Source organism: Sphingopyxis flava (assembly GCF_900168005.1).
Classification (GTDB): domain Bacteria; phylum Pseudomonadota; class Alphaproteobacteria; order Sphingomonadales; family Sphingomonadaceae; genus Sphingopyxis; species Sphingopyxis flava.
Map to the genome: position 1 here is coordinate 1 of NZ_FUYP01000013.1, position 109,875 is coordinate 109,875.

The 109,875-nt window shown below is 64.3% G+C and carries 114 protein-coding genes, 2 tRNA genes and 5 pseudogenes; 38 read left to right on the forward strand and 83 right to left on the reverse strand.

Annotated features, from left to right (window positions below; all coding sequences use genetic code 11):
- Window positions 1-90 precede the first annotated feature (90 nt).
- The 4 genes from B5X69_RS11620 to B5X69_RS11635 are packed head-to-tail and all read right to left on the reverse strand — an operon-like array spanning window position 91 to window position 3,067.
- A complete protein-coding gene (locus B5X69_RS11620; protein ID WP_245798706.1) occupies window positions 91-1,017 on the reverse strand; it encodes an FAD:protein FMN transferase in 927 nt (308 codons plus the stop codon).
- Between the two features lie 26 nt (window positions 1,018-1,043).
- Window positions 1,044-1,868, reverse strand: a complete 825-nt coding sequence (locus tag B5X69_RS11625) for a DUF4198 domain-containing protein (RefSeq protein WP_079638879.1) — start codon at window positions 1,866-1,868, stop codon at window positions 1,044-1,046.
- A gap of 15 nt (window positions 1,869-1,883) precedes the next feature.
- The gene (locus tag B5X69_RS11630; RefSeq protein ID WP_079638880.1) at window positions 1,884-2,414 is read right to left on the reverse strand and encodes a DUF2271 domain-containing protein; all 531 of its coding nucleotides are present in this window, start codon (window positions 2,412-2,414) and stop codon (window positions 1,884-1,886) included.
- 11 nt (window positions 2,415-2,425) lie between these two features.
- Window positions 2,426-3,067 (reverse strand): PepSY-associated TM helix domain-containing protein, encoded by a 642-nt coding sequence (locus B5X69_RS11635; RefSeq protein ID WP_079638881.1) that lies wholly within the window; start codon window positions 3,065-3,067, stop codon window positions 2,426-2,428.
- Between the two features lie 262 nt (window positions 3,068-3,329).
- Between B5X69_RS11635 and B5X69_RS22430 the strand changes: the two are divergent.
- Window positions 3,330-3,380 (forward strand): annotated as a pseudogene (locus B5X69_RS22430) (hypothetical protein); the annotation flags it as partial.
- Between the two features lie 54 nt (window positions 3,381-3,434).
- On the opposite strand, the pseudogene B5X69_RS11640 reads toward B5X69_RS22430, so the two are convergent.
- A pseudogene (locus B5X69_RS11640) lies at window positions 3,435-4,025 on the reverse strand (ROK family protein); the annotation flags it as partial.
- A gap of 389 nt (window positions 4,026-4,414) precedes the next feature.
- Here B5X69_RS11640 and B5X69_RS11645 point away from each other — a divergent pair.
- From B5X69_RS11645 to B5X69_RS21950, 3 genes are all read left to right on the forward strand, one after another.
- Complete coding sequence (locus B5X69_RS11645) at window positions 4,415-6,811, forward strand: membrane-bound PQQ-dependent dehydrogenase, glucose/quinate/shikimate family (RefSeq protein WP_079638959.1); 2,397 nt, start codon at window positions 4,415-4,417, stop codon at window positions 6,809-6,811.
- 40 nt (window positions 6,812-6,851) lie between these two features.
- Entirely contained in the window at window positions 6,852-7,418 is a 567-nt protein-coding gene (locus B5X69_RS11650) for a hemerythrin domain-containing protein (protein ID WP_079638883.1), read from the forward strand.
- 236 nt (window positions 7,419-7,654) lie between these two features.
- Window positions 7,655-7,957, forward strand: coding sequence for a manganese catalase family protein (locus B5X69_RS21950; protein ID WP_281250932.1), 303 nt, complete (start codon window positions 7,655-7,657; stop codon window positions 7,955-7,957).
- 26 nt (window positions 7,958-7,983) lie between these two features.
- Here the strand turns inward: B5X69_RS21950 and B5X69_RS11660 are convergent, their stop codons facing one another.
- The 4 genes from B5X69_RS11660 to B5X69_RS11675 all read right to left on the reverse strand — a co-directional run bounded on the left by B5X69_RS11660 (window position 7,984) and on the right by B5X69_RS11675 (window position 9,573).
- Window positions 7,984-8,382 (reverse strand): helix-turn-helix domain-containing protein, encoded by a 399-nt coding sequence (locus tag B5X69_RS11660; protein ID WP_139375766.1) that lies wholly within the window; start codon window positions 8,380-8,382, stop codon window positions 7,984-7,986.
- 48 nt (window positions 8,383-8,430) lie between these two features.
- Window positions 8,431-8,733, reverse strand: coding sequence for a DUF4258 domain-containing protein (locus tag B5X69_RS11665; RefSeq protein ID WP_079638885.1), 303 nt, complete (start codon window positions 8,731-8,733; stop codon window positions 8,431-8,433).
- Window positions 8,734-8,801: 68 nt separating this feature from the next.
- Complete coding sequence (locus tag B5X69_RS21485; RefSeq protein WP_176141584.1) at window positions 8,802-9,335, reverse strand: hypothetical protein; 534 nt, start codon at window positions 9,333-9,335, stop codon at window positions 8,802-8,804.
- A gap of 145 nt (window positions 9,336-9,480) precedes the next feature.
- Window positions 9,481-9,573, reverse strand: a tRNA-Ser gene (locus tag B5X69_RS11675).
- Between the two features lie 244 nt (window positions 9,574-9,817).
- Here B5X69_RS11675 and B5X69_RS11680 point away from each other — a divergent pair.
- Window positions 9,818-10,603 carry a DUF1134 domain-containing protein gene (locus B5X69_RS11680; RefSeq protein WP_079638960.1) on the forward strand — a complete coding sequence of 262 codons (786 nt, stop codon included), beginning with the start codon at window positions 9,818-9,820 and terminating at the stop codon, window positions 10,601-10,603.
- Window positions 10,604-10,705: 102 nt separating this feature from the next.
- Here the strand turns inward: B5X69_RS11680 and B5X69_RS11685 are convergent, their stop codons facing one another.
- From B5X69_RS11685 to petA, 4 genes are read right to left on the reverse strand one after another with little or no spacing between them, the layout of a single operon-like run.
- Window positions 10,706-11,260 carry an adenine phosphoribosyltransferase gene (locus B5X69_RS11685; protein WP_079638961.1) on the reverse strand — a complete coding sequence of 185 codons (555 nt, stop codon included), beginning with the start codon at window positions 11,258-11,260 and terminating at the stop codon, window positions 10,706-10,708.
- A 26-nt stretch (window positions 11,261-11,286) separates the two neighbouring features.
- Entirely contained in the window at window positions 11,287-12,096 is an 810-nt protein-coding gene (locus B5X69_RS11690; RefSeq protein WP_079638887.1) for a cytochrome c1, read from the reverse strand.
- A gap of 31 nt (window positions 12,097-12,127) precedes the next feature.
- Complete coding sequence (locus B5X69_RS11695) at window positions 12,128-13,411, reverse strand: cytochrome b (RefSeq protein WP_079638888.1); 1,284 nt, start codon at window positions 13,409-13,411, stop codon at window positions 12,128-12,130.
- Window positions 13,412-13,424: 13 nt separating this feature from the next.
- Window positions 13,425-13,982, reverse strand: a complete 558-nt coding sequence (gene petA, locus B5X69_RS11700; protein ID WP_079638889.1) for a ubiquinol-cytochrome c reductase iron-sulfur subunit — start codon at window positions 13,980-13,982, stop codon at window positions 13,425-13,427.
- 223 nt (window positions 13,983-14,205) lie between these two features.
- On the opposite strand from petA, the gene B5X69_RS11705 reads away from it, so the two are divergent.
- On the forward strand, window positions 14,206-14,664 hold the full coding sequence (locus tag B5X69_RS11705; RefSeq protein ID WP_079638962.1) for a tRNA (cytidine(34)-2'-O)-methyltransferase: 459 nt from the start codon (window positions 14,206-14,208) through the stop codon (window positions 14,662-14,664).
- Complete coding sequence (gene hemF / locus B5X69_RS11710; protein WP_079638890.1) at window positions 14,661-15,521, forward strand: oxygen-dependent coproporphyrinogen oxidase; 861 nt, start codon at window positions 14,661-14,663, stop codon at window positions 15,519-15,521. Before B5X69_RS11705 ends, hemF begins: the two co-directional genes overlap by 4 nt.
- Window positions 15,522-15,582: 61 nt before the next feature.
- On the opposite strand, the gene B5X69_RS11715 is transcribed toward hemF, so the two are convergent.
- Together B5X69_RS11715 and B5X69_RS11720 are read right to left on the reverse strand one after the other, a co-directional pair.
- Window positions 15,583-16,458: a hypothetical protein gene (locus tag B5X69_RS11715; RefSeq protein WP_079638891.1), complete on the reverse strand. Its 876-nt coding sequence runs from the start codon at window positions 16,456-16,458 to the stop codon at window positions 15,583-15,585.
- Between the two features lie 94 nt (window positions 16,459-16,552).
- Window positions 16,553-17,299: a glycerophosphoryl diester phosphodiesterase membrane domain-containing protein gene (locus tag B5X69_RS11720; RefSeq protein ID WP_079638892.1), complete on the reverse strand. Its 747-nt coding sequence runs from the start codon at window positions 17,297-17,299 to the stop codon at window positions 16,553-16,555.
- A gap of 135 nt (window positions 17,300-17,434) precedes the next feature.
- On the opposite strand from B5X69_RS11720, the gene lipB reads away from it, so the two are divergent.
- Entirely contained in the window at window positions 17,435-18,088 is a 654-nt protein-coding gene (gene lipB / locus B5X69_RS11725) for a lipoyl(octanoyl) transferase LipB (RefSeq protein WP_079638963.1), read from the forward strand.
- A gap of 10 nt (window positions 18,089-18,098) precedes the next feature.
- Window positions 18,099-18,437, forward strand: a complete 339-nt coding sequence (locus B5X69_RS11730; RefSeq protein ID WP_079638893.1) for a hypothetical protein — start codon at window positions 18,099-18,101, stop codon at window positions 18,435-18,437.
- Between the two features lie 3 nt (window positions 18,438-18,440).
- Here the strand turns inward: B5X69_RS11730 and queE are convergent, their stop codons facing one another.
- The 8 genes from queE to B5X69_RS11770 all read right to left on the reverse strand — a co-directional run bounded on the left by queE (window position 18,441) and on the right by B5X69_RS11770 (window position 25,172).
- Window positions 18,441-19,073, reverse strand: a complete 633-nt coding sequence (gene queE / locus B5X69_RS11735; RefSeq protein ID WP_079638894.1) for a 7-carboxy-7-deazaguanine synthase — start codon at window positions 19,071-19,073, stop codon at window positions 18,441-18,443.
- A gap of 3 nt (window positions 19,074-19,076) precedes the next feature.
- Window positions 19,077-19,769, reverse strand: coding sequence for a 7-cyano-7-deazaguanine synthase QueC (queC, locus tag B5X69_RS11740; RefSeq protein WP_079638964.1), 693 nt, complete (start codon window positions 19,767-19,769; stop codon window positions 19,077-19,079).
- Window positions 19,770-19,957: 188 nt separating this feature from the next.
- Window positions 19,958-20,374 (reverse strand): DUF3617 domain-containing protein, encoded by a 417-nt coding sequence (locus tag B5X69_RS11745; protein ID WP_079638895.1) that lies wholly within the window; start codon window positions 20,372-20,374, stop codon window positions 19,958-19,960.
- A 139-nt stretch (window positions 20,375-20,513) separates the two neighbouring features.
- A complete protein-coding gene (gene hslO, locus B5X69_RS11750; protein WP_245798709.1) occupies window positions 20,514-21,428 on the reverse strand; it encodes an Hsp33 family molecular chaperone HslO in 915 nt (304 codons plus the stop codon).
- Window positions 21,425-22,351, reverse strand: a complete 927-nt coding sequence (gene argF, locus B5X69_RS11755; RefSeq protein ID WP_079638966.1) for an ornithine carbamoyltransferase — start codon at window positions 22,349-22,351, stop codon at window positions 21,425-21,427. Before argF ends, hslO begins: the two co-directional genes overlap by 4 nt.
- Window positions 22,348-23,535: an aspartate aminotransferase family protein gene (locus tag B5X69_RS11760; RefSeq protein ID WP_079638965.1), complete on the reverse strand. Its 1,188-nt coding sequence runs from the start codon at window positions 23,533-23,535 to the stop codon at window positions 22,348-22,350. Before B5X69_RS11760 ends, argF begins: the two co-directional genes overlap by 4 nt.
- A gap of 107 nt (window positions 23,536-23,642) precedes the next feature.
- Entirely contained in the window at window positions 23,643-24,629 is a 987-nt protein-coding gene (locus B5X69_RS11765) for an LLM class flavin-dependent oxidoreductase (RefSeq protein ID WP_079638897.1), read from the reverse strand.
- Between the two features lie 90 nt (window positions 24,630-24,719).
- Window positions 24,720-25,172, reverse strand: coding sequence for an Lrp/AsnC family transcriptional regulator (locus tag B5X69_RS11770; RefSeq protein ID WP_079638967.1), 453 nt, complete (start codon window positions 25,170-25,172; stop codon window positions 24,720-24,722).
- A gap of 73 nt (window positions 25,173-25,245) precedes the next feature.
- Here B5X69_RS11770 and B5X69_RS11775 point away from each other — a divergent pair, with 73 nt between their 5' ends.
- Together B5X69_RS11775 and B5X69_RS11780 are read left to right on the forward strand one after the other, a co-directional pair.
- A complete protein-coding gene (locus tag B5X69_RS11775; RefSeq protein ID WP_079638898.1) occupies window positions 25,246-25,836 on the forward strand; it encodes a LysE family translocator in 591 nt (196 codons plus the stop codon).
- Window positions 25,837-25,902: 66 nt separating this feature from the next.
- Window positions 25,903-26,919, forward strand: coding sequence for an aldo/keto reductase (locus tag B5X69_RS11780; RefSeq protein WP_079638899.1), 1,017 nt, complete (start codon window positions 25,903-25,905; stop codon window positions 26,917-26,919).
- Window position 26,920: 1 nt separating this feature from the next.
- On the opposite strand, the gene B5X69_RS11785 is transcribed toward B5X69_RS11780, so the two are convergent.
- The 9 genes from B5X69_RS11785 to glmU all read right to left on the reverse strand — a co-directional run bounded on the left by B5X69_RS11785 (window position 26,921) and on the right by glmU (window position 34,306).
- On the reverse strand, window positions 26,921-27,493 hold the full coding sequence (locus B5X69_RS11785) for a hypothetical protein (RefSeq protein ID WP_079638900.1): 573 nt from the start codon (window positions 27,491-27,493) through the stop codon (window positions 26,921-26,923).
- Window positions 27,494-27,513: 20 nt separating this feature from the next.
- Entirely contained in the window at window positions 27,514-28,383 is an 870-nt protein-coding gene (locus B5X69_RS11790; RefSeq protein WP_079638901.1) for a dienelactone hydrolase family protein, read from the reverse strand.
- Window positions 28,384-28,595: 212 nt separating this feature from the next.
- Window positions 28,596-29,258 (reverse strand): HAD family hydrolase, encoded by a 663-nt coding sequence (locus B5X69_RS11795; protein ID WP_079638902.1) that lies wholly within the window; start codon window positions 29,256-29,258, stop codon window positions 28,596-28,598.
- 4 nt (window positions 29,259-29,262) lie between these two features.
- Complete coding sequence (locus B5X69_RS11800; RefSeq protein WP_079638903.1) at window positions 29,263-29,676, reverse strand: GFA family protein; 414 nt, start codon at window positions 29,674-29,676, stop codon at window positions 29,263-29,265.
- A complete protein-coding gene (gene glmS / locus B5X69_RS11805) occupies window positions 29,673-31,496 on the reverse strand; it encodes a glutamine--fructose-6-phosphate transaminase (isomerizing) (RefSeq protein ID WP_079638904.1) in 1,824 nt (607 codons plus the stop codon). Before glmS ends, B5X69_RS11800 begins: the two co-directional genes overlap by 4 nt.
- Before the next feature lie 17 nt (window positions 31,497-31,513).
- Window positions 31,514-31,882 (reverse strand): PIN domain-containing protein, encoded by a 369-nt coding sequence (locus tag B5X69_RS11810; protein ID WP_079638905.1) that lies wholly within the window; start codon window positions 31,880-31,882, stop codon window positions 31,514-31,516.
- On the reverse strand, window positions 31,879-32,103 hold the full coding sequence (locus B5X69_RS11815; RefSeq protein WP_245798716.1) for a ribbon-helix-helix protein, CopG family: 225 nt from the start codon (window positions 32,101-32,103) through the stop codon (window positions 31,879-31,881). The genes B5X69_RS11810 and B5X69_RS11815 overlap by 4 nt, the downstream gene beginning before the upstream one ends.
- Window positions 32,104-32,146: 43 nt before the next feature.
- The gene (locus B5X69_RS11820; protein WP_079638968.1) at window positions 32,147-32,461 is read right to left on the reverse strand and encodes a hypothetical protein; all 315 of its coding nucleotides are present in this window, start codon (window positions 32,459-32,461) and stop codon (window positions 32,147-32,149) included.
- Window positions 32,462-32,944: 483 nt separating this feature from the next.
- A complete protein-coding gene (glmU, locus tag B5X69_RS11830) occupies window positions 32,945-34,306 on the reverse strand; it encodes a bifunctional UDP-N-acetylglucosamine diphosphorylase/glucosamine-1-phosphate N-acetyltransferase GlmU (RefSeq protein WP_245798710.1) in 1,362 nt (453 codons plus the stop codon).
- A gap of 59 nt (window positions 34,307-34,365) precedes the next feature.
- On the opposite strand from glmU, the gene B5X69_RS11835 reads away from it, so the two are divergent.
- The gene (locus B5X69_RS11835) at window positions 34,366-35,034 is read left to right on the forward strand and encodes an HAD-IA family hydrolase (RefSeq protein ID WP_079638909.1); all 669 of its coding nucleotides are present in this window, start codon (window positions 34,366-34,368) and stop codon (window positions 35,032-35,034) included.
- 9 nt (window positions 35,035-35,043) lie between these two features.
- On the opposite strand, the gene aptA is transcribed toward B5X69_RS11835, so the two are convergent.
- The 3 genes from aptA to B5X69_RS11850 all read right to left on the reverse strand — a co-directional run bounded on the left by aptA (window position 35,044) and on the right by B5X69_RS11850 (window position 38,390).
- The gene (gene aptA / locus B5X69_RS11840; protein WP_079638910.1) at window positions 35,044-36,360 is read right to left on the reverse strand and encodes an omega-aminotransferase AptA; all 1,317 of its coding nucleotides are present in this window, start codon (window positions 36,358-36,360) and stop codon (window positions 35,044-35,046) included.
- A 23-nt stretch (window positions 36,361-36,383) separates the two neighbouring features.
- Window positions 36,384-37,319: a DUF808 domain-containing protein gene (locus B5X69_RS11845; RefSeq protein WP_079638969.1), complete on the reverse strand. Its 936-nt coding sequence runs from the start codon at window positions 37,317-37,319 to the stop codon at window positions 36,384-36,386.
- A gap of 99 nt (window positions 37,320-37,418) precedes the next feature.
- Entirely contained in the window at window positions 37,419-38,390 is a 972-nt protein-coding gene (locus B5X69_RS11850; protein ID WP_079638970.1) for a glucokinase, read from the reverse strand.
- 170 nt (window positions 38,391-38,560) lie between these two features.
- Between B5X69_RS11850 and B5X69_RS11855 the strand changes: the two genes are divergently transcribed.
- Window positions 38,561-39,907, forward strand: a complete 1,347-nt coding sequence (locus B5X69_RS11855) for an MFS transporter (RefSeq protein ID WP_079638911.1) — start codon at window positions 38,561-38,563, stop codon at window positions 39,905-39,907.
- A 65-nt stretch (window positions 39,908-39,972) separates the two neighbouring features.
- Here B5X69_RS11855 and B5X69_RS22435 read toward each other — a convergent pair whose 3' ends face one another.
- Genes B5X69_RS22435 through B5X69_RS22255 form a run of 3 tightly spaced genes read right to left on the reverse strand, consistent with a single transcriptional unit; the run spans window position 39,973 to window position 40,417 of the window.
- A complete protein-coding gene (locus B5X69_RS22435; protein ID WP_425441513.1) occupies window positions 39,973-40,101 on the reverse strand; it encodes a helix-turn-helix domain-containing transcriptional regulator in 129 nt (42 codons plus the stop codon).
- A complete protein-coding gene (locus B5X69_RS22560; protein WP_483881676.1) occupies window positions 40,046-40,282 on the reverse strand; it encodes a helix-turn-helix domain-containing protein in 237 nt (78 codons plus the stop codon). Before B5X69_RS22560 ends, B5X69_RS22435 begins: the two co-directional genes overlap by 56 nt.
- 6 nt (window positions 40,283-40,288) lie before the next feature.
- Complete coding sequence (locus B5X69_RS22255) at window positions 40,289-40,417, reverse strand: hypothetical protein (protein ID WP_281250931.1); 129 nt, start codon at window positions 40,415-40,417, stop codon at window positions 40,289-40,291.
- Between the two features lie 102 nt (window positions 40,418-40,519).
- On the opposite strand from B5X69_RS22255, the gene B5X69_RS21490 reads away from it, so the two are divergent.
- Together B5X69_RS21490 and B5X69_RS11865 are read left to right on the forward strand one after the other, a co-directional pair.
- Window positions 40,520-40,693 carry a hypothetical protein gene (locus B5X69_RS21490; RefSeq protein ID WP_176141586.1) on the forward strand — a complete coding sequence of 58 codons (174 nt, stop codon included), beginning with the start codon at window positions 40,520-40,522 and terminating at the stop codon, window positions 40,691-40,693.
- 308 nt (window positions 40,694-41,001) lie between these two features.
- Window positions 41,002-41,214: pseudogene (locus B5X69_RS11865) on the forward strand (transposase); the annotation flags it as partial.
- Between the two features lie 44 nt (window positions 41,215-41,258).
- Here B5X69_RS11865 and B5X69_RS11870 read toward each other — a convergent pair.
- Window positions 41,259-41,594 (reverse strand): cupin domain-containing protein, encoded by a 336-nt coding sequence (locus tag B5X69_RS11870; protein ID WP_079638913.1) that lies wholly within the window; start codon window positions 41,592-41,594, stop codon window positions 41,259-41,261.
- Between the two features lie 169 nt (window positions 41,595-41,763).
- Between B5X69_RS11870 and B5X69_RS11875 the strand changes: the two genes are divergently transcribed.
- The 11 genes and pseudogenes from B5X69_RS11875 to B5X69_RS21975 all read left to right on the forward strand — a co-directional run bounded on the left by B5X69_RS11875 (window position 41,764) and on the right by B5X69_RS21975 (window position 47,560).
- The gene (locus tag B5X69_RS11875) at window positions 41,764-41,973 is read left to right on the forward strand and encodes a hypervirulence associated TUDOR domain-containing protein (RefSeq protein ID WP_079638914.1); all 210 of its coding nucleotides are present in this window, start codon (window positions 41,764-41,766) and stop codon (window positions 41,971-41,973) included.
- Window positions 41,973-42,509, forward strand: a complete 537-nt coding sequence (locus tag B5X69_RS11880) for a DUF488 domain-containing protein (protein ID WP_079638915.1) — start codon at window positions 41,973-41,975, stop codon at window positions 42,507-42,509. Before B5X69_RS11875 ends, B5X69_RS11880 begins: the two co-directional genes overlap by 1 nt.
- 325 nt (window positions 42,510-42,834) lie before the next feature.
- Window positions 42,835-42,936 (forward strand): annotated as a pseudogene (locus tag B5X69_RS21965) (hypothetical protein); the annotation flags it as partial.
- Window positions 42,937-42,994: 58 nt separating this feature from the next.
- Complete coding sequence (locus tag B5X69_RS11885) at window positions 42,995-43,780, forward strand: sensor histidine kinase (RefSeq protein WP_245798712.1); 786 nt, start codon at window positions 42,995-42,997, stop codon at window positions 43,778-43,780.
- Window positions 43,781-44,217: 437 nt separating this feature from the next.
- Entirely contained in the window at window positions 44,218-44,472 is a 255-nt protein-coding gene (locus tag B5X69_RS11890) for a type II toxin-antitoxin system Phd/YefM family antitoxin (protein WP_079638916.1), read from the forward strand.
- Window positions 44,469-44,738, forward strand: coding sequence for a Txe/YoeB family addiction module toxin (locus B5X69_RS11895; protein WP_079638917.1), 270 nt, complete (start codon window positions 44,469-44,471; stop codon window positions 44,736-44,738). The genes B5X69_RS11890 and B5X69_RS11895 overlap by 4 nt, the downstream gene beginning before the upstream one ends.
- 653 nt (window positions 44,739-45,391) lie before the next feature.
- On the forward strand, window positions 45,392-45,616 hold the full coding sequence (locus B5X69_RS11905) for an antitoxin MazE family protein (protein ID WP_079638971.1): 225 nt from the start codon (window positions 45,392-45,394) through the stop codon (window positions 45,614-45,616).
- Complete coding sequence (locus B5X69_RS11910; protein WP_079638919.1) at window positions 45,613-45,972, forward strand: type II toxin-antitoxin system PemK/MazF family toxin; 360 nt, start codon at window positions 45,613-45,615, stop codon at window positions 45,970-45,972. Before B5X69_RS11905 ends, B5X69_RS11910 begins: the two co-directional genes overlap by 4 nt.
- A 137-nt stretch (window positions 45,973-46,109) precedes the next feature.
- Window positions 46,110-46,355, forward strand: coding sequence for a hypothetical protein (locus B5X69_RS11915; RefSeq protein WP_139375768.1), 246 nt, complete (start codon window positions 46,110-46,112; stop codon window positions 46,353-46,355).
- Between the two features lie 47 nt (window positions 46,356-46,402).
- Window positions 46,403-47,182: pseudogene (locus B5X69_RS21970) on the forward strand (recombinase family protein); the annotation flags it as partial.
- A gap of 150 nt (window positions 47,183-47,332) precedes the next feature.
- Window positions 47,333-47,560, forward strand: a complete 228-nt coding sequence (locus tag B5X69_RS21975) for a recombinase zinc ribbon domain-containing protein (protein WP_245798718.1) — start codon at window positions 47,333-47,335, stop codon at window positions 47,558-47,560.
- Window positions 47,561-47,984: 424 nt separating this feature from the next.
- Here B5X69_RS21975 and B5X69_RS11925 read toward each other — a convergent pair.
- The 5 genes from B5X69_RS11925 to B5X69_RS11945 all read right to left on the reverse strand — a co-directional run bounded on the left by B5X69_RS11925 (window position 47,985) and on the right by B5X69_RS11945 (window position 54,453).
- Window positions 47,985-48,061: transfer RNA gene (locus B5X69_RS11925), tRNA-Arg, on the reverse strand.
- 52 nt (window positions 48,062-48,113) lie between these two features.
- On the reverse strand, window positions 48,114-50,774 hold the full coding sequence (ppdK, locus tag B5X69_RS11930) for a pyruvate, phosphate dikinase (RefSeq protein WP_079638973.1): 2,661 nt from the start codon (window positions 50,772-50,774) through the stop codon (window positions 48,114-48,116).
- Window positions 50,775-50,860: 86 nt separating this feature from the next.
- A complete protein-coding gene (locus B5X69_RS11935) occupies window positions 50,861-51,322 on the reverse strand; it encodes a hypothetical protein (RefSeq protein WP_079638920.1) in 462 nt (153 codons plus the stop codon).
- A gap of 27 nt (window positions 51,323-51,349) precedes the next feature.
- Window positions 51,350-53,575 carry a glycine--tRNA ligase subunit beta gene (gene glyS, locus B5X69_RS11940; RefSeq protein ID WP_079638974.1) on the reverse strand — a complete coding sequence of 742 codons (2,226 nt, stop codon included), beginning with the start codon at window positions 53,573-53,575 and terminating at the stop codon, window positions 51,350-51,352.
- Complete coding sequence (locus B5X69_RS11945) at window positions 53,572-54,453, reverse strand: glycine--tRNA ligase subunit alpha (RefSeq protein ID WP_079638921.1); 882 nt, start codon at window positions 54,451-54,453, stop codon at window positions 53,572-53,574. Before B5X69_RS11945 ends, glyS begins: the two co-directional genes overlap by 4 nt.
- 251 nt (window positions 54,454-54,704) lie before the next feature.
- On the opposite strand from B5X69_RS11945, the gene B5X69_RS11950 reads away from it, so the two are divergent.
- From B5X69_RS11950 to B5X69_RS11965, 4 genes are read left to right on the forward strand one after another with little or no spacing between them, the layout of a single operon-like run.
- On the forward strand, window positions 54,705-54,920 hold the full coding sequence (locus B5X69_RS11950; protein WP_079638975.1) for a helix-turn-helix transcriptional regulator: 216 nt from the start codon (window positions 54,705-54,707) through the stop codon (window positions 54,918-54,920).
- Window positions 54,910-55,536 (forward strand): hypothetical protein, encoded by a 627-nt coding sequence (locus tag B5X69_RS11955; protein WP_245798713.1) that lies wholly within the window; start codon window positions 54,910-54,912, stop codon window positions 55,534-55,536. The genes B5X69_RS11950 and B5X69_RS11955 overlap by 11 nt, the downstream gene beginning before the upstream one ends.
- Before the next feature lie 56 nt (window positions 55,537-55,592).
- On the forward strand, window positions 55,593-56,552 hold the full coding sequence (locus tag B5X69_RS11960) for a TraB/GumN family protein (protein WP_079638922.1): 960 nt from the start codon (window positions 55,593-55,595) through the stop codon (window positions 56,550-56,552).
- The gene (locus tag B5X69_RS11965) at window positions 56,549-57,445 is read left to right on the forward strand and encodes a TraB/GumN family protein (RefSeq protein WP_245798714.1); all 897 of its coding nucleotides are present in this window, start codon (window positions 56,549-56,551) and stop codon (window positions 57,443-57,445) included. The genes B5X69_RS11960 and B5X69_RS11965 overlap by 4 nt, the downstream gene beginning before the upstream one ends.
- A 26-nt stretch (window positions 57,446-57,471) precedes the next feature.
- Here the strand turns inward: B5X69_RS11965 and B5X69_RS11970 are convergent, their stop codons facing one another.
- From B5X69_RS11970 to B5X69_RS12030, 13 genes are all read right to left on the reverse strand, one after another.
- A complete protein-coding gene (locus B5X69_RS11970) occupies window positions 57,472-58,494 on the reverse strand; it encodes a nucleotidyltransferase domain-containing protein (RefSeq protein ID WP_079638923.1) in 1,023 nt (340 codons plus the stop codon).
- Window positions 58,491-59,357 carry an HprK-related kinase A gene (locus tag B5X69_RS11975; protein ID WP_079638924.1) on the reverse strand — a complete coding sequence of 289 codons (867 nt, stop codon included), beginning with the start codon at window positions 59,355-59,357 and terminating at the stop codon, window positions 58,491-58,493. Before B5X69_RS11975 ends, B5X69_RS11970 begins: the two co-directional genes overlap by 4 nt.
- Window positions 59,354-59,635 carry an HPr-rel-A system PqqD family peptide chaperone gene (locus B5X69_RS11980; RefSeq protein WP_079638925.1) on the reverse strand — a complete coding sequence of 94 codons (282 nt, stop codon included), beginning with the start codon at window positions 59,633-59,635 and terminating at the stop codon, window positions 59,354-59,356. Before B5X69_RS11980 ends, B5X69_RS11975 begins: the two co-directional genes overlap by 4 nt.
- Window positions 59,628-60,074, reverse strand: coding sequence for a MarR family winged helix-turn-helix transcriptional regulator (locus B5X69_RS11985; RefSeq protein ID WP_079638926.1), 447 nt, complete (start codon window positions 60,072-60,074; stop codon window positions 59,628-59,630). Before B5X69_RS11985 ends, B5X69_RS11980 begins: the two co-directional genes overlap by 8 nt.
- A gap of 59 nt (window positions 60,075-60,133) precedes the next feature.
- Window positions 60,134-62,188 (reverse strand): TonB-dependent receptor, encoded by a 2,055-nt coding sequence (locus B5X69_RS11990; RefSeq protein ID WP_245798715.1) that lies wholly within the window; start codon window positions 62,186-62,188, stop codon window positions 60,134-60,136.
- A gap of 23 nt (window positions 62,189-62,211) precedes the next feature.
- Window positions 62,212-62,844 carry a maleylacetoacetate isomerase gene (maiA, locus tag B5X69_RS11995; protein WP_079638928.1) on the reverse strand — a complete coding sequence of 211 codons (633 nt, stop codon included), beginning with the start codon at window positions 62,842-62,844 and terminating at the stop codon, window positions 62,212-62,214.
- Window positions 62,845-62,851: 7 nt separating this feature from the next.
- Window positions 62,852-63,877, reverse strand: coding sequence for an SO2930 family diheme c-type cytochrome (locus B5X69_RS12000; protein WP_079638929.1), 1,026 nt, complete (start codon window positions 63,875-63,877; stop codon window positions 62,852-62,854).
- Window positions 63,874-65,076: a parallel beta-helix domain-containing protein gene (locus tag B5X69_RS12005; RefSeq protein WP_079638930.1), complete on the reverse strand. Its 1,203-nt coding sequence runs from the start codon at window positions 65,074-65,076 to the stop codon at window positions 63,874-63,876. The genes B5X69_RS12000 and B5X69_RS12005 overlap by 4 nt, the downstream gene beginning before the upstream one ends.
- A gap of 112 nt (window positions 65,077-65,188) precedes the next feature.
- Window positions 65,189-65,887 carry an aspartate/glutamate racemase family protein gene (locus B5X69_RS12010; RefSeq protein ID WP_079638931.1) on the reverse strand — a complete coding sequence of 233 codons (699 nt, stop codon included), beginning with the start codon at window positions 65,885-65,887 and terminating at the stop codon, window positions 65,189-65,191.
- 112 nt (window positions 65,888-65,999) lie between these two features.
- Window positions 66,000-67,424, reverse strand: coding sequence for an NAD(P)(+) transhydrogenase (Re/Si-specific) subunit beta (locus B5X69_RS12015; RefSeq protein WP_079638932.1), 1,425 nt, complete (start codon window positions 67,422-67,424; stop codon window positions 66,000-66,002).
- A 64-nt stretch (window positions 67,425-67,488) separates the two neighbouring features.
- Window positions 67,489-67,770 carry an NAD(P) transhydrogenase subunit alpha part 2 gene (locus B5X69_RS12020; protein ID WP_053554080.1) on the reverse strand — a complete coding sequence of 94 codons (282 nt, stop codon included), beginning with the start codon at window positions 67,768-67,770 and terminating at the stop codon, window positions 67,489-67,491.
- A 21-nt stretch (window positions 67,771-67,791) separates the two neighbouring features.
- Complete coding sequence (locus B5X69_RS12025) at window positions 67,792-68,913, reverse strand: NAD(P) transhydrogenase subunit alpha (protein ID WP_079638933.1); 1,122 nt, start codon at window positions 68,911-68,913, stop codon at window positions 67,792-67,794.
- Window positions 68,914-68,923: 10 nt separating this feature from the next.
- Window positions 68,924-69,049, reverse strand: coding sequence for an aa3-type cytochrome c oxidase subunit IV (locus B5X69_RS12030; protein ID WP_079638934.1), 126 nt, complete (start codon window positions 69,047-69,049; stop codon window positions 68,924-68,926).
- A 214-nt stretch (window positions 69,050-69,263) separates the two neighbouring features.
- Between B5X69_RS12030 and B5X69_RS12035 the strand changes: the two genes are divergently transcribed.
- Entirely contained in the window at window positions 69,264-70,697 is a 1,434-nt protein-coding gene (locus B5X69_RS12035; RefSeq protein WP_079638935.1) for a sigma-54-dependent transcriptional regulator, read from the forward strand.
- Window positions 70,698-71,068: 371 nt separating this feature from the next.
- Entirely contained in the window at window positions 71,069-71,710 is a 642-nt protein-coding gene (locus B5X69_RS12040; RefSeq protein ID WP_079638936.1) for a hypothetical protein, read from the forward strand.
- Between the two features lie 667 nt (window positions 71,711-72,377).
- Here B5X69_RS12040 and folP read toward each other — a convergent pair.
- The 8 genes from folP to glmM all read right to left on the reverse strand — a co-directional run bounded on the left by folP (window position 72,378) and on the right by glmM (window position 80,230).
- Window positions 72,378-73,508: a dihydropteroate synthase gene (folP, locus tag B5X69_RS12050; protein WP_079638937.1), complete on the reverse strand. Its 1,131-nt coding sequence runs from the start codon at window positions 73,506-73,508 to the stop codon at window positions 72,378-72,380.
- 114 nt (window positions 73,509-73,622) lie between these two features.
- Window positions 73,623-74,762 carry a site-specific DNA-methyltransferase gene (locus B5X69_RS12055; protein WP_079638938.1) on the reverse strand — a complete coding sequence of 380 codons (1,140 nt, stop codon included), beginning with the start codon at window positions 74,760-74,762 and terminating at the stop codon, window positions 73,623-73,625.
- 217 nt (window positions 74,763-74,979) lie between these two features.
- The gene (locus B5X69_RS12060) at window positions 74,980-76,002 is read right to left on the reverse strand and encodes a DUF2804 domain-containing protein (protein ID WP_176141587.1); all 1,023 of its coding nucleotides are present in this window, start codon (window positions 76,000-76,002) and stop codon (window positions 74,980-74,982) included.
- Between the two features lie 22 nt (window positions 76,003-76,024).
- Window positions 76,025-76,921: an oxidoreductase gene (locus tag B5X69_RS12065; RefSeq protein WP_053554072.1), complete on the reverse strand. Its 897-nt coding sequence runs from the start codon at window positions 76,919-76,921 to the stop codon at window positions 76,025-76,027.
- Window positions 76,922-76,943: 22 nt separating this feature from the next.
- Window positions 76,944-77,498, reverse strand: a complete 555-nt coding sequence (locus B5X69_RS12070) for a ribonuclease HII (protein WP_245798721.1) — start codon at window positions 77,496-77,498, stop codon at window positions 76,944-76,946.
- Window positions 77,495-78,637: a bifunctional hydroxymethylpyrimidine kinase/phosphomethylpyrimidine kinase gene (gene thiD, locus B5X69_RS12075; RefSeq protein WP_079638940.1), complete on the reverse strand. Its 1,143-nt coding sequence runs from the start codon at window positions 78,635-78,637 to the stop codon at window positions 77,495-77,497. The genes B5X69_RS12070 and thiD overlap by 4 nt, the downstream gene beginning before the upstream one ends.
- A gap of 19 nt (window positions 78,638-78,656) precedes the next feature.
- Entirely contained in the window at window positions 78,657-78,887 is a 231-nt protein-coding gene (locus B5X69_RS12080) for a DUF1272 domain-containing protein (RefSeq protein WP_079638941.1), read from the reverse strand.
- A 2-nt stretch (window positions 78,888-78,889) separates the two neighbouring features.
- Window positions 78,890-80,230: a phosphoglucosamine mutase gene (gene glmM, locus B5X69_RS12085; protein WP_079638942.1), complete on the reverse strand. Its 1,341-nt coding sequence runs from the start codon at window positions 80,228-80,230 to the stop codon at window positions 78,890-78,892.
- 121 nt (window positions 80,231-80,351) lie between these two features.
- On the opposite strand from glmM, the gene B5X69_RS12090 reads away from it, so the two are divergent.
- Both B5X69_RS12090 and B5X69_RS12095 read left to right on the forward strand, forming a co-directional pair.
- Complete coding sequence (locus tag B5X69_RS12090; RefSeq protein WP_079638979.1) at window positions 80,352-81,599, forward strand: dicarboxylate/amino acid:cation symporter; 1,248 nt, start codon at window positions 80,352-80,354, stop codon at window positions 81,597-81,599.
- Entirely contained in the window at window positions 81,596-82,591 is a 996-nt protein-coding gene (locus tag B5X69_RS12095) for an aldo/keto reductase (RefSeq protein ID WP_079638943.1), read from the forward strand. The genes B5X69_RS12090 and B5X69_RS12095 overlap by 4 nt, the downstream gene beginning before the upstream one ends.
- 60 nt (window positions 82,592-82,651) lie before the next feature.
- Here B5X69_RS12095 and B5X69_RS12100 read toward each other — a convergent pair whose 3' ends face one another.
- Window positions 82,652-82,990, reverse strand: coding sequence for a hypothetical protein (locus B5X69_RS12100; protein WP_139375769.1), 339 nt, complete (start codon window positions 82,988-82,990; stop codon window positions 82,652-82,654).
- A 256-nt stretch (window positions 82,991-83,246) separates the two neighbouring features.
- Between B5X69_RS12100 and B5X69_RS12105 the strand changes: the two genes are divergently transcribed.
- Window positions 83,247-84,278 carry an IS110 family RNA-guided transposase gene (locus B5X69_RS12105; protein WP_425441512.1) on the forward strand — a complete coding sequence of 344 codons (1,032 nt, stop codon included), beginning with the start codon at window positions 83,247-83,249 and terminating at the stop codon, window positions 84,276-84,278.
- A 269-nt stretch (window positions 84,279-84,547) separates the two neighbouring features.
- Here the strand turns inward: B5X69_RS12105 and B5X69_RS12110 are convergent, their stop codons facing one another.
- The gene (locus tag B5X69_RS12110; RefSeq protein WP_217699117.1) at window positions 84,548-86,554 is read right to left on the reverse strand and encodes a phytase; all 2,007 of its coding nucleotides are present in this window, start codon (window positions 86,552-86,554) and stop codon (window positions 84,548-84,550) included.
- A gap of 138 nt (window positions 86,555-86,692) precedes the next feature.
- On the opposite strand from B5X69_RS12110, the gene B5X69_RS12115 reads away from it, so the two are divergent.
- Window positions 86,693-87,493 (forward strand): inositol monophosphatase family protein, encoded by an 801-nt coding sequence (locus B5X69_RS12115; RefSeq protein WP_079638982.1) that lies wholly within the window; start codon window positions 86,693-86,695, stop codon window positions 87,491-87,493.
- Here the strand turns inward: B5X69_RS12115 and B5X69_RS12120 are convergent.
- From B5X69_RS12120 to B5X69_RS12165, 10 genes are all read right to left on the reverse strand, one after another.
- Window positions 87,448-88,605 carry a Gfo/Idh/MocA family protein gene (locus B5X69_RS12120; protein ID WP_079638945.1) on the reverse strand — a complete coding sequence of 386 codons (1,158 nt, stop codon included), beginning with the start codon at window positions 88,603-88,605 and terminating at the stop codon, window positions 87,448-87,450. The two genes, B5X69_RS12115 and B5X69_RS12120, sit on opposite strands and share 46 nt — an antisense overlap.
- Window positions 88,602-88,802, reverse strand: a complete 201-nt coding sequence (locus tag B5X69_RS12125) for a hypothetical protein (protein WP_079638946.1) — start codon at window positions 88,800-88,802, stop codon at window positions 88,602-88,604. The genes B5X69_RS12120 and B5X69_RS12125 overlap by 4 nt, the downstream gene beginning before the upstream one ends.
- Window positions 88,803-88,805: 3 nt before the next feature.
- On the reverse strand, window positions 88,806-90,212 hold the full coding sequence (locus B5X69_RS12130; RefSeq protein WP_176141588.1) for an alkaline phosphatase D family protein: 1,407 nt from the start codon (window positions 90,210-90,212) through the stop codon (window positions 88,806-88,808).
- A 10-nt stretch (window positions 90,213-90,222) separates the two neighbouring features.
- Window positions 90,223-91,557, reverse strand: coding sequence for an MFS transporter (locus tag B5X69_RS12135; protein ID WP_079638948.1), 1,335 nt, complete (start codon window positions 91,555-91,557; stop codon window positions 90,223-90,225).
- Window positions 91,558-91,654: 97 nt separating this feature from the next.
- Window positions 91,655-93,163 carry a CoA-acylating methylmalonate-semialdehyde dehydrogenase gene (locus B5X69_RS12140; RefSeq protein WP_079638949.1) on the reverse strand — a complete coding sequence of 503 codons (1,509 nt, stop codon included), beginning with the start codon at window positions 93,161-93,163 and terminating at the stop codon, window positions 91,655-91,657.
- A 9-nt stretch (window positions 93,164-93,172) separates the two neighbouring features.
- The gene (gene iolB, locus B5X69_RS12145) at window positions 93,173-93,964 is read right to left on the reverse strand and encodes a 5-deoxy-glucuronate isomerase (RefSeq protein ID WP_079638950.1); all 792 of its coding nucleotides are present in this window, start codon (window positions 93,962-93,964) and stop codon (window positions 93,173-93,175) included.
- Window positions 93,964-94,857 carry a myo-inosose-2 dehydratase gene (gene iolE / locus B5X69_RS12150; protein ID WP_079638951.1) on the reverse strand — a complete coding sequence of 298 codons (894 nt, stop codon included), beginning with the start codon at window positions 94,855-94,857 and terminating at the stop codon, window positions 93,964-93,966. The genes iolB and iolE overlap by 1 nt, the downstream gene beginning before the upstream one ends.
- Window positions 94,854-96,689: a 3D-(3,5/4)-trihydroxycyclohexane-1,2-dione acylhydrolase (decyclizing) gene (gene iolD / locus B5X69_RS12155; RefSeq protein ID WP_079638952.1), complete on the reverse strand. Its 1,836-nt coding sequence runs from the start codon at window positions 96,687-96,689 to the stop codon at window positions 94,854-94,856. Before iolD ends, iolE begins: the two co-directional genes overlap by 4 nt.
- The gene (locus B5X69_RS12160) at window positions 96,686-98,626 is read right to left on the reverse strand and encodes a bifunctional 5-dehydro-2-deoxygluconokinase/5-dehydro-2-deoxyphosphogluconate aldolase (protein ID WP_079638983.1); all 1,941 of its coding nucleotides are present in this window, start codon (window positions 98,624-98,626) and stop codon (window positions 96,686-96,688) included. Before B5X69_RS12160 ends, iolD begins: the two co-directional genes overlap by 4 nt.
- 94 nt (window positions 98,627-98,720) lie before the next feature.
- The gene (locus tag B5X69_RS12165) at window positions 98,721-99,593 is read right to left on the reverse strand and encodes a MurR/RpiR family transcriptional regulator (protein WP_217699118.1); all 873 of its coding nucleotides are present in this window, start codon (window positions 99,591-99,593) and stop codon (window positions 98,721-98,723) included.
- A 147-nt stretch (window positions 99,594-99,740) separates the two neighbouring features.
- Between B5X69_RS12165 and iolG the strand changes: the two genes are divergently transcribed.
- Complete coding sequence (iolG, locus tag B5X69_RS12170; protein WP_079638954.1) at window positions 99,741-100,724, forward strand: inositol 2-dehydrogenase; 984 nt, start codon at window positions 99,741-99,743, stop codon at window positions 100,722-100,724.
- Window positions 100,725-100,922: 198 nt separating this feature from the next.
- Here iolG and B5X69_RS12175 read toward each other — a convergent pair whose 3' ends face one another.
- The 4 genes from B5X69_RS12175 to B5X69_RS12190 all read right to left on the reverse strand — a co-directional run bounded on the left by B5X69_RS12175 (window position 100,923) and on the right by B5X69_RS12190 (window position 105,938).
- Window positions 100,923-103,454: a TonB-dependent receptor gene (locus B5X69_RS12175; protein ID WP_079638955.1), complete on the reverse strand. Its 2,532-nt coding sequence runs from the start codon at window positions 103,452-103,454 to the stop codon at window positions 100,923-100,925.
- 176 nt (window positions 103,455-103,630) lie between these two features.
- Window positions 103,631-104,917 carry a sensor histidine kinase gene (locus B5X69_RS12180; protein ID WP_217699119.1) on the reverse strand — a complete coding sequence of 429 codons (1,287 nt, stop codon included), beginning with the start codon at window positions 104,915-104,917 and terminating at the stop codon, window positions 103,631-103,633.
- A gap of 41 nt (window positions 104,918-104,958) precedes the next feature.
- Window positions 104,959-105,624 (reverse strand): response regulator transcription factor, encoded by a 666-nt coding sequence (locus B5X69_RS12185; RefSeq protein ID WP_067106828.1) that lies wholly within the window; start codon window positions 105,622-105,624, stop codon window positions 104,959-104,961.
- On the reverse strand, window positions 105,624-105,938 hold the full coding sequence (locus tag B5X69_RS12190) for a PepSY domain-containing protein (protein WP_067106825.1): 315 nt from the start codon (window positions 105,936-105,938) through the stop codon (window positions 105,624-105,626). Before B5X69_RS12190 ends, B5X69_RS12185 begins: the two co-directional genes overlap by 1 nt.
- A 136-nt stretch (window positions 105,939-106,074) precedes the next feature.
- Between B5X69_RS12190 and B5X69_RS12195 the strand changes: the two genes are divergently transcribed.
- Window positions 106,075-107,304: a histidine-type phosphatase gene (locus tag B5X69_RS12195; RefSeq protein WP_176141589.1), complete on the forward strand. Its 1,230-nt coding sequence runs from the start codon at window positions 106,075-106,077 to the stop codon at window positions 107,302-107,304.
- Window positions 107,305-107,310: 6 nt separating this feature from the next.
- On the opposite strand, the gene B5X69_RS12200 is transcribed toward B5X69_RS12195, so the two are convergent.
- Window positions 107,311-109,338 (reverse strand): TonB-dependent receptor plug domain-containing protein, encoded by a 2,028-nt coding sequence (locus tag B5X69_RS12200; RefSeq protein WP_176141590.1) that lies wholly within the window; start codon window positions 109,336-109,338, stop codon window positions 107,311-107,313.
- 219 nt (window positions 109,339-109,557) lie between these two features.
- Window positions 109,558-109,875: hypothetical protein (locus tag B5X69_RS21705; RefSeq protein ID WP_217699120.1), on the reverse strand; the 318-nt coding region annotated here is incomplete at its 5' end.

Below are 109,875 nucleotides of genomic sequence, written 5' to 3' on the forward strand. Positions count from 1 at the left end.
ATCGGAACCCTGCTCGACGCCTTCTCGCCCAGCGAATGCGCCAACTACCTCAGAAACTCCGGGTACGCGTCAATCTAAGTGAAAACGAGTCTAGCCGAGCATCGCAGCCCAGGCGCGCGAGACATATTCGCGTTCCCGCGCCATCACGCAGGCAGCCAGTTGCTGCTCGTTAGCCAGTTTCATCGCGGCCTCAGGGCCGAGCACGGTAAGCGCGGTTGCCCAGCCATCGGCCATCATGCAGCTGCGGTGGATCACTGTCACCGAGCGCACACCATTGATGATCGGCCGCCCGGTGCGCGGATCGAAGCTGTGCGAATAGCGCTTGCCATCGACCTCGAAGCCGCGGCGATAGTCGCCCGACGTTGCGACGGCGAGGTCGTGGAGGGCAATCCGCCAGCCGGAGCCGGTCCAATCTGGGGGCAGTTCGACATCGACCCACCAGGGCTGGCCGTCGGGCCGGATGCCCTCGCCGCGCAGTTCGCCGCCAACCTCGAGGAGGAAATGGCGCGTGCCCTGGGCGAGAAGCCATTCGGCCACGGCGTCGACACCATAGCCCTTCGCGATGCCCGAAAGGTCGAGAAGCGCATCTTCGCTCCGCCGCGCCTCTCGCATATTCGGGTCGAACTCGATCCGGCCCGTATGTTGCGCCTTGGCCGGCGCCCGTTCGACCGGCCCCGCGCTTCCAAAGCCCCATTGTTCGGTGAGCCGACCGAGCGCAGGCTCGAAGGCTCCGCCGCTTGATCGTCCAATGGCAAGCGCGGCCTCAAGGACATGGGCAAGCTCCAGCGGAACGCTCCGCCAAACCCCCGGCGCGGCGCGATTGAAACGCGAGAGGTCGGACGCGGCTTCCCACTGGCTCATCGTAGCGACCACGCGGTCGAGCACCGCCTGAACGCCCTCCGCTGCCCCCGTGGGAGGGAGGACGGCGTGCAGCGACCAGCTTGTTCCCATCGTTTCGCCGGCAAAGGTTTCGATAGCCGCGCGAGCCTCGCGCCCGGCAAAAGCAGCCGGCGTCAAGGCTCGCGGGATCAGGATACGGTCGGTCAGGGCGCCATCACTTCGAGCGTCGTGACATAGCTTGCACGCCGCTGCGGCGCCGCGGCCTCGCCCCCTCCAGCGCGCGGAGTCGTGACATTGAGCCAGTAAAGGCCGGCTTCGGGCCAGGTCACTTCGACCTTGCCCGCCGCATCGGTGACAAGGTCGATCTGGCCGAGCTGGTCGCGGTAGCGGATACCGCCCGGGATCACTGTCACCGTCAGCCCCGCGGCTGCCTTGCCGTCGAGAAGAAACTGGAAGATTGCGGTTTCACCCGCGAAGAGGTCGTTGGGGTGCGTCACCGGCGCCAATTCGATGCCCTTGCCGGTTGGCGTGAACAAATTCGTCGTCGGCTCGCCCACGGTCACGAAAATCTCGTTGCGGCTGCTGGATTCGGCAGTCTTCACATTGACCGCGCCGGCGGGGAGCCGTTCGGCGAGATTCGCGCGCGTCGTGCCGCGCGGCAGGCGCTCGGTCTTGCCGTCAAGCTCGTAGCTACCCACGAGCCCATCGGAGACCGACGCAATTCGCCAGGTTCCTCTTTGCGTGAGATGCACGTCGAAGGTGCTGCGATAGCGCCCGGTTGCGGCATTCTCGATTGGCGTCTCGCTGCCGTCGGGCGCCCACACCTTCACCGCATCGAGCCGGAGCGGCTGGTGCTCGAAATAGAAAAGATCGTTCGACACTGCTGCATCGACCGTCACCCAGACATCGTCGCCCGATACGATGGTCGACGAGGGGAGCAGCCATTGCCGGTGCGCGCTTGCGGGCGCCGCGGCCAGAACCGCGACTGCAGCGCTCGCCGCGAAACCCAGGAGATACTTCATCATCATTTTGGCCCTTTGCGCTTAGCGGAAGGAAATGGAAACGGCGCCAAGTTCACTCTTGCCCGCCGCACGCCCGCCGACGCCTGCCCTCGCCGGCCAGCTGAAGGGAATTCGCAGAAGCTCACGGCCGCCAACCTCGCGCGCGGCTTCGATCGCGAGAACATATTGTCCAGGCGCCAACGCGCCGAGCTGCGCACGCGAAAAGGAGATTTTGTGCACCCCCGGCGCGCGCGTCGCACCGGTGATCCCGTCGGCGGGGAAACGGAGCGAGCGGCCCGAGACACGCCACCATTGGCGCACGTCCCGGAGCCATTTCGTCCCCTCGTTATTCTTCATGTCATAATCATACCAGACCGCGACACTCTTCGCTGGAGCACCCGCCTTTTCGACCCAGATCGCAACATAGGGGCGGTGATATTCGGCAACCTTCAGCCGGGGAATGGTGACGGTTACGTCCATCGTCGCGGGCGCCGCCGCGAGCGCCGGAGCCGCGAGCGTGCTGCTCAAGCCCAGCGTGAGACCAGTGAGGGCGGCACGAGAGACGGGCTGCATGCGACAAACTCCTAATGGATGAACAGGATGGCGAGCGCGGCCGGGAGGGCAAAGCCCGAGGCCACTAGCGGCCAGGTGCTCTTGCGCTTCGCTGCGTGAAGCTGGAGCAGCAAGAGGCCAGTGAGCGCAAAGATCAGGCAGGCGCCGGCAAACAGGTCAATGAACAGGCTCCACACGGCGCCCGAGTTGCGACCCTTGTGAAGGTCGTTGAGATAAGAGATCCAGCCGCGATCGGTGATCTCCGCAGTCACCGCCCCGCTCGCGCGGTCGATCGCAACCCACGCATCGCCGCCGGGGCGCGGCGCCGGAAGATAGACTTCGCCTTCGGACCATTCAGCCTCTGCCGACGCCCGGAGAGGCAGCGCCTCTTCGACCCAGGCGGCAACGCTCCGCGGCAGGCGTGCCTTGCCTTCGGAAGGACCCGATGCGACGGCGCGGAGAAGCGGCGCGGGTAGCTGCGCCGACCGCTCGGCAGTAATGGGCTGCCCTTCGATATCGGCGGCGTGATTGAGCGTGAATCCCGTGATCGCGAACAGCAGGAGGCCAACGAGGCTCACGGCCGAGCTCATCCAGTGCCACATGTGCAATTGCTTCAGCCAGAAGGCCTTCCGGCTCTTCGTCTGTGCCGGTCGCGGGGACAAGGGTGCGTGCATAGGATCGTCTGGATGAGAAAGGAACGAGCGGCCTCTATCGCGAACGATTATCAATTACAATAATAAATGGCGCGAGGGGTCACCGCGATAGGTGCGGTGGAGAAAATCCTTCTCGCGACGAATTGCGCCTAAACATCCTTTCAAAAACTCGTTCCACCCGGTCGCACCACAACGCGCGGACGCTGGGCCGCACATCCTGTACCCTCTGCGGCAAGGGCATCTGATCGAAAGTGACAGTGGGCCGCCGACGGGCGCAGAGGCGGTGGAAAATGCCGTCAAGATCGCACGCGCTGCGACGGGGCGCTCCGGAGTGATCGCTTTCACCGGCGCCTTCCACGGCCGGACGGCGCTGAATCTCCTGGCCGGGACGGCCGAAGCGACGGGCAAGGGCTGGCCCGGAAATCAGACCCTCGACGCAGTCGCCATGAAAGGGGCACGAACCTGCAAAATTGTCGCCGCTCGCGCGAGGCACGCGCATATGCCCCGCCTCGCCGTGCGCTGCGCCTTGCACCGGCATGCCGCCCGAGATCAGCCCCACGCCGACGCCTGTACCGATGGTGATATAGCAGTGGCTTGAAAGCCCCTGCGCCCTTCCCCATCGCTGCTCGGCGAGCGCTGCCCCGACAACGTCGGTCTCGATCGCGAGCGGCGCGCCGAAGCGTGCAGCAAAATGGCGCGCGAGTCCGACCCCGCTCCAGCCGGGCTTTGTGGTCGCGCGGATCGATCCGAAGTCGGCGCTCAGCGGATCAAGGTCGAGCGGACCGAAGGATGCGATGCCCAGAGCATCGAAATGCCAGCCGCGAAGTATTTCTTCGAGTGCGCCAAGCGTCGCCTCGGGATCGCTCGTGGGCAATGTCTCCTGCGCGCGGACATCGCCGGGCCCGCTCCCCAGGATGGCAACGCATTTTGTGCCGCCAAGTTCGAGCCCCGCGACCGATCGAGAATGGGTCTTTTGCACGTGCAACCTCCCGATGAGGAGCCTTTCACCGGCTCCGAGTATCTCTTGCGTTTAACGCCTGCAGGTCCGCCGGGCCGCGCCCATCGCCCCGCATCCTATCGACCCCGCCCCAAGGCCATGCGCACAACATAGATCAATTTTTATCGGAATAGGCGGTTTTCCAATGCTTCTTCGCAAGAAGAGGCTGGAACCCTCACCCATGGCCCGCGTCTCAAGGGGGAGAGGATGATCCCCATGACGCGCGACACTCTAACCCGGTCCGGATTTGAGAAGAGCCGCGCGCGCAAGCCCCGTCCCCTCGAATGCGGCAGCGGCCGCGCGCCGGTCCGGGGCGCAGACGGCGCGCCGACAGCGGGCGCCCAGCCCCGCAGGATAGAAAGGCCGTGGCGATGAACCGGATTCGGCAGATTTTCCCCGCTCCCTGGCTGGCCCTTTTGACGGGGCTTATCCTCGTCCTCATCGCGATCCTCTTGCTGGTGGGAGGGGCCTGGCTCGCGGCTCTCGGCGGATCACCCTATTATCTTGTGACCGGCGCCGCGATGTTGGCGGCTGGGGGGCTTCTGATGCGCGGCCGCATCGCCGGGGGCTGGCTCTATGCCGCAATCTTCTTTTTCACCCTGATCTGGGCTTTCTGGGAGGTCGGCGCGAACGGCTGGGCCCTCGTCCCGCGCATCATCGCACCCCTTTTCCTGCTCGTTCTTGTATTCTTCGCGGCGGCGTCCTTGTCCCGGCAGCCCCGGCGCTGGCGGCGAGCGCTTGGTGCAAGCGCGCTTGTGATCGGGCTGGTCGCAGCCGGCGGCGCGATGCTCGGATGGCTCAACACCCCGCGGCCCTTGCGCGATCTGCCGGGCGAGCGTTGGGCGATGGCCGATCCAGCGCTCATGGCGGCGGGTTCAGACTGGCCCGCCTATGGCGGCACCTATAGCGCGCGGCGATATTCGCCGCTCGATCAGATTACGCCCGCAAATGTCGGCAAGCTCCAGCGCGCCTGGCTGTTCCACACGGGGGACCTGCCTTCGAAAGCGGCGCAAGGCACCTATGGCGCAGAAAATACGCCGCTGAAGATCGGCGACAGCCTCTATGTCTGCACGCCGAAGAATATCGTCCTTGCGCTCGATCCGGCGACCGGACGCCAGAAATGGCGCTTTGATCCGAAGGTCCCCGACGAGGCGATCCCCTATACCGCTGCGTGCCGAGGGGTAAGCTTTTATGGCGTCCCCGACGCTACAGCAGGACAGGCCTGTGCGCAGCGGATCATCTTCGCCACGCTCGATGCGCGCCTGTTCGCCCTTGATGCTGCGACCGGGCGGCCGTGCCAGGACTTTGGGAGCAATGGCGAGGTCGACACCAAGATCGGCATGGGGTCCACTCCGCCGGGATATGTTTCGATAACCTCGCCTCCGACGATCGTGCGCGGCATCATCGTCACAGGCCATCAGGTCCTCGATGGCCAGGATCGCTGGGCCCCATCGGGGGTCATCCGCGGTTTTGACGCGGTGAGCGGCAAGCTCGCCTGGGCGTGGGACATGATGAACCCCGAGTGGAAGGGCTATCCGCCGCCAGGCGAGACCTGGGCCCGCGGCACGCCGAATATGTGGACGATTGCCTCGGCCGACGAGACGCTGGGGCTTGTCTATCTGCCGATGGGCAACGCCTCGGCCGATTATTATTCAAGCCTTCGCCGCGGCCCGGAAAATCATTACGCGACGTCGCTCGTCGCGCTCGATGTCACGACGGGCAAGCCGCGCTGGCGTTTCCAGGCGGTGAAGAAGGACGTGTGGGACTATGATTTCGGCGCCCAGGCGACGCTGATCGACTTTCCGGGGCCCGAGGGCACGACCCCGGCGCTCGTGCTGCCGAGCAAGCAGGGCGACATCTATATCCTCGACCGGCGGACGGGGCGCCCGCTCACCCCGATCGGCACGGTCAAGGTGCCCCGCGGCGGCGTCGAACCCGCCGAACGCGCGCCGACCCAGATCGTGTCGCTCTGGCATAGCTTGCGCAAGGCGGATCTCACCGAGCGCGACATGTGGGGCATGTCCCCGATCGACCAGATGATCTGCCGCATCCAGTTCCGGAAGGCGAGCTACCAGGGCTTTTACACCCCTCCGACGAGCGAGCGCCGCTCGATCCAGTATCCAGGCTATAATGGCGGTACTGACTGGGGCGGCGTCGCGGTCGACCCGGAGCGCGGGGTGATTATCGCCAATTACAACGACATGCCCAACTATGTCCGTCTCGTTCCCCGCGCGGAAGCCAACAAAAAGGGCTGGGCGCCGAGGGACCAGGCGCGCGGCAATATCGGCGGCGCCGAGGGGGCAGGCGATCCTCAGGCCGGAACTCCCTATGCCATCGACGTCAATGCGGGCTGGCGCCTGCCCTGGACCGGCCTGCTCTGCAAGCAGCCCCCCTATGGCGGCATCCGCGCCATCGATATCGCGACCGGCAGGACAATCTGGGACCGGCCGCTTGGCACGGCGCGGACCAACGGCCCGTTCGGCATCCCCTCGATGCTCCCGGTGACGATCGGCACCCCCAACAATGGGGGCGCGGCCGTCACGGCGAGCGGGCTTATTTTCATCGCGGCCGCGACCGACAATCTGATCCGCGCGATCGACCTCAAGACAGGCCGGACCCTCTGGACGGACGTCCTGCCCGCAGGCGGCCAGGCAACGCCGATAACCTATGAGGCGAACGGCAAGCAATATGTCGTCATTTACGCTGGTGGCCATCATTTCATGGAAACGCCGATCGGCGACGAGGTCATTGCCTACGCCCTCCCCTGACCGCGTCGGCCCCACATATTTTCCAAGCAAGGAGACGAAAATGGTAAACCTTACATCGCAAGCGCTCAAACATCCCGCGTCGCTCGCCGGAGCGGTCGCAACCGGTTTTGTCGTCGGTCTTGCGGCCAATCTTGGCCGAAAGGCCATCGTACAAGGCGTATCCGCCGTACAAGGCGAATGGGACGAGGAGTTGAAGGCAGAGCACCGCGCGACCCTGAAACTCTTTGATGCCATCGAGGCGACGAGCGAAAAGCAGAGCGTGCGCCGCAAGATGCTTCTGGTGCAGCTCAAGCACGCGCTCAGCAAACATGCCTTCGAAGAGGAAAATGTTGTCTATCCCGCGATGCGCGATCATGGCCAGGTCAAGGAAGCCGACGCGCTGGTCCACGACCACGGCTATGTGAAGCAATATCTCTTTGATCTTTCGGAACTTTCACCCGAAGATCCGGCATGGATGGCGAAGATTCGCGATTTTCGTTCCGACATCGAGGAGCATGTCCGCAAGGAGGAAGAGGAACTTTTTCCTCGGCTGCGCGCGGCTCTCGGCGAGGCCGGCAACAAGCATGTCACCCACGTCATGAACAAAGCCGGCTTCGCGGCTGCCTGACGCCCCCCTGCACCGTTGCCGAACGGTGCCCTGGCGCTGCTTTCCAAGGAGCGGTGACCGCGGTCGTCGCTGGCGTCATCCTGCCAGCGGCCGCGACGTCGCACCCGGCGCCCGCGCCCTCCGGCGGGCGCTTCCGGCTCGAGACAAAGCGGTAAAGTTTCTAACCTGCAGTAAGAACAGGAACAGGTCCCGGGCCACGCGCGCTTCGCCTACTGGAAGGAGAAGCTGCTATGTTCATGCACAACAAACGTCTGCAATACACCGTCCGCGTTTCCGAACCCAATCCTGCGCTTGCCTCGCTCCTGCTCGAACAATTTGGCGGGCCCGACGGAGAACTTGCCGCCGCGATGCGCTATTTTACACAAGGTCTCGCCGAAGACGACCCGGGCCGGAAAGACAGGATCACAACGATAGCAACAAGTATCGCAACCCGGATTACGATAGTTGCCCGGGCTATGCGCCCTCCGAAAATCGACCGAAAAGCGGCAGTGCCTGCGCTCCTTATTTTCGCCAAATCGAATTGCATGGCAGCCCCCTGAATTTTGCAGGGAGCCACCCTAGGGCGTTACGCCGCAACCTTCCAGCCGCCGCTATCTTGCTCAAGCGTTATGCGGGCGTCGTTCTCCTCAAGATCGGAATCCACCAGCCGCTCGATCATGTCGCGGATATGGGCATTACCCTCGTCCAATTCCCGATAGATCGCACGAATGAACCGATCAGCAATCTTGGGCTGGCTGCTCCGCTTTTCCCATAGCGCGACCGTTTGAGCCTCATTGCCCAGCATGGATGCTAGCTTTGCTTGGCTCAGGCCCATCTCTTGCCGCAGGAAGCGCAATTCGCTCCCGGTCAGCTTCCCGCCCTTGTTGACGATCCCATGCGCAATGGCGCGATGCAGGCCCTCCACATCATGGATTGCAATGCCCGGTCCATAGGGGGTGTCGTGCTCATCATAGCCGTTCGCCAACCAGACGTTGCGAAGGCCGCACTCCCGATAATGATACATGCTCGCCTCCTAGAAAACGGTGATGACGATTGCCCGCTTGGGAACGTCAATCGCCACTGCCACGTCCAAATCCTTGCCCGCAACGCGGTGCGTCACGGTCAGTTTCCAATTCCCATGCATGTCCAGCGCCACCGGCTCGCTTACGATCCCGCGTTGCAGACAGGTCAAAACCTGCACCGGGGAAACCTTGCGTTGCCGCATTCGCTTCCGGTCGTGATGCGTGAAGATCACCTGAGCACTGTCCTGAGCAATCTCGCGAAGGACTTTGAGTGCTGTTGCTTCGTTCATCCGCATGGGAACCGGATCGATCATAACCCATAAATGTTATGGGTTCGTTGCTTTGGCAAGCGGCGTTGCAAGGCACTGGAGCGTTGCCAGAGTTAGGACGGCCCACGAACACGAATGACCCGGAAATGATTGGCCGGAAAACCGCAGAAACCCGCGCATTTAATCAAATCCGAATGGCCAATCATTTTTGATTGAGAAGCTGCCACCTCCCGAAACCCGCACAATTCCGCCATTTCCAGCCGCGATTTGTCGCGTTCGGTGTGTAGGCGTTTCCAGCTTCCAAGGCTGACACCGGCATGGCTGCCCGAATGACATTGCGGACGATTGCCCCGCACCTGTTGAGAATTGTTGAGGTGCGCGCCGATTGAGCGAATCCAGCCGCTCGGGTTCGCCTCAAGCGCCGGACCTATCGGGGAACGGTTATGGGAACCGGCGCGCAGTCTTGAAAAATTATCAATTAAATCAGGCTCTTCCCCGTTCACGGGGAAGAGCCGGATGTCATCGTCACATCCTGTGGACGCATCTGCATGCACAGAAAGAAGATCAACATATCGACCGTCCTCGCCGGCCAGCGCCTCGGCATCAAGGAAATCGACGAGGGCATCTGGCTCGTCAGCTTCATGCATTACGACTTGGGATATATCGACTTGGAGCAGAAAACCCTGCAAACCCTCGACAACCCGTTCGGCCCGAGGTTGTAACCTATGTCTCCGGTACGAAACGTCACCTATGTGTCCGGGCTGGACAGTCCGGGCTGGACAAAATGAGAGGTGGCGGAGACGGAGGGATTCGAACCCTCGGTACCGGATTTACCAGTACGACGGTTTAGCAAACCGTTGGTTTCAGCCACTCACCCACGTCTCCGCATGGCTGCCGGGCTAACGGCAGTCTGGCCTCGGCGGGCGCTATAGCCAGCCTGACAGCGGGCCGCAACGTCCAATATTGCGCATTTGCCCTTTAGCGGGGGATCTGAAGCGAATTTCGATTCGATCCAGCCCGAAATCGACTCGGGTCATCGCCCGTTCATTGCCCCCCTTGCAAAGGGAGTCATGATTAACGCAGGGTTGCGGCTGTAATGCGGACCGCAGCCAGCCCTTGGGGGAAAATGATGCGCCATATGTTTACCAGATTTACCACAGTGGGGATTGCGGCCATCGGGCTCGCCCTCTCGCCCTTGCCTCTTGCCGCGCAGATGACCGAGGTCGATCCGAATACGGTGCTTGATGCGGACCTCGACAGCCCGCAGCCCGCCCCGCCCCCGGCGACGTCCACCGATCCTTATGCCGACCCCGCGCTCGACAGCGATCTTGCCACCGGTGATGAGCAGACGAGCGGCGTATCGGGCACCGCCGAAGCGGCGGCCGCCCCGCCCATCGACCCGCAGGCGGCCGCGACGAGCGCCGACCCGGGCGAGACCTACAAGGAAGATGATCTGATCGGCGCCGCCGAGGGCGTGTTCGGCAAAGGCGCGCAGGGCCTTGCCGGGCTGATTGAGGACATTCTCAAGAAGCAGGGGGAACCCAACGCCTATATCGTGGGCCGCGAAGCAAGCGGCGCGATCGGCCTTGGATTGCGTTACGGTTCAGGGACTCTCTATCACAAGATCGAGGGCGAACGTCCCGCCTATTGGACCGGGCCGTCGATCGGGTTCGACGCTGGGGCCAATGCCGGTAACACCTTCATTCTCGTCTATAACCTCTTTGATAGCGAAGACCTCTACAAGCGCTTTCCGGCTGGCGAAGGTGCCGCATATCTGATCGGCGGATTCAACGCCTCCTACATGCGCAGCGGAGACATTGTGCTCATCCCGATCCGCGTTGGCGTCGGCGCCCGTCTGGGCGCCAATGTGGGCTATATGAAGTTCCGGAAAAAGCAGAGCTGGCTGCCTTTCTGATCGCACCTGTTTGCCAAGGGGGCAATTGCCCGCGCTTCGGCGCGGGCATTTTTTTGCAGGCTGGGAATATGGTCATATCCCGAGACGTAATCGCGAACGGCTTTAGTCCCCGTCGAAAGCGATCAGCGTCTCGCACGCGAGGCCCGCAGCGCTTAGCCGCTTCGATCCACCAAGATCGGGAAGTTCGATCACGAACATCGCGGCCGCAACCTCCGCGCCGACATTGCGCATCAGCTCGGCCGCCGCGAGAATCGTGCCCCCGGTGGCAAGCAGATCGTCGACCAGCACCACGCGGTGCCCTTGAGCGACGGCGCCTTCATGCAGTTCGAGCCGGTCGGTGCCATATTCCAATTCATAGTCGACGCCGACGGTGACGCCCGGAAGCTTGCCCGCTTTGCGTACCGGCACGAGGCCAAGCCCCATCGCGCTCGCCATCGCGGCCCCGAAGAGAAAGCCGCGCGCCTCGACCGCGACGATCAGGTCGGGACGATAGACAGAAGCACGCTCGCTAAGGCGGCGCACGCTTTCCGAAAAACCGGCGGCATCACTGATGAGCGTGGTGATATCGCGAAACAAGATCCCCGGCTTTGGAAAGTCGGGGATGGTGCGGACAAGCGCCGCAAGGTCAAGATCCGGTCGGGACGGAAGGGCGATCATCGGCGACAAACGCCCTTCCTTGTCCTTCAATGTTCCTTGTTGGCCCAGATGTTCCTGTACGCCATATAGGTGAGACCGGTGAAGATGAGCAGATAGAGAAGCACCGCCCAACCCGTCCAGACGCGCTTCACCAGCTTGGGCTCGGCGGTCCACACGAGAAAGGCCGTGACGTCGCTCGCCATCGCCTTCACATCGTTCGGCGAACCGTCGGCAAAGGTTACCTGCCCGTCGGCGAGCGGCGGAGCCATCGCGAGGTTCAGGTTGGGGAAATAGGGGTTGTAGTGCAGCCCTGTCCCCGGCTGGAGTTCCTTCGGCAGGTTTTTCGGCGGGTTCTCGAAACCGATTAGCAGCGAATAGAGATAATCCTTGCCGCCTTCGCGCGCCTTGGTGATCAGCGAGAGGTCGGGCGGCAGCGCATTATTGTTCGCCGCGCGCGCCGCAACCTCGTTCGCATAAGGCGCCGGGAAGCGGTCCGAAGGCAGACCGTCGCGGGTCGCCGGCTCGCCCGTGTCGGGGTTGATCGACGGCACCTGGAAGCTCTTGGCGAAGCTCTTCACCTGGCCCTCGGTGTAGCCAAGCTCGGCAATGTCGCGGAAGGCGACATAGTTGAGGCTGTGGCAGGCCGAGCAGACTTCCTTATACACCTGCATCCCGCGCTGAAGCTTGGCCTTGTCCCAGTGCGGGAAGAGACCGTCGCTCGACAGCGCAATGTGACGCGGATGCTTGTGGAACGCGTGAGCGGCTTGGGGCTCATTCGTCAGCGGCGTGGTGAAGATCGCGCACAGCAGCGCGACGATAAACCCCAGGCCGACGAGAAATCCGAGCGGACGAACCATGGCTGTTTCAGCTCCTATTAAAGTCCGGCGCTCAGGCCGTTGCCGACGCCGACGAGGTGCCGGCATGCTTCGCGAGAACGGCTTCCGTGATCGAATTCGGCATCGGCAGCGGGCGTTCGATCCGCGAGACGATCGGCAGAATGATCAGGAAGTGGGCGAAATAATAAGCTGCACCGATCTGGCTGAGTATGACCCACGGCTGTTCCGCAGGCATCTTGCCGCACAGACCCAGCAGGAAAACGTCGGCGACAAGCACCCAGAAGAAGATGCGGTAGAGCGGACGATATTTCGACGACTTGACCGGCGAGCTGTCGAGCCAGGGAAGGAAGAACAGCAACGCGATCGAGGCGAACATCGCGATCACGCCCCAGAGCTTCGCGTCGATCCACAGGAAGTTGAAGGTGAAGGCGCGCAGAATCGCGTAGAAGGGCCAGAAATACCACTCCGGAACGATATGCGCCGGCGTCGAAAGCGGATTCGCCGGTATATAGTTGTCGGCGTGACCCAGAAGGTTCGGGCTGAAGAATGTCAGCGCGACGAAAAGAATCAGGAAGACGCCGAGCCCGAAGCCATCCTTTGCAGTATAATAGGGATGGAACGGGACGGTATCCTGTTCATCTTTCACCTCGATGCCGGTCGGATTGCTCGATCCTGGGATATGCAGCGCCCAGATGTGGAGGACGACGACACCCGCGATCACGAACGGCAGCAGATAGTGGAGCGAGAAGAAACGGTTGAGCGCCGCATTATCGGGCGCAAAGCCGCCGAGCAGCCACACGCGTATCGGTTCGCCGACGACCGGGATCGCCGAGAAGAATCCGGTGATCACCTGCGCGCCCCAGAAGCTCATCTGCCCCCAGGGGAGCACATAGCCCATGAAGGCGGTGGCCATCATGAGAAGGAAAATCACGACGCCGAGCAGCCATACCATCTCGCGCGGTGCCTTGTACGATCCGTAATAGAGGCCGCGGAAGATGTGCAGATAGACAACGATGAAGAACATGCTCGCGCCGTTCATGTGCGCGTAACGGATGAACCAGCCGGCATTGACGTCGCGCATGATGTGCTCGACCGAGTCGAAGGCGACGCCCGCATTGGCCGCATAATGCATCGCAAGCACGATACCTGTGATGATCTGGATCGCGAGCGCTGCGCCGGCGAGAACGCCGAAGTTCCAGAAATAGTTGAGATTGCGGGGGACCGGATAGCCGGCACCGACCGCATTATAGACGAGGCGCGGCAGTGGCAGCTTCTCGTCCAGCCACTTCATCAGCGGCTGCTGCGGTTCGTAATTCTTGGCCCAGGGAAAGCTCATCTTATCTTGCTCCTCAGCCGATCGTCACAACGGTGTCGCCGGTAAATTCATAAGGCGGCACGACCAGATTCGTCGGCGCCGGACCTTTGCGGATGCGCGCCGCGGTATCATAGTGCGACCCGTGGCACGGACAGAAATAGCCGCCAAAATCGCCGCGCGGCTCACCTTCTGCGGCCCCGAGCGGCACGCAGCCGAGATGGGTGCAGACACCGAGCGTGATCAGCCAATTCTCCTTGCCCTCCTTGGTACGCTCGGCAAGCGTCTGCGGGTCACGCAGGTCGCCAAGCGGCACCTTGTCGGCCTCAGCGATCTCCGCCGGGGTGAGGTTGCGCACGAATACCGGCTGTTTGCGCCAGCTCGTCTTGATCGCCTGCCCCGACTGGATCGCCGAAATATCGATCTCGGTCGACGAGAGAGCGAGCACGTCGGCGGACGGGTTCATCTGGTTGACCAGGGGAAGGACCACAGTGGCGGCCCCGATTCCGGCAAAGCTGACTGCGGCGATATTGATGAAATCCCGGCGCCGCACGCCATCGTCGATGCCGGCGTTGAGACTGGTTTCACTGGCCATTCGATTGCCCTTGCATGGCTGAACTGACAAATTCACGCGGATGCTGGGTCGCCCTGTTTGCGCGCGCAGGACGCGGCGCATCCCGGCGGCCCCTCCGGGAATTGCGGGCCTGATAGCCTCACATCCGAGGCTTGCCAACAGGCAATTTCCCTCAACCCCACTGGCAGCGCCGCCGACCGCGATCGGGCTCGATTCGTTCGTCCTTGCCGGCTATGGCGAGCGCGTGGAAATTGCCCTGTTTCAGCCCGACATCGCCGGAAACGTCGGCACAACGCTGCGCACGGCAGCCTGTTTCGGCGTACCCGCGCATATCATCGAGCCGTGCGGCTTTCCCTTTTCCGAGGCCGCCTTGCGCCGTGCAGGCATGGACTATGCGGCGCGCGCCGACGTCCGGCGCCACGCCGACTGGGGGGCGTTTAGCCACTGGGCCAAGGACGCGGACAAGCGGGTCGTGCTCTTGACGACCGCGGGCGCGACGCCCCTCACCGCTTTTTCCTTCACGCCTGCAGATATCGTGCTGCTCGGCGCCGAATCCTCGGGCGTGCCGGTGCATGTCCATGCAGCGGCCGCGGCGCGGATCGCGATTCCGATGCAGCCGGGCTTTCGGTCCTTGAATGTCGCGGTTGCGGCTGGCATCGCCCTCGCTGAAGCACTGAGGCAAACGGAAGGCTTTCCAGGATGATTTCGCTCGATCCCCAGCAACAGGCAGCGCGCGACTGGTTCGAGGCGCTGCGCGACCGCATCTGCGAGGAATTCGAGGCGATCGAAGCTGCAGCAGGCAGCCCGGCCAGATTCACCTACACGCCCTGGGACCGCGAGGCGGAGGGGCTTGAGCCGGGTGAAGGCGGCGGCGGCGTGCGCGGCGTCATGACCGGAGAGGTCTTCGAAAAGGTCGGCGTCAATGTCTCGACGGTCGGGGGCGCCTTCGCGCCCGATTTCGCGGCTTCGATCAACGGCGCGGCCGAGGATCCGCGCTTCTTTGCCACCGGCATCAGCCTCGTGGCGCATATGGCGAACCCGCACGTTCCCGCCGTGCACATGAACACGCGCTTCCTTGTGACGACGAAGCGCTGGTTCGGCGGCGGCGCCGACCTCAATCCGCCGTTTCCTTATCCCGAGGACACCGACGCCTTCCATGCCCGGTTTCGCGCCGCCTGCGCGCCTTACGGCCCCGATGTCTACGAACGCTACGCCAAATGGGCCGAGGAATATTTCTTCATTCCCCACCGCGGGGTCCACCGCGGCGTCGGCGGCATCTTCTACGACCATCTCGAATGCGGGGACGACGCCGAGTTCGACCGCAACTTTGCCTTCACGCAGGCCGTCGGCGAGGCATTTCTCGACATTTTTCCGAAGATCGTCCGGCGCCGAATGCACCAGCCCTTCACCGACGCCGAGCGGGAGGCGCAGCTCGTCTGGCGCGGACGCTATGCCGAGTTCAACCTCGTTTACGACCGCGGCACTTTATTCGGCCTCAAGACCGGAGGCAATATCGACGCGATCCTGATGAGTTTGCCGCCGCTCGCCAAATGGACCTGAAGACAAAAGAGAGGCGCCCCGAAGCCGGGACGCCCCCTTTTTGCCGTCCGGGCCGTTCCGGTCAGGCGAAAACGTCGGTTTCGGTTCTGGACCCGACGCAGCGGTAGACCGCGGCTGGCATCGACACCGACACCAGCACCATCGGCACATAGACTAGCAGCGCAACGATCAGCGCGCCGATCAGCGCGCCCACGCCCGCATCGGGTGACGACATGCCGCCGATGACCCCGCCAAGCACCATCGAGACGATGAAGAGAAAGACGAAGAACAGGATCGCCATCAGGATGTTGAAGCCGACGATCGTCCACTGCGATGCGCTGGTCAGCCGCCACGATTCGCCGAGAGCCGTGAACGGGTTCGAAGAGCGGTTCGCCGCCATCAGCGGCCCGGCGACCGACAGGCGGCCAAAGAACCACAGGAAGAAGATGAGCACCGCAGCGTAGAACAGGAATGCGAAGAAGATAAGCCCAGCCGACGCCCCGCTCGTCGCCAGGCTTTCAAAAGACATGCCGCTCGCGCCAAATACCGCGACAGCAAGCAGCCCCACAATCAAAAGCACAATATACATCAGGATGACGGTCGCGATGTAGACGACGACCATCGCGAACATGTAGGCGGCCCCCGCACCAAGCCCCCAGCCGATGTCGCTCGCGGGCTCGCCGCCGACAAGACCCGACCGCCAGATCAGCAAGCTCGCCGCAGTCACGATTATCCCAGCGACGATTGCGAAGAGAAAAATGGACCCCATAGCCCCCAGGGCGGCAGAGGGATCGCCCTGTGCCATCATCATGGTCGCCACCGTGTTGCGCAAAAAGAGCCAGCCGAGCAGACAGACGAGCACCACTGCGCCCCCGAGCCACATCAGCATCTGCATCCAATTGGCCTTCAGAAACGCAAAGGTTTCGGAAAATGCCGCACCGATACTCATCTTGACCATGTTGTTTCCCCTGCCTTGTTGAACCTTATGCGTCCCTCTTTTCTTTTGTTAATCCGCGCCCCTTCCTGCCCTTTCGGAAGGAGCTTTCATCCACTCAACCGAATATGTCGCTCGCGGCGCGCACAGCGAGCTGACGATAGGTCGCCGCCGCGATTGCGAGCGTTACCATGCCGCTGATGGCAGCGACGGCGCCTTCGACGAATCCCGTCAGCATGCGGGCGATACCCTCCTCGGTGCCGACCGCGGCTGCCGTAACGCTGACGAGGATCATGGCGATGATAAGGATCACGAGCATGACGAGAAACATGAACAGGAAAATTCGCCAGCCATTACCCTTCGTCAGCGTCCAGCCCTGCCGGATCGCGGCGAGAGGATTGCGTTCGCTCTGGTCCGCAACGACCGGCGCGACGATCGCGAGCCGGGCCCACAGATAGAGGCCGGGCACGATCAGCAGCACAAAGCCGAGGCCGACAATCAACCCGGTCAGAATCTGGATCACAATCACCGTCGGCACCATTGTCATCGCAAAGACCAGCGCTTCGCCGACGCTGACGCCGCTGCGCGAAAGCCAGAGACGCAGAATGCCGATCCCGCCGATCCCCGAGATGATCGCGACGAACAATTGATAGGGTATCGCTTGCATCACATTGGCGCGCATTGTCGCCATGACTTGATCGAAACTCGCCCCGGCTGCCGGCTCGATCGGCACCGGGCCGAACCAGCTCACCGCGAGCGTCGGCAAGAAGAGAAAGACCGCGGCGATGGCCCCCGTGAGCGCGCTATGCGAGCGCAGGAGGAGCATGGTGTCTTCCCAGGCAGCGCCCATGTCGAATTTCGGCATCGATAGTTTCCATGTGTGATTAGCCCCTCATGCGCGAGACTGACGCCCTGCCCTCCCCTTGTCCAGCCTTGTTAACGATTTCGGCGGGGGACCTTCCTCTTGCACTTGGACGTCGAGGCGGGCAGGACGCGGGCGATGATCCCACTGCCGTCACCTGAATGGCGCGTTTCGCCCGGTCTTACCGATTATCCTGCGGCGCTTGCCGATATGGAAGAGCGCGCGGCCGCCATCCATGGCGGAGAGGCCAAAGAGCGCATCTGGCTCGTCGAGCATCCGCCGCTTTATACCGCAGGGACGAGCGCCGACCCCGCCGAGCTTCTCGACCCGCGCTTTCCGATTTATGATGCGGGACGCGGCGGGCGTTATACCTATCACGGACCGGGTCAGCGGGTCGGCTATGTTCAACTCGACCTCAGCCGCCGCGGCCGCGACATACGCGCCTATGTCGCTGCGCTCGAAGGCTGGGTGATCGACGCGCTTGCAGCGCTTGGCGTCGCGGCGCGGCGCGCTGAGGGGCGGATCGGCATCTGGACCGACGACATTGGGGGGCGCGAGGCGAAGATCGGCGCCATCGGCGTACGCGTGCGGCGCTGGGTGACGCTGCACGGCTTTTCCCTCAATATTGCGCCCGATCTTGGCCATTTTGGTGGAATCGTACCGTGCGGTATCGCCGAATTCCCCGTCACCAGCCTCGCGGCTCTCGGGAATGAGGCAGGCTTTGGCGAAGTCGACGCTGCGCTGGCAGCCGCCTTTCCCGCCTTTCTCGACAAGCTTTCGCCGAGCGACTAGGAGGCTCACCATGACCCGCTATCTCCTGTCTTCGGCCCTCTTCCTGTCGCTCGCGGCCTGCGGAGGCGGGGAATCGAAAGATTCATCGACGACCAAGCTCGATGCGGTCGAGGTTCAGCCCGGGACGATCAGCGATGCGATGATCATTCTCGACGATTCGAGCATCGACGGCACCGCGATCGACAATAGCATACCCGAAGAGGAAAGCCCCAAAAAGGCCGAGAAGCCGGATAGCGCGGAAGAGAGCGGCCACGATGATGCGGCCGAGGCAGGCGATACCGGCGCCGTCGCTGCCCCTGCAGCCAAGAAGGCCGCCGCCGCACCCGCCGCCGCGACGGCCGCCGAATAAGGCTCAGCGCAGCCCGAGGCTCTTGTGCGTCTGAAGCGACAGGCGCCAGCGCGGATCCGCCATCACCAGATCGATGCAGGCGCGAACATTGTCCGCTGCCTTTGGATCGTCGAGCGGTTGAACCAGATGATGAGCGAAATCGAGCGCCGCGAAATGCTCGACATCGCTGCCCGGTTGCGGCCAGACAAGTTTCAATTCGTCCCCGCTCGTCTGGACCAGCTTGCTTCCCGACTTGGGGCTGACACAGATCCAGTCGATGCTGCGCGGGACAGGGATCGTGCCGTTGGTCTCAATCGCGATGGTGAAGCCGCGTTCATGGAGGCTCCCGATCAGCGCCTCGTCCACCTGAAGCATCGGCTCGCCGCCGGTCAAAACGACGTAGCGGTCATCGCTCCCCGCCCCCCATATGGCAGCAATTTGGTCAGCGAGCGTTCCTGCATCGGGATATTTTCCGCCGAGCGTCCCGTCGGTGCCGACAAAATCGGTATCGCAGAAGCGGCAAACTGCCCTCGCGCGGTCGCCCTCGCGCCCCGTCCATAGATTGCAGCCGGCAAAGCGGCAGAACACCGCACGGCGGCCCGCCTGCGCGCCTTCGCCTTGCAGGGTCAGAAAAATCTCTTTGACGCTGTAGGCCATCGGTCAGTCGTAACGCGTCGGGTCAGCGAGACCGGCGTCGGCAAAGCCCTTGCTGCGGAGCCGGCAGCTGTCGCAGCGCCCGCAGTGCAGACCCGCAGGCGTGGGATCGTAACACGACCAGCTCATCCCCGCGTCGAGGCCAAGCCGCGCCGCCTCGGCCGCGATATCGGCCTTGGTCATGTGCTGGAGCGGCGCGTGAATATGAAAATCGACGCCCCGGTCGCCGTCGCGTGTGGCGAGGCGGGCGAGCGATTCGAAGCCGCTGATGAATTCGGGGCGGCAATCAGGATAACCCGAATAATCGAGCGCATTGACCCCGATGACGATGTCCTGCGCACGGCGCGCCTCGGCGAGCCCGAGCGTGAGCGAGAGGAAGATGAGATTGCGTGCAGGCACATAGGTGACCGGAATGTCGCTTGCCTCGCCAAGCGGGCCGTCCTTGGGCACGTCGATGTCGGCGGTGAGTGCCGAACCGCCGAACCGGCGCAGATCAAGCGGCAGTATAATATGTTCGGCAGCGCCGACATGCCCGGCAATGCGCGCAGCGGAATCGAGTTCGACCCGGTGGCGCTGGTTATAGTCGACCGTGAGCGCGACGATCCGCGCACCCGCTTCGCTCGCGAGCCCCGCACAGACCATCGAGTCAAGCCCGCCGGACAGAAGGACGATGACCGTTTTTCCGCAGATATCTTGCATTCCGCGCCCGATACGCCCCGCCAGCCGGGCGCGCAAGAGTGGGTGCTGCACCGCACCAAGAAAATGGGCCGCGCGGGCGGTGCCGGCGGCCCAGTTCGGCACGAAGCCGTAGGGAGAAGGACACACAAGGGTGCGTCGTTTCTCCGCGATAACCCCGGATGGTTAATTTGGCGTTACTCGCCCTCGCATTAGCCGCCGGTGCATGCCGCGACGCGCCGGGCCTCGATCGCCTGCGAAAAGGGCTTGCCATTCGCGATGCCCTGCGTGTCGATCTGGACGAGACGGTTGGTTTCGGAGCGGATGGTCGTGCGCCCGTGCCCGGCCCCTGGACATGTGTAGTGCACCGTCACCGACGCCGGCTTGTCCTCGATCACATAGCGCGAGCAATTGCTGCGCGGATGGTAGATTTGGATCATGCGCCGCGCGTCACCGAGACACATGGATTGCAGCGCCTCGGTCGTGCCGCGTTCGCTGAGCTGCCAACGACCCTTTTCGAGCCGGTCGAGCATCGCCAGCGAAGGGGCCTGCGCGGGCGCCGGTGCGCTCGCCAGCACAAGGGATGCCCCTGCAAAAATCCATCGCAAAAAGGGAGAGAAGATCGCCATATCCACCTATCCACCTGGCCACCCACAACCGGGCGAGAGCGCGACCCCTTTCTCCAGCAGATAGCAATCCGGCCCCGACCTTTCAACCGATCGGCCCCAAATTGGCACCGTTTGCCGACACGATAACCGGCGGCAAAGCCTATTCCGGCGCGCCGATTTCGCTTACCGGGATCGGGAAAATGCGCGAGCAGAAAGCGCAATCGACCTGAATGAGCCCCGCCTCATCGGCCATTTCGCGGCGTTCGCTCTCGGGAAATTGCGCGAGCACCCCTGCAAAATATTGCGTGCTGCACCGGCAGCCGCGCGACACCATCACGTCCGGGTCGACGCGGACTTCCTCCTCGTGGAAGAGCCGCCAGGCGAGTGTCTCGAGCGAGGTCGCAGGATCGGTGAGTTCTTCTGCTTTCAGCGTCTCTGCAATCGTTCGCGCATGGTCCCAATCGGGTCGGTCCTGGCGCGCATGGAGCCGGTCGCGCCCGACTTCGCCCTGGGGCAGATGCTGGAGCAAGAGACCGCCCGCAACGCAGCCCGCCTCAGCATCGTGGTGCGCGGCGAGCCTGATCAGGCTCGGAATCTGCTCGGACTGTTCGAAATAATGTTCGGCTGCCTCGCCGATCGACGATCCTTCGAGGGGCACGATCCCCTGATAGCGCTCGCCCGTCGTCGCATGGTCGAAGGTAATGGCAAGGAAACCTTCGCCGAAAAGACCGAAGAGCGTCGGCTCAGGCCCCGCCTCGGCGAGCCGATCGGCATCAAATTTCAGATAGCCGCGAAGTTCGCCGCCGCGATAGTCGCACACGAGCAGTTCGACCGGCCCGCCGCCCGTCTGCGCCTGGAGCGTGAGCTGGCTCGTTTCGTCCTTGAGCGTCGAGCCGAGGAGCACGGTGAGGACGAGCGCCTCGGCGAGCAACTGTTCGGCGACCGGAGGGTAGCTGTGCGCCGAGACAATCCTGTTCAGCACCGGACCAAGCCGCACCAGCCGCCCGCGCACATGGCGCGCGGCGATGGTGAAGACAAGCGGCTGATCGAACCAGGTTTCGACCGTGCCGCTCACAGCTTTTCCAGCGCCCAAAGCAGCACCGACTTTTGTGCATGGACGCGGTTTTCTGCCTCGTCCCATACGCGCGATTGCGGTCCGTCAATCACCGCGTCGACAACTTCCTCACCGCGGTGCGCCGGCAGGCAGTGGAGGAAGAGCGCGTCGGCTTTCGCGGCTCCCATCAATCGCTCGTCGACCCGGAAAGGCGCCATCGCCGCAAGCTTGTTGTGCGCATGATCCTGACCCATCGACACCCAGGTATCGGTCACGAGGACGTCGGCGCCTGCCGCCGCTTCATGTGCATCGCGCACGAAATCGATCCGCGCGCCCCGCGACCGCGCTGTCTCGACGAAGGCAGGATGGGGCTCATAGCCTTGCGGGCACCCGGCGCGAACGTTGAACCCGAACAGACCTGCCGCCTCGATCAGCGAGGCGAGAACATTATTGCCATCGCCGAGCCACGCAAGTTCAAGTCCCGGCAGTGCCTTGCCGCTTTCCACGAGGGTCATAAGGTCCGCGACAATCTGACACGGGTGCGAGAGGTCGGTGAGACCGTTGATCACGGGCACGCTCGCATGTGCGGCCAGCTCCTCAAGCTTGGCATGATCGTCGGTGCGGATCATGATTGCATCGACATAGCGCGAGAGGACACGCGCTGTATCGGCAATCGTCTCGCCCCGTCCAAGCTGGGTGGTTCCCGCGTCGAGAATCATCGCGCTCCCGCCCAATTGGCGCATTGCCATGTCAAACGAAGCGCGGGTCCGGGTCGAATTCTTCTCGAACACCATCGCAAGCACATGATCGGCGAGCGGCCTGTCGGCGTCAGCGCGGCCCTTTGGCCAGGTCGCACGCGCGGCCTTCCTGTCGATCGCGTCCGCGAGCATCGCCGCAACCGCGTCGCTGCCCGCGTCCGAAAGATTGAGGAAGTGCCGCATCACGCTTCCGGCGGCGTAAAGCTCGCCGCGCCCGTCGACAATTTCGTGATGCACTCATCGATATGCGCCTGCTCGATGTTGAGCGGCGGCAGGATGCGTACGACATTGTCGCCCGCTGCGACGGTAAGCAGTCCGTGATTGTCGCGCAAATGCGCAACGAAGGCTCGGCTGTCGGACTTCAGCTTGATTCCCAGCATCAGCCCCATGCCGCGCACGCTGTCGAACAATCCGTCGTGATTGGGGATGAGCTGCTCAAGCGCACCGCGCAGCCGCTCGCCGGTCGCTTTGACCTGATCGAGAAAGCCATCCTCGAGGATCACGTCAAAGACCGCTTGCCCCGCCGCCATTGCCAGCGGATTGCCACCATAGGTCGACCCGTGGGTTCCGATCACCATGCCGCGTGCGGCCTTTTCGGTTGCAAGGCACGCGCCGAGCGGGAACCCGCCACCGATGCCTTTCGCGCTCGCCATGATGTCGGGCATGACGCCAAATTGCTCGTGGGCATAGAGCGTGCCGGTGCGCGCAACGCCGCACTGGACCTCGTCGAAGATCAGCATGAGGTCGCGCTTGTCGCAAATGTCGCGCAGCGCCTGGAGGAATGGCTGCGACGCCGGGCGAATGCCGCCCTCGCCCTGGATGGGCTCGACCAGAAAGCCTGCCGTCGTGTCGTCGACAAGATCGAGCGCGGCGTTGATGTCGTCGAACGGCGCATAGGCGAATCCGGGGAGGAGCGGGTCGAAGCCCTTGCGCAGCTTTTCCTGGTTGGTGGCGGAGATCGTGCCGAGCGTGCGGCCGTGGAACGCGTTGTTGAACGTGATCAGAACATGTTTTTCGCTATTGCCCGCGCTCGAATGATAGGAACGCGCCGTCTTGATCGCGCATTCGACCGCCTCGGCGCCAGAGTTGGTGAAGAAGACGGTATCGGCAAATGTATTCGCGACGAGCCTCGATGCGAAAGCTTCCCCCTGCGGGCTGCCGTAAAGGTTCGACACATGCATCAGCGTTGCCGCCTGGTCCTGGATGGCCTTGGTGAGGTGGGGATGACCGTGACCCAGAAGATTGACCGCGATACCGCTTGCAAAATCGAGATAGCGCTCGCCGCGTTCACCGATCAGATAGGCGCCCTCCCCGCGCACCGGCCGCACTGCGCACCGGGGGTAAACGGGCATCAGCGGCGTGATCGACATGGCAAGCACCTTTCCATAGAGGCAAAGCAAAAAGGCGACCCCGCGCGGGCCGCCCGATTGGCGCGGCTCCTATACTGCCGCGCCCGGAGGCGCGTCAACACAGGGGATCAGAGCCTCTTCATCGCCTCCATGGCCAGCGCGAGCGAATGTCTGCGCGCCTCATGATCATATATTGACGATGCGACGATCACTTCGTCTACCCCGGTACGGGCGATGAACGCCTCAAGACCGTCCGCGACATCGCCTGCGGTCCCGACCGCTGAACATTGGAGCACATGGTCAAGAATAGCCCGCGCATTGGGCGGCAGGCTATCCTTATAGCCTTCGACCGGCGGCTTCATCTTGCCGGGATTGCCCGTTCGCAGCGCAACGAAAGCCTGTTGCTGCGAAGAGGCGAGCAGTTCCGCCTCTTCGCGCGTATCGGCGGCAAAGACGTTGAAGGCTGCAGCGGCGCATGGCGCGGAAAGCTGCGCCGATGGCTTGAACTGGCGGCGATAGATATCGAGCGCTTCATCGAGGGCATCGGGCGCGAAATGGCTCGCAAAGGCATAGGGCAGGCCGAGCATCGCGGCGAGCTGCGCGCCGAAGAGGCTCGATCCCAGAATCCACAAGGGAACGCGGCTCCCCTCGCCGGGCACGGCCCGGATCCCAAGCCGCTCGTCGCCGGCGAGGAAGGCTTGCAACTCCAGAACATCCTGCGGAAACTGCCGCTCGTCGCTCGCAAGATTGCGCCTGAGCGCCTGAGCGACGCGCTGGTCTGACCCCGGCGCGCGCCCAAGGCCAAGGTCGACCCGACCAGGAAAGAGCGCCTCGAGCGTTCCGAATTGCTCGGCAATGACCATCGGTGCATGATTTGGAAGCATGATCCCGCCCGCGCCGATGCGAATATGCTCTGTCGCATGCCCGATGTGCGCGAGCACGACCGCGGTCGCCGCGCTCGCAATCCCCGTCATACCGTGATGCTCGGCGACCCAGTAACGGTGATAGCCAAGCGCCTCGGCATGGCGGGCGAGGTCCGCGGCGTTCGCGAGCGACTGCGCGATCGTCCCGCTGTCGGTGACGGGGACGAGGTCGAGAAAGGAAAGTTTCGGCATGCAACCGATATGCGGCGTCGCAGCCGCGGGTTCAACCTCTGCGCGCGGGAAGACGAGACGCCTGGGCCATGCACCCGGCTTTGCCCATGGTCAGCCGCGCTCATCCTTCGGCGAATCCATGAGCACAAAGGTCGTGATCGCATTCACTTGCGGCAGCACGCCCAGAACTTCGGTGTGGAAATGCTTGTAGGCAGCTAGGTCTGGCGCCTCTACGCGCAGCAGATATTCGATCGACCCGGTGACATTGTGGCATTCGCGCACTTCCGGCGCGTCGGCGATGGCCGCTTCGAATCCCGCCTGCGCGTCCTTGGTGTGACGCGAGAGACCTACCGTCACATAGGCGATGAACCCCGTGCCGACCCGCGCGGGGTCGATGCGAGCCCGATAGCCCTTGATGACACCGCTGCGCTCGAGTTCCTGTACGCGGCGCAGGCATGCCGAAGGGGATAATCCAACCCGGCCTGCAAGATCGAGGTTCGAGATTCGCCCTTCGAGCGTGAGCTCACGCAATATTTTTCGGTCAATAGCATCAATTTCAGACATATATTGTGCATATTTGTCCGACACCGGTCATATTTGCAACCACTTGCCGTGAGGAGCAAATTATATTGCCCGCATGGAACAATCCTCCCTCGCCGCCCTCTCGGCTTTCGTCCTCGTCACCTCGATCACGCCGGGTCCGAACAATATGATGCTCATGGCGTCGGGCGCCAATTTCGGCCTTCGCCGCACCCTGCCGCATGCGTTCGGTGTCGGCGCCGGATTCACCTTGATGATCATTCTTGTGGGCGCCGGGCTGATGCAGCTTTTCGACCTTTTCCCGCTGTTGAACCTGGTCTTGAAGGGAGTGAGCATCGCCTATCTCTTGTGGCTCGCCTGGAAGATGGCACACGCCGCCGCCCCTGAAACCGGGGGAAATTCCAGCGGCAAACCGATGAGTTTCCTCGAGGCGATGCTTTTCCAGTGGGTGAACCCCAAGGCCTGGTCGATGGCGCTGACCGCAATCGCGCTCTACGCTCCCGACCGCGATCTTGCCGCCATCCTCTTCGTCGCTGCCATCTTCGGCCTTATCAACCTCCCCTCAACGAGCCTCTGGGCCATTATGGGCCAGGGACTGCGCCGCTGTCTGTCGAATCCCGTGCGTCTGCGCAGCTTCAACTGGACGATGGCGGTGCTGCTGGTCGGATCGCTCGTGCTGCTGATCTGATTTGCAAGGTTCCAGCAGGCAACCTATGCACGGCGCTCCCTTGCCCCGGAACGGAGACGAGAGCCGATGAAGAGCCGCCGCCTTGGCCGAAGCGCCATCCATGTGTCCGACATCTGCATGGGAACGATGACCTTCGGCAGCCAGGCCGACGAAGGGGTCGCGATGCGCGTTCTCGACCGCTGTTTCGATGCAGGAATCAGCTTCTTCGACACCGCCGAGGGTTATCCTGTGCCCCCCGATACCAAGTGGGTGGGGCGCACCGAAGAGATTGTCGGGCGCTGGCTCAAAACGAAGAACCGCGACGCGGTCATCCTCGCGACCAAGGTCTCGGGTCCTAGTCACGTCTGGTTCAAGTCGCCCTGCCGGGGCGGCACGACCGCGCTCGACCGTCATCATATCCGAAGCGCCGTCGAGGGGAGCCTCACGCGCCTCCAGACCGACTATATCGACCTTTACCAGACCCACTGGCCCGACCACGACGCGCCTTACGATGCGATGATGGAGGCGCTCGACGAACTGGTTCGCGAGGGAAAGGTCCGCATCCTTGGCTGTTCGAACGAGACGAGCTGGGGACTGATGAAGGCGCTCGGTGCGTCCGAAAGGCTGGGCCTTGCCCGCTACGAGACGATCCAGAATAATTTCAGCCTCAACAACCGCCGCTTCGAGGATGAACTCGCGCAGGTGAGCCGCCAGGAAGGGGTGAGCCTCATCCCCTATTCGCCGCTTGCCGGCGGTGTGCTCTCGGGAAAATATCAGGATGGCGCGATGCCCGAGGGTACGCGCTTCTCACGCTACCTTGAAATGCCGGGCCGGCAGGCCGCGATGGCGCGCCGCTTCGTCAACGAAAAGTCGCTCGCCGCAACCGAGCGCTACCTCGCGATCGCCGCTGAGGCGGGGCTGCACCCGGTAACGATGGCAACCGCCTGGTCGAAGCAGCACGATTTCGTCGCCTCGACGATCGTGGGGGTGAGCGCGGAAGACCAGCTCGATCCGATCCTCGATGCGATCGACCTCGAGCTTGGCGAGGATGTGATGAAGGCGCTGAACCAGGTCGGCAAGGATATCCGATACCCGATGGGATGAGCTAGCCGACCCGCTCGAGGCTCGGCCATTCGAGCGCGAGCGCCTCACCGGACGGCAGCGCCCGCCACGCCTCGGACAGCCTGTCGAAGTGACGAAACACCCGCGGGGCGGCCGCGTCGAGGCGTGCCCTTTCCGCGGCGCCGAGCGATGCGCGCACAAGCTCGGCCTCGCCGAGCGGGGCCTGCTGCGCTGGGCTTTCAGGACGCGAGCGGCAGCGCCATGCGACGTCGAACAGGAAGGCGGCGAGCTCGGAGAGCGCGCCCTCTCGTCCTTGCTCTTTCGCCAGCTTTTCCCCTCGGGCAGCCTGCTTGCGGACCGCACGGCGATGCGCCTTTGCGGCGCGCCCGCCGTCCGCCGCCTCGATGCGAAAGCCGCCGGCATTGCCTCCGGCCGCGATCTGGCCGAAGACGCCCCCTTTCAGCCCCAGCACGCCTTCGGCGACAAAATGTACCATGTCGTGCGGCAGGTCGGGATCGAACCCAGGCGCGGGATCCATGATCAGCGCCGGTCTATCGCCGCGGCGGACCCGCACGCTGTAGCGGCGATCGCCCGTCTTGATGAAATCGACCTGCATCGCCCCTAAAGACGAAGGCGTCAGAGCGCAGCCTTGAACAGCGCAAGCATCCGGCTCCACGCCTTCTCCGCGGCCGCCTCATTATAGGCGCGCCCGTCCGGCGGGCACCAGCCATGGAGCGCGCCCTCGTAAACCTCGACTTCATGCCATTGCGGACGCGGGTCGAGCACGTCCTTGAGGCGCGTTTTTTCCTCCGGATTCTGCTCATCGTCATTCTCTGCGATCGCAAAGAGGAACCCTGCCTTTGTGTCGGGGATCAGCAGGTGCGGGCTGTCGGGCTGGTCAGTGCCAACGCCCGCGCCGTGGAAACTTGCTGCAGCCTTGACGCGCTCGGGGCTGAGCGCAGCGGTGTAGATCACCATCGGCCCGCCCATGCAATAGCCTGCGGTGCCGATCCCTTTCGCGGTATCGACCTCCTTTTGCGCATCGAGAAACGCAAGATGCGCCGCCGCGTCGGTCGTAACCGCCGCCTTGTCGAGCTGCTTCAGATAGCCGAACAGCGTCTCGCGGACCTTGGGGTCGTCGAAATCATGGCCCGCATAGACGACCGGCGACTTCGCCCAGCGATAAAAAGGGTTCACGCACAAGACCGCATAGCCCTCGCCCGCGAGCCGGTCGGCCATCTGGCGAAAGGCGGGTCGCAGCCCGCGGATATCGGGCCAGATCAGCACAGCGGGATATTTGCCCTCCCCTGGCGCAACAAAATAGGCGTCAACTCTACCATCCGCGGTGGTGATCGAGACATCGCGCCCCGCAAGGCCGCCCGCAGCGCAAGCGGCCACCGGCAGCATCGAGGCAAGCGTCCCTGCCCCGACGAGCGCACCGAAGGCGCGCCGCCGTACCGGAAGCCCGGCGCGGTCAAGGTCGGCCTGGGTGATCTCGTTGCACATCGTGTCTCTCCTTCAAGCCTTTGGGGAAAGGCGCAAAAAAATTTTCAGGAAGCCGCCCCGAGAAATCTCTCTCGCGCGCGCTGCTGCGCGCGGGCCGGGCCGGCCTGTCTGCGGGCAAGCTAACCCACACCTCCTCCAGAGGACAGGGATTTCTTGCCTCCACGCCCCGCCCCCCATCAAGGTCAGCCGCGGATGGCGCGGCAAGGATCGTCTCAGGGGATGGCAGCAACCCGCATCTCATCGAAGCTGTGCGCGACATGATGTACGCCAAGCTCGCGCAGCCGCGTACCATGCGCCGCGCGGTCTGCGATATGCCCGGCGCCGCAAAAGCCCACGACCTTCATCCCCGCCGCAAGCGCTGCGAGCGCACCGGTGGGCGAATCTTCAATCGCAAGGCAGGCGGCGGGATCGACCTTCAGGCCTTTCGCAGCGGCAAGGTAGATGTCGGGATGGGGCTTGCCCCGGTCCCAGCCGTCGGCGCTATAGACATGCTCCCCGAAATGATGCGCGAGCCCGAAGCGATCGAGCGACGCCGCGATATAGGCGGGACTGCTCGACGAGGCGATCGCGCGCGGACCTCTCAGCGACGCCAGAAACTCCGGCGCACCGGGCACCGGGGCGAAACCCTCGGCGAAGCGCGCCCGTGCGCGTTCGCGGTGCTGCTCGCGAAAGTCGGCAGGAAGCGCGCGGCCGAGCCGCGCTTCGATCCGCCGCTGCGTTTCCTGCCAATTGTGGCCATAATAGTCGCGAAGACAGTCCTCATAGCTGGTTGGCAGGCCGATTGCCGTCAGGCTCTCGGCGAGCGTCCGGTTCGCGCGCACTTCGCTATCGGCGATGACGCCGTCGAAGTCGAAGATGATCGCAGCAAATGGCATCGGATCAGGGCATCACCCCGGGCACCCGCGCATAGTCCCAGGGCCCCTCGCCCGACCAGCTGCGCCCGTCAGGAAAGCATAGCTTCAGTCCGCTTAGCTGCGCGGGCGCAAAGAGACGCATATTGACCCCCATGAGAAAGGCCTCGCCGCCCATGCGCTTCTTGAGCCCCTCTGTCGCCGCCCAGTGGGTCGTGCAGCCGCAGACCGGACAGAAATGGAGATCCGAGTTCGGACTTTCGCGATCGGCGCGGTTGTAGGTCCGCGTCTCGCCTACGATCACGACATCCCGCGGCGAATAATAAGCCCAGAGAATTCCGTGCGAAAAGCAGAGCGAGCAATTGCATTCTGCGATTTCCTCGGGCGCTTGGGCAAGGCGTATGGACACGGCCGCGCAATGGCAGTGCGCCTTCCAGATCACTCGACCGTAACCGATTTTGCAAGATTGCGCGGCTGGTCGACATCGGTGCCCTTGGCGACCGCGACGTGATAGGCGAGGAGCTGGACGGGCACCGCATAGACGAGCGGCGCAATGAGCGGGTGAACCTTGGGCATCTCGATCGTTGCAAGGCAGCCTTCGCCGGCCTCGGCAAGACCTTCGGCATCGCTAATGAGTACCACCTTGCCTCCGCGCGCACGGACCTCCTGCATGTTGCTTACCGTCTTTTCAAAGAGGGGGCCTGAAGGGGCGAGAACGACGACGGGCACGGCTTCGTCGATGAGCGCAATGGGTCCGTGCTTCATTTCGCCCGACGCATAGCCTTCTGCATGGATATAGCTGATTTCCTTCAGCTTGAGGGCGCCCTCTAGCGCCAGCGGATAGTCGGGCCCGCGCCCCAAATAGAGGACATCGCGCGCCGGGGCGACGAGATGCGCCATCGCAGATATGTCCTCGTCGTGCGCGAGCGCGGCGTTGAGCGCTGCAGGCGCCTCGATCAGGTGGCGGACGATCTCGCGCTCCTCTTCGGCGCTGAGCTTGCCCTTGCAAAGCGCAAGATGCGCGGCAAGCGCAGCAAGGACAGCAAGCTGGCAGGTGAAGGCCTTGGTCGAGGCGACGCCGATCTCGGGGCCAGCATGAGTGGGTAGCAGTAGATCGGCCTCGCGGGCCATGCTGCTCGTTGGCACATTGACGACGACCGCGATCGTCTGCCCCTGCGCCTTGCAGTGGCGCAAGGCCGCGAGCGTGTCGGCCGTCTCACCCGACTGCGAAATGAACAGCGCGAGGCCGCCGGGCTGAAGCACCGGGTCGCGGTATCTAAACTCGGACGCGACATCGATGTCGACGGGAATGCGCGCGAAGGTTTCGAACCAATATTTGGCGACCATCCCGGCATAGTAGCTCGTGCCGCACGCGACGATGGTGATGCGGTCGATCGCCGAGAGATCGAAATCCATCTGCGGCAGCGCGACCGTCTGCTCGAGCGGGCGGATGTAGGAGGAGAGCGTCTGCGCGACCACGACCGGCTGCTCGAAAATCTCCTTTTGCATATAGTGGCGGTAATTGCCCTTCTCGATTGTCGCTGCCGACACGCCGCTCGTGGTAATTTCGCGCGTCACGGGATTGTTTTCGCTGTCGAAAATCTGCGCACCCTCACGGCTGATGATGACCCAGTCGCCTTCCTCGAGATAGGCAATCTTTTGGGTGAGCGGCGCGAGCGCGAGCGCATCCGAGCCCAAATAGGTCTCACCCTCGCCATAGCCGACGACAAGCGGCGAGCCGAGCCGCGCGCCGATCAAGAGGTCCGGGTGCTGGCGAAAGGCGATGGCGAGCGCAAAAGCGCCGCGCAGCTGCGGCAATACCGCCTTGATGGCGTCCTGCGGCGACAGGCCTGCTTCCACCTGCTCGCTCACAAGGTGGGCGACGACCTCGGTATCGGTTTCGCTCTCGAAGCGGCGGCCACGCGCCTGGAGCCCTTCGCGCAGCGGCTTGAAATTCTCGATGATCCCGTTGTGAACGAGCGCGACCTCGCCCGTTGCATGGGGGTGGGCGTTGCTCGTCGTCGGCGCGCCGTGCGTCGCCCAGCGCGTGTGCGCGATGCCGAGGGTGCCGGGCGCGGGGTTGCCGCCAAGTTCCTTGACCAGATTACCGAGCTTGCCCTCGGCGCGCCGCCGGATCAACTGCCCGCCTTCGACGGTACACACGCCCGCCGAATCATAGCCGCGATATTCCATGCGCTTGAGGCCATCGACCAGCCGGTCTGCCACCTGGTCCTTGCCGATGATTCCGATGATTCCGCACATGGCACCGATGCTTTCTTCTAGAGTGTGTAAGGGATGCGAATACCGGGCATTGCGGCCGGAAACACCTTGATATTGCGCGTAACGAGAATGCGTCCGCTCAGCTGCGCCGTCGCGAGGACGAAGGCATCGGCCATCGTGAGCCCCTTGCGCTCGGCGCGAAGCGCGGCGGCGCGGCGCGCGACCGCGTCGCCGATTTCCTCGATCTGGAAACAGCCAAGAAAGGCTTCCACGGCCTTCAGCGTCGGCGCGTCGGCGGCCGACATCACCTCTGCCCAGCTGACGCGGCTGATGCTCTTGCGTCCGGCGCGGCGGATCTCGCTGCGCGCGGCCTCGACGCCTTTGAGCGCGTCGATGAGGATATCGCTGTCAAATTGCGCGTCGATCATTCGGCCTCGCCGCGCAAACGCCGTTGATAGATGAGACCGTCGCCGATATCGGCGCGGTCACGCCAGATACCGAACGCATTGTCGAACGCATCGCCCGAAACCTCGGCGCGGAAGGTGGCAATCGCGCGCCGCACGAGCTCGGCGCGCGACACCCCCTGCTCCGCTGCGAGGGCGTCGAGCCATTCGACATCGCAGTCGGGAATGTCCGCAAGGAAGCGCATCACATCTTGATATCATATCATGATATCAATGCAAGTGCCGTCCTCAGGCGCGGCCAAAGTTCTGGTCGACGAAGATCATTGCAAATTGCACGGGATCGGCGGCTTCGCCATTTCCCGCCTCGAAGCGGGTCTTGCCCTCCTCCCAGATCCGGCGGATTTGCGCAGATAGATCCGGCGGAAACTTCATTTGCTTCTCGACGATTTCGGGCCATGTACCCTTGATTCCGAAGCTTTTTTCAAGATTCGGGATCATCGCCTTGCAATAGCTGTCGGTCGCCTCGTCGAGATGTCCGATCGCGCGCAGCACATAGGCATCGACGAAGCGCAGGAAGGGCTTGTCGGTGTAGCGGTCGCTCAAATCATTTTCTCCGTCATGGCTCTTTGGCCCTTTCCGTCCCCAGCGCATCGCATGGCATCTTCTGTTGGGCAATCCCCAGCAGCCGAATAGGAGGAGAAGCAATATTTTTCTGGCGCGCAAAACGCCCGCTCCAACGCGCAGCGTCCGATCGACCTTTGGGGGAATGACAAGGCTGCGATAAGTCAGCCTGTTCCCTGCAGAAGCTCTTGGCCTCGTTGCGGCTCCCGCATGGGGCCGAGACGCGGGACGAGACCGACGCCCGCGCCCTTCAGGAAGCGATCGAGACGGCGGAGCCCTTTGAACTGGCCATCGTCAAGGCGGGCGAGATATCGTCGGTTTCGCGCCGCGCTCGGCAGATGCTTTGGGATCATGGCCGGCGACGAAGGCTCGCAAAGGAAACCGAATTACATCAACGAGCAGAGCGCAATGATAGCTCACGGACCGCGGCGCGAGAAAGCGCTGCGCCCGGCGCGAATCGGCGCCCTATTTTGCGCCTTTTTCCGCCGCCTTCTTCTTGCGCATCGCGTCGTGAAAGCGGTCGGCCCAGCCGGGCTTGACCAGCTGCTCGCCGCGCACAAGGCGCAGCTCGCCATCGCCCACGTCGCGCGTCACCGCACTCCCCGCGCCGACGATCGCGTCCCGGCCGATCTTCACCGGCGCGACGAGAGCGCTGTTCGAGCCGATGAAGGCGTTCTCGCCGATCACGGTCTGATATTTGAAATAGCCATCATAGTTGCAGGTGATCGTGCCCGCGCCGATGTTCGCCCCCGCGCCAACAGTGGCATCACCCAGATAGGTGAGGTGATTGGCCTTCGCACCTTGGCCGAGCACGGCTTTCTTCGTTTCGACGAAATTGCCGATTTTCGCCTTTTCGCCCAGCACCGTGCCGGGGCGGAGGCGCGCGAATGGCCCCACCTCGCAGCCCGCGCCGATCGTCGCGCCCTCGATATGGCAGTTGGCGCGGATTCGCACCCCGTCTGCGACGCTGACGCCGGGGCCAAAGAAGACATTGGGTTCGATCAGTACGTCGCGGCCGAGGTGCGTATCCCAAGCGAACCAGACGGTTTCGGGTGCGAGGAGGCTCGCGCCCTCCGCCATCGCCTGCGCGCGCCGCCGCGCCTGCCACGCGCTTTCCATCGCCGCGAGCTCGGCGCGGCTGTTGATCCCCGCTACGTCAAAGGGATCGGTCGTCACCACCGCGCAGGTCCGCCGGTCGGCGTTGGCGATGTTGACGATATCGACGAGATAAAATTCCTTCGCCGCATTCTCATCGGTGACGCGCGCAAGGAGCGCAAAGAGGTCCGCTGCCCTTACGGCCATCAGCCCCGAGTTGCAGAGCGTGACCGCCCGCTCAGCCTCGCTTGCATCCTTATATTCGACCATCTTGGTGATGCGGTCGCCCCTTGTGATCACGCGGCCATAATGCTGCGCGTCGGCGGGCTCGAAGGCGAGCACGACCACCGCCGGCGCGTCGGGGGCATTGAGCCGGTCGATCATCGCCCCCATTGTAGCCGTCGGCACGAAGGGCACGTCGCCATAGAGGATCAGCACATCCCCCTCGAAGCCTGTGAGCGCGGCTTCGGCCTGCTGGACCGCATGGCCGGTGCCCAGCTGCGGCTCCTGGAGGGCAAGACTGGCACTGCCGCTGAGTGCGGCTTCGATCTGGTCGGCCTTGTCGCCGACGATCACGACCTTCCTCACCGGATCGAGCGCGTCGACGCTTGCCATGAGGTGCATCAGCATCGCCCGCCCGGCAATAGGGTGAAGCACCTTGTGCAGGTCGGATTTCATGCGCGTGCCCTTGCCCGCGGCAAGGATGATGGCGGCGATCGGTCGGTTGCTCATGCGCGGCTCCATGCCAGCAAATCATTGCGGTTTCCAGAGTGTCGCGGCATGCGCGGGCGATGAGTGATTTTCCTTTTGCGATCGTCGGTTTCGACCTTGACGGCACGCTCGTTGACACAGCAGGCGACATCACCGCGGCGCTCAACCACGCGCTCGGCCTCGCGGGCCGGGCGCCGCTGAGCGAGGCCGAGGTCCGCCCGATGATCGGGCTCGGCACTCAGCACCTTCTCGAACAGGGGCTGAGTGCGACCGGCGGCGTTCCCGAGGGCTTGTCGCCGCGCCTCTATGAAGCGCTGCTTGGCTTTTATGAGGCGAACATCGCGGTTCATAGCCGGCCTTTCCCAGGTCTCGTCGAAGCGCTCGACCGGCTCGATGCGCTGGGTGTGCGCACCGCGGTTATGACGAACAAGCTCGAGCAGCTCGCGCGACTTTTGCTCGGCGAGCTCGGCCTTGCAGGGCGAATGGCGGCGATCATCGGCGGCGATACGCTTGGGCCGGGGAAGGCGAAGCCCTCGCCCGAACCGATCCGCGCGATGATCGAGGCCTGCGGCGGCGGGCGAACCGCCTTCGTCGGCGACAGCATTTTTGACGTCATGGCGGCGCGCGGCGCCGGGGCGACGAGCGTCGCGGTCGGCTTCGGCTTTCTCCACCAGCCGGTCGAGGAACTGGGCGCCGATCATGTCATCGGCCATTATGCCGAACTGGTGCCGCTCCTCGAAAGACTTTGAGGAACGCTGTCAGGCAATCGTCTCGAGAAGCTCGCCGATCGTTTCAAACATCGTGTCGATCTCGCCCTTCTCGACGATCAGCGGCGGCGACAGCGCGATAATGTCGCCGGTCGCGCGAACGAGGAGGCCCTTGTCGAAACAGGCGTGGAAGAGTTCCATCGCGCGCGCCGTCGGCGCGCCGGGCCTCGGCTCAAGTTCGATGCCGGCGACGAGCCCGATCGCGCGAATGTCGATGACGTGGCGGCGGCCCTTCAGGCCGTGCGCTGCATCCTCCCAATAGCGCGCGAGCGCGTCCGCGCGCTCAAAGAGCCCCTCGCGGGCGTAAAGGTCAAGCGCAGCAAGGGCGGCAGCGCAGGCGAGCGGATGCCCCGAATAGGTATAGCCGTGGAACAGCTCGATGCCGCCGGGGGCACCCTCGATCACCGCATCGTGCCATTCTCGCTTCACCGCCACCGCGCCCATCGGCACCGCCGCATTGGTGAGGCCCTTGGCCATGGTGATGACATCGGGCGTTACGCCCCAGCGGTCCGCTGCGGTCGCGCCGCCAACGCGCCCGAAGGCGGTAATCACTTCGTCGAAAATGAGGAGGATGCCGTGCCGGTCGCAGATCTTGCGCAGCCGCTCAAGATATCCGGCCGGCGGCAGCAAGACGCCGGTTGATCCCGCCATCGGCTCGACGATCACCGCCGCGATCGTTTCTGCGCCGTGAAGGCCGACAAGCCGCTCCAGATCATCAGCAAGCTCGGCGCCATGCTGCGGAAATCCCCGCGAAAAGGCGTTACGCGCAAGGTCATGCGTGTGGCGCAGATGATCGGTACCCGGAAGGCCGCCCCCGAAGGTTCGGCGATTGCTCACAATGCCGCCGACGCTGATCCCTCCGAAGCCGACACCATGATAACCGCGCTCGCGTCCGATCAGCCGCGTGCGCGTCCCCTGCCCCCGCGCGCGCTGGATCGCGAGTGCAATCTTGAGCGCCGTGTCGACCGATTCCGATCCGCTATTGGTGAAGAAGATGCGGTCCAGCCCTTCGGGCATCAGTGCGGCGAGCCGATGCGCAAGCTCGAACGCCTGGGGGTGGCCAAGCTGAAAGGTCGGCGCGAAATCAAGAGCGGCGGCGGCCCTGGCGATTGCCTCGACAATCTCTCGCCGGCAATGGCCAGCATTGCTGCACCAGAGCCCAGAAGTGCCGTCGAGGATCGGACGCCCGTCGGCGCTTTGATAGTAGATGCCGCTCGCCGAGACGAGCTGGCGCGGGTGCGCCTTGAAGGCGCGATTGGCGGTAAAGGGCATCCAGAATGCCGCCAGCGGATCATTTTCACCCTTCATTCGCCGCGACTCCTTCGCCTCGATCAATGCGCCTTCTTGCCTGGCATCAGATGGAGTAGCCCCGCAATCAACGCGCCGAGCAGAAGGCCGAAGACGCCCGCTCCCGCTGCACCGATCAGCCACTCCCAGACGCCGCCCAGCGGCAGGTCGCCGGCGATCCGATGCGCGAAGTCGTGGAGGGCATGGCCAAGGTCGCCGATATGATATTCGTCGAGCCCGTGAAGCACAATCTGGCCACCGACCCACAGCATCGCTGCGGTGCCAATCGTCGCGAGCGCCGCGAGAAGCTTCGGCATCAGGTGCACCAGCCCGCGCCCGATGCTGCGCTGTGCGCGGGTGCCACGCTCGGCCATGCGCAGTCCGATATCGTCCATCTTCACAATGAGCCCGACGACGCCATAGACCGCAATCGTGATCGCGACCGCCACGAGTGCGAGCGTTGCGCCGCGCATCAGCAAGGGTTCGCCGAGCACTTCGTTGAGCGCGATCACCATGATTTCGCCCGAGAGGATGAAATCGGTTCGCACCGCTCCTTTAACCATCGCCTCCTCGTGCGACTTGTCGGCGACGATCGCGGCCTCCTCGGCAAGGCTCGTCCTGTGCCCCTTTAGCGAATGCAGCACCTTTTCGGCGCCTTCGAAGCAAAGATAGGTGCCGCCGAGCATCAGCAGCGGCGTGATCGCCCACTCGGCCAGCGATGAGAGAAGCAGCAGCGCGGGCAGGATAAGAACCAGCTTGTTGAACAGCGACCCCTTTGTGATGCGCCAGATGATCGGCAATTCGCGATCGGGCGTGAAGCCGGTGACGTAACGCGGCGTGACCGCGGTATCATCGACAACCACGCCCGCCGCCTTCACTCCCGCCTTCGAGGCCGCAGCGCCGATATCGTCGATGCTCGCGGCAGCGACCTTCGCGATGGTCGCAACGTCGTCGAGCAGGGCAAAAAGGCCTGATGGCATAGAGGGTGGAGCTTTCGTTCGGTCAGAGAGAATCGCCGCGGGCGCGGGTTCAACCTTGCCTACATCGCCCATCAGGCGAAAGCCGGAAATTTGGGGGCGCTAGCAGTGCTCGCGCGCGAAGGCTGCAGCGGCACCGAACAGGCCAGGCTGCGGATGAGTGATCAGCTTGACCGGGATCGCCGCCATGAAATTTTCGAACCGCCCCTTGGAGACAAAGCGTTCGGGAAAGCCCGAGCGAACGAGATGGTCGCGAATCCGCAGGCCAAGCCCGCCCGCGATCACCACCCCGCGCGCTCCTTGCGCGAGCGCAAGGTCGCCCGCGACGCTGCCGAGCGACAGGCAGAAGCGATCGACCGCCGCGGCGGCGAGGCTATCTTCCTGCCCCATGCCGCGGGTCCAGATGGCGACATCCTCCTCCTGGGTTACCGGCCGTCCTTCCATCGCGGCGAGCGTTTCGTAAATATCAACGATGCCCGGCCCCGACACGATACGCTCGACCGACACGCGGCGATGGCGCTTTCTCAGCCGCGCAAGAATCGCGTCCTCGATGCTGTCGAGAGGCGCAAAATCGATATGCCCCCCCTCCGTCGCCTGGACGCGATAGGCGTCGCCATCGCGCCAGACGTGCGCGACGCCGAGACCGGTTCCGGGGCCGATGACGCTGATCGTCCCTTTCGCCGGCAAGGGCTCATCGGGGCCGCAAAGCCGCTCGAAATAGCGCGCATCGGCCTGCGCAACGGCGTGGCCCACGGCTTCAAAGTCATTGACGAGCACAAAAGAATCGACGTTCAGCTTCTCGCGGATCAGCGCCGGACGGATGATCCACGGGTTGTTGGTAAAGCGGATGATCTCGCCGCGCGTCGGCCCCGCGATGGCAATCGCGACCGCGCGCGGCAGGCTGCCGCTCTGGCGGCGCTCGAATTCCTGCCATGCCGTCTGGAAGCTTGCGTGATCCTCGGTATGGAGAGTCGTCGCCTCGCCGAGTGCGATGCAGCGTCCGCCCTCGACCGTGGCAATCGCAAAGCGCGCGTGGGTGCCGCCGATGTCGACCGTAACGATGGACTGGCTCATCTCTCTCCCTCGTGCGGCCTCGTGCCGCTTGGGTCTCAGATTGACGCCGTCGTTTCGGCGACGCAACAGGGCATAGCTATGCGCGCGCACCGACCCGGGGCAAGGCCCGCCCTTCAAATTGCCGCGCGCGCGTTCCATAGAAGGGACGAAGATCGTTGCGGGAGCGGGTGATGAACCATGAACAAGAGGCGGACCTTCCCTATCTGAAGAAGGTCGTCGGCGCCTCGATGGCGGGCACGGTCGTCGAATGGTACGAATTCTTTCTCTATGGCACAGCGGCAACGCTGGTGTTTGGCCAACTATTCTTCCCCGAAACGGGGAACGAGCTCGACGGGATCATCGCCGCCTTTGCCACCTATGCGGTCGGGTTCATCGCGCGGCCGCTCGGCGGCGTGGTGTTCGGCCATGTCGGCGATCGGATCGGGCGTAAATCCCTTCTTCAGTTCAGCCTGATCCTGATCGGCGCCTCGACCTTCCTTATGGGCTGCCTGCCGAGTTTTGAGAGCATCGGCTATTGGGCCCCGGGGCTCCTCGTACTCCTGCGGTTCATCCAGGGCTTCGCGCTCGGCGGCGAATGGGGCGGCGCGGTGCTGCTCGTGACCGAGCATAGTCCCAACCGGAGCCGCGCCTTTTGGGGCAGCTTTCCTCAGGCAGGCGTGCCGCTTGGCAATCTCCTCGCGACCGTTGTCCTCCTCATTCTTTCGGCAACGCTCTCCGAAGACGCCTTCCTCTCCTGGGGCTGGCGCGTGGGCTTCTGGCTTTCGGTCGTCATCGTGGGAATCGGCTATTACATCCGCACGCAGGTCGGCGATTCGCCAATCTTCGAGGCGGCGAAGGCAAAGGCCGAGCGCGCAGCCGAAGCCGGCTACGGCCTCGTTGAAGTGTTCAAGCGCTATCCGCGCGGCGTTTTCACGGCGATGGCGCTGCGCTTCGGCGAGAACATTGTCTATTATATGATCGTCACTTTCTCGATCACCTATCTCCATCACCGCGAGATCGATACGACACGCATCCTCGCCCTGCTGTTCGCGGCGCATATCCTCCACGTCATCGTGATTCCGCTCGTCGGCGCGCTCGCCGACCGGATCGGGAGGCGCCCCGTCTATATTGCGGGCGCGGCGCTCACCATGGCGTGGCCCTTTGCCGCCTTTCCGATGTTCGACACTGGCGGCACCGCGATGATCCTCGGCGCGATCATGCTCGGTCTTGCAGTTCATGCCTTCATGTACGCGCCGCAGCCCGCGATCATGGCGGAGATGTTTCCGACGCGGATGCGATATTCAGGCGTTTCGCTGGGCTATCAGGTGACCGCCATCGTCGCCGGGTCGTGGGCGCCGCTGATCGGCACAGCCTTGCTGCGCGAGTATGACAGCTGGGCGCCGATCGCGCTTTATATCCTGTTCGCAGGAGCGGTCAGTCTGATCGCTGCGTTCATGATGCGCGAGACGCGCGGTGCCTCGTTGGTCGCGATTGACGAAGCCGATGAAAGGCAGTCAGCGGTGCTTCAAGACGGATAAGCGCTGGATCAGGTCACCAACATCGTCGCTCCCGTCGCTGTCGCGTCCGCTGCCACGATTGCCCATCATGCCGCTATCGCCAGGCGCCGACCAAGCGCCTTGGTCAGCCTCAGCAGGGTATCGAGCGTCGGATTTCCTTCATCGCGAAGCGCACGGCAGAGGCCCGCAGGGGTGATTCCTGCCTCTTTGGCGATCGCTTGTCATGCCGCGCGCGCGGGCGACATCGGCGAGCGCGCTGCTAATGATGGCGGGGTCGAGGTCTTCGAAGGCTGCATCGAGATAGTGAAATATTTCGGGCTCGCCGCCGAGGCGTTCGGCAACGACATAGGTTTTGAGTTCGACCGACGTATTTAGAGTTGCGTCGCCCGCAGCCATGGAGCGTCACGTGAGTTTGCCCAAGCATGCGCCGTCGCGCTTGCCGGACCAGCCGAAAATGCGCGTGTGCTTTCCGGCCGAGGCAAAGCGGAAGGCCCCGGCGATCTCGGCGGGCGATACGACCGGGCGCTTCATCTACCGCGCCGTGCTCGACGTCACGATCGAGCATCGGCCTGCACGGGAAATGACCGCAAGGACATTGCGAAAATCGAGGTCTCATCGGAACAGCGCGAGGCGATGCAATGGCTCGCGGATGCGCTAGGCGAAGTCGGACGGGTCCGCACGGTGCTCGCCGAGCATAGGAACCGCATGTTCCCGGGCGGCATCCCCAAGTTCAACATGAGCCTCGACCGGAATTTCAATCCCGTCGAGCGGCCGAAGACGATCGCGGATATTCTGGTGTGGGGATGAGTATCAGCGAATGCACGACGAGGGTGGCGCCGCTTTGAAGTGATCGACCGCCATTGGTGCAGAATCCTGCCTCTCGGTCGAGGGGCCGGTTTCCTTATCGTTAGGTGAGTGCATGGCCGATCAAACGCACACCATAAAATGCGTCCATGCACCCCGTTCTGCTCATAAGTAACTCATTTTCAATAGCTTGGAAGGTGATCTCGAAAGCCGTCAGGGCATATTTTTAAAAGGCCGAGAAAAGCCTCGGTCGATGAAGCGGCCCCCAAAATGACCGGACAGTTCCTCACACTTATGTAAGAGTGAGGCATATGACCGACAGTAATCCCAGGAGCTATGTGCATGCGGAGGTTCTCGGAGGGGTTCAGCGCCGTAGGCGGTGGACCCCGGAAGAGAAGCTCCGCATGGTCGAAGAGACCTTCCTGCCCGGCAACAGCGTGTCGCGTGTGGCGCGCATGCACGGGGTGGCGCCGAACCAGCTGTTTGGCTGGCGCCGGCAGGCGGCAAGCGGCGCCCTGACCGCTACGGCCGTATGGCGTTGCAACGCTCTGCGAAGGGCCAAGCCTGATCATTGCGCCGCCGGCGTGTCGAACAGGATCGTGAGCAGCAGCCGCGCGTCTTCGACACCCTGAACGGAATGCGGATCGCCGCGCTCCAGATAGACCCAGTCTCCCGCGCCGAGTTCGATGTCCGATGGACCCAGCGTGACGCGGCCTTCCAGGCAGTGCAGCGTCAGATAACCGGCAACATGGTGTGGCGGTATGGTCGATCCGGCGGGAACGACGAGGTGAATGGCCTCAAACCGGTCCGATTTGACCAGCGCGGCCGTCCCGGTGGCGCCTCGTTCTGGCGCCAGCGATGGAAGATGAACCACTTCGCCGGGCTTTGCATGTTGGAGCGCCATTCTCAGATCCCCTTCGAGACAGTCTTATACAATCATATCCGACAACGCGCGAACGGTGCGGAAGTCACGAGCGCCACTGAATACTGAAGGCGTCAGCCCGCGCTGCTAGCAGGTCAACCCTTGGAACGGATGCCCGGAAACACTCGTTACTCTGAAGAACGAGGAGACTATGGCGAAATATTCCAAGGGCGACCATGTAAGCTGGAATTCCGAAGCCGGGCGGGTGAGCGGCAGGATCATCAAGCAGCATGAGCGGGATTTCGATTACAAAGGCCACCGGCATCGCGCCTCGAAGGAAGCGCCGCAGTACGAGATCGCCAGCGACAAGACCGACCACATCGCGGCGCACAAGGAAGACGCGCTGACGAAGATCGGCTGATGGCGGCGTCCTTCACGACCATCGGCCATTCGACCCGGAGTCTCGAAGAGTTCCTTGATATGCTGCGCGGAGCGCAGGTCGGCCTGCTGGTGGACGTGCGATCCTTTCCGAAGTCGCGCACCAATCCCGTGTTCAATACCGACCGTCTGCCGGCAGACCTGGAGAAGGTCCAGATCGGTTATCTGCACTGCCCGGCATTGGGCGGACGCCGTCCGAAACAGTCTGGGGTGGACGAAGGACTCAACGCCCTGTGGCGGGTGCAGAGCTTCCACAATTATGCCGATTATGCCTTGGGGGATGCGTTCGGCGCGGCCCTCGACACGATTACCCGACTGGGCAGCAAGCGGCGGCTGGCCTTGATGTGTTCGGAAGCGGTCTGGTGGCGATGCCACCGGCGCATCATCACCGACTATCTGCTCCTAAGCGGTCACGCTGTCGATCATCTCATGGGGCCCGGCCGGACGGATCAGGCCAAGCCCACACCCGGCGCCCAGCGAACCGAAATGGGTAAGGTGATCTATCGTCAGCGCGCTTAGTATCGCGTGCAACTGCTCACGGATCGCATCTCTGCTTGCGCCCGCCGCCAGGTGGTTAACTCCGAATACTCGCCCGCTGCCGAATAGACGCCGGTTTCCATACGAACCATGCTATGGTGCCGCTACGACCTCATGCTCCCGGTCCGAGGGGTAGCCCAGTCGTCGTTACCGGACCCGGCTTTCATCCCCGCAAGCTCTCCGGCTTCCCCGGAAGGGGGTCGTGATCGTGAGCCGAACCACCCATCCAGACGTCGCGCACAATCTGGCGCTGGCTATTCTAGCCTCGACTTCCGCGCCAGCGCTCCTGCTCGACGAGGATTTGAGCGTGATCGCCGCCAGCGCATCCTTTTACCGCACCTTCGCGCTTGATCCGCAGAAGGTAGCCGGGAAGCCGCTGTTCGAGCTCGGCGCGGGCGAGTGGCACGTGCCGCAGCTTCGATCGCTGCTTGGAGCGACCCTCTCCGGCCATGCGACGATCGAAGCCTATGAGATGGACCTCAGAGGCGATGCCGCGCCGCCTCGTGCTCAACGCCCAGAAGCTCGACTACGGCGATGCCGAACAAGTCCGCCTGCTCCTGACGATTTCCGATGTCACCGAGGCGCGGATCAGCGAGAAGCTGAAGGACGATCTGCTGCGCGAGAAGGCGATCCTGCTCCAGGAGCTTCAGCACCGCGTCGCCAACAGCCTGCAGATCATCGCCAGCGTGCTCATGCAGAGCGCGCGGCGGGTGCAGTCCGAGGAGACCCGAGGCCATCTCCACGATGCGCACAATCGGGTCATGTCGATCGCCACCGTCCAGCAGCAGCTCGCCGCGTCTAGGCTGGGCGATGTCGAGCTGCGCGGCTACCTCACCCAGCTCTGTCAGAGCCTCGGCGCATCGATGATCCACGATCATGACCAGGTGTCGCTGGCCGTCACCGCGGACGACAGCAGCGTGAACGCCGACATCTCCGTGAGTCTGGGACTGATCGTCACCGAGCTGGTGATCAACGCGCTCAAGCATGCTTTCCCCGGCGAGCGCAGCGGCAAGATCCTCGTCGATTATCTATCGCGGGGGCAGGACTGGACGCTATCGGTCAGCGACGACGGTGTCGGCACTCCCCAATCCCTGGCCGACGCCAAGCCGGGGCTTGGCACAAGCATTGTCGAGGCGCTGGCCAATCAGCTTAAAGCCACCGTCGACACTGCGGGCGCCCATCCCGGCACGACCGTCTCGATCGTCCACACTGTATCGGACGTAGGCGGCGTTGACCCGGCGAAAGTGGCATAGCGCCCGCGCGCCTCGATCCCGCGCCTCGCCTACAGTTCGAAGACGGGCTGAATTTGGCCTGGCGTAAGCGCATCAATGTCGGGGAACTCAACCAGTCCGCCGCCCGCCTTGCGCGTTAACCCACGCGTTGGGCTTTTGCAGACGTTTCGACGTCCGCGACGCAGGGGCCGCCACGCCTGCTACGCTGGCGTAGTCACGGCGGCTCCTAGGTAGGATACGGCGGCAAACGGCGGTATTTGGCGCCCCCGGAACGAATCGAACGTCCGACTCCCAGATTCGTAGGCTTTTCAGATTCACGGATTTCCAACGCTTACAGCGCTCCATGTTCATCCGTGTTAGGCCAAAAATAGCTTGTCCGCCGGCTCAAGAATCCTTCACCCTTGCAATTGTACAAATTTCTGCACATATGCACCCGTGCATAAACGAAGGAAATCGCCATGGACGTGACCACCTACACAGACGCTCGCGCCAACCTCAAGCGCGTGATGGATCGCGTCACCGAAAACCGCATGCAGGTGGTTGTCACTCGTCAGAAGGGCGAGGCCGTCGTTATGGTGTCCCTGTCCGACTGGAACGCTATGGAAGAGACGATGCACCTGCTGTCCACGCCGGCGAACGCTGCCCGTCTGCGCGCGTCTATTGGGCAGCTTGAAGCGGGGAACGGCACGGAGCGCGAGCTGCATCCGGCATGAAGATCATCTTCTCGGATCAGGCTTGGGAAGACTATCAGCACTGGATCAACAATGACCGTACCACGCTGGAGCGGGTCAACAGCCTGATCGAGCAATGCAGGCGGACGCCCTTCAAGGGAACCGGCAAGCCCGAACCGTTGAAGGGCAGCTTGCAAGGCTGGTGGTCGCGCCGGATCAATCAGGCCGACAGACTGGTCTATCGCGTCGAAGGTGCGGGCAAGGAGCAGCGTCTGGAAATCGCCCAAAGCCGCTTCCACTACGACTAGCCGACAGATCGGCGTGGGTGGCATTCACCAGCGCGGCATCGCCCTCAGGATCGGCAAGGGGGTGACCGTAGACGTCGATCGACATCTGGACGCGGCTATGCCCGAGCCAAGTCGTGAGGCGCTTGGGGTCCACCCCCTGCTTGATCCACGCGCTCGCACAGACGTGACGCAAGGCGCGGATGCCATAGCGAGGCGTCCTCACCGGATTACCCTTGTCATCCAGCTTGGACTTGGGCTTGCCCTTGACCATGACGGCACTCGATTTCTGTCCGACGGAAGTATCGCGCGGCAGAATGACATCGCACTCCGGACGACGGTCGAAACCGCTTCGATGGCCCCAAACCTTCCTGAGATTGTCCATCCACTGCTGGCGCCACTCTACGGCCTATTCGATTTCTTCGACTTGCCGATGACCTTGGTGTCCGATGAACTGGCGAAGATGCGCCGAGGCAATTTTTTGCTGCATTGTCCTTGTCCGTCGGCGTCAGGTCGCGTGCAATCACTCGGTCGCTAATATCAAACACTTAATGCACCGTGCGACTCGCCTGCTTGCACGCCATTCCACGCTACAGCCCGAAATCGTACCACGGGCAAGGGGCTGGCATTTTCCGACCTCCATGCTATATTACATGTAAATGAAATGGAGGTCCGGCATGACGGCAGTTTCAAAGGTAGAGCAGAACCGTGAGGGGGTGCGCGCGCATCGCGAGCGTTTGCGCGCCCAGGGGCTGCGGCCGATCCAGATTTGGGTGCCGGACGTGCGCGCGCCCAGCTTCAAGGCGCAGGCCCACAGCCAATCGCAGGCGGTGGCCGCCAGCGCCCACGCCCGTGAGGATCAAGCCTTCATCGACGCCGTGTCCGACTGGGACGATGAATGAAGCGCGGAGAGGTGTGGACCGTCTCCGGCGGCAAGGACTATGCGGGCAAACCCCGCCCTGCCGTGATCATGCAGGATAACAGCTTCGACGCGACGGATTCCATCACCGTCTGCGCCTTCACCACGGACCCGACCGAGGCCCCATTGTTTCGCCTCGTGGTGGAGCCCAACGAGCGTAACGGCCTGCGTTCGCCCTGCCGCCTGATGGTGGACAAGATCACCACCGTTCCCAAGGCCAAGCTGGGCGCGCAAATGGGCCGCCTCGATGACGAGGACATGCTGCGACTCAATCAGGCCATGGCGGTGTTTCTTGGCATGGCGGCATCGCGGCCGACCGGGCGGCCCAGGACGCCATGACCGGCCCGACTCGCCTCTGGCGCCGACCGAGCTTTAACACCGCTATCGCCCCTGGTCGGTGCGGGCCGAGTACAAATAGGCTGCTATCGGCGGCGAACGTCATGTGTCGCCGGGCGGTATCTTGCGACAATCGGGCCATGTCCCATCTACGCGCCCGTCGCCGCACCAATCGTCGCGCAATCGCGTGCGGCGTGCTGCCGGGCGACCTTTACGGCTACATCAGCCCGACGCCCCGTACCGGGCGCCCGGTCAAGAACGATCTTGCCGACTGGACCGTCACTGATGACTGGCCCGAGGTGGTTCCCATCACCGAGGCCGAAATCGATGTATTCGAGGCGTGGTTCGGCGACTTGTTCGACGAACTGCTCGAGCCTTGCCCATGATTTGAGGAGAAACCTGCCACGACCGTGCCGCTGCGCGCCGCCTTTGCTTGCGCGTCTCGACGGCGCGGCAGGCCGAGCATGATGTTCCCATTCCCGACCAGAAGCGCCAGGGCGAGGCCTATTGCGCCTCAAGCGGTTACAAGTTGGTCGAGACCTTCATCGAACCCGGCGCAACCGCCACCAACGACCGCCGCCCCGAGTTCCAGTGAAAGATCGAGGCGCGCACGTCGAAGCCCGCACCCTTCGACGTGGTGATCGTCCGTTCGTTCAGCCGCTTCTTCCGCGACGCCTTCGATATCGAGTTCTACGTCAGGAAACTGGCGAAGAACGGCGTCAAGCTCGTTTCCGTGACGCAGGACCTGGGGGACGACCCCATGCATGTCATGATGCGGCAAATCATGGCGCTGTTCGATGAGCATCAGACCAAGGAGAACGCCAAGCACGTCCTGCGGGCGATGAACGAAAACGCCCGGCAGGGCTTTTGGAACGGCGCGCGACCACCCATCGGATACCGGATCGTTGCGGCTGAGCAGCGCGGCGCCAAGATCAAGAAGAAGCTGGAGATCGATCCGCTGCGCGCCGACACCGTGCGGCTGATCTACCGCCTGTTCCTTGAAGGAGACGGCACATCCGGCCCGATGGGCGTCAAGGCCATCACTTGCCACCCCAACGAGCGGCGCATCTTCACCCGTGACGGCGGGCGCTGGGGGCTGGCTTCGATCCATCAGATACTCATCCGAACCACCTATATCGGCGAGCACAGGTTCAACACCCGCTCGCACAAGGATCGGGAGAAGAAGCCCGAGCGCGAGGTCGCGATCATGGCCTGCCCTCCCCTCATCGACCGCGAGACCTTCGATGCGGTGCAGGCTCGCCTCAAAGCCCGCGATCCCCGAATGACGCCCGCGCGCGTCACCAGCGGCCCCGCCCTCCTTACCGGCATCTGCTTTTGCGCCAAATGTGGAGGCGCGCTGACCATGCGCACCGGCAAGGGCAGCGCGGGCGGCCTCTATCGCTACTACACCCGCTCGACCAAGGCCCGGCAGGGCAAGACGGGGTGCGAAGGCCGCTCAATCCCGATGGACCGGCTCGATCAACTGGTCGCGAGCCATCTGGAGGAACGCTTGGCTTCAGCCCCAGCGGCTGGAAACCATCCTTGCCAGCGTCCTCGACCGCCGCCAGGAACGCACCGAGCGCCGCCGTGAGCATCTGGCCGAGCTTCACAAGCGCATCAGCGAGACCGAGCAGCGTCTGAAACGGCTCTACGACGCCATCGAGACCGGCGTTACCGAACTGGACGATTCGCTGAAGGAGCGCATTGCCGGGCTCAAGGCGATCCGAGAGCAGGCGAAGGCCGACGCCGAGCGGGCACAGAGCGCTCTCGACAGCAGCGGCAGCCGCGCCGTCACCCCCGATATGATCAGGAGGTTCGCCCGCACCGCGCGCGCGCGCATCCGCCAGGAAGGCGGCGGCCACCGCCGCGACCACCTGTGCGCGCTCGCGCGGCGCGTCGAGGAGGCCGACAAGGAGGTGCGGATCATGGGATCGAAGTCGGAACTGCTCCGCACGCTCGTCGCCGCCCAAGGCGGGCCATCGGCGGCGAACGGCGTTCGCGGTTCTGTACTGAAATGGCGCACCCGGAACGATTCGAACGTCCGACCCCCAGATTCGTAGTCTGGTGCTCTATCCAGCTGAGCTACGGGTGCGTGGAGAGGCGCCTTTAGGGCGCGCTGCGCAGGTGCGCAACCCCCTTTTTCCCTATTTTGCTTTGAGCGCCGCCTGCGCTGCCGCGAGCCGCGCAATCGGCACGCGATAGGGCGAGGCGCTGACGTAATCGAGCCCCGTTTTCTCGCAGAAATGGATGCTTGGCGCATCGCCGCCATGCTCGCCGCAAATGCCGAGCTTGATGCCCACACGCGCCGCGCGGCCGCGCTCCGCGGCGAGTTCGATCAGCTGCCCAACACCTTCGACATCGAGGCTGACAAAGGGATCGGTCACGAAAATGCCCTTGTCGACATATTGCGTGAGGAAACGCCCCGCATCGTCGCGGCTGATGCCGATTGTCGTCTGGGTGAGGTCGTTGGTGCCGAAACTGAAGAACTCAGCCGACTGCGCGATCTCGCCCGCCATCAGTGCAGCGCGCGGCAGTTCGATCATCGTGCCGACGAGATAGTCGATCTCACGCCCTTTTTCAGCAAATACGGCTTTGGCCGCTGTATCGACGACCCCCTTCATCAGATCGAACTCCCGCCGGGTGGCGACGAGCGGAATCATCACTTCAGGAACGGGCGAGGCACCGGATTCGGCGGCAACGTCGCACGCCGCCTCAAAAATCGCGCGCGCCTGCATCTCGTAGATTTCAGGATAGGTCACGCCGAGGCGGCAGCCGCGATGGCCGAGCATCGGATTAAACTCGTGGAGTTCGTTGGCGCGCGCCTTGAGCGCTTCGATTCCGACGCCCGCGGCGGCCGCAACCTCGGCGAAATCCTCCTCGCGCGTCGGCAGGAACTCGTGAAGCGGCGGGTCGAGCAGGCGGATGGTGACGGGAAGGCCTGCCATCACGCCGAAGATCGCCGCAAAATCGCCGCGCTGTTCAGAAAGCAGTTTGGCGAGTGCTGCGCGGCGGCCCTCCTCGCTGTCGGCGAGAATCATTTCGCGCACCGCGGTGATCCGCGCGGCGTCGAAGAACATATGCTCGGTGCGGCAGAGCCCGATGCCCTCGGCGCCGAAATCGCGCGCGACTTGCGCATCCTGCGGCGTTTCAGCGTTGGTGCGCACCTTCATGCGCCGTACCCTGTCGGCCCACGCCATCAGCGTCGCGAAATCACCGACCAGTTCGGGAAGCAGCGTCGGCACCTCGCCCGCCATCACCTCGCCGGTCGACCCGTCGAGCGTGATGACCTCGCCTTCGCGCAGCTCACGCCCCGCGACGCGCAGCACGCGGGCCGCGCCGTCGATCGCGAGGCCGCCGGCGCCCGAGACGCACGGACGGCCCATGCCGCGCGCCACGACCGCCGCGTGGCTGGTCATCCCGCCGCGCGCGGTCAGAATGCCCTTGGCGGCGTGCATGCCGTGGATATCCTCAGGGCTGGTCTCGACGCGCACAAGAATCACCGCCTCGCCCATGCCAGCGGCTTTCTCGGCGCTGTCGGCGTCGAACATGATCTTGCCCGATGCAGCGCCAGGACTTGCGGGAAGTCCCTTGGTCAGCACATCGCGCGGTGCCTTGGGATCGAGGGTCGGGTGGAGCAGCTGATCGAGCGCGCCGGGGTCGACGCGCTGCACGGCTTCCTCTTCGGAAATCAGGCCCTCAGCCGCCATGTCGACCGCGATCTTTAGCGCTGCCTTGGCGGTGCGCTTGCCCGAGCGCGTCTGGAGCATCCAGAGTTTTCCGCGCTCGACGGTGAACTCGATGTCCTGCATGTCGCGGTAGTGCGTCTCGAGCGTGTCAAAGACCCGGCCGAGTTCCGCGAAGGTCTCGGGCATCGCCTCTTCCATCGACAGCGGCTTGGCCCCCGCTTTTTCACGCGCTTGTCTGGTCAGATACTGCGGCGTTCGGATGCCGGCGACGACGTCCTCGCCTTGCGCATTGATCAGCCACTCGCCGTACCAGGCGCGCTCGCCCGTTGCAGGATCGCGCGTGAAGGCAACGCCCGTGGCCGAGGTATCGCCCATATTGCCGAACACCATCGCCTGGACATTGACGGCGGTGCCCCACTCGCCGGGAATCGAATTGAGGCGGCGATAGACTTTCGCGCGGTCGCTTTCCCAGCTTGCGAAGACGGCGCCGATCGCCCCCCAAAGCTGGTCCTTGGGCTCCTGCGGGAAAGGCGCGCCCGTCTCGCGCTCGACGATCGCGAGATATTCGAGAACCAGCGCCTGCCAATCCTCGGCGGTCATTTCGGTATCGAGATAGAAACCTTTGTCCTCTTTGGCGATTTCCAGCGCTTCCTCGAAGGCTGCATGGTCAAGACCCATGACCACGTCGGCATACATCTGGATGAAGCGGCGATAGCTGTCCCAGGCAAAGCGCGGGTCGCCCGAGGCCTCGACGAGACCAACGACTGTCTTGTCGTTGAGCCCGAGGTTGAGGACGGTATCCATCATACCCGGCATCGAGACGCGCGCGCCCGAGCGGACCGAGACGAGCAGCGGATTGGCGGGATCGCCGAAGCGCTTGCCGGTGATCCCCTCGATATGCGCGATGCCGTTTTCGACGTCCGCGGCGAGATCTGCGGGAAATTGCTCGCCGTTCGCATAATAGGCGGTGCAAACCTCGGTGGTGATCGTAAAGCCCGGGGGCACCGGCAGGCCAATCGAGGCCATTTCGGCGAGGTTCGCCCCCTTGCCGCCCAGCAGCTCCTTCGAACGCTCGGCCGTGGTGGCCGCGCCGCCGAACAAATGCACCATCTTCGTCATCATATGCTCCTGTTGCCCCGGGGAGGAGATTGCGGGGAAATAGGGTCGATCCGCTACCGGGTCGACTCAGTTTTGCTTTAGCGGTGTCAGGCGGGCCTGCCTCCGTGACGGACCTGCCAGTGATCGTAAATCGCCTGCCCCGCGCCGCCGCCAAAGGTCAGGATCGGCACGTCGCGGCGAAGCGCGAGCGACCAGGCCTTGATCCACAAAGTCTTGCGCGGCTCGATGGATCCGATCTGCTCCCAGCCGATATGGAGCGGCGGATGGAACAGTCGAAAAAGGACGGGCGGACGCAGATAGATGCCGTGCTGGTCGAGCCAGACGTTCATCACATTCTTGTAGCTGACCCCGCCGGGAAAGCGGCCGATGACCATCGTCGCCCACGAAAAGCGCCGCGCATCGGCCGGGATCGAGCGATCCCACGCAAAGGCCGGCAGATATTTCGACCAGCCCAACAGCGACAGGATGCGCGTGACTATCAGCCACATCGCGGCAAAGAACAGCGGAAAGCCGACCGCAAAGATCCAGACGAGATGCGCTTCGTTCATGGCATCCCTTCCCGCGCGCCGCCGCGCCTACCCTTCGATCTTCGAGAAATCGGCAACGCCATGCACCGCCCCGGTGAAGCGCGACAGCAGGCCGAGGCGATAGGCGCGGACCGCTTCGTCGGGGTCGTTGACCATCACGCCGTCGAAGAAGGCGTCGATCGGCGCGCGAAGCGACGCGAGCGCGGCCATCGCATCGGTGAAGCATTCATCGGCGACCGCAGCGGCGGCGGCGGGTTCGGCGGCGTCGAGGGCGGCGAGAAGGGCTCGATCCATCTCCGTCGCCCCACCGAAAGCTGGGGCCGCATTCATCGGTTCACCGTCGACAGCGATCCCAGCTTGCGCTGGGATGACTGTATCTTTGCCCGCCTGCTTCAGGATATTCGCCGCGCGCTTGTAACCCGCGAGCAGGTTGGTGCCGTCCTCGGTCGCCATGAAGGCTTGAAGTGCCTTCACGCGCGCGAGCAAGCGAACGAGATCATCCTCGCCGCCGAGCGCAAACACCGCGTCGATCAGATCGTGGCGGACACCAGCCTCGCGTTGTTGGACTTTGAGGCGTTGAGGGAAAGACTCAGTCAAAGACCAAATAGCCATCGCTGCATCTGTAACGCGAGTGTCATTAGAACTGGTCCGAAATGATTGGACACCAGCTCGGCTGCGGAGATGCTGCACGAACGATTCTTCTATTTCGGATTTCATTGCTTCCACGCCGCCAAAATCCAAATAGCAGCCGCCATACCAAACCTTCGACGCGAGATAGAGCAAGTAGGCCAAACTCACGCGGATGCGATTAGTGAGAATCAGCGCAATGATCGAAAGCTCGGCGCGACGTAGAGCGAACGGATCTTTCGATCCGGTTGGGGTCATTTCGTGGAGATAGAACGCAAATAGGGTATCCAGCTTATCCGCCAGCGCCACGGCCACCGTCACCGGCGCGGTGGGCACGTCATCGCCCTGCCCGACCGGCTTGTAATGGTCGCGGATCGCGTCCGCGACGGCGTCGGGCAGACCCTCGGAGCGGGCGTAATAGCCGCCCATCAGCCCTTGCAGTTCGGGAAACTCGCCGACCATCTCGGTAACGAGGTCGGCCTTGGCTAACTTCGCCGCCTGCCGCGCCAACGCGGGGTCGCCGTTCGGGACGATGCCTTCGCTGGCCAGCCATTCGGCGAGCTTCGCGACGCGCTCGACCTTGTCGGCCACCGTGCCCAGCTTTTCGTGGAAGGTGATGCGATCGAGCTTCTTCGCGTGATCCGCGAGGCTGGTCTTGCGATCCTGTTCCCAGAAGAAGCGCGCGTCCGACAAACGCGCGGCAAGCACCTTGCGGTTGCCCGCAACGATCTCGGCGCCGCCGTCGCTCGCATCGATATTCGCAGTGCAGATAAAGCCATTGGCCAGCTTGCCGTCCGGTCCGTTCACCACGAAATATTTCTGGTTCACGCGCGCGGTGAGCTGGATGACCTCGGGCGGCACTTCCAGAAAGGCCTCGTCGAAGCGGCCGAGAAGCGGCACCGGCCACTCGGTGAGACCTGCGTTCTCGATCACCAGCCCCTCATCCTCGACAAGGGCAAGGCCGGCATCGGCTGCAGCCTTGGCGGCGCCGTCGCGGATGATCGCGGCGCGTTCCTCATGATCGACGATCACGTGGCAGGCGCGCAGCTTCTCGGCATAGTCGGCGGCCGAACCGATGGTGATCTCGCCAGGGCAATGGAAGCGGTGACCGCGCGTTGCAAAGCCCGAGGCGATACCGCCGATTTCGCAGGGCACCAGCTCCTCGCCGAAGATTGCGACGATCCCCGAAAGCGGACGCACCCAGCGCAGGCTTTCGCTGCTCGCGCTTTCCAGACCCCAGCGCATCGATTTCGGCCAGGCAAAGCTACGGATAATCGCCGGGATCGCCTCGGCGAGGACATCCTTGGTCGCACGCCCGGGCTTGTCGATTACCGCGAAATAGACCCCGTCCCGATCTTCAAGCTGGTCCCGGGTCAAACCGGTCTTGCGCAGGAAGCCTTCGAGCGCCTGCGGCGGTGCATTGGTGCGCGGCCCCTTCCATTCTTCGCTCACCGCTGCGGTCGCCTCGGGAAGGCCTTTGGCGATGAGCGCAAGACGCCGCGGGGTCGACCAGACATCGAGTTCCCCCGCATCAAGGCCCGCAGCGCTCAGCTGGGCGCGGAACAGTTTTTCAATTTCGGCGCGCGCTCCGGCCTGCATGCGCGCCGGGATTTCCTCGCTGCGCAGTTCGAGAAGAAAGTCGGTCACAGCGTCCACCCCGGATATTGCGCACTCCAGCGTTCGGACTGGCTGTCGATCCATGCCTTGCAGCTGCCTTTCGCAAGGTCGCGCACGCGCGCCATGTAATTGGCGCGTTCCTGGACGCTGATCACGCCGCGCGCCTGGAGGAGGTTGAAAAGATGGCTCGCCTCGATCGCCTGGTCATAGGCGGCGAGCGGGACGCCCGCAGCGATCGCGCGCTTGCATTCTTCCTCGGCAGCCCTGAAGCCCCCGAAAAGCGTATCGGTATCGGCGACCTCGAAATTCCACTTTGAAAACTGGCGCTCATTTTCAAGAAACACGTCGCCATAGCTGACCCCGGGCACATCGCCGACAGGGTCGGAGAAGCGCAGGTCGTACACATTGTCGACGTTCTGGATATACATGGCGAGGCGCTCGAGCCCGTAGGTGAGCTCGCCTGCGACGGGCTTGCAGTCGAAGCCGCCCATCTGCTGGAAATAGGTGAACTGGGTGACTTCCATACCGTCGCACCAGACTTCCCAGCCAAGACCCCATGCGCCAAGCGTTGGCGATTCCCAGTCATCCTCGACGAAGCGGATGTCGTGAAGCAAGGGATCGATGCCGATCGCGGCGAGGCTGCCGAGATATTGTTCCTGAAGGTCCGCAGGCGATGGCTTCAATATGACCTGATATTGGTAATAGTGCTGGAGGCGGTTCGGATTCTCGCCGTAGCGGCCGTCGGTCGGACGGCGGCTCGGCTGGACATAGGCGACGTTCCAGGGCTCGGGGCCGAGGCTGCGCAGCGTCGTTGCGGGATGAAAGGTCCCTGCGCCGACGCGCATGTCATAGGGTTGGAGGATCGCGCAGCCGCGGGCGGACCAGTAGGCGTGAAGCGTCAGGATCATGTCCTGAAAGCTAAGGGGTGTCTTATCCGCCGCGTCGGCCACGTTTTGCCTTCTTTCGCAGGTGCAACAATTGCCGCAGCCCTTGGCGCAGCGCGGGCGCAGGGTCAAGGGTTGCGCGGAGCAGAAGGCCGCAAAAGTGCCGCGCAGCGCGATCGTGTCAGCTCCTATTGACAAGGTCAGCCTATCCTGTCATTTTGTCAATAACACCTGACATTGGGTCAGGGGTGCTTGACGGATGGGCGGAGCCCCGCGTGAACAACCAATTGAAAGTGCTGCGCGCGATGCGAAATTGGAGCCAGGCCGAATTGGCCCAGCGGCTCGACGTGTCGCGCCAGGCCGTGAACGCGATTGAAACGGGCAAATATGACCCCTCGCTCCCCCTCGCCTTCAAGCTGGCGCGATTGTTCGGCATGCCGATCGAGGAGATTTTCGACGATGGTTTCAAAGGAGAGGATGATGGCCGCTGACCCCAAGGAATCCCGCGCGCCGGGGATCGTCTTGCCCGTCCTGATCTCGCTTGGCGCTGTCATGCTCGCCGGCGTCTTCGCGGGCTATAATGACGCGACCGTCGAAGCCGGGCGCACGCCGCTCGCGCCATGGGTCGGCCCGCTCGTCGCCGCAGCGTTCGGGATCGGAGGCCTTACCCTTTACTTCCGTCGCCACGCCGGCTGGTTTCGTGCGCTCTCACCGCGCCAGCACCGCTATTGGTCGGCGCTCGGCCTCTCGGCCATCATCGGCGGCATCATCGGGGGGTGGATGGTGCTTGACCAGGAAACGGGCCGCGACGCGGCGGATCTCTTCGGCAGCGGCGCGCTGAGCCCGAGCTTCGCCCTGGGCGCCTCGCTGCTGTGGGCCGGCGGACTTGCTGTCGGCATGATCCTCTATCACCGCGCCATCGACGACCATGAAGAGCGCGCGTGGCTGTGGGCGGGGCTGGCAGGCTGGTATGCCTTCATTTTCCCCGCGCCCGTCTGGTGGGTCCTTCATCGCGCAGCGCTCGCCCCGCCCGTCGATGTAATGCCGCTCTTCCTCGTCTCCTTGCTGGTGAACGGCGCCGTCTATCTCTGGCTGAAGTTTCGCTGAGTTCTTTCCGCTTCTTCCCCAACCGCTACAACCTCTTTCCAGAAAGGCCTCCCCCGATGAAAAAATGGATCAAGGCGTTCGCCACCTCCTGCGCGATCATCCCGCTCGCGCAATGTGCTCTGATCCCCGGCAACAGCTACGCGTTCGAACCAGCGGCGCAGGTCGCTCCCGTCGCGCCGGTGGCAACGCAGCCCCTCCAGACTATCGATGCCGATCCCGCCTTGTGGGTGGTGAAGGATGAGGACACGACCATCTATCTGTTCGGCACGATCCATGTCCTGAAACCGGGCCTAAGCTGGTTCGACGAAGCTGTGAAGGATGCCTTTGACAAATCAGACCAGCTGATGCTCGAGATCGTGATGCCCGAAGATCAGGCCGAAATGGCCAAGATCATGTTGCCCTTGGCGATCGATCAGAGCGGCAAGACGCTATCGTCGCGCCTCGGGGCTGAAGATCTTGCAGCCTATCAGGCAGCGATGACGAAGGTCGGCGTGCCGCCTGCCCAGTTCGACATGTTCGAGCCATGGTTCGCAGGCATCACGCTCACAATGCTTCCGCTGATCAAGCTCGGCTACGCCCCCGAACAGGGCGCCGAAAAGCAGCTGACGGGCTTTGCCAAGAGCGCGACCAAACCGGTCACAGGGCTTGAAACGATCGAACAGCAACTCGCCATCTTCGACACGCTGCCTGAAGACCAGCAGCTCGCCTTCCTCAATGCGGTGGTCAAGGATATCGACAAGGTCGGCACGACGCTCGACACGCTGGTCGAGCAGTGGAGCAAGGGCGATCCTGAAGGGTTGGCTGCGACGATGAACGAAAGCCTGGAGGCGACGCCTGAGCTCGCCGAGGCACTGCTTTATCGGCGAAATGCCAATTGGGCCGACCAGATCAAGACACGGATGGAGGAGCCCGGAACGGTCTTCATCGCGGTCGGCGCAGGGCATCTGGCTGGCAAGCGGAGCGTGCAGGATTATCTGAAGGAACGCGGTCTGACGGTGACGCGGGTCGACTATTGACCCGCGAGCGCCGCCCTGCCTCATCGGGCGGCCGCATCACGGCCGCCCTTTTCGCCTGCCTGCTCGCGGCCTGCTCGCCGAGCCAGGAGACCCAAAAGGCGCATCCCGCGATGTGGCTCGCCGAGGACGAGGATACGCGTATTTATCTCCTCGGGACGATGCATGCGCTTCCTCACTATATCGACTGGGACGGCGGCAAGGTCGCGGAGGCCGTCGCGGCGGCGGGCGAGCTCATCATGGAGCTTTCGCCCGATGAACTCGCAGCGGCGGGCGAGGAATTTGCGCGCCTCGCGCCGCGCCCGGCGCCGCTGCCGATCGAGAAGCGACTGACGCCCAGCGCCCTTGCGCACTACCGCGCGCTCGAGGCGGGCGGGCCAGCCTTTGAAGCTGATGCTCTCGACGATTGGGCGGTCATGGTCTTGATGGGCCAGCGCGTCGCACAGCGTGCCGCGCTCACGCCGGAAAATGGCGTCGAGGCGCAGCTGACCGACGATTTTCGCGCCGCCGGAAAGCCGATTGGCGGCCTTGAAACGGCGCGAAGCCAGCTCATGCTGTTCGAAGGCCTCGATCCGGAGACGCAGCGCGCACTGCTCACGCGCGCGGCCGAGGGCGCCGCCGAGGCGGTGGCGGATGTTCGCGCGCTAACCGCCGCCTGGTCGCGCGGCGATGTCGCAGCGCTCGAAAAGGTGGTCAACGAGGATATCGATGCGGTGCCCCGTGCCCGCGAGGCCATCATCACGGGGCGCAACCGTGCCTGGAGCGGCTGGATCAAACGCCGCATGGCAAAGCCGGGCACGGTGATGGTCGCGGTGGGCGCGGGGCATCTGGTCGGCAGCGAGGGCGTGCCTGCGATGCTTGCCGCCGATGGCCTCATGGTGCGGCGCGTCCAGTAAGGGCGATAGGCGCGCCGCCCCCTCGATTACCGCGCCCCGCGCCTGCGCCATTTGGTCCACAAATGCCGCGCGAGAAGCTGCGGCGGCATGCGCAGCCAGTGTGAGCGGATGTAGAAGGCCTGCCGTAGCGCAAAATCGCCCGCCCGGCCCCAATCGTCGCGTGCAAGGAGGCGCCGCATGAACCAGCGGTCACGCGGGTCGCGCCGGTCCCAGTCTCCGGGAAGCGCCGCGCCGAAAACATCGCGCGCGAGCCGGGCGGCGCGGTGGACCACCGCGCGCAGGCCGTGCTTGTCGGCACGCGCGTCAAGCCGACCCCAGAAATCGGGGTCCGCCGCGACAAAATCGCGCGTCAGGCAATGAAAATCCCATAGATTGCGCAGTCCCCCCTGCATGTCGCCATCGGCGAGCAGATGCGCGGCCGAGTGGCAGGCCATGTCGGCATGCGCCAGCACGGCAAAGCCGCTTTCGGTCATCACCGCATCGGTCACGAGTGCGAGCGGATCGGGTGTCGTGCGGTGCGTTTGCGGCAGGATCGTATGGTGGACGTCGATCATCCGGTCGCGCGTCTTGTGAATCAGCGGGGGCAGCTCGTGCATATGATCACGGTAATAGGCGTCGTCATAGGGATCGGACTTCACCCATTCCCAGCCCGCCTCGAGCAGTTCATTTTCGGCGCGGCCGATATCGTGCACGGGGACGAGAATGTCGAGGTCGCCAATCTGCCGCCCCGCGGCGCACGAAAGCCCCGCCGCGGCATAGGCCGTTCCTTTCAGCAGGATGAATTCGATGCGCTCGCTGGCCAGCGCGCGGCGCGCCATTTCGGCCTCCCACAGCGCCTGCTTCGTCGCAACCGCACCCGCGGCGCGCGCATCGAAAAAGAGCGCCGCCACTGGCGCGGGGAGCGGCGCATCCTCGAGCCGGTGCGCCAGAGCCGCGAGCATCGCCTCGCCGCGCGCAACGCCGATCACGCCCTCCCAATCGCGGGCGGAGAGCGTCGCCGTCTCGCACCTGCCTGCAAGGAGGTCGATGAGATGCTGCACCGCCCTCACGATACCGCCTCGGCCCAGAGCTCCTCGACGAGCGCGAGACCTGCCGCGCTGTCGGGATAGGAAATGCCAAAGGCAGGGACCGTGCGCACGAGCCGCGTCAGCGCCCCGAAGCCCGCCTCGCCGAGCGCGGTGTAGTTGGTCGACGCCTCGGTCAGGCGAACGAAGGCCTCACCCTCGCCGATGCGCTCGATCGCTGCCGCGTCGCCAAAACGCGGGAAGAGCAGCAGCGCCGGGCGCGCGGGCTCGTGCATCGCCGCGACTGCCTCCGGGCGCGGGATCAAGTGCTGGATATCGCCCTTGGGCGTACCCGAAAGGAGCGGGCCAAGCCGCGCGGCGTCGACCCGCGCCGCCATTTCGCCAATCGCCTCATTCTTGAGGCTCACGGCGCGCGGAAAGGCGAGTGCGTCTCCGCTTCCAGGGTCGATCATCGTGAATTCGTCGCCCATCAGCCGCCAACCGCTCTCGCCGAGCAAGGCTGCGAGCGTCGATTTGCCCGATCCCGAGATCCCCGACATCAGGACGCTCCTGCCGTCCCGCGCGGCGGCGCTCGCGTGAAGCAAGAGATGTCGCCGCCAGCCGAGCGCAACCTGAAGATTCATCCCCATTTCAGCGGCGAGCAATCCCATCGAGAGCGGCAGCGGCAGCGCGTCGGGCACAATGAAGTCGCCGCCGATATGCACCGAGGGGCGCAGCCAACGTCGCCACGGCCGCGCCGCGAATAGGCGCACCGTCGCATCGGCGGGGCGCACAGGATCCCCAGGATAGTCCGCATAGAGTGTCTCAAGCGCGGCGATCGGCGCGCGCCAGTCGCTCCCGATGCGGAACCGGACGGGGCCTACCGTGATGCGCGTGCTGTGCCTCACGCGGGTTCCACGAGACCAAGGGCGGCAAGTTCGCGCAGCCGTTCGCTCAGGACCGCGCGCGTCTCGGCGCCGTCGGGAAGGTCGAAACGCGCCGCGAGGCGCATCGCGAGCAGCGACGCGTTGCAGGCCTCGCCGCCCATTGCCGCCAATATCTCGGGGAGCGGCGAGACGACGAGATGCGTCTGCGTGGACCGGCGGTCGAAGATGGCGGTCACCTCGCCAAGCGGCTCGACGCGCAGCGCCTCGGCGGGCGCGGCGCGAAAGGTCGGATCAGCCATAATCTTCAGCGGCAGCAATGAGCTTTGCCAGGATCGCCATCAGAGCGGTGCGCTCGGACGCGCTGATATGCGACTCAAGTCGCTCCTCAGTCGCAAGCGCGGCGGGGACGATGGCGTCGTAGAGCGAGCGGCCGGTTTCGGTGAGATCGAGGTGATGCGAGCGTCCATCGGCCTCGTGGGCCTGGCGGGCGATGAGCTGGCGGTCGGCGAGTGCCTTGGCGGCGCGATTGACCGTCACCTTGTCCATCCGCGTCGCCTGCACCAGCTCGCGCTGGGTCATCGGCTTGCCTTCGCCGAGAACCGCCATCAGCCGCCATTCGGGAATCTTCAGTCCGAAGCGGTTTTGATAGTCAGCAGCGATCCTTTCCGACAAGGCGTTCGAAGCTATCGACAGGCGATAGGGCAGGAACTGATCGAGGTTCAGCGTCTTGGCGGCCATGGCCCACCGTATTATCGTCTGTTCGGCGTCTGTGAAGACAGGCTGACGATTAAATCCGCCTAAAAAGAGAGGCGCGCGCCAACCCAGAGCGTCCGGGGGGTCGCACGTTCGACGATTCCCGCCGAGGAAATCGCCGTCGCCACCAGCGCGTTGAAGAGATTCTCGCCCCGCGCCTCGATGCTGACCGCATCCAGAACGCGCCACGAAAGGCCCGCCTCGAGCGTCAGCGCGTCGTCCAGTTGCTGGAGCCCCAGATCGTCCTCATTCTGCCTGCCGACATAGCGAAGCGTCGCAAAGCCCCCGAACGGGCCGTCGCCGCGGCTGCTTAGCGAGACGCTTCCGCTGTGTTTCGCGACCTGCGCCGGCCGGAGCCCGTCGAGAACGGACGCAGCGCCCGAGGCATCGACGCGCGCGTCGGTAAGCGCATAGCTGGCGCGCAGCCTCAGCGGGCCGAGCGGGGCGTCGGCGCTGAATTCAACCCCAGCGCTGTCGATCGCGTCCAGATTCTGTCGCTGGCTGTAAGTCGCCCCCGCCGCGACGAAGCCGACGCCGGGGAAATTACCTGGCCCGGTTCCGAGCGTTACGTTGGCGATCGCATTTTCGAGGCGATTGCGAAAAATTGTGAACCCGATATGCGCGCTGCCCAGCCCCAGATCGACGCCGGCCTCGCCGCCCCACAGCCTCTCGGGGCGCAGCAGCGCATTCGCTGCCGTCGCATCGGGGCCGACGCGGAAGGGACGGTAGAGTTCGTTGAGCGTCGGCAGCCGCCAGCCGCGATAGACGGCCGCCCGGATCGCGACCGGCCCTGCGGTCCAGCGCAGCCCGGCACGCCCGCTCGCCTCCCATCCTTCCCGCGCGGCAAAATGCGCATCGCTGATTACCGGCCCGGCAATCTGGGTTTCGAAGCGATAGCCCGCGCCGAGCCACCAGCGATCGATACGCCCGCTCGCGGTCCACAGGAGCCCTTCGTGGGCGTCGCCCGAAGTCCATTCGGCGAAGAGGCCCACCGTGTCGCTGCTCCCCCCCGCGATGCGGTGGCGGCCGGGGACGAGCCCCGCGAACATATAATCCTCCTGCGTCCGCCCGGCGGTCCGCCGCCAGTCGACGCCGAGGCGCAGCGGAAAGGCGCCGCCGACCGCGGGGCGCAGCTCGACGCGCGCGCCAAGGCCGGTTGCCGGCACCCGCTGGCGGAGCGCGGGCGCGACGCCATCCCGATCCGCAGCGACGCTCGCAAAGCCGCTGTCGAACTCGCGAAGCTGGAGATAGGCGAGCGCGAGCCACTGCACGCCCGCGCCAGGCTGATGGAGAAAGCGCAGGCTGGCGTCGACGCCATCGACCTTGCTGGTCGTAAAATCGATGCCGCGGTCGCGCCGGTCGGAAAAACCGCGGAGGCTCGCCTCGATGCGACCATGGTCGCCCGCGTCAAAGCGCAGCCGCGCGCCAAGCCCGCCCTGCTCATAGGGCGCCGCCCGATCGGCCGCGCCGCGCTGGCTCTCGGCGACCGGAATGAAGCCGTCGCTGCGGCCGTAGCGGCCATCGACCGCAAGCCACCCGTTGCCGAGCCGCGTTCCCGCGCTCGCCGACAAGTCGACACTGTCGCGGCTACCGTAGGCGGCGCTCGCCTCGCTTCCCTCGGTGATTTCAGAATAAAGTCCGATTGTTCCCGCCAGCGCACCTGGACCATCGACCCCGCTCCCGCCGCCGCGCGCGACGATGATGCCGCCGAGCCGGATCGCATCATAGGCGCTCCACGCAACCCAGCCCCCGAAAGGGTCGGCCTGCGGAACGCCGTCGAGGGTGATCAGCGCGCGACTTGACGCATTGCCGCCCAGTCCGCGCAATGTGACGCCCTGGCTCGTCGGATGTGCGCTGCGGCCATCCGAGCGCCGAAACTGCGCCAGCCCGCCCTCGTCGCGCAGGCGATTCTCGATTCGCGTGCCAAGCCCGGGTTCAAGGTCGCGCACGATTGCAAGTGACTGGATCGCGTTGGCGTCGGTCGGCTTGAGCGATCCGCCTCCGATGACGATGATCTCCTCGAGCGGGACATAGCGTGCCGGGATGATGACCGGTTCGTCCTTGTCCTTCGCCATCGCCGCGGCCGGCAGCGCCAGCACGGCGGCTCCAACCGCCAGGCGGATCACGCTCTCTTCACCGCGTCGGGATGCGCCTTTTGAAACGCCTCAAGCGCCATGCAGGCAGCGTCGATCGCGACAAGACGCGGAAAGGCATCGAGCTGCACCTCGAAGCGGCGTGCATTGTACATCTGGGGCACGAGGCAGCAATCGGCGATCCCCGGCATGTCGCCGCCGAGATAGCGCCCCTCCCCGGCCATGGCCTCGAGCGCCTCGAACCCTTCGCTTATCCAGTGGCGGTACCAATGATCCTTGGTCTGTTCGTTGAGCCCGAGGTCGCGCTTCAGATATTTGAGTACGCGCAGATTGTTGAGGGGGTGGATGTCGCACGCGACAACATGCGCCTGCGCGAGCGCGACCGCGCGCGGCATCGGCGCATCGGGGATCAGCCGCGGTTCGGGATGAGCGCGGTCGAGCCAGTCGATGATCGCAAGACTCTGGATGATCGCCTCCCCATCAGCGACGAGCATCGGCACGAACCCTTGGGCATTTTGCGCCAGATAGGCGTCGCTCTTCTGCTCGCCTGCGATCAGGCTGACCTCGACGCGCTCGTAATCGAGCCCTTTCAGGTTGAGCGCGATGCGGACGCGAAAGCTTGCCGAGGAGCGGAAATAATCGTGAAGGACGAGCAAGGCCATGTCTTGCCTAATGCCCGTCCTTCGGCATCTCGGCAATCCATTGCCGAAGCAGCGCCGCGCCTTCCTTGTGGACGGTCGAGCGACCGACCTCGGGCATGGCAATCCCCGCCTCAAGGCTTTCGAGCCGGTAGATGAGAAAGCTGTTATCGGGATCGCCGGGCCGAATCGCAAATTCCATCCCGCCGCTGCCGCGTCCCGCCGCGGTCGGACGCTTGCGGATACCATAGTTGATGCCGGCCGGATCGCTCCAGCGCAGGAAGAGCCCGCTGTTCGACGCGCTTCCCTCGGGATTGTGGCAATGGGCGCAGTTGACGTCGAGATAGGCGCGTGCGCGCTCTTCGATCGAGCCGGTCGCGGGATCGTCCCAGCGTGGTATCGACAGGGCGCTCGCGGGCAGTTCGGCAAAGAAGCGCGCGAATTCCGGGCGGCTGAGCGCGGCGGCGAAATCGATATTGGCTGCCTTGGGCCCGATCGGCACGATCTCGCCTCGCTTGCTATGGCATTCCTTGCATTGATTCTTGTTGGGCACCGCATAGCGGATGCTGTGCGCATCGCCGCCCGGGCTCTTGAAGCTTACCGGCACCCGGCGCCCCGCCAAGGCGAGCGTGGCATCCTTGCCGTCGGCGTCCCAGAGATAGGGGAGCGCCGTCCAGCCGCTCGCGCGGTGAAGCAGGAGCCGCGTCTCGACCGGCCGTCCGCCGTTATGGTCGGGCCAAGCGAAGCTCTTGACGATCATGCTGCCGAGAGGAAAATCGATTTGCCCGTCCGCTGCGACACGCGCTTTCTCGCCTGGCGGCACCCAGATCAGCCGCTTTTTGCCGGCATAGTCGCTAAAGAGCGGCGTGCGCAGCGTGTAAGGGAGCAGCGCGTCAATGGGCTCGCTGGTTCCAGGCCGAAAAATGCCGAAGGCCGAAAGCTTCGCGGGCATTTCTCTGCCGTCGATCACCGCCTGGTTCGGCGTGGGCTCAGGCAGCGCGCCGGCCATGCTGGCGCACAAAAGGGCCGCGGCGGCCGCTGCCGCGATGCGCTTCACTGGACGCGCGCCTCCATGCTCGCGGGCAAGGTGACACCAGCGAGCGGCTCGGAAGCGTCGCCCTTGAGGTCGGCAGGCGACGGCTTCGCTTCGCTCTGCGGCGTGCCGACGTCGGGGAGGTTGAGCGAGAGCACGCCGACCTCATCGTTGACGATCGCGCTCCCGGCGCCGTCCCACAGCACGGGCGGAATATTGCCGCCCATCGCGGCGGCGATCTCGGCCCCCCCGGGAAAGGCTGGGGCAAAGCCCGCATTGCCGTGCTGATTGTCCCACACCGCAATGTCCTTGGGGAGCGGCTGATATTTTTCGTCCTCATAAGGATAGCGGTAGCCGACGATCATCACATTCGCCGTGCCATTGTCGGCGAGCAGATTGCCGAAAATCTCGACGCGGCTGTTCGCCATGACCAGCACGCCGGTGCCGGTCGGCACGCTCGCGACGATATTGCCCTTGGGCGCGAAATTGGGCGTGCTGTTGTCGCTCACCACATTGTCGAAGACGCGGACATTATGCCCCCCCTGCTGCGGCAGGCTCGGCAGATCGAAAACCAGGATCCCGCCCGTATTCTTCGTTGCGATATTGTCGTGGACGTCGGCGTCGTAGCAATTCTCGATTTCGATCCCTGCGACATTTTCCATCGCTATCGAATCGCGCACGACGATATTCTTCGACTGGCCGACATAGATGCCCGCGTCGGACGCGCCGCGGACATAGACGCTGTCGATCAGCACGTCGCGGCTCTCGACCGGATAGATGCCGTAGGCGCCATTGGTCTCCTTCGGCCCCGCGGTCCATTCGACGCGCAGTTGATGGTAGACGATACGGTCGGCGCCCTTCGACTTGATGCCATCGCCTTTGGTGTTGAGGACCGCGAAATTGGTGAGATAGACGTCGTCCGAAGTGACGAGAAGCCCCTCGCCCGCGCCCTGCTGGCCCGAAAAATCAAGGATCGTGCCATCGCCATCCTTGGTGCCTGCGCCGCGCAGCGTGACATTGTCGACGTCGAGCGAGAGCCCGTCGGTGAGCGTCCAGGTGCCGGCGCCCAGTTCGACAACGTCGCCAGGCTCGGCGAGGATCAGCGCTTCTTGCAATTTCTCGTTCGCATCGGGGGCGCCCGCGGCGACGCTGATCGTCTTTGCCGCGGCGGGGCTGGTCGCGGCGGCGACCGCGGCGATGAATGTAACCCAGTGGACTTGCATCAACTCTCTCCCTGCTTTTAGCCGCAGCATGCGGCAAGCCGCGAGAGATGCCAAGGCCTTGCTGACAGTGATGTAGATCAGCTCGCCCCCGCGGGACGCGCAGGAGACGCAGCTAGGGCGCGTCGCCCAAGATCCACTCGACCCCGGCGGCGACATGGATGCGCGCTGTGTCAAAGATGGGCAGCACATTGGCATCGGGATCAACGAGCATGACGAGTTCGGTGCAGGCAAGCACCAGCGCCTGAACGTCCTGCTTGGCGATATCGGTGATGAAGGTGCGCATGGTGCGACGCGAATCCTCGGTCACCTTGCCCTGCATCAGCTCATCGTAGACGATGCGGTCGACTTCCTCGGCGCGGCTTCCGTCATAAGGAGCAAGCGTCAGCCCGTAACGCACGAGGCGCTGGCGATACCATGCTTCGGTCATCACATTGCGCGTGCCGATGATCGCGGCTGACTTGACGCCGTCGGCGCGCATCTTCTCGCCGGTTTCGTCGACGATGTGGAGAAGCGGGATCGAGATGGCGGCCGCGACATCTTCCGCCACCTTGTGCATCGAGTTCGCTGTGATCATCAGCGCCGTCGCGCCCGCATCCTCAAGCCGCTTTGCCGATTGGATCAGCGCAGCCCTGGCATGCGCCCATTGCTCGGGCGTGGTCAGCCGCGAGAGGTCGCAATAGTTGAGGCTTTCAAGCAGGATCGGCGCCGAGCAGCCTGTCCCGATCCGCTTTTGCACCCCCTTGTTGAGGTGGCGATAATAAATCTCGGTCGAGGCCCAGCTCATGCCGCCGATGAGGCCGATCTTGCGCATATCGTTCCCAAACTCCGCTCGCCCCGCCTCGTCGAACGTCCCAGCTTCCTTGCCTTGACGGGCACCTACATTGCTTCGGCTAGCGCCGGGCGAGCGGTTCGCCGATGACGTGTCAGTGCCCGCCGCCGTTCAGCGCCTTGACGATGTCGTCGGCCATTTTCTTCGCATCGCCAAGAAGCATCATCGTCTGGTCCATGTAAAAGACGTCGTTGTCGACGCCGGCATAGCCGACCCCGCCCATCGACCGCTTCACGAACAGCACGGTCTTCGCCTTTTCGACGTCGAGCACCGGCATGCCATAGATCGGCGACGATTTGTCGGTCTTCGCCGCCGGGTTGGTCACGTCGTTGGCGCCGATGACAAAAGCGACGTCGCATTGCGCGAACTCGCCGTTGATGTCCTCGAGCTCGAACACCTCGTCATAAGGGACATTCGCCTCGGCGAGCAGCACGTTCATATGGCCGGGCATGCGCCCCGCGACCGGGTGGATCGCATATTTGACGTTCACGCCCTCTTTCTTGAGCAGGTCCGCCATTTCGCGCAGCGCATGCTGCGCCTGCGCAACCGCCATGCCATAGCCGGGGACGATGATGACATTTTCCGCCTGGCTCATCAGGAAGGCGGCATCGTCGGCGCTGCCGGGCTTCCACGGCCGCTGCTCCTTCGCGCCGCCCGCACCGGCGCTCGCATCGGCGCCGAAGCCGCCCGCGATCACGCTCAGGAAGCTGCGGTTCATCGCGCGGCACATGATGTAGGAGAGGATCGCACCCGACGAGCCGACGAGCGCGCCGGTGATGATCATCGCCGTATTGTGGAGCGTAAAGCCCATCGCCGCCGCGGCCCAGCCCGAATAGCTGTTGAGCATCGACACGACGACCGGCATGTCGGCGCCGCCGATCGGGATGATCAAGAGGAAGCCGATCACGAAGCTGAGCGCGGTGACGGTCCAGAAGACCCATGGGCTTTGGTCGAAAGTGAAATAGGCAACGAGGCCGATGATCGCGGCGAGCGTGCCGAGATTGATGACGTGGCGCAGCGGCAGGATGATCGGCGCGCCCGACATGTTGCCGTTGAGCTTCAGGAAGGCGATGACCGACCCCGAGAAAGTGATCGCGCCGATCGCGATGCCGAGACCCATCTCGACGCGGCTGACGGTGAAGATCTGCCCGGCCGCGTCGGCGATGCCGAAGGCTCCGGGGTTGAGATAGGCCGCCGCCGCGACGGCCACGGCGGCAAGGCCGACGAGGCTGTGGAACGCCGCGACGAGCTGCGGCATCGCGGTCATCGCGATGCGGCGCGCCATCACGATACCGATGACCGCGCCGATGCCGATCGCACCGATCACCTCAATGGGGTTGGCGAGCTCGTGGGTCAGCAGCGTGGTGACGACCGCGATCGCCATGCCCGCCATGCCGAAACGGTTGCCGCGGCGCGACGATGCGGGCGACGACAGGCCGCGCAGCGCAAGGATGAAGAAAACCCCGGCGACAAGATAGGCCAGAGCCACCCAGGGATTGATCGGTGCGACGTCGTGCATGTGAAACTCTTCCCCTGTAGAGCGCGCCTCAGCAGCTCGTCAAAATTATCAGTTTATGAGCGCCTTAGCGCTCTTTTTTCTTGTACATGGCGAGCATGCGCTCGGTGACCGCAAAGCCGCCGAAAATATTGACGCTTGCCATGACGACCGCGGCGAGGCCGAGCCATTTCGAGAGCGGCGAGCCCGCCGCGGCGCTCGCGATCAGCGCGCCCACGATGATGACCGAAGAAATCGCATTGGTCACGCTCATCAGCGGCGTGTGCAGCGCCGGCGTCACCGACCAGACGACGAAATAGCCGACAAAACAGGCGAGGACAAAAATCGAGAAAATCGCAATGAAGTCCATGTTCTATCTCCCGATCTTCTGTTAACCGAGCAGCCGCTCATTGACGACCTTGCCGCCCTGCGTCAGGCGCACCGCATTGCCGATCTCTTCGTCGAGCACGGGCCGGCCGGCTTCCTTGTCCCAGAAGGCCGAAAGGAAGTTGAACAGGTTGCGGCTGAACAAGGCGCTGGTGTCGGCGGGCATCAATGCGGCGATATTCTTGGCACCGATCACGGTGACGCCGTGGATGCGCTTCGTCTCGCCCGCGACCGAGCCCTCGACATTGCCGCCGCTTTCGGCCGCCATGTCGACGATCACGCTGCCACTGCGCATCGTCGCGAGCTGCGCGTCCGAAATCAGCCGCGGCGCAGGGCGCCCCGGGATCAGCGCGGTGGTGATGACGATGTCCTGCTTGGCGATATGCGATGATACGAGCTCAGCCTGCGCTGCCTTATATTCGTCGGACATTTCGGTGGCATAGCCGCCCGCGCCCTCGCCCTCGATCCCCGCGACGCTCTCGACGAAGATCGGCTTGGCGCCGAGGCTGAGGATCTGTTCCTTGGTCGCGGCGCGCACGTCGGTCGCGCTCACCTGCGCGCCCAAACGCCGCGCGGTTGCAATTGCCTGCAGCCCCGCGACGCCGACGCCCATGATGAACGCCTTGGCGGCGCTCACCGTGCCCGCGGCGGTCATCATCATCGGAAAGGCGCGGCCATAGGCGTTCGCCGCGATCAGCACCGCCTTGTAGCCCGCGAGATTTGCCTGGCTCGACAATATGTCCATCGACTGCGCGCGCGTGATGCGCGGCATGAATTCCATCGCCAACGCCTCGATCCCGAGCCTTGCATAGTCATCGACGCGCGCGCGCCCTCCAAAAGGATTGAGCCCGGCGGCGAGCCATGCGCCCTCGGCGAAGCCCGACAGCGTCGCAGGATCCGGGCCCTGCACGCCGAGGATGATGTTTGCCCCATTAAGCGTCTCGGCGCGGCTGCCGACGCTGGCGCCTGCGGCTGCATAATCGGCATCTGAGATCGAGGCTTGCTCGCCCGCGCCTGCCTCGACGGCAACATTGGCTCCAAGACCAATGAATTTCTTGACGGTTTCGGGGGTCGCAGCGACACGGGTCTCGCCAGCGGCGAGTTCCTTCAGGACGGCGATGCGCATGCCGGGCCGGTCAGGACGCGAGCAGAAGAACGACGAAGGCGGTCACGAGCACCGTGATGATCGCCCCTAGCTTGAACAGGCTGAGGAAGCCCGAATAGGTTTCCCGTGCTGCTTTGATATCCTGCTCGGACGACATTGGCTCTTCCCCTTATATTGCTCGCTTCGCGCGCGCCACACGCGCGCCTCGAATCTGGATTCGCGCAGGTCTTAGCTACGCCTTCTTCTATCCTCAAGTCCCGCCACGAAAGCAGCAAGGCCTTAATCGCCCTTTTACCCCTCTTGCCTAAACTAGGCGAGGAGAGCGGAACAAGGGCCCGACCAGGCCCACGAAGGGGCGGAAAGCAAGAGCAATGGCAAGCGCGCGCGACACACGAACGGTGATGATCGTCGACAGCGAACCGGCACAGCAGCGCTTTTTGTCGGCGCTGGTTTCGCGCGGCGGCTGGCGCAGCACGGTGGCGGGCGACACCGACACGGCTCTTGCCAAGCTCGGCACGCAGGAGGGTCTGGCGCTCGACGCGGTCCTCGTCGACCAGGGCGCGCCGGGCATTGCCATTCCCGAATTCGTCGCGGAGCTCCGGCGCTGGCGCCCCGCCCTGCCGCTCATTGTCATCACCATGCGCAACGGGGTCGAGGTCGCCGTCAGCGCCATGCGCGCCGGCGCGAGCGATTTCGTCCAGAAGCCCATAGCTCCCGATCGCTTGCTCGGCGCCCTCGATCGCGTCGCCTCGACCGCCGGTCCGCAGGGCGAGCTTCGTCCGCTCACCGAAAAGCTGCGCGCGCCGCTCGCCTTTGAGGAAATCATCGGATCGAGCCCGAGTTTCCGCAGCGCGCTTGCGATCGCCGCCAAGGCGGCCCGCGCGCGCGTGCCCGTGATGATCAACGGCAAGCCCGGCACCGGCAAGGAAGTCTTCGCGCGCGCCATCCACAGCGCGAGCCCGCGGGCGCGCGGGCAGCTTGTCATGGTCGACTGCTCGGCAGTGTCGCCGGGGCTCATCGGATCGGGCCTCTTCGGCCACGAGCGCGGCGCTTTTCCAGGCGCCTTCGACCGCCAGATCGGCCGCCTTGTCCAGGCCGATGGCGGAAGCATCATCATCGACCATGTCGAATGCATCCCGCTTGAGACGCAGGCCAAGCTTGTCGAATTCCTCAATACCGGCGAGGTGCAGATGATCGGCGGCACGATCCGCCAGAGCGTCGATGTGCGGATCATCTCGACCAGCGCGAGTCCGCTCGACAAGCTGATCGAGGCCGGGCATTTTCGCGAGGACCTGTTCTACGCGCTGTCGAGCGCCCAGCTTACCCTGCCTTCGTTGAGCGAACGCCGCGGCGACGTCGGTCCGCTCACCCGTCACTTGCTCGCGCGGATCAGCGGCCTCCCGGGGATGGGGCCGATCGGCGTCACCGACGATGCGCTCCGCCTGCTTGCAGCTTACGCCTGGCCGGGCAATGTCCGCCAGCTTCAGGACGTGCTGTTCCGCGCCGCGGTCGCGAGCAAGACCGATGTGCTCACGAGCGCCGATTTTGCCGCAATCGAGGCGGCGCTCGGCGGGAGCGGAGCAAACGGACAGGGAGAAATCGCGATCAACGGCGAAGCGATCGGCGTCACTCTCTATCTTCCCGACGGAAATCTGCGCCCGCTCGAAGAGATTGAGGCCGACGTGATCCGCCTCGCCATTGGCCATTACCGCGGTCGCATGAGCGAGGTTGCACGGCGCCTCGGCATCGGCCGCTCGACCCTCTATCGCAAATTGAGCGATCTGGGCATCGATACTGCGGCTTGAAATCGCAAGGCTTTGCGCCGCAAGCGGAGAAGTCGAGCTGCGCTGGCCTCATAAGGAGCATCCGGCGTAAAAGCCGCCGCCCTGGTCGCTCGCCGCGGCAATATGATCCAGCGGCGGCGAGGCAGACCAGAATCCGGCACAAATCAGGCTGTCCCGCGATCGCGGTCCGGATTGTCCCCCACCCTTGGGGCCATTATCATTTGTCGCATATGTATTTCGGCGGCTGAAGACGATCGCACGGCAATTTTCATACTCGTTGCCACGGCGATTCGGGCCTGCCCCTTGCGACCGTCCCTGCTTCACTATTATCGATAGGCTGTCGCCGTGCGGTCATCGTACAAGCGGTCATCATTTCTTCGCGGGGGTGGTATATGAAACAAGCGACCAAGAGGCCGAGCGCCAAGACCGTGCAGGCATTGCTGGAAAAACATGCGTGCCCGGTGCCATTCCACGAGGTGCGCACGCGGTTCCTGGGCAGTATCGCGACCCCCGTTGTATCGGTCTCGCCGGTACAGATCGTCGAGGATCTGTGGGACGGCGAATTGCCGACCTTCGATAATATCGATGCGGTCAACGAGCTGCTTGGCATCCTGCTGCGCGGCTTGTGGAACGACCTCACCCGGCATCAGAAACGCAGTCAGCCATTTCGATTGACCCGTATGACTGTGGAAACTGCCGAAGATCTGGGACGATATGGCCTTGTTCGTCTCCAGGAACTGGACGGGTTCATCGAGGGACTTTTCAATGGGGAGGATGTCATCGATCTGCCCGAGCGGGCGCACGAGGCCGTTGAGCGGCTTGCCGAGATGCGCGCCATGATGGCGGGGATCTGCGAACTCTTTTCGCAGAACCCGCATCTGGGCGCTCGACCAGAGATTGAAACAAGCGTCAGGCTCTTGCGTCAGATGACGCGGGTCATGGAGGCCGAGATTCATGAAGCTGTATTATCCTGCACCCGCGCACGCCTCGGGATGATGGAGAGCGTCTTCACCGAGAAGCCGACGGTGCATTGATGGCCGTGCCGGAAGAGCAGCTCCGCGAAACTGCGGAAGATTGAAGCCCTCTATGCTGGCGCCGGGGCGGAGGGTGAGACGTCGGCCGCGGGCGGCGCTGCGGAGCGTATCCGCCTTAGATTCGAGACAGCGAGCAAGCAGGCGCGGGCTGAGGAGTTTAAATTCTCAATTCCTGATCCTTGGTCTCGTCAGCTTTTCATCGCCCTATGCCGACGATATGGCATCAAGCCGTTCCGCTACTCGCGGATGCACCGTCAGACCGCGATAATCCGTGCCCCCGGCCAGCTTCGTCCAGACAACGCTATGGCCCGAGTTCGATGAATTGAGCGGCGCGCTCCACGCCCATCTCCACGAGATTACCGCGAAGATGGCGAGGAATGCTTGAAGCGACCCAGGATGCCGATGAGCTAATCGATCCGCACCGATTGCGGTGGTACATCCTCCATATTGCGCAGCCCGTTTTCATCGCTGACGATGCCGAGCCACTAATGGCTGACTGCAGGCATCCGCCACTTGGCAACAGGGTGCGGCATAATCCTGCGTTTAGAATGACGGCCTTATGGCAATAAGGATATGGTGACATTCAAACTTCCATGAGACCTGCCGCAAGGCCGAATGGCAAATAAAGAGTGACGCCCCATCGAGAGTTGAGGCTGCGACCCGCGAATCAGGCCGTCAGCGCTGCGTCCCTCAATCCGCGCCACACGCGCAGCGCCTGGCGATTCTCGGCTATGTCGTGCACGCGCAGCAATTGCGCGCCCTGCGATGCGGCCTGATAATGGAGCGCGACACTCCCGCCCAACCGCTGATCCGCAGGCGCCTCGTTATCGAGCGCGCCGACCATCCGCTTACGGCTCGCCCCGAACAGGATCGGACAGCCGAGCGTGTGAAACAGCGCCAGGCCGTTTACCAGCGCAAGATTGTCGGCGACCCCCTTGCCGAAGCCGAGACCTGGATCGACGATGATCTTCGCAGGGTCGATTCCGGCCGCGATACAGGCTGCGATGCGCGCTTCGAGCATATCGTAGACATCGAGGAGCGGATGATCATATCCGCTGCCCTCATGCGGGTCGCTCTTTGCCGACGGCGCGTGCATCAGCACAACAGGGCACCCAGCGCCCGTGACCACCTCCACCGCACGCGCATCGTAGCGCAGCGCCGAAATATCGTTGACGATCGCCGCTCCCGCAGCGAGGGCGGCCTCCATGACCGCGGCCTTGCGCGTGTCGATCGATACTGCGACGCCGCCCTTCGCAAGCGCCGCGACGACGCCCTCGACGCGCGCGACCTCGTCCCCTTCCCAGACCAGGGGCGCTCCGGGGCGCGTCGATTCGCCGCCGACATCGATGATGGCAGCCCCCGCCGCCGCCATGGCGAACCCCGCCTCGGCCGCTGCAACCGCGTCAACATGCTTACCGCCGTCGGAGAAGCTGTCGGGCGTCACGTTTAATATGCCCATGAGCTGCGGCTCATTAAGACGCACGGTCCTTTCGCCGAGCACGAGCGCGCTGCGCGGGCGCTGCACCGCGGCGCGCTGCGCCATTGCCGCCTGCCCGAGCGCGTCCGGCATCGCCGCGATCCAGTCATCGAGCTCGGGCACCGGCACAAGCGCCGATCGGGGGGCGCCGCCATCGCGCATGCTGATCTGCCACGCAGCGAACCAGAGCATCGTATCGGCGAGGCGTAGGCAGGCCTCATCGAGCTCGTGCGGCCGGTCAACGAAGCAGGCCGGGCGGAGATAGATTTTCGCGCTCGCCGAGGCGTTGCCGAGGCTGGGTCTGGTCAGCGCAGCAAACATGCTCCCCCTCTCCGTTCGTGCTGGATTCGCCGGCGCACTTTATTCCTCCCGCATGGTCCCAGGCCAGCATCGGCCCTTCGAAAGGCTTGGGCGAGGCCTTTTGAGCATCGAGGCTTACGCCTCGTTGGCGAGCAGCCAGTCCTGCCGCACCGCGTCAATGACGCGCAGCACCTTGCCATTATCGACATGCCAGAAGGTCCAGCCATTGCAGCTCGGCGCGCCCTGCACGCTTGCACCGACTTTGTGGATCGACCCCGGTGCCTGCCCCTCGCACTCGAGGCTACCGTCGACCCGCACCTTAGCCCGCCAGCGACGCTTGGCGTCAGTCAGCATCGTTCCCGGCGGGATCATGCCGCACTCGACGAGCGTACCAAAGGCAACGCGCGTCGCAGCCTTTGGCGCCATCATCGTCTTCACCGCGCTCTCGTCGAGCGGCAGCGCCATTTCGATGCGTTCGTTAGCCGCGGCGATATAATCATCCTCACGCTCGATCCCGATGAAATGGCGCCCGAGCCGCTTTGCGACGGCGCCGGTCGTGCCGGTTCCGAAAAAAGGATCGAGGATCACGTCGCCGGGGTTCGAGCAAGCAAGCAGAATGCGATAAAGCAACGCTTCGGGTTTTTGCGTCGGGTGAACCTTGTGTCCGCCCTTCTTGAGCCGCTCCTGCCCGCCGCAAATCGGGATCAGCCAGTCGCTGCGCATCTGGAGTTCGTCGTTCAGCGTCTTCATCGCGCGATAGTTGAAGGTATAGCGCGCCTTTTCGCCCATCGATGCCCAGATCAGCGTCTCATGCGCGTTGGTAAAGCGCGTCCCCTTGAAGTTGGGCATCGGGTTCGCCTTTCGCCAGACGATGTCGTTGAGGATCCAATAACCCTGATCCTGCAAGGCTGTGCCGACGCGGAAGATATTGTGATAGCTGCCGATCACCCAGATGCTGCCGCCGGGCTTCAGGATGCGCTTTGCTTCCTTGAGCCAGGCATGGGTGAAACGGTCGTAGGCGGCCAGACTGTCGAACTTGTCCCATTCATCGTCGACGGCGTCGACCTGGCTGCCGTCGGGACGGGTGAGATCGCCCCCGAGCTGGAGATTATAAGGCGGGTCGGCGAAGATCATGTCGATCGAGGCCGCGGGGAGCGCGCGCATCGTCTCGACGCAGTCGCCCTGCAAAATGCTGTCGAGCGGCAGATCCGCGGGGACCGCTTTCGGTGCCCGCTCTTTCCCTGCCGGCGCCTTGACCCGCTCCATCACTCCCATGCCGCTCGCCCCTGTTTGTTGCAAAGAAAGCCCTGATGAGTCCGGCGACAGCCGCCGTCAAGCTCAGGACTCTAGGAAATCCGCGTGTCCAAATGGTTAAGGGGAGGAGAACGAAAGGAGTCTGCCACGACATATGGAGTCCGCCGCGCGGCCAAGACTCAACCACTGGTAGTGTGGCAGCGGGGACTCACTGGGCAAAAAAATCCTGCAGTGCCCGTTACCAGCGGTTCCAGACCTTCTCGGCGAACCCGGGCAGGCCGCGTACAGCGAGCAGTGCGCCGTCATCGAGGATCACCTGTCCGGAAAAATAGCCAAAGACCTGATCCTGCTCGGTCTTGACCATGCCGGCTTCGACCTTGGCCCAGCGGTTGACCGCGGGCACAAAATGCATCTCGAAGCGCCCGTCATTGCTTGTGAAGTGCCACCGATCGCTGTCGGGCGCGCCGCTGGGCATGTGAAAGGCGATCTGATCAAGCTTGTGCGCGCGGCCATCAACGAACAGCATATTCTCGCTCGCCGCGGAGGTCTCGCCAAAGCCATAGCCGATGTTGAAACCAAAGGGCCGCGCCTCGACAAGGCCCGACGCCGAGCCCCAGTACCAGACATTGTCATAGGTCCACACGCCGCGGCCCCAATCGAGAACCCCAAAGGAGGTTTCCGGCGTGAAATCATGGACCTGTGATCCGATCCTCACACCGCCCCGCGCCGGCATGCAATTGATTTTCTGATTATAGTAAAAGGCGTGCGGGTCATCGGCGAAGGGAGTGGCAATGACCATCCGCTCCATCGGGGGCTGATCGAGCCGGATTTCACCCGATAGCCCGCGGCCGCCGTCGAAGCCGGGCGCGCGGACCGTCAGCCTCCGTCCGCCCGGCTCGTGCCGGAAGGCCAGTTCGAGCCCGTCCTGCGCCTGAACGATATCGCCCGCATCGGCGCTGGCAGGCAGCGCCATCCTCCCCATCGGCTCGGCAATCAGCGCGCCGTCGTTTACAAAGCTTCGCCCGCGCAGATCCATCCACGAAACGCCAAGATAGCCGATATAGCCATTGTCCGCGACCGTCAGCGCGAGCCCGAAGTCCGCGTTGAGAACGCAGTAATAATCCCATTCCTTGATGCGGGCAGGATGGGCGGCGATCAGGCTGCGGTCGTAACGGCGAACTTCGCGCGTCGCATAACCGGGATCTATAAGATGCCCCGCCGCATCGTGGAGGGGCCCCTCGCCCATGACATGCTGCGCCATCGCTTTGCTCGCCCTTCTGCCCCTATATCCCCGGATCCACCCCGGTGAGGTCGATCGAACGCTCCCAAAGCTCGCGCGCGAGCTTGGGATCGCGCGCCATGCTCGTCGCGCGCGCCGGGCCCGAGCGGCCGGTGACCTCGCCCAGCCCCTGGGGCCCCAAATAGTCGCCGCCCTGCACATTGGCGCCCGTCGCCGCCTGCAGCGTCGGCCAGGCGCCCCGCGCCGCGCTGTTGAAGAAGGGGGTCGCAAGCGGGGTCATATAGCGAAGCGGCATCGGCAGGTGCCGGGTGAGCTCGGTGAGCGCGACGCCCGGGTGACAACCGATCGCCTGCGTCGCGCGGCCGGCCTTCCCGAGCCGCCGGTCGAGTTCGTACATCGTCAGCAGATTGGCGAGTTTGCTGGTCTGATAGCGCTGCCAGACATGATAGCTGCGACTCGCGTCGAGGTCGCTGTAGTCCATGTGCCCGCCCTTGTGCGCGAGGCTGGCGGTGATCACGATGCGGTCGTCGACATGGGGGTGGATGAGACCGGTGAAGGCGAAGGGGCCGAGGTGATTGACCCCGAATTGCAGTTCCACGCCCTGCCGCGTCAGCGTCCGCGGCGGAACCATCACCCCGGCATTGTTGATGAGCACGTCGATCCTGGGCCCGGCCAGTACCGCTGCGGCTGCCTCGCGGACCTGGTCGAGATCGGCAAGGTCGAGCTTCAGAAAGCTGAGCTCAGCCGTGGGCGCGTCGCTGCGGATCGCATCCATCGCAGCCTCGGCGCGCGCCGCAGCGCGGCACGCCAGCACGACATCGGCGCCGCGCACGGCAAGGACCTTCGCAGTTTCGAAGCCGATACCGGCATTGGCGCCGGTGACGAGAAAGCGCCGCCCGGTCTGCACGCCGACATCCTCGGCGGTAAATCCGCTGCGCATCGCCTCTCCCCTTCTCCGGCGGTCAGACCAACTGCAATTGCGCGACCGGCGCGAAGCTCGCCCGGTGGAGCGGCGTCGGACCGTGCTCGCGCAGCGCCCTGAGATGCTCGGGGGTACCATAGCCCATGTTCGTCGCCCAGCCAAAGACCGGGTAGTCGCGTGCCGCTGCGACCATGATGCGATCGCGATGCTCTTTGGCAATGATGCTCGCCGCGGAAATGCAGGGGTGCAGGGCGTCGCCGCCGATCACCGCGCGCGCACGATATTTCCAGCGCGGCAGCCGGTTGCCGTCGACGAGTATTTCATGCGGGTCGCAGCCCAGTGCCTCGACCGCGCGCGTCATTGCAAGGAAAGTCGCCTGCAGGATGTTGACCGCATCGATCTCGGCGACGCTTGCCTCGCCGATGCCCCAGCGGCAGCGGGTCTTGATCAGGATTTCGAGCTCGCCCCGCCGCTTCGCGGTCAGCTTTTTGGAATCGTCGAGGCCATCGATTCCGCCCTCGCACAGGATCACCGCGGCCGCGACAACCGGCCCCGCGAGCGGGCCGCGCCCGGCCTCGTCGACACCGACCGTCAGATACGCCAAGGCGGATATCTCCGATATTCGCCCGCCTGATAGAGGCAAAGGCGATTCCCGGCAGGATCGATCAGTCGCGCCTCGCGCCAGCCCCATGGCTCATCCTTGGGCATCGTGTCGAAGCGCACCCCGCGCCGCGCGAGATAGGCGACCCAGGCATCGAGCGCGCCGCTTTCGAGGTAGATTGTCGCGCCGCCCGCGTCGCCACCCCCGACGTGGACCGAGAGCGTTACACCGTTGGCGGCTTCAAAGCGTGCATAGCCATTTTCCGGGCTGTCGACGATCTGCCTCAGCCCCATCTGTTTGTAGAAAGCGACGGAGGCAGAATAGTCGGCCGCCGGCAGCGTGACCTGGTTGAGGGCCGGTCCGGTAAACAGCCCGTCATTGCGCACCGCCTGCTGACCCATCGGGCCATGCCCCTCGCCAAGCCCCGGCGCATCGAGCAGCGAGAGACGCACGAAATCGCGCGCGCGCGCGGTCGCAGGCTCGAGAGGCATGCCCTGTGCGAGCCCCGTCGCAATGGCGCTTGCAAGCGTGCAGCCGGTGCCGTGCGTGTGCGGCGTCTCGATCCGCGGTGCCTCCCAGCGCGCGACTTCCCCCCCATCAGGTTCGAAAAGCCGATCGGTCACCATCTCGCCCTCGCCGTGCCCGCCCTTGACGAGCAGCGCGCAGCCGTGCGCGAGAATGGCCTCTTCGCCGCCAAGCGCTGCCAGTTCGCCGAGGTTGGGGGTCACCAGCGCCGCTCGCGCCAGCAGCGCCTCGAATGCGCGGATCGTCGCTGCGTCGGCGAGCACCGACCCGCTCGTTGACACCATCACCGGATCGAACACGACCGGCGCCCCCGAAAGGTCGGGCCGCGCCAGCCGCTCGGCAACGGCCGCCGCAGCTTCGGCGCTGCCGATCATCCCGATCTTGATCGCATCGACGCCGATGTCGCTTGCGACGCTGTCGATCTGCATCAGCACCATGTCCGTCGGGATCGGGTGCACGCCCTGCACTCCGAGCGTATTTTGCGCGGTGATCGCGGCAATCGCAGTGCTCGCATGACCGCCAAGCATCGTCACCGTCTTGATGTCGGCCTGGATCCCTGCGCCGCCCCCGCTGTCGGACCCCGCGATGATCAGGACCCGCGCCGTCATCGCACCGCCCCCGATCGGGTCATCGCGCGCCCGGATGGCGCCGCTCGGCCGACGCCGGGAATTTGGCCAGCGCCGCACCTTCGCGCAGCGGCCGGTCGAGCAGGTCACCGCCGCAATTGGGGCAACGCTCGTCGAGCTTGTCGGCGCAATCAGCGCAGAAAGTGCACTCCAACGAGCAAATGAAGGCGCCGTGGATGTCGGCGGGCAGATCGCGGCCGCAGCGTTCGCAATCGGGACGCATTTCGAGCATGTCTATTCTCCTGCCGCAACGCGCACTGCGTCGCAAATCATATCGACCACGCGCTCGACCTCGCCGGCGTCGTCGCCCTCGGCCATCACGCGGATCACGGGTTCGGTGCCCGAGGCGCGGATAACGAGGCGGCCGCGGCCGTCGAGCGCGCCCTCCCCCTCCAAGATCGCCGCCTGGACCTGTGCGTCCTCGAGCGGTTTGCCGCCCTTGAAGCGCACATTCTTCAAAAGCTGGGGTACCGGGTCGAACTGGTGGAGGAGTTCGCTCGCGGGCTTGCCCGAGGTCACGAGCTCAGCGAGAACCTGGAGCCCGGCGAGCGTCCCGTCCCCGGTGGTTGCGTGGTCTGAGAGGATCATATGTCCCGATTGCTCACCGCCCACATTGAAGCCCCCGCTTTTCATGCGTTCAAGCACATAGCGGTCGCCGACCTTGGTGCGCTCGAGCCGCAGCCCCTCACTCTCTAAAAAGCGCTCAAGGCCAAGGTTCGACATTACCGTCGCGACGACCCCGCCGCCCTTCAGCCGACCCTGCCTTGCCCAGCTCGCCCCGATGAGACCCATGATCTGGTCCCCGTCAACGATCGCGCCCATTTCGTCGACAATGATCAGCCGGTCGGCATCGCCGTCGAGCGCGATCCCGATATGGGCGCCGCTCGCGACAACGGTCTCCTGCAAAAGCCCAGGCGCCGTCGAGCCGCAGCGGTCGTTGATATTGACGCCATTGGGTTCAACCCCGATCGCCACCACGTCGGCGCCCAGTTCCCAGAACACCGTCGGCGCGCTGTTATAGGCCGCGCCATTGGCGCAATCGAGGACGATCTTCAATCCGTCGAGGCGGGCCGATTCAGGCAGGCTCTGCTTGACGGCGTGGATGTAACGGCCGCGCGCGTCCTCGATCCGCTTCGCCCGGCCAATCTGCGCAGATGCGGCGAGTTTCGGCTGCTCGGCGAGCAGAAGCTCGATTTGTGCCTCGTCCTCGTCCGACAGCTTGTAGCCGTCGGGGCCAAACAATTTGATCCCATTGTCGTGAAAGGGATTGTGGCTCGCCGAGATCACCACGCCAAGATCGGCGCGCATCGAATGCGTCAGCATCGCGACCGCCGGAGTCGGCATCGGACCAACCTGGACCACGTCCATGCCCACGCTTGTAAAGCCCGCGACGAGCGCATTTTCGAGCATGTAGCCCGACAGGCGTGTATCCTTGCCGATCACGACGCGATGCTTGTGCGTTCCGCGCAGGAAGTGGGCACCGGCCGCCATGCCCACGCGCATCGCAACCTCGGCCGTCATCGGAATCGCGTTCGTCATCCCGCGGATACCGTCGGTTCCGAAAAACTTGCGCATGCCACCTCTGCTACTTAAGCCGAACAACCGGACAAGAGCTTGCCCCGGAGCCTCCGGGATGGCCCTAGGTCACCCATTTTTGCTTGGCAAGAAGGCCAGCAACTGCCCGAGGAATTTGAACGTGAAATCCGCATGGGTCATCCTCTCGGCTCTCGTGGTCGGAATGTTGCTAGGCGTCGGGGCGGAAAGCCTGTCCCCTGGCGGGGCGAGCGCCTCGCTGCGCATCATCGAGCCGGTCGGCCTTCTCTGGCTCAACGCGCTCAAGATGACGATCGTCCCCCTGATTGTTGCCCTGCTTGTTACCGGAATCACCGCGACCGCCGACGCCGCGCGCGCAGGCACGCTGGCCGCACGGGCGGTTGCGACCTTCATCGTCGCGATTGTCATCGCAGGCTTCATGTCGCTCGTGCTCACCCCGCTGCTTCTTCGGGTCTTTCCGCTGTCAGCGAACGCAGCCGAGGCGCTACGCCGCGGACTGGGAGGGGCGCTCGAGGCGCCGCCATCGCCGACCTTTGCCGACTATCTGCTCAGCCTCGTACCCACCAATCCGATCGCCGCGGCGGCAGAAACGGCGGTACTGCCTCTCATTGTCTTCACCACCATCTTCGCCTTCGCGATCACCCGCATCGAACCGGAACAGCGTGCGGGCCTTTCGAACCTGTTCAAGGCATTAGGCAATACAATGCTGGTCGTGATCGGCTGGGTTCTTGCGCTTGCACCGATCGGGGTTTTTGCGCTTGGCTACGCGCTTGCCGTCAAGGCCGGATTTGCGGCGTTCGGCGGGCTCCTCCACTATGTGCTCATCGTCTCGGCTATTGGCGTCGCCTGCCTGATCCTCGGCCTCATCCTCGCCTGGCTGGTCGCAGGCGTCGCGCCGCCTCGCTTCATCCGCGCGATGATCCCGGCCTTTGCGGTCGCGGTCAGCACGCAAAGCTCGCTCGCAAGCCTGCCTCCCATGCTCAAAGCCTCCGAAACGCTGGGGGTCGATCCCAAGAAGGCCGACATCGTCCTGCCGCTCGCGGTCGCGCTTTTCCGCTTCACGAGCACGGCGATGAATCTTGCCGTGGTCATTTACATTGCCTGGTTGTTCGGGATCGGGCTGACGCCATGGACAATGGCAATCGGCCTTGCAGTCGCAGTCGCTGCCGCGCTGAGCGCGGTCAGCCTCCCGGGGTCGATCAGCTTTGTGACGTCGATCGCGCCGATAGCGGTGTCAATGGGTGTTCCCGTCGCCCCGCTCGGCCTGCTGGTTGCGGTCGAGACTTTCCCTGATATCTGGCGTACGCTCGGGAATGTCGTCGCCGATGTCGCCGCCACCAAATATGCCGCTGACGCAGTCGCGGACGAACGGGCAGGAGAAGCGCCATGAAATATCGCACGCTTGGTCAGGGACTTCAGGTTTCTGCGATCGGCATCGGCTGCATGCCGATGGTCAAGGGGGGCAATATCCTGTATGGCGAGGCCGCCGACATGGACGAGGCAACGCGCACCATCCACCGCGCGATCGACCTTGGCGTCACCTTCTTCGATACCGCCGAAATCTATGGCCCCTTCGCGAACGAGGAACTGCTCGGGGAGGCGATCCGGGGCAAGCGCAACGGCCTCGTGATCGCGACCAAGTTCGGCTTCGGACTTGATGGCAATAAGATCGTCGGGGTCGACGGCTCGCCCGCCAACGCCCGCCGCGCATGCGAGGGTTCGCTCCAGCGGCTCGGTATCGATGTGATTGATCTCTTCTACCAGCACCGCGTCGATCCTTCAGTTCCGATCGAAGAAACGGTCGGAGGCATGATGGAACTCGTCAAGGAGGGGAAGGTCCGCCACATTGGGCTCTCCGAAGCCGGCCCCGACACGTTGCGCCGCGCCGCCGCGGCAGCGCCTATCACCGCGCTGCAGAGTGAATATTCCATCTGGGAACGCGGCGTGGAAGAAGAAATCCTCGGCATATGCCGCGAAAGCAATATCGGCTTCATTCCCTATTCGCCGCTCGGCCGCGGCTTCCTCGCCGGCACAATCCGCAGCCGCGACGAGCTTGCCGAGAATGACTGGCGGCGCAACGATCCGCGCTACTCGGAAGAAAATCTGCCCGCCAACCTTGCGATCGTCGATGCCATCGCCGGCGTCGCGGCAAAGCACGGCATCTCGAACGCGCAGGTCGCGCTCGCCTGGCTGCTCGCGCAGGGCGACACCATCGTCCCTATCCCGGGCACCAAGCGCCGCGCTACGATGGAAAACAGCGTCGCTGCCGCCGACGTCACCCTGACCGCCGAAGACCTTGCCGCAATCGAAGCGGCCGCTCCGATGGGCGGCACCAGCGGTCCTCGCTATGGCGAGCAGGGTATGCGGATGGTGCGGCTGTAGGGCTTTCGAGAAGGGTACGGATTTCAGCCGACTGCGGACCGTTCGCATCGCTCATTTTTGTCATTCTCGCGAAAGCGGGCACACCTTTGTTATAACTCGGTCGGTGCCCGGTTTGGGGTAGTCGTTCACGAAGTCGAGAATGCCCATGAGCGACCCGTGCAGCGCGTGGCATGAACCTCGCCACGCTTTGTCGCCGGGGTGCAGCACGATCTTGCCGATGAGTGATCGGATGTCGGCTGAGGCATCAAGCCGTGCTTTTGGGTTTTTGAGCGTTTCCATGAGCTTCGTGACCTTGCGCTCGTAGATTTCAACGATGCCGCGATGGACGTCGGGAACGCGGGCGGGATTTTCGGCGAGCCGCGCGGTGATCTCCGCTTTCTCGCATTCGAGTTCGGCCATGCGCACTTTCATGCTCGGCTGATACAGCCCATCTTCGATCGATACCCATATGGCGCGCAGCCGTTACCGGGGCTTGTGACCAGGTCACAAGCCCCGGTAACGGCTGCGCGCTATGAATCACTCAGCAAATCATTTGGGAATCCCAAAAAACAACCTTCTGCCAAAATAGATGGGGTGGTTGCCGTCCGCCCCGAACGGCATCGGAATGTGCCAAGATGGTGGCGTCAACAGCCACTGGATGGAAAGGACGGCAACCGTGACGAAGACTATCATGATCGGCGTGGATTTGGCGAAAAATGTCATCCAACTGCACGCTGCAAGAATGACTGGCGAGGTGGAGTATCGCAAGCAACTGTCGCGCGAAAAGTTCCGCCGGTTCATGGCCGAGCAACCACCTGCGGTGGTGGTGATGGAAGCCTGCGGCAGCGCAAATTACTGGGCGCGTGAACTTAGTCGCGTTGGTCATACTGTAAAGCTGATCGCGCCGCATTATGTTCGCCCGTTCGTCAAAAGGCAGAAGAACGATGCCGCGGATGCCGAGGCCATTGTCATCGCCGCGCAGCGGCCGGAAATGCGCTTCGTCGCTGCCAAGTCAGAAGACCAACAAGGTCGGGCAATGCTGTTTCGTACCCGAACCCGGCTTGTCCATCAGCGTACTGAGTTGATCAACATGCTCCGCGCCTTCCTTTACGAATTCGGTCATGCAGTTCCCCAAGGGGTTCAGCAATGTCAGCGGATTGAAGCGATCGTGAAGGAGGCTAACAGCGACCTTCCGGAAATCGTTCGCTCGGAATGCCTTGAAATCCTCGACCAAATTACCGGGATGACGGCGCGGATCAAACGAAGCGACGAGCGGATCAGAGCCTTGGCGGCTCAAACCGACACCGCACGCCGGTTGCAGACGATGCCAGGTGTCGGCCCTATGACAGCTCTCGCGGTCGATGCCTTCGCTCCGCCAATGGAGAGCTTCAAATCCGGCCGCGACTTTGCAGCCTGGCTGGGATTAGTGCCTCGTCAGCATTCAAGCGGTGGCAAGGCCCGCCATGGGCGCATCTCAAAAGCAGGGCAGGCTGATATTCGGCGGCTCCTGATAATTGGCGCAATGTCCCGACTGAACTGGATGGGTCGGAAATCTATCATAGCAGGCTCTTGGCTCGCGAACCTGAGTGCGCGCAAACCGCGGATGTTGGTCGCGATTGCCTTGGCCAACAAGATGGCGCGGGCGATCTGGGCCATGCTCACCAGACAGGAGAACTTCCGGGATCCGATGGCAGCAACCGTGGCTTGATCAAACCGCGATAGGCTGACGTCGGTGACGGGGAGCAAGAAGGCAATGATTTGAATGGGAAAAGGATCGAACAGATCGGATCAGGAAAACCAGCCCTAGCACGTGAGCTTCCATGCTCGGAAAGTAGTTTTGGACCTGATCCGCGGATCACCATACCGGCCAGCGGTCTCTGAAATGCCGCATACGAAGGCCTGACAGAAGACCGCACTCGATCATTTGCTCATTCAAGCCGAAAGCCTCTTGCGCAACGGACGGCAACCACAGAAGTGCTATTGGCCGATTTCAAGACCCAGCGCCTTCGCCACCCGCTCCCACGGTATCAGCTTGAAATTCTGATTCTCGGGAGGGGAAACATTGCGGCCGTCCTGCGCGACCATCAGGCCGTGGGGAAAGGCAGGCCCCGCCGCCGCGCTGGTGACGTCGAGGCCATCGGTTTCGGATACACCGTCGATCCCCGCCGCCATGTCGGCGCCGATGCGGAAAGAACCGACATAGGCATTGTCGCCTTCACGGCGGAACACCGCATAGCTGTCATTGCCCTGGCTCGAGACGACAAGATAGCCTTTTCCGTCGGCCATGGCATAGAGTCCGATCCCCTCCATATCGTCCTTGAGCGCCGGGTTGTCGGCGACTTTCGCCAGCATCGTGCGTGCAGGACCGCCGCGCGGTTCGGCGCCCTCGCGCCAGATGCCGACATCCTCTTCACCAGTATAAAGCATGCCGGTCTCGTCATCGGCGACACAGCCCTCGACCTGCGTTTCGAAAGGCAGGTCGCGCACAAGTTTCGCCCGCACCTTGCCGGCGGACGTCGCGACCAACTCCCACTGGCGCATCTTGCCGTCGCTCTGGTTGACGAAAACATAGGTCTTTTTCGTCTTCGCGCTGCGATACATGCAGAGGCCATAGGGATCCTTGAAGCCGGTGTCCTGCAACCCGTCGGCAACGTCGGTCAGCTTGCGCGTCGCGGGATCGAGAGCATAGATCGAGATACCCTTGGTCGTGCGATTGCTGGCCGTCACGAGCGTCACGTCGCGGCCGCCCAGACGGAAACCGCTTCGCAAATCGACGTTGTTCATGCGCCCGTCGGGAAGGAACTGAAGAACCTTTCCTTCCAAGTCATACACATAAAGTCCCGATTGTTTTTGCGTCCCGATCACGACGCTTTGCGCGGGATCGGCGGGATTGATCCAGATCGCCGGATCGTCTGCGGCATCGCCCCCGGTCTCCACCGGCACCGTCTCGACCGTCGGGCGTGCGAGCGGCATCGTCTCGGGCGCCGGCACCGCCGGCCGTTCGGGGAGTCCCGCCGCGGCGAGGACCGCCTGCCAACTCGCGATCTTGAAATTCGGTTCCTCGGGCGAATTGTCGTCGTCGGCGACCACCACGACCGGCCCCGCCACCGTGACGCTGCCGCCATCCTCGATCTGGTCGGCACCCGCCGCGAGCGCCACCGAGCCAAGATAGGCATAGCCATCGAGGGGATCGTAAATGTTCAGCCGATTGGCCGACGCATCCGAGACGAGCAGGCGGCCGTCCGCGGCAATACCGACACCCTTCGCTTCTTCGGTGATATGGCCGAGGCGGACGATATCGACGACCTCGGGCGCGATCTCGGCCTCGGGTTCGGCGGCGAAGCGCCATACCCCCACGGCTTCCTGCGAGAAATAGACCGAGCCGCGGTCGTCGGCGGCGCAATAGCCGATTTCCGATCCGAGCGACCAGCGCCGCGCAATCCGCGCGTTCATGGCGCCCGACGCTTCGGACGCCAATCCCCACTGCTCGATCTCTCCCTTGTCACCGACGAGGAAGAGATAAAGCGTATCGTCGCGATGACTGCGCGAAAAGCAGAGTCCCGCAATCGTCATCTCGGGCCTTGTCCCAGCCAGCGCCAGCGGCGTCGGCACGCCACCGGCCGTCACACGAAAGAGTTTGGGCGCATTATCCTTGCCATCGAGCGCGGCCAGCAACGGCCCCCCGCCCGGCGCGGCATCGGCACGCAGATCGAGCGCGCGAATATTGCCCACCTTGTGCGTCCCGAGGCGTTTCCCGGCCAGATCGAAGACATCGATTCCCGCGGATTCGGCACCCGCGAGAATCAACGAACGCGACGCATCGGCGGGGTCGGCGACGACCACGGCACCATCGGCGCCGGATCCTTCGGTCGCCTGCGTCTCGGCAGAGGCGGCAACGACCGGAACCGAAGCAACCTGCTGTGCCATGACACCTGCCGGAACAGCGGCCAGCCCCGCGGCGATTGCAAATAGACTCGTTTTCACGCACCCCTCCCTTTTCTCTTCCAGATCGCGATCGGGCGGATACCCGATCGTCCGAACGACGGCCGCAAAAGCGGACCGCAACATCATTTCAGAATAATTTTTCTATCTTTTCTATAAAACAGAATGTATATTCATTCCATGCCAATGTCACCCCTTATTTCCGCCATGATCGCCGCCGCCGACGCCGCAGGCGAAGGTTTGATCGCCGATCGCGAGCGCATCGCCACGCTCACGATCCATAGCAAGGCCGGCGCCGCCGACATGTTCACCGAGGCCGATCTGAAGGCCGAGGCGACCGTCCGTGAACGGCTGATGGCCCATGCCCCCGCCTATGGCTTTCTCGGTGAGGAGGGCGGGCTGACGCCCGGCAGCGACACCGACCATGTGTGGGTGGTCGATCCGCTCGACGGTACGACCAACTTCCTGACAGGATCCCCACTTTTCGCGGTCAACATTGCGCTGGCGAAACAGGGCGAGGTCGTCGCGGGGGTCACCTATGTCCCCGCGATGGACGAACTGTTCTGGGCGGAGACCGGCAGCGGCGCATGGCTCGGCGAACGCCGCATCCATATCTCGGCACGCACGACGATCGAGGAAGCGGTGCTGGGCGTCGGCATTCCCTTTGCGACCAAGCCGAACCACGAACAATTTTATACCGAGATGGAGCGGCTGACCCCGCGTGTCACCGGCATCCGCCGCCTTGGGGCGGGCGCGATCGATATGGCCTGGGTCGCCTGCGGCCGCCACGATGCCTATTGGGAACAGAGCGTCAGCGCCTGGGACATGGCGGCCGGGGTCGTGATCGTGCGCGAGGCGGGCGGCGTCGTGACCGACACGCGCGGCAACGCGCTAGATCTGATGAACGGGACGGTGCTGGCATCGACGCCCGCGATTCACGAGGAAATGCTGGCGGCGCTGGCGCCCGCCCATGCCGCCTGAAGCCCAATCCAGCACCCTTCGCGATGCGACCGGCGGATTGCGTCGGTGACCCGCTCGACCGCGAGCGCATCTGCAAAGCTCATGGCGGCCGACGGCAAGCCTGCGGCCGCTTCCACGACGGCCTTGACCTCGATCGTCTTCAGGTCGTTGTAGCCGATCTGGTGTCCCGGCGCCGGACAGAAGGCGCCATAGTCGCCATGCTCCGGCCCCGCGCAGATCGTCGTGAAGCCATTGGTGCGCCCCGGTCCGGACCGATAGAGCCTGAGTTCGCTGAATCGCTCCTGTGTGAAAGCGATCGAGCCGCGCGTCCCGCTGACCTCGAACGCCAGCCCCATCTTGTGCCCGCTCGCGATCCAGCTCGCCGCGAGCGTCCCCGTCGCACCGTTGGCGAATTCGACCACGGCATCCATCTGATCGTCGACCGTCACTGCGCGGTCGGCGCCCCGCGCGTCGCGGCGCATCGGATAGACGGTATGGAGCCGGCCCGACACGGCGGCGATATCGCCCACCAGATGCCGCGCCATCGCAATGATATGACTGCCGATGTCGGCGAGCGCGCCACCCGCTTGATCGGGCTCGCAGCGCCAGTTGAACGGCGCGTCGGCCGACGCCATGAAATCCTCGGCGTGGATGCCGCGAAAGGCGGTGACCTCGCCGATCTCGCCGCCCGCGATCAACTCGCGCGCGAGCACGATCATCGGATTATAGAGATAGGTGAAACCGACCGCGGTCGGCAGCCCCGATGCCGCGGCGGCAGCGGTCATCGCTTCCGATTCGGCGATTGTCGTCGCGAGCGGCTTTTCGCAATAGACCGCCTTCCCCGCCTCAAGCGCGGCGATCGCGATCGGGGCGTGGAGCAGGTTCGGGGTGGCGATCGCGACCATGTCGATCGACGCATCGGCGATCGTCTCGCGCCAGTCGCCGCTCGCGCGCGCGATGCCGAGCGACGCCGCGGCGGCGGTCGCCGTTCCGAGATCGCGGTCGGCGAGGATGGTGACGCGCGGGCTGCGCGGCAGGTCGAAGGTGCGGTCGGCGGCGGCAAAGGCGAGGGTGTGGGCGCGGCCCATGAAGCCGCTGCCGATCAGCGCGATATTCAGCGGCGCGCCGGTCATTCGCCCGCGACCTGGCGAAAACGTGCGCGCAGCCGCTCGACCGTCTTGCGCTTGACCGGCTGGCCGTCGCGCAGCTTGTACCAGCTGTTCTGGCTGATCCGGTAGGTCTCGAACAGACCTTCGCGGGTCGCGCACGGCAGATGCGCCTTCATCGCCTCGAATTCGTCGGGGGCGATGGTCACCATCTCGAAACGCATGTCTTACTCACCTCCATAATAGCTGCCGCCACGCTCGGCGCGCTCGCGGCGTTCCAATTCATCGGCGTCGATCGCCGCGCGCCAGCTCTGCCGGCCGTTGACGAGGTCGGCGGCGCGAAGGACGATCGGGTCGCCGGTCGCCGATGCCCCGACGACGTCGCGGATGCTGAGCTCGACGCGCGGTTCGGGGTCGAAGTGGAAATCGAGCAGCCCGAAATTGGCGCTGCGCACCCACGGCGCGCGCAGCCGCACTTCGGGATGCTGGTCGACGAATTTGGGGCTGAGATATTGGGCGAGCCCCGAACTCACCAGATCGTAGAAATCATAGCCGCCCTGGTCGGACCGCGGGATGCAATTCGCCTCGCCCTGATGGACATCGCCCGAGATGCCGAAGCAACCGGCGATTCCTTCGTCGCGTAGAAAATCGAGGATTTCGTCGCGTTCGTGAAGATAGGCGGCCCAGCTGTCGCCGCCCTGCTCGGCGCGCGACCAGCCGGTGCCCGAGGCGAGGATCTTGAACACCGCCTTCGACGCCTTGAGCTCGCGCTTCAGCCACGCCTTTTGCGCGGCGCCGAGCATCGTCTTGTCGGGGCCGTCGGGCGCCTTGGGCGGGTCGCGGTAATAGCGGCCGTCGAGCATGAAGATGTCGACGGGACCGAAGCTGTGGCGAAAGAAGATGCCGGGCGTATCGGGCAGCCCCGCGGCGGGATTCGCCCACCAGCGGTTGAACAAGCGGTGCGTCATGCCCTTCGCGGGGTTGCGGCGATCCGAATCATTATAGCCGAAATCATGGTCGTCCCAGATCGCGAGTTGCGGCACCGAACGCAGCAGCGGGACGAGGCTCGCGACGTTGCGCTGGCGCGTATACATCGCCGAAAAGGCGGTCTCGCTGTCGCTATCGGCATAGATATTGTCGCCGAGCCACAGGAACAGGTCGGGCTCCATCGCCGCGACCGCGTCGAACACCGGCTGGTCGGGATAGAGCTGGACGCGCGCGCATGAGCCGAAGGCGATGCGGATCGGGCGCGGTCGGTCGGGGGCGGTGCGGGTGCGGAAGGGCAGCGGCTGGTGCCGGTCGTCGATGCCGTCGGTCTTGATCCGGTAATAATAGGCGGTGTCGGGTTTCAGACCCTTTACCTCGACCGCGGTGCAGAGGTCGTTATCCTGCGTCGCGGCGACCGGGGCGGTGGTCTGCGCATCGGCGAAATCGCGCCGGGTCGCATATTCGACCGCGACGTCGAAGGCGCCGCTCGCGCGCGACCAGAGGGTGAAGCTCTCCGGCGTCGTCGCGCCGACCATCGGGCCGTCGAGCAGGCGCGGATAGCCGGTCGCGGCGGCGTAGAGCCGGCGCGGCAGCGCGGCGAGGAAGGCGAGGGCGGCGCCGCCGCGCAGGAGATTGCGTCGATCCATCATCCCGTCCTCAGTCGCGCAGCTTGGTGTTCCACAGCGCCGTCGCGAGCAAGGTCGCAAGCACCGAACAGCCGATCCAGAACCAGATTGCGGGCCCGAAATCATAGACGCGTACGCCGCCCACCATGTGCATATGGGCGTCGATCAGCGCCCCCGACACCTGTTCCTGCACCGCCGCGCCGATATAGCTGAACACGCCGACCATGCCGAGTGCGGCGCCGGCGACGCGCTTCGGGCAGATATCGATCGCGAACAGCCCGCCAAGCGAAGTGACGAGGCCGGTCATGCCGAGCCCGAACAGGATCACCGCGATGAAGACGATGACCGGATTGTTGGGACCGAAGAACAGCAGAAGAAGCCCGACGAGTTCGATGACCCCGAAGAGCAGATTGGCGGGCGGACGGCGCGCGCCGAAGAATTTGTCCGAGACGAAGCCGAAGGCGACCGCGCCCGCAACCCCCGCCAGCGTGCTGGCGGTGAGCATCGCACCCGCTTCCGCCAGCGAATAGGCACGCGCCTCCTGCAAATAGAGGATTCCCCAGCTGTTGATCGCGTAGCGCGTCACATAGTTGGCCGCGCTCGCCAGCGCGAGAATCCAGACCGCCGGTATTTTCAGGATCGATAGCTGGGTGGCGAACACCCCGCGCTCAGGCACATCCTCCGCGGGCGGGGCATAATGGTCGTTCCGCCAGTCGGCGACGGTCGGCAAGCCGAGCGCGCGGGGCCGATCGGCCATCGCGTAATAGGCCGCGACGCCCGCGAGCACCGCCGCGACACCCGGACCCCAGAAACCCCACCGCCAGCCGCCGATCGCGACGAGCGCCGACACCACAGCAAAGGTCAATCCCTCGCCGATCGAATGCGCGGTCGACCAGATGCCGTAATAGCGCCCGCGCTCCCGGTTCGAAAACCAGCTGGCCAGCGCGACGACGCACGCCGGCGCGCCATAGCTCTGGAACCAGCCGTTGAGCCCCCAGATCAGCAGCGTCGCCCAGAACAGCGTCGAGAAACCCATCGCGATGTTGCAAAGCGCCGACAGGATCATCCCGGCCGCGAACAGTCGCTTCACATTGCTGTGGTCTGCGACGAAGCCGTTGATCAGCTTGCCGGCGGCGTAAGTATAAAACAGCGCCGAGCCGATCATGCCGAGTTCGAGTGGGGTGAAGATGCCTTGATCGATCAGCGGCTTCTTGACGATATTGATCGCGAGCCGACAAGTATAGCTGACGGCATAGGCAAGCGTGATCGCCATGATGATCCGCATCCGATAGCGCCGGAACGCGCCGTCGACGCCGTCGTCGGTTCTGACCGGCAGGTCCGGACCCGTCGCGAAATATCTGAGCATCGCCTCTCTCCCGCATCCGGCGCCCTCTTGTTTCGAGTGTCCGGAGCATGATGCTATTTCATTTTATATAAGAATGGAAGATTTGTTTCGTTTTTACTCAGGAGGTGGGAATGAGAAAGGCGTTGTCCCCTTCGCCGCCATCGGGCCAGCGCTGGGTTACCGTCTTGACCTTCGTCCAGAAGCGCACGCCCTCCATCCCATATTGATTGGTGTCGCCGAAACCCGAGCGCTTCCAGCCGCCGAAGCTATGATAGGCGACCGGCACCGGGATCGGCACGTTGATGCCGATCATGCCGACATTGACGCGCTGCGCGAATTCGCGCGCGGCGTGACCATTGCGCGTGAAAATCGACACGCCATTGCCATATTGGTGTGCGCTCGGCAGGCGCAAAGCGGTCTCGAAATCGGGGGCTCGGACGATCTGCAGCACGGGACCGAAGATTTCCTCGCGATAGGCGCGCATGGCAGTCGTGACGCGGTCGAACAGCGTTGGGCCGACGAAAAATCCGTGCTCATGTCCCTGCAGGACCAGACCGCGGCCGTCGACGACCAGTTCGGCGCCTTCATCGACCCCGGTCTGAATCCAGTCCTCGATACGCGCCTTGTGCGCGGCGTTGACGACCGGGCCATAATGCGCATCGGGATCGGTCGACACGCCGACCTTGAGCGCGGCCATCGCCGGGATCAGTCGCTCGCGAAGCGCGTCGGCGGTCGCGTCGCCGACCGGCACCACGACGGGCAGCGCCATGCAGCGCTCGCCCGCCGAACCGAAGGCGGCGCCGCACAGATCGTGCACCACCTGGTCGAGGTCGGCGTCGGGCATGACGATGCCGTGATTCTTGGCGCCACCCATCGCCTGCACACGCTTGCCGGCAGCGGCACCGCGCCCATAGACATAGTGCGCAATGTCGGAAGATCCCACGAAGCTGACCGCCGAAATCGCCGGATGATCCAGGATTGCGTCGACCATTTCCTTGTCGCCGTGGACGACCTGGAGGATGCCTTCGGGCAGCCCGGCCTCAAGCATCAGTTCGGCGAGGCGCACCGGCACCGACGGGTCGCGTTCGCTGGGCTTGAGGATGAAGGCGTTGCCTGCCGCGATCGCGGGGCCGAACATCCACATCGGGATCATCGCGGGAAAGTTGAATGGCGTGATACCCGCGACCACGCCGAGGGGCTGACGCATGGCATAGACGTCGATTCCCGGTCCGGCACCCTGCGTATATTCGCCCTTCATCGCATGCGGGATGCCGCACGAAAATTCGATCACTTCCAGCCCGCGCAGGACGTCCCCCCGTGCGTCGGCGACAACCTTGCCATGCTCGCTCGCCAGCAGTTCCACGAGATCCTGCAGGTTCGCCTCAAGCAGTTCGCGGAAACGGAACATGACGCGCGCGCGGCGCTGCGGATTGGTCGCCGCCCAGCCGGGCTGCGCCGCAGCGGCCGCCCGGACCGCGCGGTCGAGATCGGCGGCGGTGGAGAAGGCGACGCGCGCCTGGACCTGTCCGGTGCTCGGGTCGAACACGTCGCCGACGCGTCCGTTTTCAGGGCGCACGGAACCGCCGCCGGCGGTATCGCCGGCGATGAAGGGATCAATCTGTCTCATCGCTCTTCCTTACTGGCGCACGATCCACTCGTGCGCGGGGTCGTTGCGGAACACCCAGTTGCGCCGGGGTCCCGCCATCACGTTCAGATAATAAAGGTCGTATCCGTGCGGCGCGCCGACCGGATGATAGCCGCGCGGCACCATCACGACATCGCCGTCCTCGACCGCCATCGTCTCGTCGATGTCGCGCCCGTCGGTATAGACCCGCTGGAACGCAAAACCCTGCGGTGGCGACAGGCGGTGGTAATATGTTTCCTCGAGGAAAGTCTCCTCGGGATAGGCGTCGCGGTCGTGCTTGTGCGGCGGGTAGCTCGACCAGTGGCCCCCGGGCGTGATCACCTCGACGACGAGCAGGCTCTCGGCGGCATCGGTATCGGACAGGATGTTCCGGACATGCCGCGTGTTCGTGCCCTGGCCGCGCACCTCGACCGCATCGGAGCGGATCAGCCGCACCGCGCCCGCCCCGGTTCCGGGCGCTGTGCAGATCGCGATTTCCGCATCGGACACGGCCTCGATTCTGTAGCGATGGCCCGCGGGCACATAGACCGAGGTCGCCGTGCCGTCGAACACCGTCTGGCGACCGCCGATATTCTCGAAGCTCTCGCCTCCCGCCATGATCGAGACGGTTCCCGTAAGCACAACCACACACGCCTCGCGGCCGTTTTCGACACGATTGTAGCTTGCCCCCGCCGCAAGGTGGATCACACGAAAGCCGACATATTTCCAACCCGCGCTTGCAGGCGTGATGTCGAGCACCGTGCCGTCGCCCGCGGGCGGATGGGGATGGACGAGAAGCGACATCAGACCAGCGCCTCCTCACGCGCCAGCCGCTTCAGCGTGTCGAGGCCGAGCTGGCTATAGTCGCGGGGGTTGGCGATCGCCGGATCCTGTTCGGCCTCGATCACGATCCAGCCCGAATAATGCATGTCGGCAAGCGCACGCATAAACGGCGCATAGTCGTAATCGCCGTCGCCCGGTGTGGTGAACATGCCGCCGACGACCCCGTTGAGGAAGCTGGTGCCGTTCGCGCGAAATTCGTCATATTTGGCGGTGCGTACATCTTTGCAATGGACGTGAGCGACGCGCTCGGGACGCGCCTTGATCACGTCGACGGGCTCGATCCCGCCGAACAGCGCATGCCCAGTGTCGAGCACCAGACCGACATGGTCGCCGGTCGCGTCGAAGAAGCGTTCGAGTTCATCCTTCGTCTCGACGACCGTGCCGAGATGATGGTGATAGGCGAAGCGCAGCCCGCGATCATTGATGAAGCACGCGACGGTATCCAGCCGCTCGCCGAACAGCTTCCAGTCGGCGGCGGGAAGCACCGGGTGCGTATCGAGCCGGCTGCCGTAGCGATCGCAATGCACCGCGTTCGACGTCTCTGCGAGAATGAAGACGCTCGAATCCATATATTCGAGCAAGGCGAGATGCTTCGACAGCGCCTCGATTTCGGCGTCGGCGTCGCGCACGAGCAGGTTCGACGAATACCAGCCGCCGACGATGTCGAGGCCGTAGTTCACCATGATTGGCGCCAGCACCTCCGGATCGCGCGGGAACTTGTTGCCGAGTTCGACCCCGTCGAAGCCGATGTCGCGGACATCGGCGAGCAACGCGTCGAGCGTCGTGTCGCCGCCCAGTTCGCGCATGTCGTCGTTGCACCAGGCGATCGGGCTCACGCCCCAGCGGATCGTCATGTCCTCCCTCCGTCGATTCGATTTTCATAGTCACGGCGCGCGGCCTGTACTTCGGGGCGCGCCGATACTTCGGGGACCGCGACGTCCCACCAATGGCCGCCCGCCTCGGTCGTGATCGCGGGATCGGTGTCGATGACGATCACATAGCTTTTCGGCGATTGCTTCGCACGATCGAGCGCGGCTTCGAGCTCGGCGATGCCACCGACCTTCTCGGCAGCGGCGCCGAGACTGCGGGCGTGGGCCGCAAAGTCTATGTCGGGCAGGGTTTCGTGCGCCGCGTCAGCGAGCAGATTGTTGAACGGGCGCCCGCCCGTTCCCTGTTGCAGTCGGTTGATGCAGCCATAGCCCCCATTGTCGAGCAGGATGACGATGATCTTGCGGCCGAGCATCACCGAGGTCGCCAGCTCCGAATTGAGCATCAGATAGCTGCCGTCGCCGACCATCACATAAACGTCACGCGCCGGATCGGCCATCTTGACCCCCAGTCCGCCCGCGACCTCATAGCCCATGCACGAAAAGCCGTATTCGACATGGTAGCCGCCGGGGCGGTGGCTCCGCCAAAGCTTGTGGAGTTCGCCGGGCAGGCCGCCCGCGGCACAGACGACGGTCGCGTCGTCCCCCGCCTGCCGCCACACCGCTCCGATCACTTGCGCATCGGAGGGGAGCGCATTGCTCGGCGCTGTCGCGACCTCCCAAGCGGCGTTCCATTCGGCGACCGTAGCGCGGTTCGCATTGCGCCATGCGGCATCGACCTGCCAATCGGCGAGCGCTTCGGCCAGGGCCTCGAGCGTCTCGCCCGCATCGCCGACAACTGCTTCGGCGCCTTGCTTGATCGCATCGGGCGCGGCGATGTTGATCTGGATCAGCCGCTTGCCGGCGAAGAGCCGGCGCGAACCGGTGGTAAAATCCTGCAGCCTGGTGCCGACGCCGATAATCAGGTCGGCGGCTTCGGCGGCGGCATTCGCCGCGCTCGTACCGGTGACGCCGACGCTGCCGAGCGCTTGGCGGTGATCCCACGCCAGCGCGCCCTTCCCCGCCTGCGTCTCGGCGATCGGAATGCCGGTCCGCGCCGCGAGATCGGCAAGCACCGCCTCGGCCTCGGAATAGAGCACCCCGCCCCCTGCCACGATCAGCGGCGCCCTGGCGGCGCGAACCGCCTCGACGAGCGTCGCCAGTTCGGCGCGGTCAGGGCGCATCCGGCGCGGGCGCCAAAGCCGCGGGGCAAAGAAGCTCTCGGGATAATCGAAGGCCTCCGCCTGCACATCCTGACAGAGCGCGAGCGTCACCGGCCCGCAAAGCGCCGGATCGGTCAGCACCGTCATCGCGCGCGGCAGCGCGTCGATGATCTGGTTGGGCCGCGTTATGCGGTCGAAATAGCGCGACACCGGACGAAAACAGTCGTTGGCGCTCACCGTAGCGTCGGCGAAATCCTCGACCTGCTGGAGCACCGGATCGGGGCGGCGGCTCGCATAGACGTCGCCGGGCAGGAAAAGCACCGGCAGCCGGTTGACATGCGCGAGCGCCGCCGCGGTCACCATGTTCGTCGCGCCGGGACCGATCGAGGTCGTGCACGCCATCGCGCGGCGGCGGCGGCTCGCCTTGGCAAAGGCGATCGCGGCATGCGCCATGCCCTGCTCGTTATGCGCGCGATACGTCGGAAGCGCGTCTTCCATCCCGGCGAGCGCTTCGCCCATCCCCGCGACATTGCCATGGCCGAAGATCGCCCACATGCCGGCGAAATAGGGCAGCTCGACGCCATTCACCTCGACCCGCTGCATCGCAAGCCAGCGCGTCAGCGCCTGCGCCATCGTCAATCGTACATGTTTGCTCATGCCGCCACCCTAGCACTGCGCGCTGCGCGCCAGCCATCGGCGAGAACGCGCAGATTTTCGCCGAGTGCGGTGATGGCGGCCTCGTCGTCGATCGCTCCCGTCAGCCATTGCTGTGCGACGTCATGAAAGATGGTGCGTCCCACCGCGAAGCCCTTGACCAGCGGAAAAGGCGCCGCCGCGACGATGCCCGCGAGTACCTCGTCCCGCGGCGCCGACAGGCCGAGCAGAACGATGCCGCGGCAGAGTGGATCGTGGCGCAATATCGCCGTCTCACTCGCCGCCCAGGCGGCGGCGTCGGTCGTCGGTTCGAGCTTCCACCAGTCGGGATAGATACCGAGCGAATAGACATGATCGATCACCGAGGCGATCGTGCCGCTGTCGACCGGCCCATGTTTCGAAGCGATGATTTCGAGCAGGAACTCGTGGCGTGTGCGGCGGCAAGCGTCGAACAGGCGCAGCAACTGCCGGTCCTGCCGCGCGCGCATTTCGGCGTCGTCGTCCGGATGATAGAAAACGAGGCATTTGACGACATGGTTCGTCGGCCAGTCGCGCAGCGTCATGCCGACGTCGTGCGACCCTTCGAAGAGCAGCGGCCGCGACCCCGGCACCTCGATCGGCCGCCCGATCCAATAGGGATGGTCGGCCGCCGCCTCCAGCGCGCGCGCACCGAAGCGGCCATCGAGCAGCACCCCGTAGTTAGGGTCGCCCGCACCCATGCGATGAAGCGCCTCGAGCGCGAGATTCTTGAAATGATGGATCCGCGCCTCGTCGCTTTCGCCGAGTTCGGCGAGCAGATTGTCGAACTGGCTGCGGTGATCGATCGCGAGCACGGTCAGTTCATCGCGCTCGCCATGGCGGTTGGTTGACCAGTGCAATTGTTCGAGCTCGGCACTCTCGCGCAGGCGGTGCGGCCATTGCCCGGCGAGGAAGTGCCGAAGCTCATCCCACGACGCCATCGCCGGGGCGCAGCCGTGCCGCGACACCACGAGCGCGCCGCACGCATTGGCGATTTCGCAGCATTTTTCGAGCGGCATGTCCTTGAGCCAGCCGCGCAGGAAACCCGCCATGAAGGCATCCCCCGCGCCGAGCACGTTGAAAACCTCGATCGGAAAGCCGCGGCCGACGATGCCGGCATCGAGCGACGCGGGAACGGCGTCGGGAAAGGCGACGCATCCCTCGGCGCCGCGCTTGCAGACCAGCAGCGCCGAACTCTGCGCACGGATCGCGCGAAGCGCCGCGAGGGTGTCGGTCGAGCCGCCAAGGATATGGATTTCCTCTTCGGTGCCGACGATCAGGTCGCAGAGCGGCAGGACGCGCTGAAGGGCCTCGGTAACGCACTGGTCGGCGACGAACCGATCCTCGCCATTGTCCTTGCTGGCAAGTCCCCAGAGCACCGGGCGGTAATCGATGTCGAAGACGACGCGCCCCCCGGCGGCCTTCATCAGCCTCGCGGCCTTGATGCTCGCATCGAACACGCCCGGCTGCGACAGATGGGTGCCGTTGATCAGCAGCGCGCCCGCCGAAGCGACGAAATCGGGGTCTATGTCGTCGGCGCAAAGCGCCATGTCGGCGCAATTTTCGCGATAGAAGATCAGCGGAAAGGTGTCAGGATCGCGAATGCCGAGGATCGCAAGCGCGGTCAGCCGGTCGGGATCGGTGCGAACGCCGTCCGTCACGACGCCCTCGCGGTTCAGTTCCTCGACGATGAAGCGGCCGAAATGATCGGCGCCGACGCGGGCGATCAGCCCGGCGCGAAGGCCGAGGCGCGCCGCGCCGACCGCGGTGTTGGTCGGGCTCCCGCCGATATATTTGGCGAAACTCGCCATATCTTCGAGCCGGCCGCCGATCTGCTCGCCGTAAAGGTCGATCCCCGCGCGCCCCAGCGTGACGACGTCTAGCCGGTTCTCTCCGCCCCGTTCCTGCCCTTGTTGCGCCATCGTTTTCGAGACCATCCTTCTTTGGTCTGAAACACTTATTCCACTTTTATAAAGTTTGCAACATATGTTTCACTCGGCGGCGGAAATGAAATGGCTATGCCGATCCGTCTTCCCGCGTCTTGCCGTCGGCGCGTGTCGCCTCGAATGCAAAATTGATGACGAGCGCCTGCGCGAGACACATCGACGCGGACAGCGAACGGAATTTCCGCACCTCCGCTTCACGAACTTGAAGCACCTGCTCGGCGGGCTTGGCGACCGGGCTTACCAAACTGTCGCTGATCGCTAGAACGCGGCCGCCGGCCGTCCGGGCGGCGTTGACGACAGCGATCGTCTCTTCCGAATAGGGATGAAAGCTGATCGCGATCAGCAGGTCGTCGGGGCCCATCGCATGCACTTGCTGAAGTCCGAGACCTCCGACTCCGTCGATGAACACCGCACGTTTGCCCGCCTGGAGCAGCGAATAGGCGATATAGGAGGCGACGGGGAAGGAGCGGCGAAAGCCCGCGACATGCACGGTATCGGCCGCCATCAGCAAATCGACCGCCGCGCGCATGTCGGCGCCGCTGACCGTCTGCAACAGATTCTGGATCGCGAGACTGTTGCCCTCGACAAATTCGGAGAGAAGGTTCGCGGGCTCGATATCGCTGGCACTGGTTGCCTGATCGAGCTGGCGGACGCGCTCCGAATAGCCGAGCGCGGCGTTGTTGCTGAGCAGACCGTCGCGGAACAGCCGTTGCATCTGGCTCGCGCCCTCGAACCCGAAACTCTTGGCAAAACGCACGATCGCCGAGGGCTGGACGCCGCAACGGTCGGCGATCACCGCAAGCGTTTCGAGCGCAATGTCGTTGGGTTCGTCGAGGATATAGCGCGCGATCTGCTTGAGCCGCTTGCTCAGTGTCTCGTAACGGCTCACGATCTCGGCGCGCAATGCCTCCGCTGAGGCGGGGGCAGTCAGGACGTCGGTCAAATATATTCTCCCCCATTCACCCGGAAAAACGGAATATCTGTTCAAAACTTGTAACGCAACTGTCGCCATGCGGCCCGTTCCACGCTATGGAATATGCATTCCATATTATATATATATGGAATATGACTTCAACCGGAAGAGGATAGAATGCACGACATCGCACTGATCGGCGCCGGCAGGATCGGCAAAGTCCACGCGGCGAACCTGGCCGCGAACCCGCGCCTGCGGCTGACGCGGGTTGTCGATCCCTTTCCCGAGGCCGCGGCGGCGATCGCGGCGCAATATGACGCTCGCGTCTCGACAATCGAGGAAGCGCTGGCCGATCCAGCGGTTGCGGGGGTCGTCGTCGCGAGTTCGACCGACACCCATCTTCCCTACAGCCTCGCCGCTGCCGAGGCCGGCAAGGCGATCTTCTGCGAAAAGCCGCTCGATCAGGATCTGGCCGCCGCGCGCGAATCGGCGGCGCGGTTCGCGGCGCTGAACGCGCGGTTGTTCCTGGCATTCAACCGCCGCTTCGACCCGAACTTCTCGGCATTGCAGGCGCGGCTTTCTGCCGGCGCGGTCGGCACGCTCGAAACGCTGCACATCATCAGCCACGACCCCGCACCGCCGCCGGTTGACTATGTCAAAGTGTCGGGCGGCATCTTCAAGGACATGGTCATTCACGATTTCGACATGGCGCGCTGGCTGCTCGGCGAGGACGTGACGGAAGTCTTTGCCAGCGCGTCCGTGCTCGTCGATCCCGCGATCGGCGAGGCGGGCGATGCCGATACCGCGAAGACGATCCTGCGCACGGCGTCGGGCCGGCTCTGCATGATCTCGTCGAGCCGCCGCAGCGGCTATGGCTATGACCAGCGTATCGAGGCCTTCGGATCGAAGGGCATGATCCGGGCGCAGAACCAGCTCGAAACGACGGTCGAGACGTGGGGCGAAGAGGGCGCCGCCGCCGACCGCTTCCAGAATTTCTTCCTCGATCGCTATGCGGTCGCCTACGCGCGCGAGGCTGATCATTTCGCCGACATTCTCGACGGCGCCGTACCGCTCATCGATTTCCGCGACGGCGTCGCGGCGCTGGCGCTGGCCGAAGCGGCGGCGCAGTCGGCGCGGTCGGGGGAACGGGTGCTGCTGTAAAATGGCCGTCATCCCCGCGAAGGCAGGGACCGCCAGCGGTTTACGCAGCGGCGAAGGATAAGGCCGATGTCGGCCCCCGCCTTCGCGGGGGCGATGGTCGTTTTATCGGCTCGCGCATCAGAGCCGGCTTCGCCTTCTCCCACAAAGAAAGGGGCCAGGTTTCCCCGGCCCCAGACCCAGTGCGACCCCCGCAGAGGATCAGAATTTGAACTGTATACCTGTCTTGACCGAGTAGCCGTAGCGTTCAACCTCGTCGGTCCGCGACGAAATGCCCTGGAAGACGCGATAGGGTTCGTCGTTGAGGTTCGATCCTTCGAGGAAGATCGTCACATTCTTGACGATGTCATAGCCGATGCGCGCGTCCCACTGGTTGAAGGCGCCGACATAAAAATCGGTGTCGGTATCCTCGCCGGGTTCGAGCAGATAGGCCGAGCGGTATGTATAGGCGACGCGCGCCGACAGCCCGCCCTTTTCATAGGAGAGGAAGGCGGACGCCACCCGGTTCGACTGGCTGGCGAGCGGGAGCCGCTCGTTGCCGCGGCCCGGAATGCCCTTGGCACGCGACTTCACGAAGGTGATGCTGCCGCCGATGCTGAAGCCGTCGAGCGGCGCAGGCAGGAAGCTGAGTTCGGTCTGCGCGTTGATCTCGATGCCCTTCACGAACGCGCTGTCGGCGTTGACCGGCATCGTCACCTGCGCATCGACGAGCGCCTGTCCGGCGAAGGTGCCGCTCTGCTCGGTGGTCGCCGAGTAGATCGGATTCTCGATCGTCTTGTAGAATCCGGCAATGCTGATGATGCCCTTGCGCCCGATATAATATTCGCCCGCGAGATCATAGTTGGTCGAGGTCAGCGGCTTCAGGTTCGGATTGCCCATCGAGACTTCGTTGTCGCTGGTGTTGACGACCGCCGTCGGCGCGAGCTGTTCATAGTTCGCCCGCCCGATCGCGCGCGTCACCGCGGCGCGCAGGACGAGCGACGGCGTCGCATTCCAGCGCAGGTTGAGGCCCGGGAAGAAGTCGGTGTAGCTCTGCGACCCGAAGCTGTCGTAATCCTTGCCGAGGTCGGCGACGGTCGTCGTGTCGAGAATGTCCTTCGCCGCATAATTGCTTTTCGTCTTTTCCATGCGGACGCCGGGGATCGCGGTGACGGTGCCGAATTTCAGCGTCGCCATCGCATAGGCGGCGAAAATCTTTTCGCGGATCAGATAGTCGCCGGCCAGGCTGTCGCCGACGGTGCCTTCCTCATCCAGCTCGAACCCGGCGAGGTTCGACTGGAAGAATCTGTCGGCGCTCGGACGGCTGATCGTGGCGCCGAGCGGATAGCGACCCTTGAAGATGCTGTCGATCGGCGCGCCCTCGACCTCATCGAGCGTGAAGTCATCGTCATAGCCTCCATAAATGACGGATTCTTCGTCGTTGGTCTTGCGCCGCTGCGTATATTTGGCACCGACCTGGATCGTGCTGTCATCGCCGATGCCGATCGGGGTGCGGAAATCGGCGCGCGTCTGATAAAGATTCTCGCGCGCGCGGCGATGCTCATAGCTTGTTTCGTCGAATTTATACTTGGTCGGGTCGAACGCCGCCGCATCGGGTCGATAGAGCGGGATGGATCCCGACAGGTCGTATGACCCGGTGATTTTCTTGGCCGCGAAGATGATTTCATCGCGATGCGGGTCGCGCTTGTTGGCCTGGGTATAGCTGCCCTCGACGCGCAGCCAGCTCGGGCCGAGATTGAATTCGCCGCCGAACGACGAGGTGAAAGTGTCCGAATTTTCCTCGCGCGATCGCAGCGCGCGCTTCGCCTTGGCGGCGGCGAAATCGCCGCTGGTCGCGGTCTGGTTGGTGATCTCGTCCTCGTCGAGGTCGACCTGGAAGCCCGGACGCGATTCCTTGTCCTTGTATTTGGAATAGAGGAAGCGCGCAAAGACCTTCACGTCGTCGGTCGGGCGCCAGTCGAAATTGGCGACCGCGCCATAGCGCTGACGGCGCGTATGATAGTCGCGCAGCGTCTGGCGCAGCGGCACGAATTCACCGCCCACCTCCTCCCACTTGCCGCCTGACTGGATGTTCTGCGCCTCGAACTCGCGGTTCGAATAGTTGAGCGCGAAGACGAAGCCGAACTGGCGATCGGGGCCGAAGCGCGACCCGATCGATGCGTCGAACTCATAGGGATGCTTGCCGTTCAGATCATATTTGCCATAGGCGGCGCGCAGGCTGCCGAAGGTGCCCGGCCGGTCGAAAGCGGTCACGGTTTCAATATTGGCGGCGCCCGCGATCGCATTGGCGTCCATGTCGGGAGTCAGCGTCTTCGAAACCGTCACAGCGCCGATCAGCGCCGACGGGATGTCGTCGAGCTTCACCTGACGCGAGTCGGGTTCCGGGGCGGCGGCGGTCTGGCCGTTCAAGGTCACGTTGAGCAGGTCGGGCGACACGCCGCGGACGGTCAGATAGCGCCCTTCGCCCATGTCGTTCGCGACGCTGAGGCCCGGCAGGCGGCGCAGCGTTTCGGCGACATTCTGGTCGGGCAGTCGCCCGACGTCGTCGGCGCGGACCTCGTCGACTTGCGTATCGGTGTTCCGCTTCGTCTCGAGCGCCGCGCGATCGGCGGCGCGTCGACCGGTGACGACGATCGCATCGCCTTGCTCCGCTGCATCCTGGGCCCAGGCATCCGCCGTGGGAACCGCTAGACATGTCGTGATTAAAAGCGCCCGTCCGAACCGCCGTGTCATTATGGACTCTCCTCCCCCGGCACGGCTCCCTGCCGCGCTCGTTCGGGCAGCATAATGACACAATTATTCTATATTGCAAGATAAATAGAATATATCTTGCATGATGGCTTGCGGAGACGCGCGGCAGCGGCCCGCGTGGCGGGCGACCTGACACCCGGCTGACGGAAGGATCAGGCCTATAGCGCCCAGCCGACGCGGACTTCCAGCCCGCCGAGCGGCGAGCGCGCGAGGGCAAGATCGCCACCCGAGGCCTCGGCCAGTTCGCGTGCGATGGCAAGGCCGAGTCCATGGCCTTCGTCGCCCGAATCGAGGCGCGCGCCGCGCAGGATCGCTTCCTCGCGCTGCGCATCATCAAGACCGGGTCCGTCGTCGCCGACGACCAGCATCCGCCGCTCGCCGGTCGTTTCGACCGCGACACGGACGAGGCGGCGCGCATGGCGCGCGGCGTTTTCGAGCAGGGGACCGAGCAGTTCGGCGGCATCGTCGCCCGCGAGCGGCAACGTCGCGCTTTCGTCACAGGCCAGCGAAAACGCCACGCGCTCGCCTGCCTCGGTCTGCTCGATCACCGCGACGAGCCGCTCGATCAGCGGCAGCGCGACCGTGCTGCGCCCTTCGGGAACGAGGCTGATCCGCGTCCGCGCCAATTCGCCGCCGATCGCCGCGCGCATCGCCGCGATCGACGAATCGAGACCGTCGGCCACCGCCGTCGCTCCGCTCTCGCGCACCCTGGCGCTTTGCGCGGCAAGCGCGGCGAGCGGCGTCTTGAGTCCGTGCGCAAGGTCGGCGGCGCGGCGGCGGGCGCGCACCAGATCAGCTTCGCGCGCGTCGGCCAGTGCATCGATCGATTCGGTGAGCGGCGCCAGCTCACGGGGATAGGCGCCGCCCAGACGCGCCCCGGCATCGCGACGCAGCCGCTCGACCTCCTGTCCGACGCGCCGCAGCGGGCGGAGGCCCAGCCCAACCTGCGCCCAGGCCGCAAGCGCGAGGACGGTCCACAGCAATGCGAGGAACAGCGCCATCTCGCGCCCGAACTCGCGCTGCGCCGGAGCCAGCTTGGCGAGGTCGTAGCCGAGTTGAACGATCACCGGCGATTCCTGCGGTTGCAGGCGGATCGCGCGTTCCATCAACAGCAGCTGCTGACCGAAGGGGCCCTCGGCGCGGCGAATCCGCCACCGATCGGCGGGTGCCGACACGGTGGTCGGCAGATGACTGTCCCAAAGCGAAATCGAGCGGATCGCGCCGGCAGCGGTCGACGCCTGCCAGTAGAGACCACCGGCTGGAACCGCGAAGCGCGGATCGGCAGGCTCGGACCCCGCAACCGGCACACCATGGGCCAATTGCAGATCGGCGAGGAGCGGCCGCACCTGAACCAGCAGTTCGTCCTCGACGCGCCGCTCGACATGGCCGTTGAACAGCCAGGTCATTGCGAACCAGGCGACGATCAGCGCGAGGGCGATCGCCACACCGGCCCCCGTGATCAACCGAAGCCGGAGCGAGCGTCGCGTCACGCGGCAGCGGCCGGCAGGACGTAACCGAAGCCGCGCCGGGTCTGGATGGTGTCGGCGCCGAGCTTGCGCCGCAGTCGCGCGATCAGCGCCTCGATCGCGTTGGCGTTTTCGGTATCGGCGTCGCCATAGAGATGATCGGAAAGTTCGGTCGCGGGCACGGCGCGGCCGGCATGATGGGCGAGATAGTCGAGCAGCCGATACTCAAGCGGCGAGAGCTTGACGAGCGCGCCGTCGAGCGTCGCGGTCATCCGGTGGGTATCGATCCGCAGCGGCCCCGCCTCGATCATCGGGCTCGACCGCCCGGCGGCGCGGCGGATCAGCCCGCGGACGCGCGCCACCAGTTCCTCCATCGCCCACGGCTTTGCCATATAATCGTCGGCGCCCGCCTCGATCCCGGCAACCTTGTCGGTCCATTCGCCCCGCGCCGACAGGATCAGGACCGGGAAATTCCGTCCCGCCTCGCGCCAGCGCCGGACCACCGACAGCCCGTCGAGCCGCGGCAGGCCGAGGTCGACGATCGCGACATCATAATCCTCGACATCGCCGTTGAACCACGCCTGCTGGCCGTCACCCGCAAGATCGACGACGAATCCCGCCGCGGTCATCCCGCGGACGAGTTCGGAAGCGACGACCGGGTCGTCCTCGACCACCAATGCGCGCATCAATCATCCTCGATCTTGATCACCCGGCCGGTCCTGGCGTCGATTTCGACCTCGCGCACCCTGCCGCCGCCGGTCAGGATTTTCACCTCATATTTGAACCCGAAGGATTCGCGTTCCAGCTTGACCTTGAGCACGTCGCCCGGGACGCGCTCGGTCGCGATCGCCAGGACACGGGTGATCGGCAGGATTTCGCCGCGCGCCAGCGCGGCGCTCGCCGCGCGTTGGTCGGCCTTGTCATCCTTGTCCTTTGCGGAGATCGCGACGGGGACGGTGAGAGCGGTCACAGCGACCGCAAGGAGAAGTGTCTTTTTCATACGCCCTCCCTGCCACAAGGCCGCTGATAGGAAGCTGACATCACCGACCGCACGGGCTGATCGGCAAATGGCATTGATGAAATAAATTTTCCTATTTATATAGTGTCGATAAATTTATTCCACAATGGAGAGGCCCGTGAAGCGCATCCTGCTGTTATCCACCGCACTGCTGGCGGCCTGCGCCGCGCCCGGACCGGGCGCCGATACGCCCCCCGCCAGCCAGCCATCGCTGAAGCTGGAGAAGGTCGTGATGCTGATGCGGCACGGCATCCGTCCGCCGACGAAGCCCGCCGTCGTCCCGCCGGGCTATTCGTCCGAGACATGGTCCGGCTGGCCCGTCGATTTCGGCCTGCTGACGCCGCGCGGCGCGGCGGGCGTCAAGCTTCTCGGCGAAAGCGACCGCGCCTATTTCGGCGCCCGCGGCCTGTTCCCCGGCGGATGCCCCGCGCCCGGCACGATCGTCCTGAAGGCGAGTTACAAGGAGCGCACGATCGAAACGGCGCGAAGCTGGGCGGCGGGCTTCATGCCCGGCTGCGCAGCGGCGATATCCCACCCCGCCGGTTCCGACGACGACGCGATCTTTCACGGTCTCGACAGCGGCCCGGCGTCGTTCGACGGGAATCGCGCCTATGACGCGGCGCTGGCGCAAGCGCCCGAAGGCGGACTCGCCGCCGAGACCGAACGCCACCGCGGCGAACTGACGCTGCTCGCGAAAGTGCTGAATTGCGCCGTGCCGGCCTGTCCGCTCGTCGCCGAACCCAGCCGGCTGGTCGCGCAGCCGCACGATCGCCCCGATCTCGAAGGCCCGCTCGCCGTCGCATCGACGGCCAGCCAGACGCTGCTGCTCGAATATCTGGAGGGCAAGCCGATGGCCGAAGTCGGCTGGGGCCGCGTGAGCCGCGCCGAGATCGAGCAATTGCTGCGCTTCCACCCGCTCAAGTTCCGTTATTCGAACCGTCCCGGCTATATCGCTGCTGCCGCTGCCGCGCCGATCGTGCACGAGATCGTCACGGCGCTCGGTGACCGGAGCCCGGCGCGGCTGACGTTGCTTGCCGGACACGACACCAACGTCGCCGACCTCGGCGGTTTCTTCGACCTGCACTGGCAGGTGCCGAGCTATCCCGCCGACGAAGTTCCACCCGGCAGCGCGCTGGGGTTCGAACTGGTCAGCAATGCCAGGGGCGACCGCTATGTCCGCGCTTTCTATCGCGCGCAGACGATGGACCAGTTGAGGAACCTCGAAGCGCTGGGATCGGACGATGCCCTGTTCCGCCGCTATCTCCCCATTCCGGGGTGCGGCCATTCGGTCGAGGCGACCGCGTGCAACTGGAACGACTTCGCCCGGATCGCCATGCCGCGCGGATAAGACGGCCTATCTGCCGAAGCTGCGCTGGACGGTCAACCCGACATAGCGGCCGCTGCGCAGCACCCGCTGCTCGCGATAGCGCAGCGCGGCGTCGCCGCGGACGCCGGCATAGATGTCGCGCGTCCGCGTCGCGGCGCTGTCGGTCAGATTCCGGCCGAACAGGCGAAGCGTCCAGCGCGCATCGGGGCGATATTCGATGAACAGATCGAGCCGCCCGGCCAGACGATCGGCCTCGACCTCTTCGACCTTGAACGCGGTCTCGGTGCGCGCGAAGGCATAGCCGCCGCCCCAGCGCAGCTTCCACGCCGGAATGTCATGGGTCAACGCCACCCGCGCCTCGACCGGAAGGTCGCCCGAGATAGGCCGCCGCTCGCCGGTCGCGGGATCGGTCGCCCGGCCGCGCCGCGCGACGAGATCGGCAGTCACTACGACCCCCCTGGCACCGAACGCGTCCAGCGGCCATTTGAGCGACGCTTCGACGGTATCGCGGCGTGCCGCGCCGATATTGCCGACCGCGTCGTACAGGGTCCCATCGACGACGACGGGAAGCTGGTCGACCAGATCGGATATCCATTCGCGGCGCGCGGCAACGGTGACGGACCCGGCGCCGAAGCGGCGTTCGTAGCTCAGCTCGATGCGCCAGAGGCTGTCGGGCTCCAGATCGGCATTGCCGGCGCTGATCGTCCCGCTGGTCAAGGACGCGGCGCCGACGAAATCGCCGAAATCGAGCTGGCCGACCGCGCGTTCGGCCAGCAGGCGAAACGTCCGGTTCGGCGCCGGCGCCCAGACGAGCCGCGCACGCGGTTTCCAGAAGGCGAAGGATTTGACGAGGTCGATGTCGCCCGTCTGCGACAGGCGGGAGATTTCGTATCTGACGCCGAACTCCGCCATGGTCCGTGCGCCGAACGGACGGCTGGCGGTCACGAACAATTCGGCGCGGCGCTCGGCAACGCGAACGTTGGCCTGGGGCAGCGGAACCGGTTCGCCGTCCTCGACCAGCGCATTCCGGACATCGAGACTGTTGACCGCGCCCTCGGCGCCGATCTCGATCGTCGCGCCGCCCCGATGATGGCGGAGCGCGGCGCGCAGGATCGCTTCGCTGGCGTTCGAACGCTCGTCCGAGACGCTGTATTCCCACGCGGTCGATTCGCGATCGATGCCGACGGTCGTCACCGACCGATAGCTTCCGACCAGTTCGAGGTCGTCCGCCGGGCCAAGCGCACGGTCGTAGCGCAACCCTCCTTCATAAGTGCGCGCATGCTTGCGCTCGCTGCCGACGATCGCATCGGGCGCGGGGAAAATGACGGCATGGGCGATATCGGCGAATTTGCGCTTGTCCTGGACCAACCCGTTGAGGCGAAGCGTCCCGCCGAACAGCGGCTGGCGATAGGCGAGCGTCGCCTGCGCGACGTCGGCGCCCTCGGGCTGCGCATAATCGACGAGGCGCAGCGGCGTGCCATCGCTCGCAAAGCGGTTGCGGACGCCGAAACCATGTTCGTCGTCGATCTCGCGATAGACGGTAGCGAAAAGGTCGATCACCCGGCCCCGCCCGTCGAACGTCGCCTGCGCCGAAATGCGCGGCGCGCGCAGGCCGTGCCGGTAGAGCGCCTGTTCTGCCTCGATCCGGCCGCCGATCGTGCCCGTCTTCACCAGGATGACGTTGGCGAGCAGCGCATGGCCCTGCATGTCGTAGCCCGCCGTCCCGGCGCGTATCAGTTCGATGCGGGCGACGCGCGACGCGGGAAGCCGCTTCAGGATCGCTTCGAGCGTGTCGGTCTTTCCGGCGGGGCGCTGTCCGTCGATCAGGACATTGCCCGCGACGCCGGAATAGCCGCGCACGTCCGCCATGCCTTCGGCGATCGTGAAGGCCGGAAGCAGTGCCACCATCTCATATGCGTTGGAGGGTTGCGTCCGGTCGAAGAAGCGCTGGTCGTAAACCGGGTTTCCCGTGTCCCCGCTGTCCTGCCCCGCCGCCGGCGCGATCGCGCAGGATCCGGCCCACAGAAACAGCGCGATGCGAATGCCATGAACCATGCGGCGCCAATCCTCCGACAGGCGGCCATTTGGCCCGCCCCCGAAGATCCATGCGCCCATCCTGCTGACATCCGCTCGTCGGCACATGTCAGTTCGGCGTCAGTTTCAGAAATCCTGGCCTCAACCGGGACCAGCCCAGGCCCGTAGCCGTGATCCGTCGGTGATGTTCGCAGGACCGGCTACATCTCGGGGAACCAACAGAAGAATCGCGCGCGTGTCTCAGCCACACCAGCATGTCATCGCCCGTCGGGACAATACCCCCTCACCGCCGATCGGCACGCCGATCACGCCGCGCACATATCGCCGGTGGAAATTCTGGTATTCTGTCGGGCAGTAGGCCACCACATTCGACTTGCCGTCGATACCCAGACCAAATTGCGTGAGCTCAACAGACATGGCCGAATGCCGAACAATCAAACGCTGTCGTTGCCCCTTAATTTCGGGACAGTTCCTCACTGGTTGATTGGACGATGTATTCGCGCGGGGCGAGGTAGCCAAGTGCGCGATGCGGATGGACGGTGTTGTAGTGGTGGAACC

Bases quoted from the DNA above. Each gene is read 5' to 3' on its own strand.
- B5X69_RS11880 (WP_079638915.1), top strand. From the start codon at position 41,973: ATGGCGGCGTCCTTCACGACCATCGGCCATTCGACCCGGAGTCTCGAA.
- B5X69_RS12060 (WP_176141587.1), bottom strand. From the start codon at position 76,002: ATGGCGCAGCATGTCATGGGCGAGGGGCCCCTCCACGATGCGGCGGGG.
- B5X69_RS11765 (WP_079638897.1), bottom strand. From the start codon at position 24,629: ATGCCGAAACTTTCCTTTCTCGACCTCGTCCCCGTCACCGACAGCGGG.
- B5X69_RS11685 (WP_079638961.1), bottom strand. From the start codon at position 11,260: ATGATCGCCCTTCCGTCCCGACCGGATCTTGACCTTGCGGCGCTTGTC.
- B5X69_RS11690 (WP_079638887.1), bottom strand. From the start codon at position 12,096: ATGGTTCGTCCGCTCGGATTTCTCGTCGGCCTGGGGTTTATCGTCGCG.
- thiD (WP_079638940.1), bottom strand. From the start codon at position 78,637: ATGACGGCGCGGGTCCTGATCATCGCGGGGTCCGACAGCGGGGGCGGC.
- petA (WP_079638889.1), bottom strand. From the start codon at position 13,982: ATGGCCAGTGAAACCAGTCTCAACGCCGGCATCGACGATGGCGTGCGG.
- B5X69_RS12015 (WP_079638932.1), bottom strand. From the start codon at position 67,424: ATGCACGACGTCGCACCGATCAATCCCTGGGTGGCTCTGGCCTATCTT.
- B5X69_RS11680 (WP_079638960.1), top strand. From the start codon at position 9,818: ATGCGCCATATGTTTACCAGATTTACCACAGTGGGGATTGCGGCCATC.
- ppdK (WP_079638973.1), bottom strand. From the start codon at position 50,774: ATGACGAAGATGGTGCATTTGTTCGGCGGCGCGGCCACCACGGCCGAG.
- B5X69_RS12130 (WP_176141588.1), bottom strand. From the start codon at position 90,212: ATGGATCGACGCAATCTCCTGCGCGGCGGCGCCGCCCTCGCCTTCCTC.
- B5X69_RS11720 (WP_079638892.1), bottom strand. From the start codon at position 17,299: ATGCCGAAATTCGACATGGGCGCTGCCTGGGAAGACACCATGCTCCTC.
- B5X69_RS11835 (WP_079638909.1), top strand. From the start codon at position 34,366: ATGAGTGATTTTCCTTTTGCGATCGTCGGTTTCGACCTTGACGGCACG.
- B5X69_RS11955 (WP_245798713.1), top strand. From the start codon at position 54,910: ATGGCCGCTGACCCCAAGGAATCCCGCGCGCCGGGGATCGTCTTGCCC.
- B5X69_RS11650 (WP_079638883.1), top strand. From the start codon at position 6,852: ATGGTAAACCTTACATCGCAAGCGCTCAAACATCCCGCGTCGCTCGCC.
- iolE (WP_079638951.1), bottom strand. From the start codon at position 94,857: ATGACGATCCGCTGGGGCGTGAGCCCGATCGCCTGGTGCAACGACGAC.
- aptA (WP_079638910.1), bottom strand. From the start codon at position 36,360: ATGAAGGGTGAAAATGATCCGCTGGCGGCATTCTGGATGCCCTTTACC.
- B5X69_RS12200 (WP_176141590.1), bottom strand. From the start codon at position 109,338: ATGGTTCATGGCATTCGCATCGCGCTGTTTCTGTGGGCCGGATCCTGC.
- B5X69_RS11810 (WP_079638905.1), bottom strand. From the start codon at position 31,882: ATGATCGACGCGCAATTTGACAGCGATATCCTCATCGACGCGCTCAAA.
- B5X69_RS12115 (WP_079638982.1), top strand. From the start codon at position 86,693: ATGCCAATGTCACCCCTTATTTCCGCCATGATCGCCGCCGCCGACGCC.
- B5X69_RS11895 (WP_079638917.1), top strand. From the start codon at position 44,469: ATGAAGATCATCTTCTCGGATCAGGCTTGGGAAGACTATCAGCACTGG.
- B5X69_RS21975 (WP_245798718.1), top strand. From the start codon at position 47,333: ATGCGCACCGGCAAGGGCAGCGCGGGCGGCCTCTATCGCTACTACACC.
- folP (WP_079638937.1), bottom strand. From the start codon at position 73,508: ATGTTTGCTGCGCTGACCAGACCCAGCCTCGGCAACGCCTCGGCGAGC.
- B5X69_RS22560 (WP_483881676.1), bottom strand. From the start codon at position 40,282: ATGGCTGCGGGCGACGCAACTCTAAATACGTCGGTCGAACTCAAAACC.
- B5X69_RS11795 (WP_079638902.1), bottom strand. From the start codon at position 29,258: ATGCCATTTGCTGCGATCATCTTCGACTTCGACGGCGTCATCGCCGAT.
- B5X69_RS11625 (WP_079638879.1), bottom strand. From the start codon at position 1,868: ATGATGATGAAGTATCTCCTGGGTTTCGCGGCGAGCGCTGCAGTCGCG.
- B5X69_RS11715 (WP_079638891.1), bottom strand. From the start codon at position 16,458: ATGGTCAAGATGAGTATCGGTGCGGCATTTTCCGAAACCTTTGCGTTT.
- B5X69_RS12120 (WP_079638945.1), bottom strand. From the start codon at position 88,605: ATGACCGGCGCGCCGCTGAATATCGCGCTGATCGGCAGCGGCTTCATG.
- queC (WP_079638964.1), bottom strand. From the start codon at position 19,769: ATGCAAGATATCTGCGGAAAAACGGTCATCGTCCTTCTGTCCGGCGGG.
- B5X69_RS11665 (WP_079638885.1), bottom strand. From the start codon at position 8,733: ATGATCGATCCGGTTCCCATGCGGATGAACGAAGCAACAGCACTCAAA.
- B5X69_RS12100 (WP_139375769.1), bottom strand. From the start codon at position 82,990: ATGGCCGAACTCGAATGCGAGAAAGCGGAGATCACCGCGCGGCTCGCC.
- glmM (WP_079638942.1), bottom strand. From the start codon at position 80,230: ATGCGCAAGTTTTTCGGAACCGACGGTATCCGCGGGATGACGAACGCG.
- B5X69_RS12160 (WP_079638983.1), bottom strand. From the start codon at position 98,626: ATGGCGCAACAAGGGCAGGAACGGGGCGGAGAGAACCGGCTAGACGTC.
- B5X69_RS11790 (WP_079638901.1), bottom strand. From the start codon at position 28,383: ATGTGCAACGAGATCACCCAGGCCGACCTTGACCGCGCCGGGCTTCCG.
- B5X69_RS11875 (WP_079638914.1), top strand. From the start codon at position 41,764: ATGGCGAAATATTCCAAGGGCGACCATGTAAGCTGGAATTCCGAAGCC.
- hemF (WP_079638890.1), top strand. From the start codon at position 14,661: ATGATTTCGCTCGATCCCCAGCAACAGGCAGCGCGCGACTGGTTCGAG.
- B5X69_RS11760 (WP_079638965.1), bottom strand. From the start codon at position 23,535: ATGTCGATCACGCCGCTGATGCCCGTTTACCCCCGGTGCGCAGTGCGG.
- B5X69_RS12030 (WP_079638934.1), bottom strand. From the start codon at position 69,049: ATGTCGTCCGAGCAGGATATCAAAGCAGCACGGGAAACCTATTCGGGC.
- B5X69_RS12005 (WP_079638930.1), bottom strand. From the start codon at position 65,076: ATGCAAGTCCACTGGGTTACATTCATCGCCGCGGTCGCCGCCGCGACC.
- B5X69_RS11630 (WP_079638880.1), bottom strand. From the start codon at position 2,414: ATGCAGCCCGTCTCTCGTGCCGCCCTCACTGGTCTCACGCTGGGCTTG.
- B5X69_RS11775 (WP_079638898.1), top strand. From the start codon at position 25,246: ATGGAACAATCCTCCCTCGCCGCCCTCTCGGCTTTCGTCCTCGTCACC.
- B5X69_RS12080 (WP_079638941.1), bottom strand. From the start codon at position 78,887: ATGCTCGAAATGCGTCCCGATTGCGAACGCTGCGGCCGCGATCTGCCC.
- iolG (WP_079638954.1), top strand. From the start codon at position 99,741: ATGCACGACATCGCACTGATCGGCGCCGGCAGGATCGGCAAAGTCCAC.
- B5X69_RS11645 (WP_079638959.1), top strand. From the start codon at position 4,415: ATGAACCGGATTCGGCAGATTTTCCCCGCTCCCTGGCTGGCCCTTTTG.
- B5X69_RS11885 (WP_245798712.1), top strand. From the start codon at position 42,995: ATGAGATGGACCTCAGAGGCGATGCCGCGCCGCCTCGTGCTCAACGCC.
- B5X69_RS11985 (WP_079638926.1), bottom strand. From the start codon at position 60,074: ATGGCCGCCAAGACGCTGAACCTCGATCAGTTCCTGCCCTATCGCCTG.
- B5X69_RS12040 (WP_079638936.1), top strand. From the start codon at position 71,069: ATGAAACAAGCGACCAAGAGGCCGAGCGCCAAGACCGTGCAGGCATTG.
- B5X69_RS21490 (WP_176141586.1), top strand. From the start codon at position 40,520: ATGCAATGGCTCGCGGATGCGCTAGGCGAAGTCGGACGGGTCCGCACG.
- B5X69_RS12190 (WP_067106825.1), bottom strand. From the start codon at position 105,938: ATGAAAAAGACACTTCTCCTTGCGGTCGCTGTGACCGCTCTCACCGTC.
- B5X69_RS21950 (WP_281250932.1), top strand. From the start codon at position 7,655: ATGCACAACAAACGTCTGCAATACACCGTCCGCGTTTCCGAACCCAAT.
- B5X69_RS11695 (WP_079638888.1), bottom strand. From the start codon at position 13,411: ATGAGCTTTCCCTGGGCCAAGAATTACGAACCGCAGCAGCCGCTGATG.
- B5X69_RS12010 (WP_079638931.1), bottom strand. From the start codon at position 65,887: ATGCGCAAGATCGGCCTCATCGGCGGCATGAGCTGGGCCTCGACCGAG.
- glmU (WP_245798710.1), bottom strand. From the start codon at position 34,306: ATGAGCAACCGACCGATCGCCGCCATCATCCTTGCCGCGGGCAAGGGC.
- iolD (WP_079638952.1), bottom strand. From the start codon at position 96,689: ATGAGCAAACATGTACGATTGACGATGGCGCAGGCGCTGACGCGCTGG.
- lipB (WP_079638963.1), top strand. From the start codon at position 17,435: ATGATCCCACTGCCGTCACCTGAATGGCGCGTTTCGCCCGGTCTTACC.
- B5X69_RS21485 (WP_176141584.1), bottom strand. From the start codon at position 9,335: ATGCATGAAGCTGACGAGCCAGATGCCCTCGTCGATTTCCTTGATGCC.
- B5X69_RS11890 (WP_079638916.1), top strand. From the start codon at position 44,218: ATGGACGTGACCACCTACACAGACGCTCGCGCCAACCTCAAGCGCGTG.
- B5X69_RS12025 (WP_079638933.1), bottom strand. From the start codon at position 68,913: ATGCGCATCGCCGTCCTGAAGGAACTCGCCGCTGGCGAGACCCGTGTC.
- B5X69_RS12035 (WP_079638935.1), top strand. From the start codon at position 69,264: ATGGCAAGCGCGCGCGACACACGAACGGTGATGATCGTCGACAGCGAA.
- B5X69_RS12185 (WP_067106828.1), bottom strand. From the start codon at position 105,624: ATGCGCGCATTGGTGGTCGAGGACGACCCGGTCGTCGCTTCCGAACTC.
- B5X69_RS12065 (WP_053554072.1), bottom strand. From the start codon at position 76,921: ATGCGCAGCGGATTTACCGCCGAGGATGTCGGCGTGCAGACCGGGCGG.
- B5X69_RS12055 (WP_079638938.1), bottom strand. From the start codon at position 74,762: ATGGGAGTGATGGAGCGGGTCAAGGCGCCGGCAGGGAAAGAGCGGGCA.
- B5X69_RS12125 (WP_079638946.1), bottom strand. From the start codon at position 88,802: ATGCGTTTCGAGATGGTGACCATCGCCCCCGACGAATTCGAGGCGATG.
- B5X69_RS11915 (WP_139375768.1), top strand. From the start codon at position 46,110: ATGTCCCATCTACGCGCCCGTCGCCGCACCAATCGTCGCGCAATCGCG.
- B5X69_RS11845 (WP_079638969.1), bottom strand. From the start codon at position 37,319: ATGCCATCAGGCCTTTTTGCCCTGCTCGACGACGTTGCGACCATCGCG.
- B5X69_RS12140 (WP_079638949.1), bottom strand. From the start codon at position 93,163: ATGAGACAGATTGATCCCTTCATCGCCGGCGATACCGCCGGCGGCGGT.
- B5X69_RS11785 (WP_079638900.1), bottom strand. From the start codon at position 27,493: ATGCAGGTCGATTTCATCAAGACGGGCGATCGCCGCTACAGCGTGCGG.
- B5X69_RS11730 (WP_079638893.1), top strand. From the start codon at position 18,099: ATGACCCGCTATCTCCTGTCTTCGGCCCTCTTCCTGTCGCTCGCGGCC.
- B5X69_RS11855 (WP_079638911.1), top strand. From the start codon at position 38,561: ATGAACCATGAACAAGAGGCGGACCTTCCCTATCTGAAGAAGGTCGTC.
- B5X69_RS11945 (WP_079638921.1), bottom strand. From the start codon at position 54,453: ATGATCCTGACGCTTCACGCCTACTGGTCCGCCCGCGGCTGCGCGATC.
- B5X69_RS11960 (WP_079638922.1), top strand. From the start codon at position 55,593: ATGAAAAAATGGATCAAGGCGTTCGCCACCTCCTGCGCGATCATCCCG.
- B5X69_RS22255 (WP_281250931.1), bottom strand. From the start codon at position 40,417: ATGAAGCGCCCGGTCGTATCGCCCGCCGAGATCGCCGGGGCCTTCCGC.
- B5X69_RS12135 (WP_079638948.1), bottom strand. From the start codon at position 91,557: ATGCTCAGATATTTCGCGACGGGTCCGGACCTGCCGGTCAGAACCGAC.
- B5X69_RS11905 (WP_079638971.1), top strand. From the start codon at position 45,392: ATGACGGCAGTTTCAAAGGTAGAGCAGAACCGTGAGGGGGTGCGCGCG.
- B5X69_RS12020 (WP_053554080.1), bottom strand. From the start codon at position 67,770: ATGGACTTCATTGCGATTTTCTCGATTTTTGTCCTCGCCTGTTTTGTC.
- B5X69_RS11745 (WP_079638895.1), bottom strand. From the start codon at position 20,374: ATGGCGATCTTCTCTCCCTTTTTGCGATGGATTTTTGCAGGGGCATCC.
- B5X69_RS12095 (WP_079638943.1), top strand. From the start codon at position 81,596: ATGAAATATCGCACGCTTGGTCAGGGACTTCAGGTTTCTGCGATCGGC.
- B5X69_RS11980 (WP_079638925.1), bottom strand. From the start codon at position 59,635: ATGGCTGATCCGACCTTTCGCGCCGCGCCCGCCGAGGCGCTGCGCGTC.
- queE (WP_079638894.1), bottom strand. From the start codon at position 19,073: ATGGCCTACAGCGTCAAAGAGATTTTTCTGACCCTGCAAGGCGAAGGC.
- B5X69_RS11935 (WP_079638920.1), bottom strand. From the start codon at position 51,322: ATGAACGAAGCGCATCTCGTCTGGATCTTTGCGGTCGGCTTTCCGCTG.
- maiA (WP_079638928.1), bottom strand. From the start codon at position 62,844: ATGGCCTTGCTCGTCCTTCACGATTATTTCCGCTCCTCGGCAAGCTTT.
- B5X69_RS11850 (WP_079638970.1), bottom strand. From the start codon at position 38,390: ATGAGCCAGTCCATCGTTACGGTCGACATCGGCGGCACCCACGCGCGC.
- B5X69_RS11635 (WP_079638881.1), bottom strand. From the start codon at position 3,067: ATGCACGCACCCTTGTCCCCGCGACCGGCACAGACGAAGAGCCGGAAG.
- B5X69_RS11870 (WP_079638913.1), bottom strand. From the start codon at position 41,594: ATGGCGCTCCAACATGCAAAGCCCGGCGAAGTGGTTCATCTTCCATCG.
- B5X69_RS12175 (WP_079638955.1), bottom strand. From the start codon at position 103,454: ATGACACGGCGGTTCGGACGGGCGCTTTTAATCACGACATGTCTAGCG.
- B5X69_RS11910 (WP_079638919.1), top strand. From the start codon at position 45,613: ATGAAGCGCGGAGAGGTGTGGACCGTCTCCGGCGGCAAGGACTATGCG.
- B5X69_RS11815 (WP_245798716.1), bottom strand. From the start codon at position 32,103: ATGCGCTTCCTTGCGGACATTCCCGACTGCGATGTCGAATGGCTCGAC.
- B5X69_RS11780 (WP_079638899.1), top strand. From the start codon at position 25,903: ATGAAGAGCCGCCGCCTTGGCCGAAGCGCCATCCATGTGTCCGACATC.
- iolB (WP_079638950.1), bottom strand. From the start codon at position 93,964: ATGTCGCTTCTCGTCCATCCCCATCCGCCCGCGGGCGACGGCACGGTG.
- B5X69_RS11770 (WP_079638967.1), bottom strand. From the start codon at position 25,172: ATGTCTGAAATTGATGCTATTGACCGAAAAATATTGCGTGAGCTCACG.
- glmS (WP_079638904.1), bottom strand. From the start codon at position 31,496: ATGTGCGGAATCATCGGAATCATCGGCAAGGACCAGGTGGCAGACCGG.